Source organism: Citrobacter sp. Cpo142, from assembly GCF_030332425.1.
Lineage (GTDB): Bacteria > Pseudomonadota > Gammaproteobacteria > Enterobacterales > Enterobacteriaceae > Citrobacter > Citrobacter portucalensis.
Genome location: NZ_JAOWHW010000052.1, coordinates 1 through 104,601, shown reverse-complemented (window position 1 = coordinate 104,601; position 104,601 = coordinate 1). Strand labels below are relative to the sequence as shown.

At 54.1% G+C, this 104,601-nt stretch carries 112 protein-coding genes and 2 pseudogenes; 41 read left to right on the top strand and 73 right to left on the bottom strand.

The genetic code is table 11. The features are described from left to right. From OGY18_RS02815 to OGY18_RS02665, 31 genes and pseudogenes are all read right to left on the bottom strand, one after another. Positions 1-502, bottom strand: a pseudogene (locus OGY18_RS02815) (phage tail protein); the annotation flags it as partial. 2 nt (positions 503-504) lie between these two features. Continuing rightward, the gene (locus OGY18_RS02810; RefSeq protein ID WP_128299315.1) at positions 505-1,083 is read right to left on the bottom strand and encodes a phage tail protein I; all 579 of its coding nucleotides are present in this window, start codon (positions 1,081-1,083) and stop codon (positions 505-507) included. Then, entirely contained in the window at positions 1,076-2,179 is a 1,104-nt protein-coding gene (locus tag OGY18_RS02805) for a baseplate assembly protein (protein ID WP_286551647.1), read from the bottom strand. Before OGY18_RS02805 ends, OGY18_RS02810 begins: the two co-directional genes overlap by 8 nt. Then, positions 2,170-2,517, bottom strand: a complete 348-nt coding sequence (locus OGY18_RS02800) for a GPW/gp25 family protein (RefSeq protein WP_000859115.1) — start codon at positions 2,515-2,517, stop codon at positions 2,170-2,172. The genes OGY18_RS02805 and OGY18_RS02800 overlap by 10 nt, the downstream gene beginning before the upstream one ends. Positions 2,518-2,571: 54 nt before the next feature. Then, a complete protein-coding gene (locus OGY18_RS02795; RefSeq protein WP_128299317.1) occupies positions 2,572-3,084 on the bottom strand; it encodes a phage baseplate assembly protein V in 513 nt (170 codons plus the stop codon). Continuing rightward, on the bottom strand, positions 3,084-4,253 hold the full coding sequence (locus OGY18_RS02790; protein WP_128299318.1) for a phage late control D family protein: 1,170 nt from the start codon (positions 4,251-4,253) through the stop codon (positions 3,084-3,086). The genes OGY18_RS02795 and OGY18_RS02790 overlap by 1 nt, the downstream gene beginning before the upstream one ends. Then, a complete protein-coding gene (locus OGY18_RS02785) occupies positions 4,241-4,453 on the bottom strand; it encodes a tail protein X (RefSeq protein WP_174330514.1) in 213 nt (70 codons plus the stop codon). Before OGY18_RS02785 ends, OGY18_RS02790 begins: the two co-directional genes overlap by 13 nt. Continuing rightward, entirely contained in the window at positions 4,453-5,337 is an 885-nt protein-coding gene (locus OGY18_RS02780; protein WP_128299320.1) for a phage tail protein, read from the bottom strand. Before OGY18_RS02780 ends, OGY18_RS02785 begins: the two co-directional genes overlap by 1 nt. Next, positions 5,337-7,802 (bottom strand): phage tail tape measure protein, encoded by a 2,466-nt coding sequence (locus OGY18_RS02775; protein WP_128299321.1) that lies wholly within the window; start codon positions 7,800-7,802, stop codon positions 5,337-5,339. Before OGY18_RS02775 ends, OGY18_RS02780 begins: the two co-directional genes overlap by 1 nt. Before the next feature lie 92 nt (positions 7,803-7,894). Further along, positions 7,895-8,032 carry a GpE family phage tail protein gene (locus OGY18_RS02770; protein WP_094948383.1) on the bottom strand — a complete coding sequence of 46 codons (138 nt, stop codon included), beginning with the start codon at positions 8,030-8,032 and terminating at the stop codon, positions 7,895-7,897. After that, on the bottom strand, positions 7,998-8,312 hold the full coding sequence (locus tag OGY18_RS02765; protein ID WP_286551640.1) for a phage tail assembly protein: 315 nt from the start codon (positions 8,310-8,312) through the stop codon (positions 7,998-8,000). Before OGY18_RS02765 ends, OGY18_RS02770 begins: the two co-directional genes overlap by 35 nt. A 98-nt stretch (positions 8,313-8,410) precedes the next feature. Beyond that, positions 8,411-8,692, bottom strand: a complete 282-nt coding sequence (locus tag OGY18_RS02760) for a hypothetical protein (protein WP_032438844.1) — start codon at positions 8,690-8,692, stop codon at positions 8,411-8,413. Further along, entirely contained in the window at positions 8,682-8,975 is a 294-nt protein-coding gene (locus OGY18_RS02755) for a Gp49 family protein (RefSeq protein ID WP_055311823.1), read from the bottom strand. Before OGY18_RS02755 ends, OGY18_RS02760 begins: the two co-directional genes overlap by 11 nt. Positions 8,976-8,977: 2 nt before the next feature. Continuing rightward, the gene (locus tag OGY18_RS02750) at positions 8,978-9,502 is read right to left on the bottom strand and encodes a phage major tail tube protein (protein ID WP_162837902.1); all 525 of its coding nucleotides are present in this window, start codon (positions 9,500-9,502) and stop codon (positions 8,978-8,980) included. Continuing rightward, positions 9,499-10,926, bottom strand: coding sequence for a phage tail sheath subtilisin-like domain-containing protein (locus OGY18_RS02745; RefSeq protein ID WP_286551637.1), 1,428 nt, complete (start codon positions 10,924-10,926; stop codon positions 9,499-9,501). The genes OGY18_RS02750 and OGY18_RS02745 overlap by 4 nt, the downstream gene beginning before the upstream one ends. Beyond that, complete coding sequence (locus OGY18_RS02740; protein WP_174330529.1) at positions 10,916-11,167, bottom strand: hypothetical protein; 252 nt, start codon at positions 11,165-11,167, stop codon at positions 10,916-10,918. Before OGY18_RS02740 ends, OGY18_RS02745 begins: the two co-directional genes overlap by 11 nt. Continuing rightward, positions 11,167-11,631 (bottom strand): Gp37 family protein, encoded by a 465-nt coding sequence (locus OGY18_RS02735; RefSeq protein ID WP_029464128.1) that lies wholly within the window; start codon positions 11,629-11,631, stop codon positions 11,167-11,169. Before OGY18_RS02735 ends, OGY18_RS02740 begins: the two co-directional genes overlap by 1 nt. Next, entirely contained in the window at positions 11,631-12,077 is a 447-nt protein-coding gene (locus tag OGY18_RS02730; RefSeq protein WP_006122443.1) for a gp436 family protein, read from the bottom strand. Before OGY18_RS02730 ends, OGY18_RS02735 begins: the two co-directional genes overlap by 1 nt. 1 nt (position 12,078) lies before the next feature. Then, on the bottom strand, positions 12,079-12,435 hold the full coding sequence (locus tag OGY18_RS02725) for a DUF2190 family protein (protein ID WP_029464127.1): 357 nt from the start codon (positions 12,433-12,435) through the stop codon (positions 12,079-12,081). A 10-nt stretch (positions 12,436-12,445) separates the two neighbouring features. Continuing rightward, positions 12,446-13,399, bottom strand: a complete 954-nt coding sequence (locus OGY18_RS02720) for a hypothetical protein (RefSeq protein WP_039271492.1) — start codon at positions 13,397-13,399, stop codon at positions 12,446-12,448. 13 nt (positions 13,400-13,412) lie between these two features. Further along, a complete protein-coding gene (locus tag OGY18_RS02715; RefSeq protein ID WP_128299324.1) occupies positions 13,413-14,510 on the bottom strand; it encodes a peptidase in 1,098 nt (365 codons plus the stop codon). Between the two features lie 214 nt (positions 14,511-14,724). Further along, positions 14,725-15,183 carry a phage virion morphogenesis protein gene (locus OGY18_RS02710; protein WP_128299325.1) on the bottom strand — a complete coding sequence of 153 codons (459 nt, stop codon included), beginning with the start codon at positions 15,181-15,183 and terminating at the stop codon, positions 14,725-14,727. Between the two features lie 2 nt (positions 15,184-15,185). Continuing rightward, positions 15,186-16,007 (bottom strand): phage head morphogenesis protein, encoded by an 822-nt coding sequence (locus tag OGY18_RS02705; protein ID WP_032637445.1) that lies wholly within the window; start codon positions 16,005-16,007, stop codon positions 15,186-15,188. After that, a complete protein-coding gene (locus OGY18_RS02700; RefSeq protein WP_128299326.1) occupies positions 15,988-17,484 on the bottom strand; it encodes a DUF935 domain-containing protein in 1,497 nt (498 codons plus the stop codon). The genes OGY18_RS02705 and OGY18_RS02700 overlap by 20 nt, the downstream gene beginning before the upstream one ends. After that, positions 17,484-19,007: a hypothetical protein gene (locus OGY18_RS02695; RefSeq protein ID WP_128299327.1), complete on the bottom strand. Its 1,524-nt coding sequence runs from the start codon at positions 19,005-19,007 to the stop codon at positions 17,484-17,486. The genes OGY18_RS02700 and OGY18_RS02695 overlap by 1 nt, the downstream gene beginning before the upstream one ends. Next, complete coding sequence (locus tag OGY18_RS02690) at positions 19,004-19,549, bottom strand: DUF3486 family protein (RefSeq protein ID WP_011410682.1); 546 nt, start codon at positions 19,547-19,549, stop codon at positions 19,004-19,006. The genes OGY18_RS02695 and OGY18_RS02690 overlap by 4 nt, the downstream gene beginning before the upstream one ends. Beyond that, the gene (locus OGY18_RS02685; RefSeq protein ID WP_006122433.1) at positions 19,549-19,860 is read right to left on the bottom strand and encodes a hypothetical protein; all 312 of its coding nucleotides are present in this window, start codon (positions 19,858-19,860) and stop codon (positions 19,549-19,551) included. The genes OGY18_RS02690 and OGY18_RS02685 overlap by 1 nt, the downstream gene beginning before the upstream one ends. Beyond that, the gene (locus OGY18_RS02680) at positions 19,853-20,185 is read right to left on the bottom strand and encodes a hypothetical protein (protein ID WP_112001622.1); all 333 of its coding nucleotides are present in this window, start codon (positions 20,183-20,185) and stop codon (positions 19,853-19,855) included. Before OGY18_RS02680 ends, OGY18_RS02685 begins: the two co-directional genes overlap by 8 nt. After that, on the bottom strand, positions 20,182-20,835 hold the full coding sequence (locus OGY18_RS02675; protein ID WP_128299328.1) for an MreC domain-containing protein: 654 nt from the start codon (positions 20,833-20,835) through the stop codon (positions 20,182-20,184). Before OGY18_RS02675 ends, OGY18_RS02680 begins: the two co-directional genes overlap by 4 nt. Then, a complete protein-coding gene (locus OGY18_RS02670) occupies positions 20,825-21,547 on the bottom strand; it encodes a transglycosylase SLT domain-containing protein (protein ID WP_128299329.1) in 723 nt (240 codons plus the stop codon). Before OGY18_RS02670 ends, OGY18_RS02675 begins: the two co-directional genes overlap by 11 nt. A gap of 2 nt (positions 21,548-21,549) precedes the next feature. Beyond that, the gene (locus OGY18_RS02665) at positions 21,550-21,900 is read right to left on the bottom strand and encodes a putative holin (protein WP_032438834.1); all 351 of its coding nucleotides are present in this window, start codon (positions 21,898-21,900) and stop codon (positions 21,550-21,552) included. Between the two features lie 178 nt (positions 21,901-22,078). On the opposite strand from OGY18_RS02665, the gene OGY18_RS02660 reads away from it, so the two are divergent. After that, positions 22,079-22,336, top strand: coding sequence for a hypothetical protein (locus OGY18_RS02660; protein ID WP_063862481.1), 258 nt, complete (start codon positions 22,079-22,081; stop codon positions 22,334-22,336). 20 nt (positions 22,337-22,356) lie between these two features. Here OGY18_RS02660 and OGY18_RS02655 read toward each other — a convergent pair whose 3' ends face one another. Beyond that, positions 22,357-22,917, bottom strand: a complete 561-nt coding sequence (locus tag OGY18_RS02655; protein ID WP_128299330.1) for a DUF2441 domain-containing protein — start codon at positions 22,915-22,917, stop codon at positions 22,357-22,359. 249 nt (positions 22,918-23,166) lie between these two features. Between OGY18_RS02655 and OGY18_RS02650 the strand changes: the two genes are divergently transcribed. Beyond that, positions 23,167-23,937 (top strand): DNA adenine methylase, encoded by a 771-nt coding sequence (locus OGY18_RS02650; RefSeq protein ID WP_128299331.1) that lies wholly within the window; start codon positions 23,167-23,169, stop codon positions 23,935-23,937. 59 nt (positions 23,938-23,996) lie between these two features. Here the strand turns inward: OGY18_RS02650 and OGY18_RS02645 are convergent, their stop codons facing one another. Together OGY18_RS02645 and OGY18_RS02640 are read right to left on the bottom strand one after the other, a co-directional pair. After that, positions 23,997-24,428 (bottom strand): hypothetical protein, encoded by a 432-nt coding sequence (locus OGY18_RS02645; protein ID WP_233100660.1) that lies wholly within the window; start codon positions 24,426-24,428, stop codon positions 23,997-23,999. A gap of 35 nt (positions 24,429-24,463) precedes the next feature. Next, positions 24,464-24,874 (bottom strand): helix-turn-helix transcriptional regulator, encoded by a 411-nt coding sequence (locus OGY18_RS02640; protein WP_128299332.1) that lies wholly within the window; start codon positions 24,872-24,874, stop codon positions 24,464-24,466. An 89-nt stretch (positions 24,875-24,963) separates the two neighbouring features. On the opposite strand from OGY18_RS02640, the gene OGY18_RS02635 reads away from it, so the two are divergent. The 14 genes from OGY18_RS02635 (at position 24,964) to OGY18_RS02570 (ending at position 32,917) form a co-directional block, all read left to right on the top strand. Further along, positions 24,964-25,188 (top strand): helix-turn-helix domain-containing protein, encoded by a 225-nt coding sequence (locus tag OGY18_RS02635; RefSeq protein WP_032636378.1) that lies wholly within the window; start codon positions 24,964-24,966, stop codon positions 25,186-25,188. Continuing rightward, positions 25,185-25,490, top strand: a complete 306-nt coding sequence (locus OGY18_RS02630) for a helix-turn-helix domain-containing protein (protein ID WP_057060453.1) — start codon at positions 25,185-25,187, stop codon at positions 25,488-25,490. The genes OGY18_RS02635 and OGY18_RS02630 overlap by 4 nt, the downstream gene beginning before the upstream one ends. A gap of 9 nt (positions 25,491-25,499) precedes the next feature. Continuing rightward, on the top strand, positions 25,500-26,411 hold the full coding sequence (locus tag OGY18_RS02625; protein ID WP_128299333.1) for a DUF3102 domain-containing protein: 912 nt from the start codon (positions 25,500-25,502) through the stop codon (positions 26,409-26,411). Between the two features lie 3 nt (positions 26,412-26,414). Further along, positions 26,415-28,184, top strand: coding sequence for a DDE-type integrase/transposase/recombinase (locus OGY18_RS02620; protein WP_128299334.1), 1,770 nt, complete (start codon positions 26,415-26,417; stop codon positions 28,182-28,184). 11 nt (positions 28,185-28,195) lie between these two features. Continuing rightward, positions 28,196-29,362 carry an ExeA family protein gene (locus OGY18_RS02615; RefSeq protein WP_128299335.1) on the top strand — a complete coding sequence of 389 codons (1,167 nt, stop codon included), beginning with the start codon at positions 28,196-28,198 and terminating at the stop codon, positions 29,360-29,362. Positions 29,363-29,364: 2 nt separating this feature from the next. Further along, the gene (locus tag OGY18_RS02610) at positions 29,365-29,634 is read left to right on the top strand and encodes an HI_1482 family protein (protein WP_174330517.1); all 270 of its coding nucleotides are present in this window, start codon (positions 29,365-29,367) and stop codon (positions 29,632-29,634) included. A 17-nt stretch (positions 29,635-29,651) separates the two neighbouring features. Next, positions 29,652-30,263: a DUF3164 family protein gene (locus OGY18_RS02605; protein WP_029464111.1), complete on the top strand. Its 612-nt coding sequence runs from the start codon at positions 29,652-29,654 to the stop codon at positions 30,261-30,263. Between the two features lie 79 nt (positions 30,264-30,342). Continuing rightward, the gene (locus OGY18_RS02600; protein ID WP_089438547.1) at positions 30,343-30,555 is read left to right on the top strand and encodes a hypothetical protein; all 213 of its coding nucleotides are present in this window, start codon (positions 30,343-30,345) and stop codon (positions 30,553-30,555) included. Then, the gene (locus tag OGY18_RS02595; protein ID WP_089438546.1) at positions 30,545-30,748 is read left to right on the top strand and encodes a hypothetical protein; all 204 of its coding nucleotides are present in this window, start codon (positions 30,545-30,547) and stop codon (positions 30,746-30,748) included. The genes OGY18_RS02600 and OGY18_RS02595 overlap by 11 nt, the downstream gene beginning before the upstream one ends. A 3-nt stretch (positions 30,749-30,751) precedes the next feature. Continuing rightward, a complete protein-coding gene (locus tag OGY18_RS02590; protein WP_286551607.1) occupies positions 30,752-31,222 on the top strand; it encodes a hypothetical protein in 471 nt (156 codons plus the stop codon). Next, the gene (locus tag OGY18_RS02585) at positions 31,215-31,901 is read left to right on the top strand and encodes a DUF2786 domain-containing protein (RefSeq protein WP_371209597.1); all 687 of its coding nucleotides are present in this window, start codon (positions 31,215-31,217) and stop codon (positions 31,899-31,901) included. The genes OGY18_RS02590 and OGY18_RS02585 overlap by 8 nt, the downstream gene beginning before the upstream one ends. After that, positions 31,898-32,113: a hypothetical protein gene (locus tag OGY18_RS02580; RefSeq protein ID WP_089438543.1), complete on the top strand. Its 216-nt coding sequence runs from the start codon at positions 31,898-31,900 to the stop codon at positions 32,111-32,113. The genes OGY18_RS02585 and OGY18_RS02580 overlap by 4 nt, the downstream gene beginning before the upstream one ends. Continuing rightward, a complete protein-coding gene (locus OGY18_RS02575; protein WP_164883205.1) occupies positions 32,103-32,531 on the top strand; it encodes a gp16 family protein in 429 nt (142 codons plus the stop codon). Before OGY18_RS02580 ends, OGY18_RS02575 begins: the two co-directional genes overlap by 11 nt. Continuing rightward, positions 32,528-32,917 carry a Mor transcription activator family protein gene (locus OGY18_RS02570; protein WP_032639420.1) on the top strand — a complete coding sequence of 130 codons (390 nt, stop codon included), beginning with the start codon at positions 32,528-32,530 and terminating at the stop codon, positions 32,915-32,917. Before OGY18_RS02575 ends, OGY18_RS02570 begins: the two co-directional genes overlap by 4 nt. A gap of 136 nt (positions 32,918-33,053) precedes the next feature. Here OGY18_RS02570 and OGY18_RS02565 read toward each other — a convergent pair. The 4 genes and pseudogenes from OGY18_RS02565 to OGY18_RS02550 form a co-directional block, all read right to left on the bottom strand. Continuing rightward, positions 33,054-33,641 (bottom strand): annotated as a pseudogene (locus OGY18_RS02565) (AroM family protein); the annotation flags it as partial. Between the two features lie 246 nt (positions 33,642-33,887). Continuing rightward, positions 33,888-34,079, bottom strand: coding sequence for a protein YaiA (gene yaiA / locus OGY18_RS02560; protein ID WP_003021472.1), 192 nt, complete (start codon positions 34,077-34,079; stop codon positions 33,888-33,890). A gap of 26 nt (positions 34,080-34,105) precedes the next feature. After that, positions 34,106-34,651 carry a shikimate kinase AroL gene (gene aroL, locus OGY18_RS02555; RefSeq protein WP_003830960.1) on the bottom strand — a complete coding sequence of 182 codons (546 nt, stop codon included), beginning with the start codon at positions 34,649-34,651 and terminating at the stop codon, positions 34,106-34,108. Between the two features lie 186 nt (positions 34,652-34,837). Then, the gene (locus OGY18_RS02550; RefSeq protein ID WP_003830959.1) at positions 34,838-35,293 is read right to left on the bottom strand and encodes a YaiI/YqxD family protein; all 456 of its coding nucleotides are present in this window, start codon (positions 35,291-35,293) and stop codon (positions 34,838-34,840) included. A gap of 273 nt (positions 35,294-35,566) precedes the next feature. Between OGY18_RS02550 and proC the strand changes: the two genes are divergently transcribed. Next, positions 35,567-36,376: a pyrroline-5-carboxylate reductase gene (proC, locus tag OGY18_RS02545; protein ID WP_003021462.1), complete on the top strand. Its 810-nt coding sequence runs from the start codon at positions 35,567-35,569 to the stop codon at positions 36,374-36,376. A 17-nt stretch (positions 36,377-36,393) separates the two neighbouring features. On the opposite strand, the gene adrA is transcribed toward proC, so the two are convergent. The 5 genes from adrA to OGY18_RS02520 all read right to left on the bottom strand — a co-directional run bounded on the left by adrA (position 36,394) and on the right by OGY18_RS02520 (position 41,226). Beyond that, positions 36,394-37,509, bottom strand: a complete 1,116-nt coding sequence (gene adrA / locus OGY18_RS02540) for a diguanylate cyclase AdrA (protein ID WP_126319065.1) — start codon at positions 37,507-37,509, stop codon at positions 36,394-36,396. A 91-nt stretch (positions 37,510-37,600) separates the two neighbouring features. Beyond that, positions 37,601-37,921, bottom strand: coding sequence for a phosphate starvation-inducible protein PsiF (gene psiF / locus OGY18_RS02535; RefSeq protein ID WP_003830956.1), 321 nt, complete (start codon positions 37,919-37,921; stop codon positions 37,601-37,603). A gap of 97 nt (positions 37,922-38,018) precedes the next feature. Further along, on the bottom strand, positions 38,019-39,434 hold the full coding sequence (gene phoA / locus OGY18_RS02530; RefSeq protein ID WP_286551603.1) for an alkaline phosphatase: 1,416 nt from the start codon (positions 39,432-39,434) through the stop codon (positions 38,019-38,021). Between the two features lie 104 nt (positions 39,435-39,538). Further along, the gene (locus OGY18_RS02525) at positions 39,539-39,781 is read right to left on the bottom strand and encodes a sigma-S stabilization anti-adapter protein IraP (RefSeq protein ID WP_003830953.1); all 243 of its coding nucleotides are present in this window, start codon (positions 39,779-39,781) and stop codon (positions 39,539-39,541) included. Positions 39,782-40,029: 248 nt separating this feature from the next. After that, positions 40,030-41,226 (bottom strand): multidrug efflux MFS transporter, encoded by a 1,197-nt coding sequence (locus tag OGY18_RS02520; RefSeq protein WP_003830951.1) that lies wholly within the window; start codon positions 41,224-41,226, stop codon positions 40,030-40,032. Between the two features lie 301 nt (positions 41,227-41,527). Between OGY18_RS02520 and ddlA the strand changes: the two genes are divergently transcribed. Then, positions 41,528-42,622 carry a D-alanine--D-alanine ligase gene (gene ddlA, locus OGY18_RS02515; protein ID WP_148362356.1) on the top strand — a complete coding sequence of 365 codons (1,095 nt, stop codon included), beginning with the start codon at positions 41,528-41,530 and terminating at the stop codon, positions 42,620-42,622. A gap of 23 nt (positions 42,623-42,645) precedes the next feature. On the opposite strand, the gene OGY18_RS02510 is transcribed toward ddlA, so the two are convergent. Continuing rightward, positions 42,646-42,864: a DUF2754 domain-containing protein gene (locus OGY18_RS02510; protein ID WP_003830949.1), complete on the bottom strand. Its 219-nt coding sequence runs from the start codon at positions 42,862-42,864 to the stop codon at positions 42,646-42,648. 264 nt (positions 42,865-43,128) lie between these two features. Between OGY18_RS02510 and OGY18_RS02505 the strand changes: the two genes are divergently transcribed. Beyond that, entirely contained in the window at positions 43,129-43,452 is a 324-nt protein-coding gene (locus OGY18_RS02505) for a YaiY family protein (RefSeq protein ID WP_286551601.1), read from the top strand. Here OGY18_RS02505 and OGY18_RS02500 read toward each other — a convergent pair. Together OGY18_RS02500 and sbmA are read right to left on the bottom strand one after the other, a co-directional pair. Then, positions 43,437-44,540, bottom strand: coding sequence for a DUF1615 domain-containing protein (locus OGY18_RS02500; RefSeq protein ID WP_126319069.1), 1,104 nt, complete (start codon positions 44,538-44,540; stop codon positions 43,437-43,439). The two genes, OGY18_RS02505 and OGY18_RS02500, sit on opposite strands and share 16 nt — an antisense overlap. Positions 44,541-44,555: 15 nt before the next feature. After that, positions 44,556-45,776, bottom strand: a complete 1,221-nt coding sequence (gene sbmA / locus OGY18_RS02495; RefSeq protein ID WP_003021430.1) for a peptide antibiotic transporter SbmA — start codon at positions 45,774-45,776, stop codon at positions 44,556-44,558. Between the two features lie 384 nt (positions 45,777-46,160). Here sbmA and ampH point away from each other — a divergent pair, with 384 nt between their 5' ends. Next, positions 46,161-47,318, top strand: a complete 1,158-nt coding sequence (gene ampH / locus OGY18_RS02490; protein WP_148362357.1) for a D-alanyl-D-alanine-carboxypeptidase/endopeptidase AmpH — start codon at positions 46,161-46,163, stop codon at positions 47,316-47,318. A gap of 1 nt (position 47,319) precedes the next feature. On the opposite strand, the gene iprA is transcribed toward ampH, so the two are convergent. Then, the gene (iprA, locus tag OGY18_RS02485; RefSeq protein ID WP_003830944.1) at positions 47,320-47,943 is read right to left on the bottom strand and encodes a hydrogen peroxide resistance inhibitor IprA; all 624 of its coding nucleotides are present in this window, start codon (positions 47,941-47,943) and stop codon (positions 47,320-47,322) included. Between the two features lie 89 nt (positions 47,944-48,032). After that, positions 48,033-50,957 (bottom strand): autotransporter adhesin EhaB, encoded by a 2,925-nt coding sequence (gene ehaB, locus OGY18_RS02480; protein ID WP_191219550.1) that lies wholly within the window; start codon positions 50,955-50,957, stop codon positions 48,033-48,035. 500 nt (positions 50,958-51,457) lie between these two features. Here ehaB and hemB point away from each other — a divergent pair, with 500 nt between their 5' ends. Then, positions 51,458-52,432 carry a porphobilinogen synthase gene (hemB, locus tag OGY18_RS02475; protein ID WP_003830941.1) on the top strand — a complete coding sequence of 325 codons (975 nt, stop codon included), beginning with the start codon at positions 51,458-51,460 and terminating at the stop codon, positions 52,430-52,432. Positions 52,433-52,509: 77 nt separating this feature from the next. Here hemB and tauD read toward each other — a convergent pair whose 3' ends face one another. From tauD to tauA, 4 genes are read right to left on the bottom strand one after another with little or no spacing between them, the layout of a single operon-like run. Further along, on the bottom strand, positions 52,510-53,361 hold the full coding sequence (gene tauD / locus OGY18_RS02470) for a taurine dioxygenase (protein ID WP_149281137.1): 852 nt from the start codon (positions 53,359-53,361) through the stop codon (positions 52,510-52,512). Next, entirely contained in the window at positions 53,358-54,188 is an 831-nt protein-coding gene (gene tauC, locus OGY18_RS02465) for a taurine ABC transporter permease TauC (protein ID WP_148362359.1), read from the bottom strand. Before tauC ends, tauD begins: the two co-directional genes overlap by 4 nt. Next, positions 54,185-54,952, bottom strand: coding sequence for a taurine ABC transporter ATP-binding subunit (gene tauB / locus OGY18_RS02460; protein ID WP_126319864.1), 768 nt, complete (start codon positions 54,950-54,952; stop codon positions 54,185-54,187). The genes tauC and tauB overlap by 4 nt, the downstream gene beginning before the upstream one ends. Positions 54,953-54,966: 14 nt before the next feature. Next, entirely contained in the window at positions 54,967-55,929 is a 963-nt protein-coding gene (gene tauA / locus OGY18_RS02455) for a taurine ABC transporter substrate-binding protein (protein ID WP_003830936.1), read from the bottom strand. Positions 55,930-56,252: 323 nt separating this feature from the next. On the opposite strand from tauA, the gene OGY18_RS02450 reads away from it, so the two are divergent. The 6 genes from OGY18_RS02450 to fbpC all read left to right on the top strand — a co-directional run bounded on the left by OGY18_RS02450 (position 56,253) and on the right by fbpC (position 64,046). After that, on the top strand, positions 56,253-56,882 hold the full coding sequence (locus tag OGY18_RS02450) for a response regulator transcription factor (protein WP_149384183.1): 630 nt from the start codon (positions 56,253-56,255) through the stop codon (positions 56,880-56,882). Continuing rightward, a complete protein-coding gene (locus OGY18_RS02445) occupies positions 56,882-58,423 on the top strand; it encodes an MASE1 domain-containing sensor histidine kinase (protein WP_003830934.1) in 1,542 nt (513 codons plus the stop codon). Before OGY18_RS02450 ends, OGY18_RS02445 begins: the two co-directional genes overlap by 1 nt. 85 nt (positions 58,424-58,508) lie before the next feature. Continuing rightward, the gene (uhpC, locus tag OGY18_RS02440) at positions 58,509-59,813 is read left to right on the top strand and encodes an MFS transporter family glucose-6-phosphate receptor UhpC (protein ID WP_003830933.1); all 1,305 of its coding nucleotides are present in this window, start codon (positions 58,509-58,511) and stop codon (positions 59,811-59,813) included. Next, complete coding sequence (locus tag OGY18_RS02435; protein WP_286551597.1) at positions 59,810-60,841, top strand: ABC transporter substrate-binding protein; 1,032 nt, start codon at positions 59,810-59,812, stop codon at positions 60,839-60,841. Before uhpC ends, OGY18_RS02435 begins: the two co-directional genes overlap by 4 nt. A gap of 68 nt (positions 60,842-60,909) precedes the next feature. Further along, complete coding sequence (locus OGY18_RS02430) at positions 60,910-62,988, top strand: ABC transporter permease (protein ID WP_008783887.1); 2,079 nt, start codon at positions 60,910-60,912, stop codon at positions 62,986-62,988. An 11-nt stretch (positions 62,989-62,999) separates the two neighbouring features. Continuing rightward, positions 63,000-64,046: a ferric ABC transporter ATP-binding protein gene (fbpC, locus tag OGY18_RS02425; protein WP_003830930.1), complete on the top strand. Its 1,047-nt coding sequence runs from the start codon at positions 63,000-63,002 to the stop codon at positions 64,044-64,046. 108 nt (positions 64,047-64,154) lie between these two features. On the opposite strand, the gene mmuM is transcribed toward fbpC, so the two are convergent. The 9 genes from mmuM to OGY18_RS02380 form a co-directional block, all read right to left on the bottom strand. Further along, complete coding sequence (gene mmuM, locus OGY18_RS02420; RefSeq protein ID WP_057067128.1) at positions 64,155-65,087, bottom strand: homocysteine S-methyltransferase; 933 nt, start codon at positions 65,085-65,087, stop codon at positions 64,155-64,157. Beyond that, complete coding sequence (gene mmuP / locus OGY18_RS02415; protein WP_286551594.1) at positions 65,074-66,477, bottom strand: S-methylmethionine permease; 1,404 nt, start codon at positions 66,475-66,477, stop codon at positions 65,074-65,076. Before mmuP ends, mmuM begins: the two co-directional genes overlap by 14 nt. 274 nt (positions 66,478-66,751) lie before the next feature. Further along, positions 66,752-67,963, bottom strand: a complete 1,212-nt coding sequence (gene mhpT, locus OGY18_RS02410; RefSeq protein ID WP_286551591.1) for a 3-(3-hydroxy-phenyl)propionate transporter MhpT — start codon at positions 67,961-67,963, stop codon at positions 66,752-66,754. Between the two features lie 69 nt (positions 67,964-68,032). Beyond that, complete coding sequence (gene mhpE, locus OGY18_RS02405) at positions 68,033-69,046, bottom strand: 4-hydroxy-2-oxovalerate aldolase (protein WP_148362365.1); 1,014 nt, start codon at positions 69,044-69,046, stop codon at positions 68,033-68,035. Then, the gene (gene mhpF / locus OGY18_RS02400) at positions 69,043-69,993 is read right to left on the bottom strand and encodes an acetaldehyde dehydrogenase (RefSeq protein ID WP_003830924.1); all 951 of its coding nucleotides are present in this window, start codon (positions 69,991-69,993) and stop codon (positions 69,043-69,045) included. The genes mhpE and mhpF overlap by 4 nt, the downstream gene beginning before the upstream one ends. After that, on the bottom strand, positions 69,990-70,799 hold the full coding sequence (mhpD, locus tag OGY18_RS02395) for a 2-keto-4-pentenoate hydratase (RefSeq protein ID WP_286546311.1): 810 nt from the start codon (positions 70,797-70,799) through the stop codon (positions 69,990-69,992). Before mhpD ends, mhpF begins: the two co-directional genes overlap by 4 nt. A gap of 9 nt (positions 70,800-70,808) precedes the next feature. Beyond that, positions 70,809-71,675: a 2-hydroxy-6-oxonona-2,4-dienedioate hydrolase gene (gene mhpC / locus OGY18_RS02390; RefSeq protein ID WP_149281141.1), complete on the bottom strand. Its 867-nt coding sequence runs from the start codon at positions 71,673-71,675 to the stop codon at positions 70,809-70,811. A gap of 28 nt (positions 71,676-71,703) precedes the next feature. Further along, on the bottom strand, positions 71,704-72,648 hold the full coding sequence (mhpB, locus tag OGY18_RS02385) for a 2,3-dihydroxyphenylpropionate/2,3-dihydroxicinnamic acid 1,2-dioxygenase (protein ID WP_286551586.1): 945 nt from the start codon (positions 72,646-72,648) through the stop codon (positions 71,704-71,706). 1 nt (position 72,649) lies between these two features. Continuing rightward, positions 72,650-74,314, bottom strand: a complete 1,665-nt coding sequence (locus OGY18_RS02380) for a bifunctional 3-(3-hydroxy-phenyl)propionate/3-hydroxycinnamic acid hydroxylase (RefSeq protein ID WP_286551583.1) — start codon at positions 74,312-74,314, stop codon at positions 72,650-72,652. Between the two features lie 191 nt (positions 74,315-74,505). Between OGY18_RS02380 and OGY18_RS02375 the strand changes: the two genes are divergently transcribed. Together OGY18_RS02375 and OGY18_RS02370 are read left to right on the top strand one after the other, a co-directional pair. Further along, positions 74,506-75,318 carry a DNA-binding transcriptional regulator gene (locus tag OGY18_RS02375; RefSeq protein WP_286551650.1) on the top strand — a complete coding sequence of 271 codons (813 nt, stop codon included), beginning with the start codon at positions 74,506-74,508 and terminating at the stop codon, positions 75,316-75,318. Between the two features lie 135 nt (positions 75,319-75,453). Beyond that, complete coding sequence (locus OGY18_RS02370; RefSeq protein WP_149384036.1) at positions 75,454-75,756, top strand: putative quinol monooxygenase; 303 nt, start codon at positions 75,454-75,456, stop codon at positions 75,754-75,756. Between the two features lie 191 nt (positions 75,757-75,947). Here OGY18_RS02370 and OGY18_RS02365 read toward each other — a convergent pair whose 3' ends face one another. From OGY18_RS02365 to OGY18_RS02355, 3 genes are all read right to left on the bottom strand, one after another. Next, positions 75,948-76,505 carry a hypothetical protein gene (locus OGY18_RS02365; RefSeq protein ID WP_223849069.1) on the bottom strand — a complete coding sequence of 186 codons (558 nt, stop codon included), beginning with the start codon at positions 76,503-76,505 and terminating at the stop codon, positions 75,948-75,950. 238 nt (positions 76,506-76,743) lie between these two features. Then, positions 76,744-77,220 carry a cold-shock protein gene (locus OGY18_RS02360; RefSeq protein WP_003830914.1) on the bottom strand — a complete coding sequence of 159 codons (477 nt, stop codon included), beginning with the start codon at positions 77,218-77,220 and terminating at the stop codon, positions 76,744-76,746. An 86-nt stretch (positions 77,221-77,306) separates the two neighbouring features. Continuing rightward, complete coding sequence (locus OGY18_RS02355) at positions 77,307-77,552, bottom strand: YmjA family protein (RefSeq protein ID WP_003021350.1); 246 nt, start codon at positions 77,550-77,552, stop codon at positions 77,307-77,309. 376 nt (positions 77,553-77,928) lie between these two features. Here OGY18_RS02355 and OGY18_RS02350 point away from each other — a divergent pair, with 376 nt between their 5' ends. Then, complete coding sequence (locus OGY18_RS02350) at positions 77,929-78,705, top strand: MBL fold metallo-hydrolase (RefSeq protein WP_286551580.1); 777 nt, start codon at positions 77,929-77,931, stop codon at positions 78,703-78,705. 18 nt (positions 78,706-78,723) lie between these two features. Then, complete coding sequence (locus OGY18_RS02345; protein ID WP_193135092.1) at positions 78,724-79,674, top strand: GlxA family transcriptional regulator; 951 nt, start codon at positions 78,724-78,726, stop codon at positions 79,672-79,674. On the opposite strand, the gene OGY18_RS02340 is transcribed toward OGY18_RS02345, so the two are convergent. Continuing rightward, positions 79,671-80,279, bottom strand: coding sequence for a class I SAM-dependent DNA methyltransferase (locus tag OGY18_RS02340; RefSeq protein ID WP_394810116.1), 609 nt, complete (start codon positions 80,277-80,279; stop codon positions 79,671-79,673). The genes OGY18_RS02345 and OGY18_RS02340 overlap by 4 nt on opposite strands. Before the next feature lie 156 nt (positions 80,280-80,435). Here OGY18_RS02340 and OGY18_RS02335 point away from each other — a divergent pair, with 156 nt between their 5' ends. The 4 genes from OGY18_RS02335 to lacA all read left to right on the top strand — a co-directional run bounded on the left by OGY18_RS02335 (position 80,436) and on the right by lacA (position 86,677). Beyond that, positions 80,436-81,527 carry a LacI family DNA-binding transcriptional regulator gene (locus tag OGY18_RS02335; protein WP_122973924.1) on the top strand — a complete coding sequence of 364 codons (1,092 nt, stop codon included), beginning with the start codon at positions 80,436-80,438 and terminating at the stop codon, positions 81,525-81,527. 121 nt (positions 81,528-81,648) lie between these two features. Further along, positions 81,649-84,726 carry a beta-galactosidase gene (locus OGY18_RS02330; protein ID WP_286551576.1) on the top strand — a complete coding sequence of 1,026 codons (3,078 nt, stop codon included), beginning with the start codon at positions 81,649-81,651 and terminating at the stop codon, positions 84,724-84,726. Positions 84,727-84,783: 57 nt separating this feature from the next. Then, a complete protein-coding gene (locus OGY18_RS02325; RefSeq protein WP_111466016.1) occupies positions 84,784-86,037 on the top strand; it encodes an MFS transporter in 1,254 nt (417 codons plus the stop codon). 28 nt (positions 86,038-86,065) lie between these two features. Continuing rightward, entirely contained in the window at positions 86,066-86,677 is a 612-nt protein-coding gene (lacA, locus tag OGY18_RS02320) for a galactoside O-acetyltransferase (RefSeq protein WP_286551573.1), read from the top strand. Between the two features lie 92 nt (positions 86,678-86,769). On the opposite strand, the gene prpE is transcribed toward lacA, so the two are convergent. The 4 genes from prpE to prpB form a co-directional block, all read right to left on the bottom strand. Then, positions 86,770-88,656 carry a propionate--CoA ligase gene (gene prpE, locus OGY18_RS02315; protein WP_286551571.1) on the bottom strand — a complete coding sequence of 629 codons (1,887 nt, stop codon included), beginning with the start codon at positions 88,654-88,656 and terminating at the stop codon, positions 86,770-86,772. A 39-nt stretch (positions 88,657-88,695) separates the two neighbouring features. Beyond that, positions 88,696-90,147 (bottom strand): bifunctional 2-methylcitrate dehydratase/aconitate hydratase, encoded by a 1,452-nt coding sequence (locus OGY18_RS02310; protein ID WP_003830905.1) that lies wholly within the window; start codon positions 90,145-90,147, stop codon positions 88,696-88,698. Between the two features lie 39 nt (positions 90,148-90,186). Continuing rightward, positions 90,187-91,356, bottom strand: a complete 1,170-nt coding sequence (gene prpC, locus OGY18_RS02305) for a bifunctional 2-methylcitrate synthase/citrate synthase (RefSeq protein WP_286551567.1) — start codon at positions 91,354-91,356, stop codon at positions 90,187-90,189. A gap of 80 nt (positions 91,357-91,436) precedes the next feature. Further along, positions 91,437-92,318: a methylisocitrate lyase gene (gene prpB, locus OGY18_RS02300; protein ID WP_003830903.1), complete on the bottom strand. Its 882-nt coding sequence runs from the start codon at positions 92,316-92,318 to the stop codon at positions 91,437-91,439. Positions 92,319-92,571: 253 nt separating this feature from the next. Between prpB and prpR the strand changes: the two genes are divergently transcribed. Beyond that, positions 92,572-94,182 carry a propionate catabolism operon regulatory protein PrpR gene (gene prpR / locus OGY18_RS02295; RefSeq protein WP_191235717.1) on the top strand — a complete coding sequence of 537 codons (1,611 nt, stop codon included), beginning with the start codon at positions 92,572-92,574 and terminating at the stop codon, positions 94,180-94,182. Between the two features lie 32 nt (positions 94,183-94,214). On the opposite strand, the gene yahO is transcribed toward prpR, so the two are convergent. After that, entirely contained in the window at positions 94,215-94,490 is a 276-nt protein-coding gene (gene yahO, locus OGY18_RS02290) for a DUF1471 family periplasmic protein YahO (RefSeq protein ID WP_032942474.1), read from the bottom strand. A gap of 266 nt (positions 94,491-94,756) precedes the next feature. Here yahO and OGY18_RS02285 point away from each other — a divergent pair, with 266 nt between their 5' ends. The 4 genes from OGY18_RS02285 to OGY18_RS02270 all read left to right on the top strand — a co-directional run bounded on the left by OGY18_RS02285 (position 94,757) and on the right by OGY18_RS02270 (position 98,867). After that, a complete protein-coding gene (locus OGY18_RS02285) occupies positions 94,757-95,389 on the top strand; it encodes a LysE family transporter (protein ID WP_003830900.1) in 633 nt (210 codons plus the stop codon). Positions 95,390-95,468: 79 nt separating this feature from the next. Continuing rightward, positions 95,469-96,857 (top strand): diguanylate cyclase, encoded by a 1,389-nt coding sequence (locus OGY18_RS02280; RefSeq protein WP_286551563.1) that lies wholly within the window; start codon positions 95,469-95,471, stop codon positions 96,855-96,857. Between the two features lie 219 nt (positions 96,858-97,076). After that, a complete protein-coding gene (locus OGY18_RS02275) occupies positions 97,077-98,174 on the top strand; it encodes a 4Fe-4S binding protein (RefSeq protein ID WP_126319126.1) in 1,098 nt (365 codons plus the stop codon). A gap of 183 nt (positions 98,175-98,357) precedes the next feature. Next, on the top strand, positions 98,358-98,867 hold the full coding sequence (locus OGY18_RS02270) for a hypothetical protein (protein ID WP_226804445.1): 510 nt from the start codon (positions 98,358-98,360) through the stop codon (positions 98,865-98,867). A gap of 561 nt (positions 98,868-99,428) precedes the next feature. Here OGY18_RS02270 and foxA read toward each other — a convergent pair. From foxA to OGY18_RS02255, 3 genes are all read right to left on the bottom strand, one after another. Then, positions 99,429-101,537, bottom strand: coding sequence for a ferrioxamine B receptor FoxA (gene foxA / locus OGY18_RS02265; protein ID WP_122973923.1), 2,109 nt, complete (start codon positions 101,535-101,537; stop codon positions 99,429-99,431). Between the two features lie 121 nt (positions 101,538-101,658). Then, complete coding sequence (locus tag OGY18_RS02260; protein ID WP_071444609.1) at positions 101,659-102,642, bottom strand: helix-turn-helix transcriptional regulator; 984 nt, start codon at positions 102,640-102,642, stop codon at positions 101,659-101,661. Between the two features lie 124 nt (positions 102,643-102,766). Then, positions 102,767-103,672 (bottom strand): LysR substrate-binding domain-containing protein, encoded by a 906-nt coding sequence (locus tag OGY18_RS02255; RefSeq protein ID WP_063941266.1) that lies wholly within the window; start codon positions 103,670-103,672, stop codon positions 102,767-102,769. 109 nt (positions 103,673-103,781) lie between these two features. Here OGY18_RS02255 and OGY18_RS02250 point away from each other — a divergent pair, with 109 nt between their 5' ends. Then, positions 103,782-104,411, top strand: a complete 630-nt coding sequence (locus OGY18_RS02250) for a LysE family translocator (RefSeq protein WP_126319134.1) — start codon at positions 103,782-103,784, stop codon at positions 104,409-104,411. The last annotated feature ends 190 nt before the right edge of the window (positions 104,412-104,601 follow it).

Genomic DNA, 104,601 nt, shown 5'->3' with positions numbered 1-104,601 from the left:
CTTCTCCCAAACCAAGGTTTTTGACAAAGAGCGCCGGGTCAGGAATATCTGCGCCGTTCTGGTCTTTGGCCAGCTTCTCCGCCAGTTTGTTCAGGACCGTGGTTGCAAAGTTTGGATCGTTACCAAGGGCATCAGCCAGCTCTTTGAGCGTATCCAGCGTCTCAGGGGCGCTGCCTGCAAGCGCCGCAAGTGCTTTGGCCACAAACTCCGTCGTCGCCAGCTTCTTGCTGTTGTCGCTATTTGCAGGCGTGGGCGCTGTTGGCGTGCCGGTGAATGTCGGGCTGGCTTTCGGTGCGTACTGGGTATGCGGGTCTGCTGCCGCGATGTGATTCGCAAGGTCTGTACCGCCTTTCTCAACCTGTTGTTTCAGGTACAACGTGCGGCTGGCCAGTTGTTTACCCTGACGGTTAGAAATTCCGTCAGGCCCACCCAGAACGGGGTCAGAGACCTCAATCTGGTAGATGCCTTCTTCCCACTGCGGGGTTTCAGGTAGGTTTGCCATAATTAACTGCTCCCGTGGTTATAGCTGCCGTCGTAGTTGACGGTGTTGTTGTAGCGAATGGCGACAGACTGATACTCAAGGCTCGCCAGATGGCAGCGGGCCGGAGCAAAAGCAGCGAGCGTCTTACGTAACAGTGCCGCCTGATCGTTAGTGATGGGCTGTTGAAGGATGACGCGATATACCGCCCAGGCTTCCGCATCGCCATGAACGAATAGCCCGTTGTAAGTGTGTTTGCCGTCGTAGCCAATCTGGCCAGTGCCTTCAATCAGATCCACTTCGCCAAAGCCGAAACGGCGGATAATTTCCCTGATTGACCACGGCGTCCCTTTGTAGCGGTGCAGCTCGATAGCGGATTTGATAAGCATGCGGCGTACATCGTCCGACTCCGCCAGCTCCCAGCCATCGCCGAACAGTGAGAACTGCTCGCCCAGCCATGGCAGCGCGGAACGGTCGACAATATCGACGAGATAGACCATCAGTACGCTCAGGTCGATGTTATCCAGCCGCCCGGCCAGTCTTCCCAGCGTTCTGAGGCTGATATCACCCTCAAGCGGTGGCGGAAGTTGTAACGGCTCAGCCATCGGACACCCCGGTCATGTTAAGAGTGATCGCCGTACAGTTTGCCCATTCGTTTTCTGCCACCACCTTCAGCACCGGTGTCACCAGTTCGACCTGATAGACCCCGGCAACGGACAGCACGCTGATAATCTGGCTGGGGACAATATCGCGCCCCAGCGTGGCGGTACGGGACGCTACCCAGTTCTGTATGGCGCTGTTGGCGCTGTCCTTTATCGAGTTAGCATCCTGGTCACGATAGATAGTGATGTTGGCTTCAATGGCGTAATCCACCTGAACAGGTGTTTTAGCCCGCACGGTATCAGTGAGCGGCCTGACTTTTTCGTCCGAGCAGAAACTCTCTACCAGCGTGAGGATGCTGTCGTCCGGCAGACCGGTGCTGAGCAGCGGATACAGTTCTACTGTGCCGGGAACCGGGGAAAGCACCGCAACATCGACGATGTTGGGATGGGCCTGCATGGCATGAAAGCGGTATGCCATACGGCTTCCGGCGTTGGTGAATGACTCCGGGGCCAGTTTGATACGCTCGCGGAGCCTGTCATTGTCTTCCTGCTCTGAACCGCCAGAGCTTGCCATCAGATTGGTCACCTGCAGGTCGACGTTATCAATCTCATCGAGCAACTGACTGACCTGCGCAGGTTGCCAGCCATTGCCATCGGCTCCCGGTTCGGTACAGGTGGCCGTGGCATTGACCAGCAGCAATCCGGCCTTCAGTACCACGTCCGTATCGGTGGCAAAAATAATGCTGTCGGAAGCGCTGACGCGGGTGCCTGCCGGAATCAGCACGTCAATGGCCAGTGCCTCATCCACGGAGAACTGGAGCGTGGTGGTGGCAGGCTGCGCGGCAAGACGGTATACGCCGACCAGTTCACCGAGATAATCAATCATCGGCTCACGGGCAAAGGCGACCAGATTCTGTTTGGCCGCTTCCTGTACCGCCACCCTGACCAGCATTTCGCGGTATGCCCACAGGTCAATCAACAGGCGCTCAGCCTGAGCGGGGTACAGCGTCTTGCCGGTTGCGGCTTCGTACTGAGCAATCATTTCAGCCGTAATTTTGTCGGCATCACGTTCAATAAAATCGGGTTCTGTCAGCGCCATAGCAACTCCTGAGTCCGGGGCTGTCCGTCAGAGCCTTTCCAGCTCACCCGGAGCGTAAGATGTTCGCCGTCGACGGCGGGTTTGACCGACATAAGCTGGCAGCGAGGCTCCCAGCGCCGGATGGCATCGACAGACTCGCGCACCACATGCGGAATGGCCCGGTCGATGGGCCAGTCGATATAAAGGTGCAGGTTGCTGCCGAACTCCGGGCGATGCGGGTCGCTGCCGCGAGGAGTTCGCAGGATGATTTGAATGGCCTGCCAGATATCATCCAGCCCCCGGACGATTTCGCCGGGGGCCTGCAGGGCCGGTTGCCAGAATACTGAGGTCGTTTTCATGGGGGCAGTATTGCCCCCGGAAGGGTTAGCCGATATTAAAGGCGTTTAAGAAGGTTAGTGGGAGTGATGATTGGAGTTCTGGCCGTCAGACAGCATGTCGCCTGTGGCGTGGGCATTGCCATTGATTTCAAGGTTGCCGTTCACCGTGGTGGTGTCTGCGTTCAAATCAATGGTTTTCCCCTTCAGGCTGATACCTACCGCAACCTCGATTACTACTCGCTCGATACCACCTTTGACCGTCAGCGTATGGGTCGCGCGGTTATAGCTGAACTCTGCGCCATCCGCGTATTTCGTGCCCCGGACGTTTTTGTCGCTGAACGGCGGTTTATCGACGTCTGAGTACACCGCGCCCAGAATGACACCATCCTCGCCGTTGGCATCGAGCAGCACCTCAACCTGCTCCCCCACGTCAGGGAGCCAGTAATCCTTGTTATCCTGGGTGTTGCGCTGCAGCACGTTAAGCCAGTTAGTGCGCAGGTTATCGCACTCAGGCAGACGAACGCGGGCCTGAACCTTGTCGGCATCGACGGCGCTGACCGTACCGACCTGACGGGTGACGCCTGCCATTATTTTTTCTCCTTTGTTACCGTGGACGTGCTGCCGTCCGGTTTATAGACGGTCAGTGTCTGACTCTTGCCGGTCTTTTTACCTTTTTTCGCCTTGCCCTGCGTGACCGGCCCTCGCGCCACCTCCAGTTCGGTGATGTAGCCGCTGTTGCGGTCAAATGCATGGCGGGCAGTGGTTATCAGCCATGGCCCGGATAACTGTCCAAAACCCACCAGTTCAATTTTGTTGCCTGCTGTCAGTTGAGGTGTTCCCATCAGCGTCAGGGAGCCGTTCTGCTGGTATTCGTTATGCCTGGCCAGCGCCGAATCTGCTTTAATCCGTGCGGTGTCCGGGTCGCTGACGCGGCTGTTGACCTTCAGTGTGTCGGCACTGGTGACCTTACCACCTTTGGTTTGTTTGTCGCTTTCGCTGGTGCCGCCATCAGCTTCGTAGACGATCAGCTTTTTATCGCTGCTCTTTTGATGTTTTACCTTCGCAGATTTGTAGACGCGGTTGATGGTGTCACGCAGGGAAAAGCTGGCCACATCCTGTGGCTTCAACTGTTTTACCGGCTCCTGACCGCGCAGCGTGGCCAGATGAGAGAAAATCAGCTGGTCGCTGACCACTTTTACGGCATAACCATACTCGCTGGCCAGCCGACGCAGGAAGCTCACGTCCGTTTCTGCATACTGGGTCACCCGGTCAATTTTGATGGACTCAATACTGCCAACCAGCTTCAGCTGATGCTTTTTGGCAATCCGCCCGGCGATGGCCGCCAGCGTGGTGCTCTCGAAACCACGACTGGATTTTGTCCGCAGGGCGTTGTTGACCGACGTGGCCACGCCCCGGATAGCGACAACAGACGCGGGCGAACTCACCTCGATTTCGTCTATCGAGAACGTACCGCAGGACAGCAGCTTCTCGCCCTGATAACCCATTTTCAGCGTCAGCGTGTCGCCCTTGCCCGGATACCACTTATCCAGCCAGCGACCGTCGGTGTCGTCCAGCTCCACCTCAATGGTATCGGACTCGCTTTTGATGTTATCGCTGTAGGTCACGCGGGTGACATAGGGGGCGATATCGGTGGTGATGTTCTTCTGGAGATACCACAGAGTAAATACCGGACTCAGAACATCGCTGACGCCGGTTAACGCTGATGCGGCCTGTGTAGTGCTGTTCATCTCAGCCATGGGGCAATATCCTCTTCTGTACTGACTTCTTCAGGCTCGATAACCGGGATCAGTAACAACAACCCGGAGGGCAGCACCGGCGTAATGGCCACGTGCGGATTGGCGGCAATTATCCGGGGATAGCCCAGTGGGTCGCCGTAGTACTGCCATGCCAGAGAATCCCAGCGCTCTCCGTCACGGGTGACATGTTCAAGAAACATCACACACTCCTCGCCAGTATTTTGGCTGCCATGGAGCTTAACCCCGGCGACATCCGGGTGAACGTGGTGCTGGCGGAGTTGAGCTGCCCGGAAACAGCATCCAGCGCCGCTGCGATATTGCTGCCGTCCACGTCGCTCAGCGAAGACTGTGCCTGTTGGACATACGTGGCCGCATCACTGGTGGCTCTGGCCAGACTGATGGCATCAGGCATGGATTCAGAGAGCGCATTAAACGCAGGAACGCTCTGGCCTAACGCCCCGGATACGTTGCCCAGTCCGCTCATCAGCCCCGGCACGCGGGTCAGTGCAACGGCGGGGTTATCCTTCATTTTCTGCGCCACCCGAACGGCGCTGATGGTGGTCTGGAGAACAGACTGCGCCTGTTTGGCATAGTTGACGCCGTCGCGAACGTACTGCGCCACCCCGGAGGGCGAAGGAACGGCACCGGAGACCGCCCCGACGCCGGGTACCTGCGTGCGTATTGCAGGCGGCTGCAGCGGGTTTTTCGGGTCGCCAATGTACTCCCGGAGAGACGCGGTGGCATTGACGGCCAGCACGTTGCCGGTGCTGTCGGTCTGCTCGCTGGTCGCGGTCACGTCGGTAATCACGAACCAGCCGCGATAGTCACCGTTGCCGAAAACCAGCGCCAGCGCCTGATGGGATTTCATGGCCGTTCTCAGTCTCGCCAGCTCCACGTCGGGCACACAATAATGCTGATGGAAGACCAGGCTTATCTGGATTTCGTCCAGCTTATCGCCGACGAACTGCAGGCCGGGCTTACCCTCTATGCGGGCATGTTCGGCATAATCGACACCGAAAGTGGCCTCGAAACCGTCCCAGTAAGTAATCAGTTCAAACTCAATATCACCCAGTACCGCAAACATTATTCGTACCCCCGACGTTGTTTCTGAGCCAGCAGACGTTCCAGCATTTTCTCCAGTTCATGCAGGCTCATATTCAGTGCGCCGGTCAGTCCGGCTGGCGCTGCGGTTTCTTTGCCATTGAGGAAAAACTGAGGATTAAAGCTGACCTGAATACCGCCAGACGCTCCGCCACCAGAAGCAGCTGCGCCACGGCCTGAATATCCCGCAGCCATAATTTCCGGCGACGGGATACGGGGAACATCCGGTGTCATTTCAGTTGCCAGACGCTGCCCGGCCAGTGCAGCAAGTGGTGTGGTGCGCTGCAGGCCGATAGCGGCACCCTGCGCAATGTTGTCACCAAAACCGATAAACACACGGCTCGGCGAATGAATGCCCAGCTTTTCCTTGAACCAGCCACCAACGCTGTCGCCCATGTCTGTGACGGTGGTTTTGAGCGACTCCCATTTGTTTTTGATGCCGTTTATTAACCCGTCGATAAGATGACCACCGAAGTCGGTGAACTTCGCGGGCAGATCAACGCCGAGATATTTCAGCGCAGCCGCAAAGGCTTTGTAGAGCAGACCAACCGGCGACCAGTTAATCAGCAGCTTACCAATCCCCGCGATGCCGCCGTTAAAAGCCTCTTTAATGTCAGCCCAGCGCTGTTTAAACCAGCTGCTGACAGCCCCCCAGTTGCGGTAAATAAGATAAGCCGCCGCTGCGACGGCGGTGATGGCAAGACCAATGGGATTCATCAGCAGTGCCCGGCCAATCCAGAGAACGGCACGCCCAGCGATCATAATGCCGCGAACCAGCCCACCTGACAGCACGCCCCCCAGAGTTCTGGCACCTCTGGCGACGGCGCTGAAGCCGGTCACCAGCCAGCGGAGCTTACCGCCCTCACCGAGCGCAAGCGTCAGCCGAAGCCAGTTAGTCCGCAATAAAACGGCATTTTTCCAGACGTTAACAAAAGGGGAAATAAGGAGATTCAGCCCCAGCTTGAGACCGATAGTGGCCATCTTGAAAGCGAGTAATGCTCCTACAACCTTTATGGTGCCGCTGACGAGTTGCGGGTTTGCCGCTATCCATTTGCCGACACTGTCCATTAAAGGAATAAAAGTCTCACCCAGTTGGATCAAGGCCGGGCGTAGTGACTCACCAATGCTGATGGCTGCCTCGTTAAAACCAATCTGCGTTCTGCGCCAACGACCTTCGAGCGTATTATTTTGTTTTGCAGCATCCTTATCCAGCGTAGACATTGCTGACGGGGTATTCATTTCCTGCTTGCTGGAAAGGTATTTATCCCAGCCCTGACGCATTGACAGTAAATGGTTAACGGTCTGGATATCAGTGAAGACTTCTGCCAGACCAAATGACTCCATTAGCTTCTGCTGGCCTTCCTGATCGCCTCTTGATCCTGCTGCTTTCCATTGCTGTAAAAACGCCTTACCTTTACCGTCGATAAAACGGTTGGCAATCATCAGTGAGGCTTCGTACTGTGAAAAGCCCTGAGCGACGTAATTCTGCATTGACCCCTGGTAATCCACCCCGGCTTTAGCATATTTCTGGATGGTATCTCCGCGCCCCATCGCCGCCAGCCAGTTGGACATATTGGTGACGGCCTCTTCCGCTGAGCCGCTGCCTTTACCAACTTCCAGACTGGCGACGATCTGGGTTATGGCGTCTTTGCCGTAAATACCACGTGCAGCGAAGGCTTTGGCCATACCAGGTAACGCTTTCGCCATATCCTTCAGTTCAAACGATCCGAGCTTAGCCCCGGTTGCCGCAATCCCAAACGCCTGTTCCAGCTCTTTGGCATCGGTAATTTTCAGCGCATCGCTAAAGGCGTAGGTCATTTTTGCGAGATCAGTCATATCCGCTTTGGTGGCCGTGGCCGCTTTACCGAGCATCCCGGCAAAGGTCGCTGCCTGCTGCGGATTCATGCCATCGGCAACCAGTTGGCCCACACCGCCCAACAGAGATTCCTGGAGCTGATTGACCTGCAGGGATGCCTGACGAATGGCGGTACCGATGGCCTGTTCCTGTCTGGAATCCAGATCGCCGGTGACGCTGATATCGCGTAGCTGGGATTCAAACGAGGCATATTGTTTGACCGAGGCCATGACCGGTGCGCCCAGTGTTCTGCCGATGGCATAGGTTTCTGCGCCCTGGCCATAGAGCGCCATGCGGTTAGCTTTCAGCGCGTCACTGGTGGCCGACACCGCCGACAGACGGCGCTGCTGGCGCTCAATTTGCTCCATTGTGCGGCTTACCCGCAGCAGCTCACTGTTGAGGCGCTGCATCCGCGAAGAACCTAACTGACCATAACGTTCAGTTGCACGGGTTAAGGCGTTCTGGCGTTCCTGCAGGCGGCGCGATGTATCGCCCAGGGAATCAAGGGCGCGTCGGGTACCGCTGACGGCAGAACGGAAGCTGCTCCCGACAATGCCGCCAATAATGACGCCGACTGAAAATTCACTGGCCACGGTGGTTATCCTCTGAAAGCAGAAAAACGGAAGGAAAATGTCTGAGAGCCATGCAGAACAGCCGCGAGTAGCGGCTGTTAAGTGATGAGGAGTTACTGATTATCGCCGAACTCGCTTCTGATTTGCTCTTCAGCCTGCTCCAGCCACATCTCCAGATCGTCAGTATCGAGGGCATCAATCTCCCCCGGCTGAAATCTAAACCACCTCGCCAGCAGCCCCTGTGCCTGCATCAGCGTTTTCGTCGCTCTTGCCCAGCCCAGTGACTTGCTGAAATCGTTTCTGCAGCTCCAGATAATCAGCCAGGTCCATATTATCCAGGTCCTCCGGGAGCAGGCCGGTACTGCGGGCAATCAGTGGTTCGTCCCAGTCAGCCGGGTCTTTAGAGGTTTTTCGAACCTGCTTCAGGTCCTTAACAGTCAGACGCTTGAGTTCAATGCGCTCAATACGCGTTCCGACAGCGGTCGTGAATGGATAGGCCGGAATGAATACTTCGAGTTGTACCTGTGACATGTTCATGCTCCTGTGTAAGTTCAGGGCAGTATGTCCGGTGACGCGGGGAACGGATATTAAAGGGGATTAAGAAGAAAGGGGCCGAAGCCCCTGTGATATCAGTGAGTGCGAAAGCCTTTGCAGTTACGCAGGAAGGCGATAAGAAGTGCCTTTCCTTCGGATTTGCCGATGCCGGTGAACCAGTGGTCAGGAGGCTCCCATGCCTCAATCAGGTCAGCGAGCTTCCGTGCTTTGGAGCGGGTGCAGTCAATCGGGTCATTGGTTTTACGGGTATTAAAAAGGTTTTCCACCCCCGGAATATCGAGGATGGTAAACCAGGTGCCATTCCCCATGCCAATCGAACCACAGTTCCCGCCTTTATCTTCAATCTCAACGGTCATCGTGGTTCCCCGATGCCAGCCAGGACTTCAGCCTGTACCCCTCAAACTGCCACAGCGCTTCAGTCGCATTGTGCTGCGCTTTAGCGATGGCCACTTTCCTGCCGGTCTCTTCATCGAACAGCCCCGGATGCGCCGTAGCGCTGAATCCACTGCTGACCATAAAGCCATCCGGCATCAGTGCGACAGCAATGGTCAGCGTGGTGCCCGGAAAGTGGTGGGTCTGATAACTCAGCGACGCCACCAGGTCGTCTATCGTTTTGCGCTCAACTTTGGGTACCACCATGATCACCCTCCGATATTGATGCGGTAATCAGTCAACTGGTCAACGCCCCCGACGCGGAAGATGTTGGCCAGATAGTCCAGCTCCAGCAGTTCTTCACCATCCAGTACCTGCTTGATGTACGTGCAGGTGAAGCTGCTGGAGAACTCGGCGTTTTCGTGCTGTTTGAACGTCCCCAGCGGGTTCTTCTTGAACATGATCGTCAGGAAAGTGACCAGCGGAATTTCGTCAATCAGCCCCTGCGAACTGTAGCGCTGAACGCTGGAACGGCACTGCAGCGCCAGCGACTTATACGGGTTCGCGGCAGACAGCATCGCGTCGCGGTAAAAGCTGTTCCACTTGATCTCGCCCTCAAGCTTGTCGAAGCCTGCAGGGAGTTCCACCTTGCCCACCATCCCCAGCGCCTTATGCTCCTGCATGGTCATGGAGACGTCAGGCAGTTTGACCTCCTCGGCCCGGCCCAGCAGGTTAGCGCCATCCAGGTAGATGTTGGCATTCGTGATGCGGTTGATCTCAATCTTTGCCATCAGCTATTCCCCTTCAGGGTTAACAGGTATTCCGAGGTGATCTCGGTCTCAAACGTCAGTCGCTCCAGCGGCGGTGGCGGCGTGTATTTGTAGCTCAGTAACAGGTGACCGGCGGCCAGCTCCGTCTCCTCATTACGGGCCGGATCAAACCAGCAGCTGAAGCCCAGCAGCGCACCGTCGCCAATCAGCTTGCGACCGTAGGCGTTGACCGACTCCGTCAGCGCATCAATCAGCGCCTGGGTGATCGGCATGTCGATGTACTGCTGGCTGAAATAACGCAGGGACTCGTTGATCACATCACCGGTGCGGCGAACGTTCTCAAAGTTGCGCATATGGGTGACCGTTGGCCATGCTGCCATCCGGTTGCCCCACAGACGCAGGCCGCTGCCGTAACTGCTGAAGACCGTGGTGATGCCCTGTTCGTTGAGCAGGTTCACCTCGCTCTGCGGGTCATCAATCATTGCCGACAGCTGGCGCTCCACGCCGGTGATACCCAGAATCTCCTGGTTGGAGGACGACCACCAGTAGCCCTTGTCCAGGTCGACCCTGGCACGCAGACCTGCAGCACGCTGGCTCAGCGGCTCCAGCCGTTCGCTGTTGGTGGCCGCGTCGTACACCTTGACGTGCGGATAGCACAGACGGACGCGGTCGGAGCTGGTGTTGAAGTTAATGGTGCCTTCCGGGCCACGCCCCGCCAGAGCCTGAGCAAAAGTGGTACCAATCGGCGCGTCGATGTAGGTCACCGCGCCCAGCTTCTCAGCCATGGCGATAAGCTCAACCGAGACGCTGTTCTGGGTGCAGAAGACCGGGGCAATCAGGATTTTTGCGAAGTAGCCAAACAGGTTGAAACTGTCGTTAAGCAGCTTCATGCCGGTACGGTTGCCCGCCGCATTAACGGCACCGATGATATCAGCCGGGGTGACTTTAGTTGGATCAGCATAGTTATAGCTGGCCTTCACCGTTGCATCTGCCGCGATGCTCTTACCGAGGTTGGTAATCACCCCGGTCTGTGCATCAAGCGAGTAGTCCTGACCTTCCACATAAGGCTGGCCATCGCTGTCCGGTTTCAGTACCAGCTGCGCGACCACTGGATTAGCCAGCTGTGCCTTGCCCGTCGCCTTGTCGAACGTTACATCTTCATCCGCCACAGCGGTTTTATGCACAGCCGGATCAAGCACGTTAATGACCAGAACGGTGCCTGCCCCATGGTCGTAGATCGCATCCAGCGCCTGCGGAATGGTAAAGCCGGTGAGCTGGCTGCCAAACGCCGCGGCATCTTTCTCAGACAGGCACTGCACCAGCGTATTGACGTCCCCCATCGGGGCGGTACCAATCAGGCCAATGACGGCAGACTTCACCTTTTTTACCGGGCGGGCACCGTTTTCCACTTCAATGGTTTCGACGCCGTGCAGATAGTTAGCTGACATGGGTGTCCTCCGCTTTCACATCGCTGTCACCACCGTTCCTGCGCTTCGGCAACTGAGGCGCGGGTGTGCTGGCAGTTTTGGTTTCTTCAGATACCGGCGTCAGGTGCTTCAGCGCCACCAGTACCTTCACATAGTCATGCTCCTCCGGCAGGGAAACATTCTTCCCCGGCCAGAGCAGGATTTCGGTTCCGTCCGACAGCGTGACGCCGCTGGCCGGGCCGGAATAGCGGTATTCTTTCATCACTCGCTTTCCTCATAGTTCACTTCGGTTAACAGCGGGCCGGACGGTAAATCGCTGTCTTCGATAAAGACGCTTTCAGTGGCAAAGTCGAGGGCGTACTGCCACAGCCCCTTGACCTCACCGATAAACACCTCGCGGGTCAGCCAGATGCGACGGCGGCAGTTCGGCGGGGTGTAACCACCGAGGATGCGGCGCACCACATCAAGCACATCCACCGCGCCCTGTTTACCGTTGAGCTGCCGGAAGACCACCGTGACGCATAGCTGGATGGTCTGAGCCTGGATAACCGCGCTGGTGTCATTGGGCTTGTCGAAGCGCGACCCGGCATAACTCACCAGCAGCGCTCCTTTCGGATGGTTGAGCCGGTATTCCGCTGGTTTCTCCGGGAAATATTCCACTGCCAGCGTCGGGAGTTTCTCCTTAAGGCGGGCGACAACCGCATCAATAACGGGCAGAACATTCATCAGTATTTCTCCAGTAAGCCATCGCGCCCGCCAAAGGTGGGACGGCGTGCCCGTGCCCGGATTTCACCGGACTCAGGCACATCTTTCTGAGTGGACTGCAGCCCCAGCGTGAGCTTCCCGTCGCGGATAGCCTCCAGTTGCCGCCGTGCCTCTTTGTTGTCGTCCTTGACGGTGTCAGGCAGGTCACCTTCAGGACGGCGGACGTACAGGCGGTAACGGGTCAGCGTGATGGCAATGTCGCGCAGAACGGTCGGTACTTCCGTCAGTGGCAGGGTATAGCGCCCACGCAGGTGGGCATCTATCAGTTCACCGGCGTAGCGGATGCAACTCTCAACCACGGTAGCATTGACCGGAGGCTGCTCATCAAAGCCCACCGACTCGTTGGTCAGCTCAATGAGCGTCCTTTCCGGTACTTGTTCAAGCAAATCCGCCAGGGTGCAGTACATGTCACACCCCGCGCAGGATGCGGATAACGTCACCTTCGGCCAGAGCCTCATCCAGCGCAATCCCGGCAGAAATGCCTGCCGGGGTCTCACCGGCTGCGGGGACCTGAGGAACGGCGCATGCGTTCGCATCCGACTGAACGATCTGCCCTCTGGAGACTGCCGCACCGGCCTCGACGGCAACAATACCCAGTACATTGACCGGCGTTACATCACCGGCAGCGGCATCCACCTCTGCCACGCCGAGCGCGACGGCTCCGGCCTGACAGGGGCCATTATCGGCACCGACAAAGCGCTGTTGCGTCAGCGCCGCACTGGCCGTCACGGTGGTGGTCAGAATGACCTGTTGAGTTGTACCCATGACCGTCCCCTTATTTCACGATGTTGGTGACGAGATACCCGGCATCGCCACCGACAACGGCGACTTTGTAGATATCGGTATAACGGCAGTACTTCACTTTGCCGCCGACGCCGTCGTATTTATCCGCCACTGGCATCCCTTTACGGCGCAGGGTGTAACCGAATGACGGCTCATTTTCGTCGGCGCTGTCGGTGCCCGGCTGGGGTTTGCCGACGTAATGCAGCATCAGGTTGTCGCCCCAGATATCGGTCGGGACTTTGTCCTTGTTCTGCGCGTCTTTCATGGAGGCCATGGAGACCGGCTCGCCGATAGCGACATCTTCCAGCTGGAAAAGGTCTTTCAGAATTTCGATGGTGATACGCTTGCGCTCGTTGGCTCCAATCGCGGCCTGAATCGCCGGGTGGAACTTCAGCAGCGACATGACGCTTGCCCCCATGGTCATCAGGTTCGGACGCAGGCCGGTGGCGTTACGTACCGCTTCGATCCCGCCTTCAATGATGCCAATCGGATCACCCTGACCACCGGCCCAGCGTTCAGCTGCAGCCAGCGCCTTGACGTTAGCCGCGCGATAGACTTTTTTGTCCTGAGCCAGACGGGCCGCATACAGTTCGCGCTTCAGGTTGACGCCGCTGGTCACACGGCGAATGGCTTTGGCCTCTTCGTTGAACATTGACTCCGCCTGCTCGCGATAGTCCACCGGCGCGGCCAGATCGTGTTCGTTGAGAACAAGGTCCAGCGTGCCGGTTTTCTCGCGTACCAGAACGTTGCTGTCAGCCCCTACGGCACGCTCGGTGTCGTACTCCACAAAGGCGGATTTACCGAAAGTCGGGACGGTCACACCTTCCTTATCGGTCTGGACAATGGGGAAGATGCGCTCGCCGATGAACGCGGCATTTTTATAACCGCGAGCGATGCTGGTCAGCACCGGGTCAACGACGCGCTTACCCTTTAAATAGTCAGACATGTTCTCTCCTTAATTACAGGCAGCGGGAGACAGCAGCGTCGTAGCTGATGCCTTCTTTTTTCGACAGTTCCAGCGCTTTCTGATGCAGCGCCAGACGTTCCGGGTCGGCTTCAGCAAACTCCGCTGACGTCGTTTTGATATCCGTGCTCACGCGGTCTTTGGTCGCATGCTCACTGAAATTCAGTACCGGATCAGTGCTGTCCAGCAGCGTCTTAAACGCCGTGGCCAGCGGGGTGCGGGTATCGCCTTCGGCAAACTCAACCGGCTTGTCACCTGCAGAGACCGCGTCAAGAATGGCCACGACAACCGACTTCGCTTTGGGGGCCAGTCGGCCATCGCCAACCAGCTTCTCGGCAAAGGAGACGTTGTCCGCGTGCAGCTTGTCCTGCCTGGTCTTTGCTTCCTGTTTCGCCAGCTGGGTGGCTTCCGCTTTCAGACGCGTGTTTTCCGCCTGAAGCGCTTTGATTTCTTCTTCAGTCATGGTGCTGTTCTCTTGTTGAGGGTTGGGATTGTGTTCACTGAAGTCCGGTTCAGACTTCCCGGTGTCGCGGTAAGCCTCTTCGCGCAGGGAGTCAACCTGCCATGAAGGAAGCACCTTGTCGGTCTCGTCCAGCCCGAACTGGGCGATCAGAAAATCGCGCAGACGGCCCCATAAAGAGGCATTGGTGATATCACTCCAGTCGGCAAACTCCACGACGCCTTCTTCTTTCTCACCAAACGAGACCTGCTTCAGCCCCTTAATGGAAGGTGGCTGCGCGCCCAGAAAACCGACATGACGCAGGTAAAGTGTGCCGGGCTTCGGGTTGTTCGGTGAGTCAGGGAGATAGAACGAGGCGGAGACCTTCTTGAATCGTCCGTTGCCCACCAGTTCGGCAAACTGCGGGTCGAGCTGGTCAGGCTCTGCCAGCAGATCGCCGCCGTTAAGCGACAGGGATTTCACCCAGCCCCACGCCGGGTCTTCCGTTTTGGGGTGGCCAATAACGAGTGGTGCTTCATGGACGGACGGGTCATAGGCTTTCACGCAGGCGGCAAGATCGCTTTGCGTGAACGGCAGTTTCGTGCCGTGCATATCGGTATGAGTACCGGCTTTAAAAATGTGAATGGCTGGCATTTTGCTGTCCCGCGTTACGTTGTCGGGGACAGTCTGTGGAAAAAGCATCAGCAGCGCTTTTAATCTGCTTTAGAAAAAATCGGGGGTATCAGTACGGGGAATGTCATGCTGCAGGCGAATAGTGGTGCAAAGCGGGGGCTGTAAAGCCTTTATAAAGGTAATACAGCCCCTCAGCGGCTGGCAATGATAAATCACCCGCCTGCAGAGACAAAACTCAGCGACGGGCCGCTGCTTCAAGATGGCGGACAATCGTATCGAGGATGGGGACAACCACTTCAGGCTGCAGCTCACCGTCCCCTGTCAGCGGCAGGAACGGACGGGCCGGAAGTTCAACGGACTCATTACGCCCCGTTTTACCACCGAACTGATGAATCGGCCCATAAACGACATTAGTGCCAACCGCTGCCTGCCGGTCGTCATGGTCGGTTGATACTGACCCCATCAGACGCCCGGTATCCTGCAGTGTTTGCCCGTCGCGCTCCTGCGCTGCCAGCGAGGGAGTCCACCCCGGACGCCCCTCATCGAGAAAGTTAAACTGCGTCTCCGTCAGCAGGGTTCCGGCGATTTTGCGCATCGCGGGTTCTAGGTCTGTGGCAGCCAGGTCCAGCGCACGGAGGCTCCGGCGCAGGGATTCATCGTTAATGGTGATATTGACCAGGTTATCGGAAGCCATCGTTATCCTCTCAGTTCCTGCTGTGCCAGCGGTTGAAGCGTACCCTGATAGCGGGCAAGGTCGGGACGGTATGCTGCCCCCGGCGCGTAAGACCAGCCGACGTCGGTGGCCACCTTCGTGGTGCCGGTATTGAAGGTGGCGACATTCTGCATCTCGCCTGTTTTCTCTGAGACCAGCTTCAGCTCCCATCCCATGGCTGAGCCAGAATCTGACACCTTCAGGCCACGGGCACGCACATCGGCTGCACTCAGGGCAATGACACCACAGCGGCAGCGCCAGCCGTTCGGTGGGTAGAACGCCTGCCAGAACGGGTCGTCATAGCGCAGCACCAGACCATGCAGCGCCAGATGACTCTTGCGGGTATGGCTGTCGTTGATGCCGGTATACATCCAGTACGGCCTGTCGTCGACGTTCTCCATCTGCTCCGCCCAGCGACCGGCGCTGTAGAGCACAGACATGTTGGTGCGAAAGATGGTGTCGAGCCGCCACGGGCTGCCCTGCTGGATGGTGACTGGCTCGCCCGTTACCGGGTCGGTAGTGTCACGTGGCCCCCACCATCCCTTACGCTGCAGCTCCGGCTCCAGCTGCTGGCGGAACCAGCGGTCAGTCTTGCCCTCATCCAGTGCCTGCTGCAGGGCGCTCCTGATATCTTCCAGAATATCCAGCCGGGTCACTTTGGCGACGGTAAAGGCGCGGGCATGGGCATCCTGCCACATTTCCTCCCAGTCCCACGTGAAGCTATACCCTTTGGACTTCAGGTAGCTGACAGCCCGTTTTGGGGGCAGCGTCATGCAGTACGCCAGTTCAGCCGTTGTCACGCTCATGCAGACGCCCCCAGACAGTTGCAACAAACATGATACGGGCCAGCCGTTCCTGCAGGTCATCCGCATTCATCTGCGGGTACAGTTCAGCCAACGCCCCCAGCAGCTCAGACGGTTTAACGCCGTTTTTCACCTGGTTAAAGAGCGGCTCCAGCACTGGCGCAAGTACGCCGTCTAAGGTGCCACCGTTCATCAGAATATCCAGCGCATCATCGAGGTCCTGCTGGGCCTGAATATCAGCATCTATGGCCTCGGCGAACGACAGCGGCAGCGTGTTCTTCTGGCGCTCTGACGGTGGTGTCTCGTCAATATCGCCGTCCTGCAGCTGGTACTCACGCTTGAAGTATTGCGGGGTGAAGACCACACCGGCGCGGCTGAGTTTCTCGTCACGGGTCGCCTGGGTATCGTCGACCGTTCCCTGTTCCCACATCTTCCAGACGGGGCTGGCCACATCGCCAAAGTTCATCGATACCGCCATCCTGATGGCCTGATTCACCGCGCTTTCCACGATATCAGCGTCAGCGTCACGGATATCATCGGTGACCTCCAGTCCGGCCTGCGCGGAGGCGCGGTTACTGTTGGCCTCGGTGGTCTGGTTCTGCCCCAGCAGAGCGATGGAGATTTCACTGCGGGCAAGCGTGATCAGGTTCTGATAAATATCGCTGCTGTCGGCCTTGCCTGCGGCCTCCTTAATTTCAATGGAGGAATCGTCAGGGATAGCGGCCACCGCGTCTTCCACCATTGCCTCCATGGAGTCCAGCAGCAGGTCAATCTCACCCTGGGCCGTCCCGCGCGGATGCTTGCCGATAACCCACGGTGAGCCGTACTTCTCGGCAAAGCGCACCCAGAATTTCATGCCGCCTTTTTTGAATGTCACGGGCCAGAAGCACATCGACAGGTCAGGGAAGCCATACGGGTTGTCGTAGGTCGCGTCCTGACGCGGTACCACGAACTTGTTCAGCGGTACCGGCTCGCCTTCCAGCCCGGCGTCTTTTGCCCGAAAGCGCAGCAGGTTGTCATTGTCGAACTGGAACCACTCTGGCGGCTTACCCACGATATCGGTGATGCCCCAGGATTTAACAGAACGCCCCCACATGATCTCGCAGGGCTGATACCCGTAGAGAACGGCGTCGGTCATCTCGCCGATGATGCGGGACAAATCCAGATCGTCGAGCATATCCCGGATGAAGCTGAATACCCGCGCCGGGGCATGACCGCGCTCAAGACCACGCTCCAGCGACTTGACCGCCGCCTTACGCCTGCGGATGCAGCCACCAACCAGCGGGTCGGTACGCAGTTCACGATAGATGCGGATATCCCGGCCCTGAGATTTCAGAATGGGGTCAGGGTTAGGCAGGTACATTCCCAGCCCGAAGAAGTCGATGGAGCGGCTGCGCGAGGCGATCTGCTCCGTCAGCGTTTTATTGGGTTCGGCAAAAGAGACAAACTCATTGGGTGAAACCCAGAGTCCACGGGCCATCAGTAATCCTCCAGCATACGGGCCGCCTGACGACGACGGCGTGAGCTTGCCTTCACCGGCCCTTTGTTAATTTCACGGCTGGCGAAGTACGCCAGCGCCAGCGCGATGGCTGAATCCCCGTGACGTTTGCCACTGTCAGACTTCGCTTTTGAGCGCTGTTCCGGCACGCGGGGAACGCCGTTGACCACCTGAACGGCCCGCAGGTCGTCCAGCGTGTCTTCGTCCTTCGGTAAATCCACCAGGTTGCCATCTTCCAGCGCAGCCTTGACCGGCGGCATATGCTCGCGATACCAGTTTTCGGTAGGCATCACCTGCTTAACCCGGCTGGAGCCGTAGCGCTGCATTGCATATTCGGCGAGATAGGAGCCGTTACCACGGGCATCTAGCGCCGCGCCCATCAGGTTTGGCAGTCCGTCCATCAGGTACCAGGCGATTTGCTCCTGCTGTTTGAACGGCACGTTGCGCAGCTCCAGCACGAACGGTACGCGACGTACCAGGTTCTTCTCCTGCAACAGGGGATAGTCCACCGACAGGTCACCGCTGCGGCCAAAGTCGCGCCCCAGGAAAGAACGTGCGTCAGCAGGCAGAACTTCCAGCAATGGTTTGAGGTGTTCGTCCAGCCAGTCCTGCGTCTCGCTCCAGCGGACCTCGTCGGGCTTCAGCTCGTAGCCCTCCGGGCAGGTCAGGCGCAGCACCGGCGTATCGGGTGACATGCGGGACTCAATCAGGGCACGGGACAGCCAGGCGCCGCCTCCGTTGGCCGGAACGCAGTCAAGCTCCTCGGATGCACCGGCACCGTAGAATTTGTACACCGATGCCATCCACGCCTGCTCGGACGCTTGCGACCATTCTTTCCCGGTACGCAGGCAGACGCGGTGGAACAGTCCCTCCGACACAGCCTCCTGGAAAGTAATGCGGTGTACGCTGCCCCCCTGACGCCCGGCCCGGATATCACCGATAAGCGTATTGAACGGGTTATCGTCACCGTCATGGGTGGAGATAACCCGCACCTTGCCACCCCAGATAAGCATCGCCAGCGCCGCCTTCAGCAGTTCATCCAGTTGCTCATGGAACGCCGCTTCATCGATAACGATGATGCCCTGACGGCCACGCAGGTTAGACGGTCGACTGGAGAGCGCGACAACGCGGAAACCGGAGTCGGGAAACTTGATGGTGTAGGTCTTGATGTGCTTGTCGTCTTCGTCCTCTTCCCAGAAACCCTCTTCGATTTCACTGGCGGCATAGTTGAATGCCCGCGCCCACATCGCACACGCCTGGATATATTCGACGGTCATGTCCTGGTTATAAGCGATGTAATACACGTTCATCCCGCCCGCAGGCGCTGAAGAGGCTGCGGTCAGCACGTCATCGGACGCCTCAGCCCAGGTGATACCGGTACGACGGCTCTTCTCAATCACCTTGAGCGGCGACGTATCAGCCACCCAGCGCTGCTGGTAAGGCATCAGAACGGCGGGGATATCCAGCGCCGAGGTATCAGGCAAAACGGGAGCAAGCTGGCTCATGTGGCAATCCCCAGAATTTCACGACGCAGCGCCTGTACCGCATCGGTTGACAGTCCACCCTTACGGGCAATTTTCTCGGCGTTGCTGGCCGCCTGCTGCGCTCTGGCCCGGACTTCAGACTGGAACTTCTTGAGGTTGACGGACGCGCGGGACAGCGTGGCCACGTTCTTCGCTACCTTCGACAGCAGCGCCACTCGCTCTTTGGGGTCGACTTCGCCTTCTTCCGCTTCCTGCAGCTGGACGATGCTCTCGAACAACTCGGTCTGAATCAGGGCGATCACCGCTTCCGAACGTGCATCCTGATCGTCAGCCGCACCTTCGGTCAGCATGCGGGCCGCTTCAGTGGCCGCACGGATAGCTCCATAGCGGCGCTCAATCTTCTGGCCATAGCGATGGATAGCCGATTTGCTGATGACGTAACCCTGCTCACGGAGCAGGGACTCCAGCTCGTTATACCCGCTGAAGCCGGATTCAGTCAGCGCCCGCTCAAGCCAGCGACGCACGTCTTCCGGCAGCTTTTCTATCGTGCTGCGTCTGGCCATCATTCACTCCAGTACTTTTCCGGGCGGGCGATGCCGGGGCCGCATTCCACAGTGTACTCAACCAGATCGACACCAAGGCGGGTCAGGTCGGCAAACCAGTCGCCGGAAGGTTTTTTCTCCAGATCAACCATCTTGCGGTCAGCCAGATAATCCAGCTCACGGCGCAGCTCCAGCGGTGTGGTGTCCGGGTAGATGGCGCGGGACACGTCCAGCAGCAGCGTCTCGCTGGCGGTGTACGGGCGGGTTTTGTTCAGAGCAACCAGCAGACTCCAGCGCAGGGACTCCCGGCGCACGCGGGCGATATCAACCATTACGACCTCCTGTATGGCGGTACTGCTGTACCAGTTCGAGTTTGTTGTAGAGCGCGTCCAGCTTTGCCTCGATGACCGTCTGGCCCCGGATATAATCCTCGCGGCGGACGTAGTTCAGCGGTAAATCCGCCTTAAACCGCATAAATTCTTTTTCCAGCTCACCCCAGTTAGAGGCGGACTGTTGCAGCGACTGCTCAAGGGAGGCGAACCGCGCTGCCTGACGCTCTTCCGCCTTACTGAACAGCCACTTTGCTATCCCGCCGACAAAGCCCATAAAGCTGATGAGGAAGCCCACCACTGTCCAGAATTCAACCTGCAACGTCATTTCTGTAATCCTTCCCGTTCGTCCAGCAGACTGTTTATCTGGCTGCGCCAGCTGCGGCACTGCTTCGCGTTGTCGATGATGTTGGCGAGGACGTCACGCTGGGAGACGCCTGAGTCGCGTAGCCAGGCGTCAGCGGTTTCAGGTTGGCTGGACGCTGCGCCAGTGCCGGTGCCAGCGGTGGCAGTTGCATCTGAATGACCGGTGCCGACGGATGCGTTGTCATATCCGAGCGCGGCGTTGTACTGGCGCACGAAACCGCGAGTAAACACGCACTCAATGGGATGGCTCTTACCTTTTTCATCAATCCAGCGCTGTGTGACATCGTTAATTTGCCCCTGTAGTTGTTTGTTCTGGCTCTCAAGCTGAGCAATCTGCTCAAGGTAACTGGCCTCGGCCTGATGCCCTGCGGCAACCTGCTCCTGATACCGTTTTGCCCAGGCCCGCAGCGCAGCGTTCTCAAGCGTTGCCTGCTCCGTTTTGTATGTGTCGAATGCTGACTGCAACTCACTGACCGCTTTATGGCCGTCGCGCGTAGCGTTTTCATGACCGCTTTTGTAGCCCAGGTAATAAAGTCCAATCAGAAAAGCATTTATGACCACTGCCAGCAGCAGACTGCGCCACGGCAGATTTTTTAGCAGGCTAGTCCACACAGCTGCCGCCCCCCCATGTCAGGTAACGGGGGGCCAGCTCCCGCAGGATACGCTGCGGATAGTGGCGGTTCTCGCGCCAGTTGGCGGCGCTACGTCCGGCATTCACCGTGGCGACATGGCCAAACCAGCGGGTGCTGTCCAGCCCCTGCTGAGAGGCCAGCCGTTTGTCCCGCTGTACCCAGCCCAGACCGCCGTTATAGCCGGACAGCGTCATGGCCATACGTTCGCAGCCGTTGGCGGCGCTGACGCGCTGCCACAGCCAGCGGTCATAGCTGACCAGCGCCCGGATGGCCCATGCCGGATTAAACGGCTCACGGCTGTTCAGCCCCGGCATCAGCTGACTTATCCAGTCAGCGGTGGCGGGCATAAACTGCGCCAGCCCCTGAGCGCCAACCGGCGAGACCGCATCAGGTCGCCAGCCGCTTTCCTGATGCAGCTGCGCGGCGAAATCGGCCACCGGCGCAGACAGTCCCCATTCAAGCCGGGCATTACGGATCACATCGTCGCGATACTGCAGAGCGGCCTGTGGCGGCTGGGCTGCGCGGGCCTGACTGAAGAAACCGCCACACCAGAGCAGCCAGGCAATCACCAGGTTGCCAGCAAGCTGCCACCAGAAGCTGTATTTATCGTTGCGTGGCTCGCCATGCTTGATGGCAGTTACGCCCAGACCAAAGGCGAGCAGGATGATGAGAGTGATTTGAGGCCAGTTCATGGTTACAGTCCCGTCGCTACGGCCAGGCAGACCGCTGCAACAATCAGAGCACGGCGGATTAGCGCAGCGGAAAAGACCAAGTGAAGGCCAGTCTGGACGGGGAAGCGACCATCAGCCATCAGCCTGTCATCATGCTTCAGGTACTGACCGGGACGGGCTTTGGGGAATAGCGAACGATCAAGCCAGTAGCCCAGCACAGCTGCCAGCGTGATGAGTGACAGCTTGTAGACAACCACCGGCAGCTGCTGAGGCGATACCAGACCGATGGTGCCGAGCAACAGCACAGCGGTCAGCAGCCAGCCGCTGAGACGGGGCTTTTTAACAGGGGGAATCAATTTTTTCAGGTTTTTCATGGGTGTCTCCTTGTTGTGTGGGAGACAGCATCACAAATGTCGGGGGAAAGGGATTTTAAACAGCGTTAATAGTGATGCGATGGGGCAAAACGCATGATTACTTTGAAAGAACGAGAAGGCTGATGCACCAATACCTGACTGGCCAACAACCACAGATATTTCTTTGAAGGGGAAACGTATGACTTCGGCAACTGCTAAATCCAGCTCACTTTGTCTGATGGGGATTACCTGCGATGAGTATGAAACTGCGGCAAAAATTTACACCCTCAGCGTCAATGCTGACAATCTTGCAGAGGCAATAAGAGAGATGCAGGCCGCGCTTGAGCAGGTGGAGAAAACGCCACGAATGCTCCCTGAAAATAAGCTGAAAGGAATACTCATTGGACAAATAAGACTGACTATCAGCGCCAATCCAAAAAGCAGATCGGCTTGCTAACTATCTGGCCGTCATATTGCTTATTCCGTTACCCGCCTGCCTGTTGATGCCGGAAGTGGGATCAGTATCTCCCAGAATGGATCTTCACCATTTGCATGTGTAAGACTTTCACCTGACCAGTACAGATGCGCCCGACGATATATATCCAGAATCGGACCATCACTGTTAAGCAGTCTCATATCACCACGGTGAACAGGGTTCTGATTCCTTACTTCATATATCGGCGCTGTCCGTATTCCATCATCACCACGTTCGTTGGCCAGCAATTCCCTGAATTGTTTAACCTCACTGATTTCCTGACAGGCAAACAGCGACTGATATCGGGACGGTTTATCAGGAAAGTCGCTGCGCCGTACAAGTTCAAGGATGAGACCAATCAGTAAGGCGTTATCCCTTTGATGGTCTTCATCGAAAAGCGCAGGATTATAGAGATAGTTATGGCCGTGCTTCGACAACCCATCGGGATGTATTTGATTAAGAAATTCAGCCAACTCTGGCTGTTTGGGGGTGTGGTGACGCAGCGTTATCTCATGAAATGGAAACAGGCTATTTGCAGAATCGAGCGTGTAATATTTTTCCAACGGAAGGTACATCCTTTTCAAATCAGCTAAATAACGTGCTCTTATGCCACCATCCAGTAAACCGCATTAATAGCCGCCGAACATCCCAAAACCGCATCCTGGCAGTGAAAGAACGACCAGCCCGGTGCTCGAACACCGGACTGGTCATCAACCCACAGGTATGCACTGTGAGCCGACCAGGGTTCAGTCAGTCTCGCGAGACCAGACTAGCCTGCCATATTTTCACTGATTGCAAAAGGCTTACGGATAATGAAAGAACAATCTTTACCCATCGTTCCATGGATTGGCGGCAAACGTCGTCTGGCTAAGCATATTCTGCCGCTGTTCCCGGCCCATACCTGCTATGTGGAGCCGTTCTGCGGGGCAGCTGCGCTCTATTTTCTTAAGACACCCAGCAAGATCGAAGTCATTAACGATATCAACGGTGAGCTGGTGAATCTGTATCGGGTGGTAAAACATCACCTGGAAGAGTTTGTCCGCCAGTTCAAATGGGCACTGGTCAGCCGTCAGATTTACAAATGGCTGCAGGATACGCCGGAGGAGACACTCACCGACATACAGCGGGCGGCCCGGTTTTACTACCTGCAGAAACAGGCGTTTGGCGGTAAGGTCGCCGATCACACTTTCGGAACCTCTACAACCAGTGCGCCGCGCTTCAATCTCCTGCGCATCGAAGAAGAACTGTCGATGGCACACCTGCGCCTGTCCAGAACGCTGATAGAACATCTGGACTGGAACCAGTGCATAGAGCGATATGATCGCCCGCATACGCTGTTCTACTGTGACCCACCGTACTGGGGAACGGAAGGCTATGGTGTGGAGTTCGGGCTGGAAAACTATGATCACATGGCAGAGCTGGCGCGTAGGATCAAAGGGAAGATGATTATATCGGTGAACGATATCCCGGAAATGCGGCAGGCGTTCAATGGACTGAACATTCAGACAGTTGATATCAGCTACAACTTGAAGGTCACAGGTAAAGCTACGCCAAAGAAAGAATTGGTGATTTGTAACTTTTAACAATTAGGTTGGTGAAGGAGGTGTCACCTCTTAGCATCTCCTTCATCCAGCTAATGGGGTTATTCTTTATCGAGTTTAAGGATCATATCCCCACCAGGGACATCCACTCTGTCGAGACAAACAGACTGGCAGGCTGATTTAGATATTTTAACTTCTTGCGCATTATTCGATATAAACAAAAAACAGTTATGCCCAGATGCAGCATAATCATTTGGAATATTATTGTCGTCCTTAATATGGAATTGCACCGTTGTTACTGGTCGTATGCTGTCATCAGACACTTCAAATTTTTCGAAGTTAGCTGCGTATTTATCCAGTCCAGGACACTGTTGGCGAATAAAAGGCAATTCGCGCTTCACAATCGGATTATCGGTCTTAACACTGAAGACTGAGTGCTCTACAGATGGGCTTTGAGCCTCAGCAGGGTCAGCATTATCGCCACATCCAGCCAAAAGAAATATCGTCGGTAAAAGAAACTTTCGTTTAGTCATATTATTAACCCGTCAATGTTCTTAATGGGAACAAATTAGCCCACATTTTTTAAATTATTTAGCTGTGCGGATAGCTCTTGGATCTGTTTTTCCATTTCAATCACACGCTGTTTTTCTTCAGCGCCTCGCATAAGGTCTCGTCGAACCTCAGGGTCTAGCTGATTTAATAACTCAAGCATTTTAAGGTCCGCTTGACTGAAGCTTTGTGTTACTGATTCAACCTTCGATACCTCCTCCTCTCCCTTCCCTGTGAGTAACCAGTCCAGAGAGACTCCTCTCTCTTCGGCTATGTTTATGCAAATTGAATAAGGCACAGAGTCTCGCTTTCTCCAGCTGGCTAAAGTCTGTCTGTTAACGTTCAGCACCCGAGCCAGCTCACTGTCGTTATCAACATTAAACAGTGACATGAGTCGCAGAAGCACTGCATCAACGGCCTTTTTATTCATTTCAAATAAATCTCACTTGAGTTATTCATTTTGAATAAGTACACTTATTCATATTGAGTACATCATAACCCAATAGGAACACGGTGCATATGAACAAACAGCAAGTTCGAGCACGACTGGTTGAACGGGGCAGTAGCCTACGTCAGTTCGCGCTTAACGCGGGCTATGAGCCACGAACAGTCACTCAAGCGGTAAGCCGCTGGGCTGGCAAAAATGAACTTCCTCGCGGACGTCTGACCTATCGCATTCTGCGTGATTTATCAGTCGTGATCGGCAAAGAAGTTACACCAGGCATTCTTCAGGAGGCGTCATGAGCAAAGCAAATGTATCCAGTTCTGGGTCTCGCATTCTGCGCGTTCTTAAAGCACTGCGTGGTCACGCTCTGAATGGGGTTTCTAACGGTGAACTGGCATCAGCCCTGGGCGAGTCCCCAGCGAATATCAATCGGGCACTCAATACCCTTATCGAAGAGGGACTGGCCCTCAAACTGGATAACGGGCGTTTTGCCCCTGGAGTCCAGCTCTTACAAATTGCCATGGCGCATAGCACCGAGATGGCGCGGGCGCAGGATCGTATTAATGAAATCAACCAGCGTGTTATGGCTGGCGGTCGCTAAGGAGTTGAAATGGGACGCACAAAATCACAACCAGTTGAACTAGTTGAAGACGCATCGCTGAGTGATGGCCTCAACGTTAGTCTTAATGCCATGACCGAACATCGCCTCGAAATCATGCAGCAGTTCGGTGATGGTCTGCCGTATGAACGTGATCGTATCGTTCACGAAACACGGTTTTATATGGCTCAGAGTGCTGAAGCCATGCTGGAGGCGGGTAAGCGGCTGGTAATTCTCAAGGAGAATGAACCTCACGGCGATTTTATAAATATTCTCGAAAATGACCTCGGCCTTGAGCCGCGCGTCGCACGCCGCATGATGCAGGCCAGCGTGAAATTTTTGGGTAATGGCGATCAAAATTCAAAACGGACAGCGCTGACCGTTTTAGGTAAGACCAAGTTGTATGAACTGATGGTTCTGGATGACGAAGAACTCGACGCATTGGCTGATGGTGGAACCGTCGCCGGGGCAACGCTTGATGATATTGATCGCATGACCAGCCGCGAACTGAAGGCAGCCCTACGTGAAGCGCGTGAAACCAACGCAGCACAACAGCGCGTACTCGCCGACAAAAACGAAAAAATCGACTCGCTCTCCACAAAGCTGGAAAAGAAATCTCGTATCCAGCCGCCTAAGCCTGACGAAGAGGTGAAGAAGTTGCGGGCAGAAGTGACGGCGTTAGCGGTTGAGGCGGAATCTGCCATCGCGGTTCGACTGTCCAGCGCCTTTGAGACCCTGTGCGCATACTGCGCTGAAAACATGATTGATACCCCCAGAGACTTTATGGCCGGTCTGGTCTGCCAGCTGGAAAGCACCGCGCGTAGCCTGCGCTCCACATTTGACCTGCCGGATGAGCCGACAGGTAACGCCGCCCCTTCATGGCTGACTGACCCGACGCCACAGATTAACGGGCAGGAGGCATAACCGATGAGTGCCGCCCTGACTGAACGACTGGTTTATGTTGCCCGCGCGGCACGTGACGCGGGGCATGGTAAGCGCGGTGCGATATATGACGCCGCCTGCGCTGAACTGGGCATGTCCCGTGCCACCCTGCTGCGCAAGCTGAAGGAGGTATCAGTGACTGATAAACGCAAAAAACGCGCCGATGCCGGGCGCAGCGCCCTGAGCCGCGACGAAGCCGCGCTGATATCTGCCACGCTGCGCGAGGCCACCCGTAAGAACGGTAAGCGCCTCTATTCCATCGCGGATGCGGTGGAGACCCTGCGTTCAAACGGCTTTATCACCGCAGGCAGAACGGACGAGGCAACAGGCGAGTTTTTCCCGTTGTCCGAGGACACCATCAGCCGCGCCCTGCGTAACTATGGCCTGCACCCGGAACAGCTTGACGCACCGGCTCCGTCGTCCGAGATGGCCAGCCTGCATCCCAATCACGTATGGGAGATTGATGCCTCACTTTGCACGCTCTACTACCTGAGCAACGGCCATAAAGGGCTGCAGGTGATGGACAGCGCGAAATTCTACAAGAACAAGCCCGCCAACATTGCCCGCATCGCCAGTGACCGCGTGTGGAGTTACGAGATTACCGACCATACCAGCGGCTGGATTTACGTTGAGTACGTGATGGGCGCGGAATCCGGTGAGAACCTCTGTTCTGTTCTTATCAACGCCATGCAGGAGCGTGGTGGCGCTGACGTGCTGCACGGCGTGCCGAAAATACTCTACCTCGACCCCGGCTCGGCGAACACCGCTGGCATGACGAAAAACATGTGCCGCTCACTGGGTATCAATCTGATAGCACATAAACCACATAACGCCCGCGCCACCGGGCAGGTGGAAAAGGCGCGTGACATTATCGAACGCAAGCTGGAACCGGGTCTTAAGTTCCAGCCGGTTCACAGTCTGGAAGAGCTGAACGCGCTGGCGGTGAAATGGCGCAGCCACTTTAACGCCACGGCTGTTCACAGCCGCCACGGTAAAACCCGCACGGATATCTGGCTGAAGATTACCGCTGACCAGCTGAAAAAAGCGCCATCCGTTGAGGTATGCCGCGAACTGGCGGTGGCCGCGCCGGAAAGCCGCAAGATCACATCAAAATTACGTGTGCCATTCCGGGGCGCTGAGTTTGATGTTTCTACAGTACCGGGCGTACTGGTCGGCGAAAAGCTGATGATTACCCGTAACCCGTGGCGCAGCGATGTTGCGCAGGTGGTGCTGACCGGCGAAGACGGCCACGAGACGTTCTTCCTGGTTGAAGAGGTCAGAAAGAACGAGTTTGGCTTTGCTGAAAGCGCGGCGGTATTTGGCGAAAATTACAAAGCCCTGCCGGAGACCCCGGCGCAAACGGCGGCAAAAGAAATCGAAGAGCTGGTCACCGGCACCGACAACGCCGCCGATGCAGCTGCTGCACGCAAGGCGAAGGCGCTGCCGTTTGGCGGACGACTTGACCCGTATAAACATATCGACGACACCACGCTTCCGGCCTATATGCCGAAGCGCGGTCAGGCTTCAGATGTGCGCGGGCCGCGTATTGAGCAGCATCCGCTGACCCATGTGGAGGCGGCGAAAGCCCTGCGTGAGAAGTTCAGTGCGAACGGCCATACCTGGACGCCGGAATGTTACCGCCAGTTAACGGCACGGTACCCGAACGGCGTACCGGAAGCCGCACTGGATGAGGTGATGGTCACCCTGACCACTCCGGCCCGCAGCAGCGTTATCAGCATCGTTAACGGCAACTGAGGAGGAAAAACATGCTGGTACTGAAGCAACAACTGAAAGAGGCCCGCATCCCGCAGGCGGTGGTGGCAAGAGCCGTCGCCGTTTCCGAGGCCACGCTGGCCCAGATTGTGAACCACAACGAGTGGCCCCGCACCAGCCCGGAGGCGGTGCGCCAGCGTCTGGCGTCCTGGCTGGAAAGTCAGGGAATTGATACAGCGAAGAGTTTTGATGCTGCACAGGGCGCTGTCACGCCCCGTACAGCTGGTACTACCGATAAAACCAACCTCAGTGAGGAAGAGAACATGTTACTCAAAAAGCAGGTGTTATTTCCAGCAACCAAAAAAGCGTTTGGCCTTTTCCGTGACCCGTTCGCTGATGAGGCCATGCAGGGCGCGGACGATGTGTTCACCACACCGGATATCCGCTACGTGCGTGAGGCACTGTTCCAGACAGCCCGCCACGGTGGCTTTCTGGCGGTTATCGGCGAGTCCGGCGCGGGTAAATCCACGCTACGCCGCGACCTGATTGAACGCGTCAACCGCGAGAACGCGCCGGTGATTGTTATCGAGCCATACATCATCGCCATGGAAGACAACGACGTGAAGGGCAAAACCCTCAAGGCGGCAGCCATCGCCGAAGCCATCATCAGCACCATCGCGCCACTGGAGAGCATTAAACGCAGCCAGGACGCCCGCTTCCGTCAGTTGCACCGCGTCCTGAAGGACAGCAGCCAGGCGGGTTTCAGCCACGTTCTGGTGATTGAGGAGGCCCACAGTCTGCCCATTCCTACGCTGAAGCACCTTAAACGCTTTTTTGAGCTGGAATCGGGCTTCAAAAAACTGCTGTCCATCGTGCTGATTGGCCAGCCTGAGCTGGCGGACAAACTGTCCGAACGCAACATGGAAGTCCGTGAGGTCGTCCAGCGCTGCGAGGTAGTTGAACTGCTGCCGCTGGACAACAGCCTGGAAGAGTTTCTGGCGTTTAAACTGCAACGCGCCGGTAAGCAGCTGGCCGACATCATGGACGCCAGCGCTGTGGAAGCCATCCGTGCCCGCCTGAGCAATCTGGGCAGCAACCGTAAAAGCATGGTCAGCCTGCTGTATCCGCTGGCCGTCAGTAACCTGGTGATAGCGGCCATGAATCTGGCCGCTGAAATCGGGGTTCCGCAGGTCAACGCCGACGTCGTCAAAGGGGTTTAATCATGAAATCCATCGCCGATATCAATCAGCAGATGAGTAAGGTGCAGTCCGCCATTATGGCGCTCAACGCCATGAACACTATCGTACAGAGCGTCATGATTGCTGGCAGTAAGCCGGTTATCCGTATCGCCCGCAACGGGCACTGTGCCCGCCTGCTGGAGCAGGGCAAGGCAAGTTATACCCATGTTGGTCATGACGGCTCAGGGCGCTTCCGTCAGGGCGTCTTTGAACTGCATGGCTGCCGCATTACCTGGTCAGAGTCATTACATTAACCATAAGGTGAACAGAGATGAGCGAAGTAAATAAAGAAGACTACATGAAAGACCGCAAGGGGCGTCTGGTGCCGGTTGACCAGGTGTCTGACTATGACCTTGCGATGGACTCTTTCGTTAAAGAACAGGTTGCCGCCGCGAAGATTAAGCGTGATGAACTCAGCGACTTCAAGCGTCGTGCCTTTGACGAGTGCTATGCCTGGCTTGACCTGGTGGCCGAGAAGTACGGCAGAACGCGCGGCGGTGCCAAAGGCAACGTGACCTTCAGCAGCTTCGACGGTGCTCAGCAGATCACCATCCGCGTGCAGGAAACCCTGACCTTCGGGCCAGAACTGCAGATTGCCAAAGACCTGATAGACGAGTGCGTCACCGAGTGGTCGGAAGGCGCGAACGCCAACCTGCGGGCCATCATCAGCGATGCTTTTCAGGTGGACAAAGAGGGCCAGCTTAATACCGGACGTATTCTTTCCCTGCGCCGGGTCAAGATTCAGGACGAGCGCTGGAACCGGGCAATGGAGGCCATATCGGAATCACTGCAGGTGGCAATGTCCAAAACTTATATTAATTTCCGGGAGAAAGATAAACACGGGAAGCTAATTAATATTCCGTTAGATATCGCTGCCATTTAATTTTAATTCAATTTCTTTTTTATTTCGGCGTCAGCGCCGTGGGCTTCTGCACGCCGAAAACAGCATTGAGGAATAAATCATGTCCATCAAATGTTCCAACTGTAAGAAAGGTATCACCACTCTGAAGTTCAGCGACGCCAGCGTCATTACCTCTGGCAAATACCATGTTCCAGCCGTCCTCATCACGCTGGTATGCCCGCACTGCAGCCAGCACTACTACACGGAAGTCCCGGCCATGGAGTTCATCCCCTGTGAAATGAAACAAGGAAAAGAGGTCTCCGATGAAAATTAATCCATCAGCGGCAACGTGTTTAGAACGAATAAAGACTTTGAATGCTGATAACCAGCGTTCAGTCAGGGTTAATCTCGGTGTACTTAAAGCGGCTCGCAGTGAAATCCTGGCCCAGGTTGCGATAAACGGAAAAGGCGTCATGACCGATATGGTTCTCAATGCGCTGAATAGCGCCATTAATGATGGCAGGTAAATTATGCAACAGAATAGCAAATTAACTAATGAGCGCCTGGCTCAGGTCTATCAAAGTCTGAAGCGCTGGGCTGACCACGATGACGCTTTAAATAGCTATATCAGCGGTCAAAAGATAGACCCCATATTTCATGATTGTGTTGTAGCTCTGGCTGAGCTGCAGGAATACCGGAAAGCTGCCGCTGAGTCCGCTGAGTCCGCTGAGTCCGCAGGGTGGCAGGCCAAAAGGCCGGGTGGTAATTGGGTAAGCATCAAGAATGAGGATATTGACCACTACAGGTTTAACGAAGAGGTTCCGGTCAGGGAGGTCTTCACCGCCCCGCCAGCGCTGGTAGTGCCGGATGAAATTGACGTTAATGACCCCGCACTTGATACGCATAGAAAATGGATGGCAGAAGGCTGGAATCGTTGCCGCTCAGCCATGCTTCAGACTAGACCTGCAAATACCAGAGGACCAGATTATGCCAATGACTGATAAAGAAAAAGTGCTGGAAAAGTTAAAAAAACTTCTGGCGCTGTCAAAATCTGATAATCCCCATGAAGCCTCACTGGCACTGCAGCGTGTTCAGAAACTGATGCAGGCATACGGCATTACCCGTGACGATATCGCACTCAGCGATATAGACGAAAGCATCAGCAACTACTGGGCTGCAGGCAGCGTTAATCCACCACGTTACATGCTGGGTCTGCTGGGCATCATCCAGGCTGCCTTTGGTGTGGAATCTATTATTCATTCAGGTCATAAACCCAGCGTTGGCTTTTACGGTAATAAAGACCGCGTTGAGCTGGCGTCTTATACCTGGGATGTTCTCGCCCGACAGCTTATTACGGCGCGAAAAAACCATATCGGGCAGCAGAATAAAAGAATCAAAAGCACGACAAAGACCAGCCGTGGCGACAAATTTGCCGAAGGTTGGGTACTGGCTGTGCGTAGTGAAGTGCAGTTTTTTGCTATGACCCGTGAGGAACGGGAGCTGGCTCAACTCTGGCTCGAACAGAAATACCCGGATTCAGGCACAACTGCGGGCCGTGAAGCTGGAAAATCACGTGACGCGGATAAGTCGCGCCATATCGGTTACAGAGAAGGGGAAAACGTCCGCCTGCATCAGCCTGTCAGCGGGCATGAGCAGCGGAAGCTGGGGAGTGGCTTATGATGGCTGAATATATTGTATGCGCCCTGTTCTGGTACTGCCTCGTGGGGTGGTGTAATGCTGAGCTGCACCGCCATTCAGGTTTTTGTTCACGATACAGCGGCGCTAAATACTGGATTAGCTGGACAGTAATGCTCCTTTGCTGGCCTGTAGCCCTTCCTTTATATGTTGACTATGTCAGGGGAAAATCAAAAGGTGAGGTCGATGATGACTAAACAGCGCCTCATTCAACTTATTCATATTGCCCGCAGCGATCTCCAGATGGATGAGGATACCTACCGCCAGATGCTGCAGGGGCTGACCGGCAAAGCCTCGACCAAAGGGATGGATATCACACAGCTAAACTGCGTGCTGGAATCCATGAAAAAGAAAGGTTTTCGCGTTAAGCCTGCCGGGAAATCTTGGTCCGGTTTACCGCTGGATAGCCATCCCCAGTCAAAGAAAATCCGTGCACTATGGCTTGAGATGGCTGCGGCAGGTATCGTCCGTGATAGTTCAGAGCAGGCGCTGGCGCTATGGGTTAAACGGGAAACGGGCATCAGCGCGTTACGCTGGCTCAGCAATGAGCAGGCAAGTAGCGTTATTGAGAAACTGAAAAAGTGGCAGCGCAGGGCTGCGGGGGTGAAGCAATGAGCGACCTGAATCAGTTTCGTAGTAAAGGGCCGGAACTGTTGGTGGAACTGGCACAGCACACCTCTGAGACCGTCCGCGAGATTATTGATATCGAACCCGCAGTTGCCGACCAGATTGGTCAGGCCGTCGCGAACCGAATGATGCAGGTCTGGGGCGGGCAAAACGTCTATTTCCCGATGGGTATGGTCTGGAAGGTCAGCCAGCGCGACCGTGAAATATTCCTGGAGTTTGACGGGCGTAACCACCACGAACTGGCCCGTAAATTTGGTGTTTCGCTACAGTGGGTTTACAGCGTGGTGAAGCGGGTCAGAAAAGAAGAACTGGATCGGATGCAGGGCAAACTGTTTGATGGTGAACCCGATGCCGATACGGGGAGAAAGGAGTAATATCTGCAATCAGGCTGGTGCGAGGTCTGTTTTTTTTCGGGCCGGTCTGATTTTCACATACTGTAAGGTTATTGCATATTCCATCCAGTCTCTTCCCATGTTGACCCAGTTCTTCCCATAATTATCTCACTTATTCCCTGTCATTTATCTCAAGTCTAATCAGCATAAGAACATCAGCACCTTGCTCAAGGAGATATTTCCCGGCATCAATCAGCTGTTGTTCGGAACCTTCTACTGGATTCGCCACGGCGTACACTGGCGGAGTTTGTAACACCTGCCACTTTTGTGTCTGGGCTTTGAGCAATTCAGCAACAGGTACAATGACCCCAACCTGATGCCCTTCGACAATTGAAGCCACTAACGGGGGAATAATGCGTATGGGTTCCAACAAGATACTATTGCGGGCGGTCAGACGGGTGATTGAGGCGGTACTCATCAGCAGGATCACATCAAATCCCTGATTATCGAGAACCTCCACAATGCTTTGCAGCGAGCGTTCCACTTTCTGACGTGAGACATGAGCAAGTTGGTGGTCGCTAAGCAGTGTTAACAACAGCTCGTCACCGGGTGAAGCCCCGTACTCGGCCATCACATCTTCTCGCTGCATCTGCCCCAGCAGACTGTGGTGAGTAATGTGCTGTTCATCAATATATTCCGTCAGGAGCGGTAACATCTCACACATCGGCACAACGCCAATCGTGAGGATAGCCAACGACGTACTCATTTGTTGCTCCACCGTCTTCTTACTTTGCTGTGAAATCCCGGATAAGTGCCGGGCGCTGACCTGTGCTACAAATGCTCAAAAGCGTAGCAGTAGATCGGCGGTGTATTGTGTAAAGATTCCAGATCATTCCAGTACTGGATTGTTATTGTTTAATTTTCAATTTTTACTGTATACGGCGAAATTTAAAATAATGTGATGCGCGCCCGGACTGGCACTTTTAAGACTCGTGCCAGAGCGGTCTTCATATCAGGTTTTATCGGGGTCTTCGTAGCGTTTTTTAGCATCCATCGCTTCCTGAGCTGAAGGATGCTCACTGATCAACGAATTCGGTTTAGGGTGATCGGCACGAAGTTGATACCAGGTTACCGTCTGGCCTGGCGTCCCTTTTTCAACCGTAACAATGGTCGCTTGACGTGGGTAAGGTGGTTGTGTCGGCATAGTTCTTCCTTTTAACTGGATGAACATTAAGTATAGACACCGCCCTGCAACCGTGGCGCTGCCTGCGCCAGTATTCCAAGAATGTCTTCCACTACCTGCGAAGGCGGATTGGTGGCATCAACGATATAGTGCGCAGCCTCGCGATACAAAACATCGCGCTGGGCGAGCACTTCCTGAACCTCTTCGGTCAACGGCTTGCCGGTTAGAGTCGGTCGTAATCCTTCTTCAGGCGTGGCCTCCAGACGATCAACCAGTACCGATACCGGTGCGCTTAGATAGATAACCACGCCGTGGCTGCGCATGTAGCGGCGATTAAACTCGGTAAGAATGATACCGCCGCCGGTCGCAACAACCGTGGCAGGAGCTGTGACAGCCTGCAGAGCGGTCGTTTCCTGGGCACGAAACCCTTCCCATCCTTCTCTTTCGACGATTTCCGCCACGGTCATTTGCACGTGCGATTGCAACCAGCGATCGGTATCAACGAACTGGAAATCAATAGCCTTTGCCAGCGCCATACCGGTTGTCGTCTTACCACACCCCCGGGGGCCAACAAGAAAAAGAGGTTGCGTCATCACAGAATTTCCCCAGAGAGCCGCCAACAAGCGGGATCTGATGCGGTTAAAAATATAATCATATCATCAAACTAGTACACCGCCAAAACTGTAAATAAATAATTACATAAGAAATGGCGAGGTGAGTTAACCCCTACTATAACAAGAATTCACAATGAATAAAGTGTAAATAATAAATTACACACTCTATTTTCTACGCTGAACTTCCAGCCACCACTTATCCAGTTCAGCCGCAAAATGCTGTCTGTCGCGGGGCGAAAGGCTATCCGGCCCCCCGGTCTGAATACCGCTGGCGCGTAGCGTATCCATAAAATCACGCATCATCAGACGCTCACGGATCGTCGCGTCGGTATAACGTTCGCCACGCGGGTTAAGCGCCGCCGCACCTTTTTCAATCACTTCAGCCGCCAGCGGAATATCTGCCGTTATCACTAAATCACCGGCGCTGCACTGACGCACAATCTCGTTATCAGCCACGTCAAAGCCCGCAGGCACACGTAATGTGCTGATGAAACGCGAAGGCGGGACGCGCAGGCTTTGGTTGGCCACTAAAACAAGCGGCATTTGCATGCGCTCAGAGGCGCGGTACAAAATGTCTTTAATCACATTCGGACACGCATCGGCATCCACCCATATTGTCATAACTTCTCCCCACTGGTGTGCTGTCGCACATTGTCGCGTGCTTTTACTTTCAGGCAAAGTGCTGTTTCTCCTTCTGAACATATTCATTCCGCGCTAAGCTTAGCTTTCCCAGATTTACCCTAAATAATTCGAGTTGCAGGCAGGCGGCGAGAGAGTGAGTCGCGATGAGCTTACTCTGGTAAGTGATTCGGGTGAGCGAACGCAGCCAACGCACATGCAACTTGAAGTATGACGGGTATAAAACAATGAATATCATCCATAGGGAGTGACAAGATGGACAAGAAAATTGGTTTTATCGGCTGCGGTAATATGGGCAAAGCCATTCTTGGCGGCATGATCGCCAGCGGTCAGGTTCTCCCCGGACAAATCTGGGTCTACACCCCTTCCCCCGATAAGGTCGCCGCACTACACGACCAGTACGGCATTAATGCGGCGCAGTCTGCACAAGAAGTCGCGCAGATCGCTGATATTGTTTTTGGGGCCGTAAAGCCAGGCATTATGATTAAGGTGCTGAGCGAAATTACCTCCAGCCTGAACAAAGACTCCCTTGTCGTCTCGATTGCCGCGGGCGTCACCCTCGATCAACTCGCTCGCGCGCTGGGTCATGACCGTAAAATCATTCGCGCGATGCCAAACACGCCATCGCTGGTGAACGCCGGAATGACCTCCGTCACGCCAAACGCCTTAGTCACGCCGGAAGATACGGCCGACGTGCTCAATATCTTCCGCTGCTTTGGCGAAGCTGAAGTCATTGCGGAGGCAATGATTCATCCGGTCGTTGGCGTCAGCGGTTCAGCACCGGCCTATGTATTTATGTTTATCGAAGCGATGGCAGATGCCGCCGTTCAGGGGGGGATGCCCCGCGCGCAGGCTTATAAATTTGCAGCACAAGCGGTAATGGGTTCGGCGAAGATGGTGCTGGAAACGGGTAAACATCCAGGCGAATTAAAGGATATGGTGTGCTCGCCGGGTGGAACCACCATTGAGGCGGTACGCGTCCTGGAAGAACGCGGTTTCCGTTCATCGGTGATTGAAGCGATGATTAAGTGCATGGAGCAGTCGGAAAAACTCAGCCGCTCCTGAGTTAACACCGCCGGACGTCAGGCCGCCGCTTCAGTGCGGTTACGTCCGGAATTCTTTGCTTTGTAGAGAGCCATATCTGCTGATTTTAACCATTCTCGATAGTGTTCAGTTTCAGATGTCAGCGGCGCAACGCCCACGCTAATGCGCAGGTCAACCTGCGGCGCGCAGGATAAACGCAGTTGGGTAAGCCGTTCGTGAACACGTGACATCGCTGCAATCGCGCTGCTCGCTGACGTGCCACACATGATTACCGCAAACTCGTCACCGCCAAAGCGACCAATCACATCGCTACCACGTAAGGTCATCTGTAACTGGCGGGTCAGTGCCACAATAGCCTGATCCCCGACGTCATGACCCCAGGTATCATTGATACTCTTAAAATGGTCGATATCGATGATAAGGAGCGTGGCGTCACGCTGATGGCGGCGGCAATTATCAAATTCATTTCGCAGCAACAGTTCCCAATGGCGTCGGTTATACACCCCGGTCATGCCATCTCGCGTACTCATCACCTGTAAGCGACGTTTATGTTCTGCCAGCCTGATAAGCGTCTTATAACTCACCCAGGCAAACAGCAACGGGTAAACCACTAACACCGGCAGCGACAGCAGCACGCCCAGTTGCGTACTGCTAAAAGCTACGGGGATATCCGTTAACTGTAACGTCACCAGGCAGGAAACCACCATCAACACGGCGCCCGCGATGAAGACACGCATCCCCCCTGCGCCCATCAGGTTGATACAGATAATCATCAACAGCGCCGTGGATGGCAGCAAGTTTATCCCCATAATCCCCATCCACATCCCGGCGAGGATGGCATCGGCTTTTAAGTTGGTATATTCGCTATGTAGTGGATCGATAGCTTTACTTGCCAATTGCCATGCCAGATGCGGCCAGACAAACGCCCATCCCACCAGCAAAAGCCACCAGCCTCCGGTTATTGGCTGAGAAACTAATACCGACGCGATAGGGAAAAACATTCCCCCCAGTCCCACCGCTCGCGGCAGCCTGATTCGTCGGGCAAATCGCAGACCGGAACGTTGGTGGTCATTTTGATGAAGCAATATAAATGCTTCATTCGGGACGACCTTCTTTTGATAAAAGTTTTCATCATTCATCGTATTTGGGAATATTCTGAAACAAATTTCCCAAATTATAGGAAGGGGTCTGGTGGCGGAAGTATGATATTTCGGGTGAGCGATTTTACCTGCTCACCCGGAAGTGCTAAGCAGATTTTTTCAGGCAAGCGCTCATAAACTTATTACGATCATCGCCTTTCAGCGACTGTTCCGTCGCCTTGACGTTGCATTCACGCATTTTCTGCTGCTGCGGCGTCAGGCTCTTTTCCTCAGGCGCAGATTTACTGTTTTTCAGGCAATCACTCATGTAGGTCTTACGCGCATCCCCTTTTAAGGTCTGCGCCGTTGCCTGCTGATTGCAGGTGGTCATACGCTGTTGTTGCGGGGTTAACGTCTTCTCGGCAGCACCGACTGTAGTTAAAAAAATAAGGCCAAAGAGTAACGTCATTAATAATGTAATTTTCATAGCACCATCCTTTTCTGAACGACGACACACAGGTAAGTTTGGCTGCTAACGATAAAAATACCACCCAACGGCAAAAGTATTGCCGTCGGGTGTCAGCTTATTTCAGTCCTAACGCCGCTTTCATGGTGTAAAACAGATCGGTTTGATCGGTCAGGCCAACCACATTCGCCGCATGAGGGCCATAGGCTGCAATACGCAGTTGGCTGCCGGTGTGCTCCTGGGACTCTTCTTCAGAGTTGCCATAGCTAATGACCATCACCGCGCCATCTTTGGTGTTCAGCGCTTGCGTTAAACCGGGTGCTTTGGTACCCGGTGCGACGATCTGGCTGGCATGCGCGTGGTCAGCGGTTACCACAACCAGGGTGTTGCCATCTTTCTTCGCAAAAGCAAGAGCACGCTGCACCGCTTCATCCAGATCGACCGTTTCACCAATTTGACCACACGGGTTAGCGGCATGATCTTGTTTGTCGATTGACGCGCCTTCTACTTGCAGGAAGAAACCTTTCTCATTCTTGCTTAACAGCTCAATCGCTTTATCCGTCATCTGCGCCAGCGTTGGCACGCTGTCGTTACGTTTTGGATTTGGCGTACAGGTCACTACCGGCTTATCCAGATTCCCGTGATAAGACGCTTTCGGCCCTTCCCAACGCACTGGCATATTACCGTCTGAGAACAGACCCAACAGCGGTTTATCCTGATTCGCTTCGGTAATCGCCGCCAACGTCGCGGCATCGCTCACCATTTGATAACCGCGAGCCTGTGCTTGTTCTCGCAGCGTTTTACCCTGCCACTCACCTGCCGTAGCGGTTTCAGTAAATGTTTTTGCTCCGCCGCCTAACGTAACATCCGCACGGGCATTCAATAATTGTTCGGTAATCGACCCTTTACCGCCTTTTTCCAGCGCGTTCGTCGGGCATTTTTCAGCCGTCACGCTCGGGCCATAGCATTTACGCGAAGTGACATGGGCAACCAGTGCGGCCGGGGTGGCATCCTGCAATTCAGCCGTGGAAACGTTGCCTGTCGCCAGACCTGCCGCTTTGGCCATTTCCAGAATAGTGGCGTGATCTTTTTCACGAATATCAACGCCCAGAGCACCATTGTAAGTTTTAACGCCGGTCGTCCACGCCGTCGCGGATGCAGCTGAATCTGTCACATAATCAGGTTTCCCTGTTTTCTTATCCAACGCATAATGCGTGTATTGCCCGGTCAGCGGTAAAGCATCAATACCTTTAAAAAAGCCGCCCGCGCCTTCAGCATAATTTCGCGCTGCCGTTATTTCGGAATCGCCCATCCCATCGCCAATCAGCAAAATAATATTTTTGGCTGGTTTATCGTTCAGGGATTCGCGCAGAGCCGCCGTTTGATCGGCAGACAATCGGCGAGCGCCACCCGGCGTGGTGATATCACCTTGAGCGGCACGATTATCCATAACCGCTACAGTAGATGTTTCTGCATTAATAATCGGGGTAAACAGCAAAGGTAACAGGGCAATAGCGAGTGCGCTTTGTTTCACTTTATATTCTCCATGTATAAATACGGTAAAATTAAAACAAAGCGACTATAAGTATTTGATGTGACACTTTTATGATAATTTGTGGGTGCCCCGCCACAGAGGGTTCAAAACGCTTTTTGTACGCCCTCGCAAGCGCTATGTATGTTCGTCAGAAACGCGGGCATGTGGTTTACATCAGCCAGCGCCCCCTCAATTTGACGAATAAATATTTGCCGATCGTTCCACGCCATATTGCGCAGCATTTCGATGATTACCCGTTCCAACGTTTCGACCTGTGCCGCCAGATCTTGCGACTCTTCTTCTTTTTGCGCGAGCTTAAGTAACAACTCAGTGACGAGGTTTTTCATTTGCCTATTCCCTTAACAAAATATGGGCCACGTTATCATTAAGGCTCACAACTGCCTAGAGGATGAAAGTTGTATTTTTATAAGGAATAAAAAGATTTGCGAAAACAATCACAACACAAAATAAGGGTAAATGCGTCTGGATGCAGAATGATTCAATATAAAAAGGTAAGAAAATTAATAATCACACAAATATATAATACGCAATTATGGATTAACAACGCTGACAGGCAGCGTTGTTAATCAGGAACTCAACGAACCCCGCGCCGACGTCGTAACGCGATAGCCAGTTGCCAGATATTGATAAGCACAATGCTTGCTGTAGCAATGAACACCCAACGGAACCCCGCCATTGCCGAAACCGTCGCCCCCATTAATGGCCCGGCGACGTTGCCGAGATACATAAATGACTGGTTATAGCCAAAGATGCGCCCGGTTATCTGGTCGCTGGAGTATTTCACCAGCAGCGTCTGCACCGCCGGCAACATCGCGCCGTCGGCAAATCCAAGCAGAAAACGTAGTACTCCCAACTGCAACGGCGTGGTGACCCACGACATGGCGAAAAACAGCACCACCGCAAAGATTAACGTCGCCATTAAAATCCGCTCAGTACCAATACGGTCGCCTAATTTACCCAGTCGAGGCGCGGAAATCAGAGCAGAAATGCCCGGTACTGAGGCTATCAGCCCGCTGAGAAAGGCAATATTCGAACTATCTGGGACCATCGATTTGATAAACAGCGCCAGAATCGGCCCAATTGAACCGTTGCACAGTTGAATCACCATGGTGGTAAAAAACAGGCTGATCACCAACGCCGGATGCGAAAGCGAGGCAAACACGGCCTTCCCACTCAGACGTTCACTTTTTTTAACCGTCGGGCGAACTCCCTCTTTGATCAAGAACAGTGTGACCAGAAAACTCACCACCAGCAAGGCGGCGGTAATACAGAATACCGCCCGTAAGCCAACATGATCGGCGATAAAGCCTCCCATCAGCGGTCCGCCAATGACGCCGCTAATTTGCGCCGTAGAGAGCGTACTCAGCGCCCAGCCGCTGCGCTCGCGTGGAACCTGTGACGCAACCAGCGCCATCGCATTAGGAATATAGCCGGAGGTTAACCCCATCACCCCGCGCAGCAGAAAAAGCTGCCAGACGTTAGTGGCAAATGCCTGTAGCAAAATCGCAATGGCCATCCCCAGTGAGGCCCGCAGCAGCATCAGCTTGCGTCCTTTGCGGTCGGCTAGACTGCCCCACATCGGAGAAACAATGGCTGAAATCAGGAAGGTGACGCTGAACGTTAATCCGGACCACATTGATAGCGCTTCATGCGAGGTCACGCCCAGTTGGGAGATATAGAGTGGTAAAAAAGGCAAGATTTGGCTAATCGCCAGTCCGGTAAAAAAGCACCCGAACCAAACGGAAATAAGGTTAACTCTCCAGGATTCCATAAGGACTCATAACGATAAGTAGCTGAAAACTGCGAGCAGCTTAACAAATTACTTAGCCGAATAAGGGTCTACAGGTGCGATAAATCACAGTTTAGGATTTTATCTTCCCGCTCATCATATTTGTGATATAGCTCACATCAAACCCATAATACAAACAGGGGATTGTGCTTCCCGCGCGATCTGCGTGTATGTCCCCTTCTAATCCCCTGTCATTCGCCAAAACAATCTGCCAGAAGCCGAGGAAACCTGCGTTTTGTCGTGGTAATGTATGTGCTTTGCATTCATGGAATGGGTTTTTAAGATGGCAAAGTTGCGGGTAGGAATCGTATTTGGTGGTAAATCAGCGGAACATGAAGTGTCATTGCAATCGGCAAAAAATATTGTCGATGCCATCGACAAGACTCGCTTTGACGTTGTGCTGTTAGGTATTGATAAACAAGGGCAATGGCACGTCAGCGATGCCAGTAACTATCTGCTCAATTCAGACGATCCGGCGCATATTGCGTTGCGACCTTCTGAGACCAGCCTGGCGCAGGTACCCGGCAAACAAGCGCACCAGTTGATCGATGCACAAAACGGTCAACCGCTGCCGACGGTCGATGTTATTTTCCCAATCGTACACGGTACTTTGGGTGAAGATGGCTCTCTGCAGGGCATGCTGCGCGTGGCGAACCTGCCGTTTGTCGGTTCTGATGTGCTGGGTTCTGCTGCCTGTATGGATAAAGACGTGACCAAACGTCTGCTGCGTGATGCCGGGTTAAACATCGCGCCATTTATTACTCTCACTCGCGCGAATCGCAACAGCATCAGCTTTGCCGAAGTAGAATCCCGCCTGGGTCTGCCGCTGTTTGTAAAACCGGCCAACCAGGGATCGTCCGTTGGCGTCAGTAAAGTAACCAGCGAAGCCCAATACGATCAAGCCGTCGCGCTGGCATTTGAATTCGATCATAAAGTCGTTGTGGAGCAAGGGATCAAAGGCCGCGAGATCGAATGTGCGGTACTGGGCAACGATCATCCGCAGGCCAGTACCTGTGGTGAGATCGTGCTGAACAGCGATTTTTACGCTTACGACACTAAATACATTGACGATAACGGTGCCAAAGTTGTCGTTCCGGCAGCAATTGCGCCAGAGATTAACGATAAGATCCGCGAAATCGCCATTCAGGCATACCAGACTCTGGGCTGTGCCGGCATGGCGCGCGTGGACGTCTTCTTAACTGCTGAAAACGACGTTGTGATCAATGAGATCAACACGCTGCCTGGCTTTACCAACATCAGTATGTATCCGAAACTGTGGCAGGCGAGCGGTTTAGGCTATACCGATTTGATCACTCGCCTGATCGAACTGGCACTGGAACGCCATGCTGCAGATAGCGCGCTGAAAACCAGTATGTAAACCCGTCAGGATGCCTGATAGAGCTATTGGGCATCCTTTGCTTCATCATCTTCAACGCGGCGACGGATGATTAATCCGGCCAGCCAAAAGCTAATCACCCAGGTCACCAGCCCCACCGCATAGGTTTGCCATCCCTGCGCTTCAAAACCTAATAACCCCACCACGCCATTCAGAATAAAGATAAGCCCAATAGCGAAAGCATAGTAGTGCCAGTCTCGGCGGATTTTTACAGGCAGGTTCATAACAGCTCCGGTGAAAATACAACACAGGGAGGCATCCTCGCACATTTCCCCGAGGGCGTCTGTGGTCTGTGCGGAATTTCTTAAATGTAACTCAGTTTCACTTAAGGTTACATAATTGTGACCATCAACAAAAAACCGAAATCCAGGAATAATCTCTACCTGAAATTACCATCATTCTGATATTGACATTGCCGATCACCTGTCAGACTCACTCTCAGTTCCAGGCATTACGTCAAAAAAAGCAGGTTATTTCCGGAGGTCTTTATGGCTGATTTTACGCTCTCAAAATCCCTGTTTAAGGGCAAGCATCGGGATCCCTCCTCCCTGCCCGGCAACATTGCGTATGCCGTATTTGTGCTGTTTTGCTTCTGGGCGGGTGCACAGATTTTAAATCTGTTGGCCCACGCACCCGGCATCTATGAAGAACTGATGCAGCTGCAAATGCAAGAGACAGGACGCCCGCGGGTCGAAATCGGTTTAGGCGTCGGTACTCTCTTTGGACTGATCCCCTTCCTGGTAGGAAGCCTGATTCTTGGTGCCATCGCGACGATCATGCGCTGGCGTCACCGTCATCATAAAGATGACTGACTCATACACTTCGCCCGACGATCGTCCACGCGTTTAGCAAACCATGCGGTAGTCAGATTACGCGTGATCTTCGGGCTTTCCAGTTGAATGCCCGGCAGCATTTCACGAGGAAGCGCTTTCCCGGTCTTCGCTTCCGCCAGCTTGTAGACCTTCTCGTACAGTGCGGTCTCTTCAAAGGCCTGGCTGTCACCTTTTTGCAGTTGACGGCGGATCTCACTCTCGCTCATCCCTAGCTTCCCGGCCAGTTTACGTACCGCCAGCTCCGTTTTGCCCGGCTCACTGCTGCCATAGAGAATCAGATCCCCATCCATCGCCAGCTTCACTCCGCTGGCTTTACTGACCGCATTCTGGAAAGCTGCATTGCGGCTCGCATACCATCCGGCATTAAAATCGGCGAAGCGGAAGATTGGCGCACTGTAATTCGCCGGGTAATTGAGCAGATGATATGTACCAAACCACAGCCCACCACGGCGGCTAAACACTTCCTGACGTACCGTCCCCGCCATTTTCCACGGATACCCGCTGGTGTGCTGCTCAGCAAACGCGATACTGACCTGCATTGGACCACCGGTATGTACCGGATTAAGCGATCCAAACAATGTCTGCCCCATTGGCACCATGTTGATGAAATCATCAAAGATAGCGCTAAGCTGTTTTTCCGTCTTCACCGTATCCAGACGCTCGCTGTAGCTTTTCCCCGTTGGCGAGTTAATCTTTAGCGCGGTATGCACGACAAACAGCGGGATATGCATGCGTTCTGCGCGACGATCAATCTCTTTCCAGGCTATTTTGCTTAAACCAGGAACAGCCGGATCGGCCTGGAAGTTTGACTCCTGCTGCGCTACCGCCAGCACCGAACAGATGTTTTCAACCGTCGGTGCCAGCTTCTGGCTTTCAAAGGTCTTTGCCAAATCCTGCGCCCACGCGTCCCGGTCTTTCACGCTGGCGGGCATTTTCTGGCGCACCACGCTCGCCACATCGACGGCTTTCTCCCCCTTTTTTAGCGGCTGCGCGGGTTGGCTACTACATCCCACCAGCACCAGTGCTGCCAGACCAGACAAGGGGTAAAGACGGGAAACCGTCGACATAACATCTCCTTATTATTAACTCAGCGTATGGGTAACTTCCTGAATATCCTGACCATCAAGCTCTCGTTCAAAGCTGCGCAGACGCTTATAAATAGACATCAGTTCCACTAACGTTGTCCAGGAGTTAATCAGATACTGGAACGAGCCGCGTACCTGGCCAAACACGTTAGTGATTTGCGTCATCAGGCCGAGCGTAATCGTACCGGCAACAATCGACGGAAACAGCAGGAACAAGCCGAAAACGTTATCAACCTGCAGGTAAAGAATACGGGCGATATTGAAGTACATATAGTGAAAATAGAGACGGAAGTAGTTTTGCCGTACCGCGTGGAACAGCTCACGCACCGTCGGTGGCGTCGCACGATTGCCATCATCTTCGCCATAGACCAGTTCTTTACGATAGGCCGCTTCCACGCGCTGGTTTTTAAACTCCAGCCCAGGAAGTTTAATCCCAACGACCGCCAGTAAGCCGGTTCCCATCAGCGACCAGACTATCGCGGCAATCACCAGGCCATAAGGCACATGTCCAACAATCGGCAGGTCAGGAACATGGGCAGAGAGCGTAACCAGTACAGGCAGGAAGGCAATCAGCGTCATAATCGCGTTGATAAAGCTGACGCCCATATCTTCCAGCGTAGAAGCAAAACGCATGGTGTCTTCCTGCACACGCTGCGCTGCGCCTTCGATGTGACGCAAATGCTGCCAGTGCGCCATATAGTGTTCGTTCATCGCGGTACGCCAGCGGAACACATAGTGGCTGACGAAGAAGTTGTTCATCACGCCAATGACTACGGCTATCAGCGCAATACCGAGAAAAATGCCCACTTCATGATAGAACTGCTCAATCTTCACCTTGTGTGGTGCGCTGAGCGCAGTTTGAATCAGGTCATAAAATGGCGCATACCAGGCGTTGACGGCGACGCCAACTTCAACCAGAAACCAGGTCACAAAAATAATCAGCGATGTGCCCAGAATAGACCAGTACTGCCAGCGGTGTGGGCTGTAGAGAAACCAGAACAGCGCGAACACCCCGACACAAAGAATGTAGTACGCATAAAAAATCAGGTAATCCAACGACCAGAAACGCGCTGCGCTAATAGGTACGTCTCCCGACGCGCCGGTAATATGTGCAACCCAGGCTCCCCCACCTGCTTGCCAGAATACAACGGCGACGAGTGCCCAAATAAATGCCGAAATAAAGAACGGCCCCGGCTTTGGGAAAAAAGACTTAAACATAGTGCTCTCCTGCTAACTTCTTATCGTTATGACGACTGCTGTGCATTTGCCACCGTAGAGTGCGGAGGCCAGACGGCTTACGCCCAAAAACACAAGCTGAAACCGACAATTGTGACCAAAACCGAGGCACTTAGTTCGCACCTCGGTTATGAAGAATTGTTTCTGTGGTTTTCACACTCGACAACGTTCCAGTATGTGCAGATTATCACAGCGTGAGATCACAAAAGCGAACATCCGCAATCCAGGAAACTCCTGTGTTTACTCATCGTTACGTTTTTCCCACTATCATTGGTTGATAAGCGCTTTGCAATACGCCGATGAGTAGTATAAATACGCATACGCACGACATCCTTTTTCACTTTCTCTAACTCATGGACACCACCGTTGAAACGTAGTCTGCTTTTTTCTGCCGCGCTGTGTGCGGCGTCATTGACATCTGTCCAGGCGGCACAGCCTATAACCGATCCGGTCTTCGCCTCTGATATCGTTGATCGTTATGCCGACCATATATTTTACGGCAGTGGTGCTACGGGGATGGCGCTCGTGGTGATTGATGGTAATCAGCGTGTATTTCGCAGTTTCGGCGAAACACGCCCCGGCAATAATGTTCATCCACAACTGGATTCCGTGATCCGCATTGCCTCAATTACCAAATTAATGACCAGTGAAATGCTGGTGAAATTACTCGATCAGGGCACGGTCAAACTCAACGATCCATTGAGTAAATATGCGCCCCCTGGCGCGCGCGTTCCCACTTATCAAGGAACGCCAATTACGCTGGTGAATCTGGCGACACATACCAGCGCACTGCCGCGCGAACAGCCTGGCGGCGCGGCCAAGCGCCCGGTGTTTGTCTGGCCAACCCGCGAGCAGCGCTGGAGCTATCTCTCAACGGCTACGCTTAAAGCCGCACCAGGGTCGCAGGCTTCTTATTCCAACCTGGCGTTTGACCTGCTGGCCGATGCGCTGGGTACCGCGTCCGGCAAGCCTTATCCGCAGCTGTTTGAAGAAAAAATCACCCGTCCGCTGGGGATGAAAGACACAACCTTCACCCCGTCCCCCGATCAGTGCAAACGCCTGATGGTCGCGGAAAAAGGCGCCAGCCCTTGTAACAATACGCTGGCAGCGATGGGCAGCGGCGGCGTCTATTCAACGCCTGGCGATATGATGCGCTGGATGCAGCAGTATCTCTCTTCAGACTTTTATCATCGTAGCCAGCAGGCCGACCGGATGCAGACGCTGATTTATCAGCGTACGCAGTTAACTAAAGTGGTGGGAATGGATGTTCCAGGCAGAGCCGATGCGCTTGGTTTAGGCTGGGTTTACATGGCGCCGAAGAATGGCAGACCGGGAATTATTCAAAAAACCGGTGGCGGCGGTGGCTTCATTACCTATATGGCGATGATCCCACAGCAAAACGTTGGGGCATTTGTCGTAGTGACGCGCTCTCCGCTGACCCGTTTTACCAATATGAGCGACGGTATCAACGAACTGGTTGCAGAATTGAGCGGGTACAAGCCACAGGTCATTCCTGCATCCTGATTCAATACTCAAAAGGCAAACGGTTGATGCACACCAGTTTGCCTTTATTCATTTCAATGTAACCGCCTTTGCGCAATGCCGCGAGAACCTCAGCGACAACCGAGCGTGAAATTCGTGTGCGTTGGTGAATATAGTTCATAACGCCAATGCGTGAACGAAGGGCTTCATCCCATTTCGTCATAGAGATCAATGTCGCGCGGATCTGATCGTAGGAGTTGTTGCCGATCAACTGCAGATCGCGTAATTCAAGCATGGAGTTTTGCCATGCCAACCAACAAAAAGCTTCACGCCAAAGCTGGCACTCTTCAATTATATTAATTGTTTGCGAGGCAGGTAGATGGTATCCCGTACAATCGCTTTCTGTGATTAATCTGTATTGTATATCTGTTTTTATCACACCATCTGAAAGCCCCATAATAAACGGTGCCTGCGCAATACCGACCAGCACATTCTCCCCTCGCCTCAGGGAAATTACACCATTTAAAATGATAAAGGTATCGTCACTGTTTATATCACTGGAATAAATTATTTCTTTATCGTTATCACACTCAAAGTGTTTGCCATATTTTGACAAACATTTATCAAGCTTACCAAATTCCACAAGCGGTTTATTTGCAGACAACATTTGGGCATTCCTTGCAATAAATGCCCGTCAAATCCGTGACGGGCATTTTTCTGAGTTAGATTATCTTTTCTTTAACAACAAGAGATGTCTTACCAGGTATATTTAACACCAACATTTGCAGACCAGTCTTGATCAACATCGCCACCACCGAGGTAGTTAGCATCGGTGTATGCGCTGAAGTTTTTGGTAAAGCTGAACTGAGTACCCAGTCCAACACGTACCGCAGAACCTTCTACACCGTTGTCGATAGAGTCGCCGTTTACGTCAGAATCGTTGTTAGAGTCATCGTAAACGTAGGCCAGTTTGAAGTACGGGGTCAGCGCCTGGTCGTCGCTGTAGGCGAAGGTATAACCTGCATCTACACCGAGTTCATAGCGCATGCTGTCATAAGACTGACCGTCAACTTTCATGTCGTTGCTCAGCTTATAATCATCACCAGACTGGAACAGACCGGATACGCTGCCGTATGGCGTTACGTAACCTGCGTCACCCAGCTTCAGGTCATAACCCAGTTTCAGGCCAAAGCCCCAGGCGTCAGATGAGGTGCTACCATCAACATACTGACCGTTGCTCATGTTAGCAGTCAAATCGTTGTTGAAGTGAGAGTAGCTTAAGTTACCGTCAACAAAGATGTTGTTGGCAAAGTGAGCAGAAGAGTAGATGTAGGCAGTCTGGCTATCCTGATCCACCTGACCGGTACGGTCGCTCATATCACCTTTCGCGAAGCCTGCTGCAGCACCGACAATCCACTTAGCGTTGTTACCATCAATTTTGGAATCAACACCGACCATGATGCCGTTAACATCCTGATCGTAGTTAATGGTGCCATTATCTGCATCGAAGCTACCACCGAAGTAGCTAACCCATGCACCACCGTTATCAACCAGACCATGACGTGCGTTAGTCAGACGAGTACCAACGGTATCTTGTTCCAGGTTCCAGATATTGGTGTTAGCAGACGGAATGCTCAGCGCCATGTTCGCGTAGTCTGTCAGTTCCATCTGCTGCAGAACAACGGTGTTACCCTGCTGCTGCGCCTGGTAGGTGTAAGCACCCAGATCAGCTTTGTTGGCTGCAGAGAAGGTCGCAGTGCTGTTCGCGTCGTTAACGTAGACCAGCTCGTTACCTTTGTAATCCGCAACAGAACCTGCGCCAGTAGCGTTGTCGATGCGGACTTTGTAGTTACCGGTTGCCGCCGCTACATGGTCACCATAGTTATCAACTTCAGACTGATCGCCTGAGGTGTCGGAATCGCCGTTACCGTTGATAGTCAGATGACCATCAGAGTTCATCGCGATCACGCCATAACCGTAGTTAGACTGAGATTCATCGTTAGTGCGATCGTTGGTCAAGTCAGCATCCAGCACATAGTTGTTGCTGTTGATGTCGAAAACACCCGCGTTAACATGGTTATAAGCGTCGGTGTAGCTGGTCAGATTCAGGGTATCAACCTGCAGCGCATTACCGGTACTGTTACCCACATCCAGAACACCGTTGTTGGTGACGTTAATGGTGTTTGCATACAGCGCAGCACTACCTACACTCCAGCCAGCAGATACGTCGTCAGCAATCGTTACAGTACTGTTGTCGATAGACAGAGTATCTGTTGCAACATGACCATCTTCGTTGATGTTCAGTGCAGAACCACCGGTCAGGCCAATAGTGTCGGAGATCAGGATAGAATCACCCACGTTGACAACCGAACCGCTGTTGATGCTCAGGGTATCAATCAGGGAAGTTTTGGTGGTATCCCACTGTGAAGCACCGTTCAGCGTGACGTTGAACAGGCCGCTCTGGTAGACAGCGTTGCCAACTACATGACCATTTTCGTCATAAGAAGTTGTGTCGCTATCGATTCCGTAGGTTGAATCCGGCCACAGGCTGTTAGCGGTGATGTCGATCAGAGTAGCGGTGGCTTCAGTGCCTGCAGCGTAGCTGTCATAAACTCCGTCACCATCGGTGTCAACCTGGTGCACAGACATTGCCGCACCGACCCACTTACTGCCATTGTTCAGGGTCAGATCCAGACGGTCGGTACCGTCCCAACCATTGGTATCCAGGTCAGCATCGGTATCACGATAAGTGTCAGCACCGTTCGGGAAGAAGTTCTCATCGAAGTTGCTGGAGAACAGCACGTCACCCATCAGCGTGGAATTATCAAACGTGGCAGTGGTCTGCATCGCGTTATCCGCATCCGGATGTGCAATAACCGCTAATGCAATATCGTCAGCGTTCCAGCCATTACCGTTGTAGTCGCTTGCATTGCTGGTGTTACCAAACCAGCCGGTGGTACCTTCGTCAGACCATGAGCCAGAGGTCACGGTAGAATCGCTGACAGCGATAGTGTTGTTAAATACTTCACTGCTGTTTACGCCAGTGCTAACGGTATTATCGTCAATATCTGCCCACTCGTAACCCTGAGTCAGGGTAATGCCAGCGACGTGAGAGTTGGCGGAGATAGACAGATCAACTTCTTGATCCAGCGTGATAGCCGTACCCAGGTTATAAACGTCGACAACGTGCGTGTCAGCTGCGTCATTATACGTACCGTTGTAGGTATAATGTTCGTAGTTGTCATCGATAGTTGAGTTGATGACGTTCATCGCCAGGCGATCGTAGTAATAGTCAGTACCCGTACGGTTAGTACAATCCGTGGTCATACATTCGGATGTCACCATACCGTGAATGGTGCTGTTTTTAATGGTCAGGCTGTTGTTATTGGTGTTAGTAGACAGCCCATCATCCAGATAATAAGTAGAAATAACGCCGTTGACAGTGGCGTTATTGATTACCGGATAAATATCACCGTTATAAATACTATCGGTATCGTAATTGTTCCAACCGACATATCCATCATAATAGACGCCATCCGCATAAGATGCGTCATTATAATGAGCAAACGTTGTGTAGGTGGTCCCAGAGATATCAGTTGAAGCATTCGCCTGAGAAGTGATTGCCAAAGTGCAGGCTAATGCTAATTGTGATACTACAAGCTTCTTTTTCCAAGTGTGCATTTGTCATCCCTCCTCAGGGACGTAATATAGTTGATCCATCAATTATCAATGCAAAGAAAACATTTTATGTTTCGCGGGGAGGATTATGCGGTTTCACAAAGGAAAGGTTCAATTATTCTTTGGCTTAAGTCCGATTACGGACAATAGATATGCAAATTATTCGAAACAGCAAGCAAACGTAAAAATCATTTCTATTTTAGACAGTTACATGCAAAGACACTGGCAAAACAATATATTAAATTTATGATTAACTTAAAAATCAAACGTCAGCAAATAAATACCTTTAAATTCCGCCACTTAATTAAAAATTAAACTAAACTAAATTCACCATAAAACTAATCACTATTTAAAATAGTCATAATTGCAAAAATAGAGATAATACATAATACCAAGCATTGATAACATCACCATAACCTCGGCATAACGCCAACTTTCGTAAACCCCTCACCCTCAGGTTCGGGTATACTACGGCCTTCGATTCCACAAACATCAGGCATACCATGACAGACCTAATCCAACGCCCTCGTCGCCTTCGCAAATCCCCTGCGCTGCGCGCTATGTTTGAAGAGACAACACTCAGCTTAAATGACCTGGTGTTGCCGATCTTTGTTGAAGAAGAACTCGACGATTACAAAGCTATTGACGCCATGCCCGGCGTGATGCGCATTCCGGAGAAGCACCTGGCGCGCGAAATTGAACGCATTGCTAATGCAGGCATCCGCTCGGTCATGACCTTCGGCATTTCTCATCACACCGATGAGACCGGCAGCGATGCCTGGAAAGAAGACGGTCTGGTGGCGCGCATGTCGCGTATCTGTAAGCAGACCGTACCAGAAATGATCGTCATGTCCGACACCTGTTTCTGTGAATACACCTCGCACGGTCACTGCGGCGTATTATGCGAACACGGCGTTGATAACGACTTAACCCTTGCTAATCTCGGCAAACAGGCAGTCGTTGCCGCAGCAGCGGGCGCAGATTTCATCGCCCCTTCCGCCGCAATGGACGGCCAGGTACAGGCGATTCGCCAGGCGCTGGACGCCGCGGGCTTCACCGATACTGCGATCATGTCCTACTCCACCAAGTTTGCCTCTTCTTTCTACGGCCCGTTCCGTGAAGCCGCAGGCACGGCGCTGAAAGGCGATCGTAAAACGTATCAAATGAACCCGATGAATCGCCGTGAAGCGATTCGCGAATCGCTGCTGGATGAAGCCCAGGGAGCAGACTGCCTGATGGTGAAACCGGCAGGCGCGTATCTCGATATTCTGCGTGATATCCGCGAGCGCACCGAGCTTCCGATTGGCGCTTATCAGGTCAGCGGTGAATACGCGATGATCAAATTTGCGGCGATGGCAGGTGCAATAGATGAAGAGAAAGTGGTTCTGGAAAGCTTAGGCTCGATCAAACGCGCTGGCGCGGATCTGATCTTCAGCTACTTCGCACTGGATCTGGCTGAGAAAAAAATCCTGCGCTAACCACTTTGTTGCCGAATGGCGACTTCACCTTATCGGGCCGACAGTTCCAGGCCCGATAAGTAAAACCCCACCAACAATCATCCCGCCCGATAAAACGGCTTGTCTCCCAAAATTGTCGCCCGGTGCATAATGCGCCTCTGTGGCAGATAATCCGCATTCGCATAATGCTGCGTCACGCGATTATCCCAAATCGCCACATCGTTGGGCTGCCAACGCCAGCGCACCTGAAACTCCGGTTTAGTGATATGCGCGAATAAAAAACTCAGTAACGCCTCGCTCTCTTTTTCCGTGACATCGACAATTCGCGTGGTAAATCCTTCATTCACGAATAGCGCCTGCTTCCCGCTCACCGGATGCGTACGCACCACCGGATGCAACAGGGGCGGATGCTTCGCCACCGCTTCCAGCCAGCGCTGATGCTCCTCTGGCGTCTTGCGGTATTTATATTCCTGAAATGATTTACGAAAATCATGTTCTGCCCGCAGGCCGCTCAGCAACTGGCGAAACGGCTCAGACAACGCATCATAAGCGGCAATCCCACTGGTCCACAGAGTGTCTCCCCCGGTCGATGGCAGCTCTTTTGCTGCCAGAATCGCCCCGGCAGGCGGCGTGTCAATAAAGGTGACATCGGTGTGCCAGTTGTCGTTATCCGGCGGATTGTCGTTATGAGTATCCAGTACGATAATCTCTTCTACCCCTTCGGCATGCGGATAGACCGGGTGAATATGCAGATCGCCGAAACGCAACGCCAGTGCGCGCTGCTGTTGCGGCGTAATCACCTGCTCACGCAGGAACACCACCTGGTGGCGCAATACCGCGTGATAAAGCTGTTCAAACTGATTATCGCTCAGCGGACGCGTTAAATCCGCACCAGTGATTTGTGCGCCAATATACGGCCCCAGCGGGGTAATGCTCAAACGTTCACTCATTGTACTTCTCCATGCCAGGGCGTCAGGCGACGCTGAATCGCGCGCAGACCCAGTTCTAAAATAAATGCGATAACGGCAATCACCGCGATCCCTGCCAGCACCACATCCGTTGCCAGAAACTCACCGGCTGACTGCACCATAAATCCTAACCCTCGCGTGGCCGCGATCAGTTCAGCTGCCACCAGCGTCGACCAACCCACGCCAAGCCCAATGCGTAACCCGGTGAGGATCTCCGGTAATGCCCCCGGCAAAATAACAAACCACAGCACCTGCGCACGGCTGGCCCCCAGCGACTGTGCGGCGCGCACTCTCACCTGCTGCGCACTTTTCACCCCCGCCAGCGCCGACATCGCCACAGGGGCGAAAATCGCCAGATAGATCAGCAGGATCTTGGAGGTTTCACCGATGCCAAACCAAATGACCATCAGCGGTAAATAGGCCAGGGGAGGAACCGGACGATACAGTTCAATGATCGGATCGAGAATGCCGCGCATCGTAGGACTCAGCCCCATCGCGATCCCAACCGGAACGCCCAGCAGCACCGCCGCCAGCAGCGCGATAACAATACGCGTCAGACTCGCCGCCAGATGCTGCCACAGCGTGGCATCCATAAACCCTTGCGGCCCGGCAATGACGAGCAGCTTTTGTAAAACCTGTCCCGGTGGCGGCAAAAACAACGGACTGATTAACTGCAGCGCCGCCACCGTCCACCACACCGCCAGAATGACGGCCAGCGTACCGAGGCTTAAGGTAATCTGTCGCGAAAACGGCCAACGCCAGTTCAGCACCCGCTGGCGACGGGGTTTATCATTAATCACCACGCTCATGAGAATGCCTCCCGTTGTTCAAAGACACGACCTAACACGTACTCGCGCATGGCGATAAACTGCGGATCGGACTTAATGCTGCGGCTCGACTCTCCAGCCACAAAGCGACGGGCGAAATTGAGCGGCAGACGTTCCAGTACCCGGCCAGGGCCTGGGGACAGCAATACCAGTTCTGTCGCCATAAATACTGCTTCTTCAATATCGTGGGTAATCAGCAGCACCTGTTTGCCGGTCTCATGCCACAGCTTCAGCAGCAGGGTTTGCATCTGCTCGCGAGTAAAGGCGTCGAGCGCGCCAAAAGGTTCATCCAGCAGCAACAGCTGCGGATTGGCCGCCAGCGCCCGCGCAATGCCGACGCGCTGACGTTGCCCACCGGAAAGTTGCCAGATAAAGCGTTTTCCCGCGCCCTCCAGCCCGACTTTCTGCAACATATCCAGGGCAATACGCTGGCGCAGCTGCTTGTCCACGCCCGCCAGTTGCAGACCAAAAGCCACGTTGTCCTGCACGTTACGCCAGGGCAGCAGACCTTCATTCTGGAAAACGACCCCGCGATCTGCCCCCGGACCGTCAACCCTGTTACCCGCCAGCGTGATGCTGCCATGCTGATACGGCACAAACCCGGCAATCAGATTTAACAGCGTGGTTTTCCCGCAACCGGAAGGCCCGAGTACCACCAGCAGTTCACCACTATCGAGCGTCAGGTTGATATCCTCCAGCGCCGGTTTTCCACCGTAGCTGGCGGCAAGATGAGAGATTTGCAGCATCATCGCCTCCTTATTTATTGCACGAAGCGATCGGTAACGTACTGGCTGTAATCTGTCGCGACAGCGGGGACTTTGCCCTGCTCTTTAAGGAACTGCGCGGTGTCGATAATCGCTTTGTTCACCGGGCCGGTTAGCTCAGCGGTTTGCTGTTGCGGTGTCAGGTAAGTGTTACCTTTCACCAGCCCCGGTACATCCGCCTCCGGTACGCCGCTCAAACGCGACAGTTTGCTGATATTCTCCGGCTGCTTCAGCCATTCATCAGGATTAGCGATATAAGGCTGCTGGGCATCGATAGCGCTTTTGGCAAAGGCTTTCACCACCTCAGGATGCTTCTCGGCAAAATCTTTGCGCACCACCCACACGTCAAGCGTCGGTGCTCCCCACTCGCCAACCTGTGAGGAGTCCGTTAACACCTTACCGTCTTTTTCCAGCGCGTTGACCGCAGGCGCCCAGACATACGCACCATCAATATCTCCGCGCTGCCATGCAGCAATAATCGCCGGTGGCTGCAGGTTCACGATCTCCACCTGGCCGGGTTTAATCCCCCAGTGTTTCAACGCCGCCAGCAGGCTGTAATGGGTGGTGGAAATAAACGGCACGGCAATGCGTTTGCCAATCAAATCTTCCGGTTTACTGATGTTTTTCTTCACCACCAGCGCTTCAGAATTGCCGAGCTTTGATGCCAGTAGGAAAACCTCAATAGGCACCTGCTGGCTGGCAGCGACCGCCAGCGGGCTGGAGCCAAGATTACCGATCTGCACATCACCGGATGCCAGCGCACGAACGATGCTCGCGCCGCTGTCGAATTTGCGCCAGTCAACGGTCGCCCCGCTCTCTTTGGCAAAGGTATTGTCCGCCTGCGCCACTTTGGCAGGTTCGGCGGAGGTCTGATAAGCAACGGTGACGTTCACCGCCTGCGCCTGAAATGCGATGAATGCCAGTGCGGCAAGAAGTGCGTTACGCGATGAAATAGCCATGATTGTCTGCTCCCCTGTCTTGTTATGGAGGCAGTATTTCGTTGCGGCACAATTTGATAAAGGAATTAAAAATTCTGGTTAATAGCGATCTGTTTTTAGAAAAAAAGCGGCAATAGTTAGCTATTTCACTCATTACAGAACGTAGGCCGGATAAGGCGCTTGCGCCGCCATCCGGCAATCAATGCCTGATGCGCTTATCAGGCCTACACTCGCTGTAAATTATTGCGATTTTGTTACATTCGTTACATATCCGCGCCACGGTGATTGCCAGCGCGGTGCTGGCAGGCATCATAGGGGCCATTGTCAGGCAAGAGAGCAATATCATGATTCATGTTGTGCTGGTGGATGACCATGTGGTGGTGCGTTCCGGCTTTGCGCAATTACTCAGTCTTGAAGACGATCTTAACGTTACCGGTCAGTACAGCAGCGCAGCGGAGGCCTGGTCTGCACTTCTGCATGATGACGTCAGCGTCGCGGTAATGGATATCGCCATGCCGGATGAAAATGGTCTGAGCCTGTTAAAACGACTGCGGGCGCTAAAGCCCGGTTTTCGCGCCATCATTCTCAGCATTTATGACTCGCCCACGTTTGTGCAAAGCGCGCTGGACGCTGGTGCCAGCGGTTACCTGACCAAACGCTGCGGCCCGGAAGAACTTGTGCAGGCGGTACGCTCGGTAGGTATGGGCGGTCATTACCTGTGCGCCGATGCTTTACGGGCACTACGCGGCGGCGAGCAGCCCGCGCAGGTCCTGGAAGTTCTGACCCCGCGCGAGCGTGAAGTTTTTGATCTGTTGGTCAAAGGCGACAGCGTAAAAGAGATCGCCTTCAAGCTCGACCTCAGCCACAAGACGGTGCACGTTCATCGGGCGAACGTGCTGGGCAAACTGCAATGCCACAGCACCATCGATCTGGTGCATTTTGCACTCGACCACCAGCTATTAACGGGGCATTAATGTCGCGTAACCTTCGGCATTGGGTTATTTCTCTGTTTATTCTGCTGGCCTGGGGATCGGGCTGGCTGATGCTGTGGACGCTGGGGTTTTACCTGACCCACAACGGCCAGCAGGCGGCGCTATTTCTGCCGCACGGCGTCTATCTCGCGCTGTTAATTCTGCTTTCTCGCCGTTACTGGCCCGCACTGGTGCTGCCCCCCCTGCTAATGTTGTTCTGGCTGCACAGCGAGCAATTACTGAATGGCTATATCCTGCTGGCTGCGCCGTTAATTAGCCTGATTCCGGCGAGCATCGGCCAGTCATACTGGCACCGCTTTCCCCTTTACTGGCAACGCTTAACGCTGCTGCTGGCCGCCGTAACGCTCACCTCATTGCTCAATACCGCCCTGCTTTCACCGTTTATCCAGAGCCCGGCAACGTTGATTGGCCTGGCGTCGTTTACCGGCGGCGTGTTGCTGACGCCGTTTGTCTATCTGATCTATGAATTTCTGCGCCAACAGCACCGCTATCATTTGCTCGGGCTGGATACCACCAATCCCCCGCTGCGCACTTCGCTTATCATCTGGTGCAGCCTGTTTTTTATTATTGGCATCGGCACTCAAATGGTGCTGTCGCCGGAGATCGAGCGCCTGTTGCTGATCGTGGTGTTCTTACCGAACGTGGTGATGGCGTGGAAATTTGGCTGGCAGGGCGGCGTGTTGTCTGGATTGCTCGGCAGTATGATGATCACCATCGCCCGGCAAATCGGCGTTGGGTTCAGTAATTTACTGGAGCTGGAGATTTTCCTCGCTACCCAGGCGCTGCTCGGCATCGGGCTGGGGATCGCCATCAGCCGCCAGCAGCATCTGGCGCAAAATTTGCACCATTATCGCCAGCGTCTGGAAACCGAACTGGCGGCACGACGCGCCCTGACCGAACAGCTGATCCGCACCGAAGAAAATACGCGCAAAAGCCTGGCGCGGGAGCTGCATGACGAAATTGGGCAGAATATCACCGCCATTCAAATTCAGTCGCAACTGGTCAAACGCGCGCCAGGCCCTGAGCAAACGCTCGAAGCAGCAAATCAGATCAACAACCTGGCCCGGCGTATTCACCATTCGACCCGCCAGCTACTTCGTCAGCTGCGCCCACCCGCGCTCGATGAACTGTCTTTTAAAGATGCACTACATCATCTGGTGAATGAATTTGCTTTTGCTGAGCGGGGTATTCGCTGCCGCTTTGATTATCAGCTAGAGAATACGCCAGAAAACGAAACGGTGCGCTTCACGCTGTATCGCCTGTTGCAGGAGTTACTCAATAACGTATGCAAACATGCCGATGCCAGCGATGTGTCGATTACGCTGCGCCAGCGGGAACATTGCTTGTTTCTGGACGTCGCTGACAACGGCGTTGGTATTCTGCCAGAAAAAATCCCCGGTTTCGGTATCCAGGGGATGCGTGAACGGGTGAGCGCCCTTGGCGGTGAACTGACGCTCGAATCAAACAACGGCACGCGGGTAATTGTTAACCTGCCCACAAATTTGCAACAAACCAGCCGCTAACCAGGAAAAAGTCTTAGTCACTGCGGACTTTCTCTCATCCCCTTTTGCTTTCATTTTCCTATAGTCAGCACAAACGGAGACTGCCATGCATACACGCTCAGCCAGCGAAACAGACCAACAATACCGGGCGCTACGCCCCCGGCTGCTGATGTGTATGGTAATTGGTTACGCCGCGTTTTATCTGACGCGCAAAAGCGTTAACTACGTCCTCCCGGCGCTGCAAACGGATCTGGGTCTGGATAAAGGCGATATCGGCCTGCTTGGGTCACTGTTTTATCTGACCTATGGTTTGTCGAAATTTACCGCTGGGCTGTGGCACGACAGCCACGGACAGCGCGCATTTATGGGAATTGGCCTGTTTGCTACCGGCGTTTTAAACGTGCTGTTCGCCTTTGGGGAATCGCTGACGCTGCTGCTGGTGGTCTGGACGCTGAACGGATTTTTTCAGGGGTGGGGCTGGCCGCCCTGTGCCCGACTACTGACCCACTGGTACTCGCGCAACGAACGTGGCTTCTGGTGGGGCTGCTGGAATATGTCGATCAATATCGGTGGCGCCATTATCCCGCTGATTAGCGCTTTTGCCGCCCATTGGTGGGGCTGGCAGGCAGCCATGCTGGCACCGGGGATAATCAGCATGGCATTGGGAATCTGGCTCACCCTGCAATTGAAAGGCACGCCCCAGGAAGAAGGATTACCCACGGTTGGGGAATGGCGGCATGACCCGCTGGAGCTACGCCAGGAGCAGCAAAGCCCGCCGATGGGGCTGTGGCAAATGTTGCGCACCACCATGCTGAAAAACCCGATGATCTGGTTGCTCGGCGTGTCGTATGTATTGGTCTACTTGATCCGCATTGCGCTCAACGACTGGGGCAATATCTGGCTGACGGAAAGCCACGGCGTGAATCTGCTCAGCGCCAATGCCACGGTGATGCTGTTTGAAGTTGGCGGCTTGCTGGGGGCGCTGTTTGCCGGATGGGGATCGGATCTGCTGTTCAGCGGTCAACGTGCGCCGATGATTTTGCTGTTCACGCTGGGGCTGATGGTTTCCGTCGCCGCACTGTGGCTGGCACCAGTGCACCACTACGCGTTACTGGCAGTGTGTTTCTTTACCGTGGGCTTTTTTGTGTTTGGCCCACAGATGCTAATTGGCCTCGCAGCCGTTGAATGCGGACACAAAGCGGCGGCAGGTTCAATTACCGGTTTTCTCGGGCTTTTCGCCTATCTGGGGGCCGCGCTGGCGGGTTGGCCGCTGTCGTTGGTCATAGAACATTACGGCTGGTCGGGAATGTTCAGTTTGCTCTCGGTTGCCGCTGTCTTTATGGGTTTATTGCTGATGCCGTTGCTCATTGCGGGCATTACCCCTTCTCTCAGTCAAAGGATAAAACAATGAAACTGACGCTTACCTCTACCCTGATTGCTTCCGCTCTGACGCTGGCGGCCTTCAGCAACGCAGCCCAGGCGCAGGGCCGCCTGGTGGTGTATTGCAGCGCCACCAACGAGATGTGCGAAACCGAAACCAAAGCCTTCGGTGAAAAATATGATGTGAAAACCTCATTCATTCGCAACGGCTCGGGCAGTACGCTGGCGAAAGTGGATGCAGAGAAGAAAAACCCGCAGGCGGATGTGTGGTACGGCGGTACGCTGGATCCACAATCTCAGGCCGGTGAAATGGGTCTGCTACAGCCGTATAAATCACCAAACCTCGAACAGATCATGGAGAAATTCCGCGATCCCGCAAAGGTCAAAGGTAACCTCTCTTCGGCGGTTTACGTCGGTATTCTGGGCTTTGGCGTTAATACCCAGCGCCTGAAAGAGAAAAACCTGCCGGTGCCAAAATGCTGGAAGGATCTGACCAAACCGGAATACAAGGGCGAAATCCAGATTGCTGACCCGCAAAGCTCCGGTACCGCCTACACCGCGCTGGCGACCTTTGCTCAACTGTGGGGCGAAGATCAGGCCTTTGATTACCTGAAACAGCTCAACGCCAACGTCTCTCAATACACCAAATCCGGCATTGCCCCGGCGCGTAACGCCGCCCGCGGTGAAACGGCTATCGGCATCGGCTTCCTGCACGACTACTCGCTGGAAAAAGAACAGGGCGCACCGCTGGAACTGATTTCTCCATGCGAAGGCACCGGTTATGAAATCGGCGGCGTCAGCATCCTGAAAGGCGCGCGCAACGTCGACAACGCCAAACTGTTCGTTGACTGGGTGCTGTCGAAAGACGCACAGGAGCTGGCGTGGAAGAAAGGCAAATCCTATCAGATCCTGACCAACACCACCGCCGAAACCTCTCCTAACTCGCTGAAGCTCGACGACCTGAAGCTTATCAATTACGACATGGATAAGTACGGCTCGACCGACGTACGTAAGTCGTTGATCAATAAGTGGGTTAGCGAAGTTAAGATGGGTAAATAAGCCCACGTTGCGTTCATTTGCCGGGTGCGGCGTAAACGCCTTACCCGGCCTACATTACCGGAAACGCTATGTCACACACACTTGCACTCCATCCCGTAAAAAAACGGGATGCGATATTTCTTTGGGTTTTGCTCGGCTGGCTGGCGTTTGCCCTGCTGCCGAGCTGGAGCCTGGACTACGGTCTGCTGGAGTCAACGCGGGAAGAAATACTCGCCGCCTACGGCTGGTCGCAGTTCAATATCAGTTGGCTGTGGTATCTGCTGCCAAGTCTGCTGCTGGTGCGCCCATTCCATGAAGCCAGGCGCGAACAGCGCAGCCGCCATTATCTTGACGCGGGTTGGGCATTTTTCTGTATGGCCTTTATTGTCGCCAGCGCCACCCTTGAGGGTCGCGGCTTAGGCTATGCCACCATCGTGCTGTTTGTGGCGCTTGGTGCAATCATGACCCTGGCGCTCACCCGCCTCGAATGGCTGGGCGGTGACCGTTTCGTCATCGGCTCGCTTACCGCGATTGTCGCGCTGATCGGTATTTTTATCGTCTGGCCAAGCATCGCCATTTTCATTCCGATGTTCACCAACGACGCCGGGGAATTTGCCCCGCTGGCATTTATGAATGTGCTGTCGCAGGCGCATATCATTCAGGTGATCCTCAACTCGATTATGCTGTCGATTGCCGTCGGCGTCGGCTGTACCTTCTTTGGTCTGGTACTGGCTATCTACACCACCCGTATCGCCAGACGCAGCGCTATAATCGGACGTATCTTCTCGATTTTGCCGATCGTCACTCCGCCGTTTGTCGTCGGTTTAGGCGTCACGCTGATGATGGGACGCTCCGGTTACATCACCGAGTTTATGGTCGAATGGTTTGGTTTAACCAACACCAACTGGCTGTATGGCTTTACCGGCATCTGGCTGGCGCAGGTTCTGGCCTTTACGCCGATGGCGTTTATGATCCTCGACGGCGCAATCAAAACCATTCATCCGTCGCTGGAAGAAGCGTCATACACCCTGCGTGCCAGCCGCTGGCAGACCTTTAACGGCGTGTTTGTCCCGCTGCTGAAACCCGCACTGGCTAACGCCTTTTTGATTGTGGTCGTGCAGTCACTGGCCGACTTTAGTAACCCGCTGGTGCTCGGCGGTAACTTCGACGTGCTGGCAACGCAAATCTACTTCTACATCACCGGTTCGCAGCTTGACTACCAGGCCGCCAGTACGCTGGGTGCCTTCCTGCTGCTGTTTTCGCTGCTGGTGTTCTGCGTGCAGTATATGTGGATTGGTAAACGCTCATACGTCACCGTTTCCGGCAAATCCTACCGGGGCGACGTACAGCCATTGCCTGTGACGCTGGTATGGAGCGTGGTCGCACTGCTGGCAGTGTGGATTGCCTTTAACGCCCTGCTCTACGGCAGCATTTTCTACGGTAGCTTCACCGTCAACTGGGGCGTGGACTACACCCTGACGCTGGCGAACTTTACCAAACTGTTCGGTCAGGGGATGAGCGACGGCGCGTGGCCTTCACTGCTCGACACCCTGCTCTACGCCGGGATTGCCGCGCCGATCACCGCGATCTTTGGCCTGCTGATCGCTTGGATCGTGGTGCGCCAGCAGTTTAAAGGCAAGAAGACCATCGAGTTCACCACCATGCTGTGCTTTGCCGTTCCGGGCACCGTCGCGGGCGTGTCGTACATTCTGGCCTTTAACAGCGCTCCGGTGTACCTCACCGGCACCGCCGCCATCGTCATTATCTCAATGGTGATGCGTAACGTCCCGGTCGGTATCCGCGCAGGCATCGCGGGTTTAGGCCAAATCGATAAATCGCTCGATGAAGCCTCGCTCAGCCTGCGTGCCGGTTCGCTGCGGACCATTACGCATATCCTGCTGCCGCTGCTGCGTCCGGCGATCCTTTCGGCACTGATTTACAGCTTTGTGCGCGCCATTACCACCGTCAGCGCCATTGTGTTCCTCGTCACGCCGGATACCCGCGTAGCGACGGCCTACATCCTGAACCGCGTTGAAGATGGCGAATACGGTGTGGCGATTGCCTACGGTTCCATTCTGATCGTGGTGATGCTGGCGATTATTTTTATCTTTGACTGGCTGATCGGCGAATCACGTACCTCCCGTTCAAAAGCCAAAAACCAGGCGTAATGGAGCGCACTATGACTCAGAAAAATTTCGTTGAACTGCGCAACGTCACTAAACGATTTGGCAGTAATACGGTAATAGACAATATCAACCTCACCATCCCGCAGGGGCAAATGGTAACCCTGCTCGGCCCGTCCGGCTGCGGCAAAACCACCATTTTGCGCCTGGTTGCCGGGCTGGAAAAACCGAGCGAAGGGCAAATTTTCATTGATGGCGAAGACGTCACCCATCGCTCTATTCAGCAGCGCGATATCTGCATGGTGTTTCAGTCCTATGCCCTGTTCCCGCATATGTCGCTGGGAGAGAACGTCGGTTATGGCCTGAAAATGCTCGGCGTACCGCGCGCAGAGCTGAAAGCCCGCGTCAAAGAGGCGCTGGCGATGGTGGATCTGGAAGGATTCGAAGACCGCTTTGTCGACCAGATCTCCGGCGGTCAGCAGCAGCGCGTGGCGCTGGCCCGCGCGCTAATCCTCAAGCCGAAAGTGCTGCTGTTTGATGAGCCGTTGAGTAACCTCGACGCCAACCTGCGTCGCAGTATGCGTGACAAGATCCGCGAGCTGCAAAAGCAGTTTGATATCACCTCGCTGTACGTCACCCACGATCAGAGCGAAGCCTTTGCGGTTTCTGATACCGTGCTGGTGATGAACAAGGGACACATCATGCAGATCGGCTCACCGCAGGATCTTTACCGCCAGCCCGCCTCCCGCTTTATGGCGAGCTTTATGGGCGATGCCAACCTGTTCCCGGCTACCTTCAGCGACAGATACGTTGATATCTACGGCTATCATCTGCCGCGTCCGCTGCACTTTGGTACGCAGGGCGAAGGGATGGTCGGTGTGCGCCCGGAAGCGATCACGCTCAGCGATCGCGGCGAGGAGAGCCAGCGCTGCGTGATCCGCCACGTCGCCTATATGGGGCCGCAGTATGAAGTGACGGTGGAATGGCACGGGCAGGAGATTTTATTGCAGGTCAACGCTACGCGTCTGCAACCGGACGTCGGCGAGCAGTATTATCTCGAAATCCATCCGTACGGCATGTTTGTTCTGGCGGATGCGGCATAACGTTTTGTGGCTTTGTAAGCCGGATAAGGCGCTTGTGCCGCCATCCGGCAATGCCTGATGCGCTGCGCTTATCAGGCCTACAATGAACGAAGTAGGCCCGATAAACTCTCAGCTTCGCGCTTTTAGCGCGGCGATATCCGCAGGCGTGGTGCGACAGCACCCGCCAATCAACCGGGCGCCAGCGGCCTGCCACTGCGGCAGATAATCCGCCAGTTGCGCGCAATGCTCACCGTGATGATGCCAGGTTTTGCTCACCGCATCGTACTGCTCGCCCGAGTTCGGATACACCACCAGCGGCAGCGCCGTTAAACCGTGTAAATGCTGCAACGCAGCGGTGGTGTTTTCCAGCGCAATGCAGTTAATGCCTAGCGCCACCACCTGCGGATAACCCGCCAGCAACGCAACCACGTCACGCAGCGGCGTACCGTCGCTCAGGTGCTCGCTGTCGCGCAGGGTAAATGAGAACCACGCCCGCGCACGCGGATATGCGGTCAACAGCTCAGCCAACGCCTCAATCTCGGCAAAATTCGGCAGGGTTTCGCAGGCCAGCAGATCGGCCCCGGCATCCAGCAAGGCTTCCACGCGCGGGCGATGAAACGCCTGGAACGCCTCAACGCTACAATGATAATCGCCACGGTATTCAGAGCCATCCGCCAAATACGCGCCGTAAGGCCCAACGGATCCCGCCACCAGCAGCGTTCCTGCCTGCGGGTTCTCTGCCAGATACGCTTCACGGGCTTTACGCGCCAGCTCCACGCTTTTGCCAATCAGCGCTTTCGACTGCGCTTCATCCAGGCCTCGCGCGGCGAAGCCCGCCGGCGTCGCCTGATAGCTGGCAGTGATCGCGCATTGCGCCCCCGCCCGGTAGTAATCAAGATGTACTTCGCGGATAAGCTCCGGGTTTTCTACCAGCACTTTGGCTGACCACAGGCTGTCGGCTAAGTTACACCCTCGCGCTTCCAGCTCCGTCGCCATCGCGCCATCCAGCAGCAGGATATCCTGTTTATCAAGGAGAGCGCGTAACGGATTATTCTGCGACATGTTCTGGCTCCTGTTTTGCGTTTCGGGGTTGAGTAAGGAAATAAGCACCATAGCACAACGCAACAAACGGTAACCCGCACCACAACGCAATTCTCTGCGCTGGATCGAATGCCAGCCCTACACAGGCCACCAGGCACAGCACAAAACCTAATACCGGCACCAGCGGATACCACGGCGCGCGATAATGTAATTCACTCAATGCCTTACCTTGTTGCAGATGACGGCGACGAAAAACAAAATGCGAGGCACAGATGCTCAGCCACACCGCCACCACCGCAAACCCGGAGATTGCCGACAGCGCAACAAATACCGTGTCCGGGGCCACCACGCTGGAAAATAGCGCCAGCACACCACCGAGCATACTGACCGACAGCGCTGTCAGCGGTACACCGTTTTTCGTTACTCGCGCAAAACAGGCAGGTAGCGTACGTTCATTCGACAGCGACCACAGCATGCGCCCAGAAGCATACAAACCGGAGTTAGCTGCAGAAAGAATAGCTGTCAGGATCACGAAGTTAAAAATATCAGCGGCGTACGGGATCCCTACTTTCTCAAATACCAGCACAAACGGGCTTTTCTCCACGCCCGCCTGCTGCATCGGGATCAGCGCCGCCAGCACAAACACGGTGCCAATGAAGAAAATAATCAGCCGCGCGATGGTAGTACGAATCGCTACCGGGATAACTTTGCGCGGGTTTTCCGTTTCACCGGCGGCAATGCCGATAAGCTCGGTACCCGAAAAAGCAAAGTTCACTGCCACCATAGTCATCAGAATCGGTAAGCCACCGTGCGGGAACCAGCCTTCCGCCATGATATTACTCAGCCCCGGCGCGGGCGAGCCATCCTGCATCGGAATAAAGCCGAAAATCGCCGCCCCACCGAGGATGATAAAGGCGATGATAGTGACCACCTTGACCAGCGAGAACCAGAACTCCCCTTCGGCAAAAAAGCGTGTGGAGATAACATTCAGACCAAAAATAATCGCGCAGAACACCACGCACCAGACCCATACCGGCACCTGTGGAAACCAGTACTGCATACAGAATCCAGCGGCGGTAAAGCTTGAACCCAGCGCCACGGTCCAGGTCAGCCAGTAGAGCCAGGCCACGGTATACCCAGTAGCCGGACCAAGATAGCGCGCGGCATAAACGTGAAACGCCCCGGTCTCCGGCATCGCGACCGACAGCTCGCCCAGACACTGCATGACCAGCCAGACCACCAGCGCGCCAATCAGATAGGCCAGTAGCGTTCCCGCCGCTCCGGTGGTGGAAATGATGTACCCGGTATTGAAGAATAACCCTGTGCCAATCACGCCACCCAAGGAAAGCATAATCAGGTGACGCGTTTTCATTGTGCGCTTCAGTGGCGCATTTTGTTGTGTTGTTTGCATATAACCTTCTAAACGTATGGACATCTAAACATCCAAAGAAGGTTTGTTATACCGTGTTTGTTAACAGAATGCAAAGTCAACCCTGCACCAGACGCAGATGACCGCGCCGGGCGCTTAATAGCGGGTGGGGATTAATAATCAGATACAAAAAGGGCCGCCAGCTCATAACGCCTCCGTTGCCATGTTTTATCTAAACTTTGGCAACACAGTTGACTGACGGCGTTCACCCGGAAGTGGGAATCAAATCTCCCCACTCCCACAACCGGATGAGTGCTTAAGCACCGCTGGCCGGGAACGGCATCTGCGATTTGCGGCTCATCAGAATAAATACCGCCAGGCCTGCCAGCAAAATGCCCGGCGCAGAAGCCGCCATCACTCCTACCGTTCCGGTGCCGAGCGCTAACATTTTCCCTGCCAGCAGCGGACCGCTCATCGCCCCCAGACGCCCGACTGCGACGGCGGTACCCACGCCTGTGGCGCGGATCTGCGTGCTGTAAAACAGCGGCGCCAGTGCATACAGCACGCTTTGCCCGCCGGTGGCAAACATCCCCGCCACAAATCCCGCCATTAGCATGCCGCTCAATGACGACACCGTACCCAGCGCCAGCAGTGAAGCCAACATCCCGGTGTAGATCAAAAGTGACATCACCAACGGGCGCAGTTTGTCCATTAACGCCCCGAGAATTAACGTGCCGCTGGCCGCGCCAATTTGCAGAGCAAACATCACACCCGCCGCCTGCGAGGGCTGAAAGCCCTGCTCCACCAGCAGCATCGGCAGCCAGTTGATCAGCATATACACCACCAGCAGGGTGAAGAAATAGCACAGCCACAGCAGCAGCGTGGCACTCGCCGTCGCTGGCGCAAACAGGGTACGCAACGGTGCGGCGGCCACTTGCGTTTGTTGGGTATAAACCTGTGATTCCGGCAGCCAGCGCATCAGCAGCGGCACCAGCAGCAGCGGGATCACCCCGCCTACCCAAAACACCGTTTGCCAGGCGGAGGCAAGACCGCTAAACCCGAGCGCTGCCGCCAGCGCCGCACCAATCGGCACACCACAGTACATCAGACTCACCGCCGTACCGCGAAAACGCGGGCCCGCCGCCTCGGAGGTCAGCGCGATCAGGTTCGGCAACGCCGCGCCCAGCCCGACACCGGTCATCAGACGGGCAAATACCAGCGATGAGAAATCCCAGGAAATCGCCGTCGCCAGCGAGAACAGGCCGAACAGCGCCACAGAGGCAATGAGAATACGCTTGCGGCCGTAGCGGTCAGCCAGCATGCCACCCACCAGCGCGCCGGGCAGCAGCCCGAGAATGCCCGCACTGAAGATCCAGCCCATCTGCATTTTATCCAGCGCAAACGCGTGGGCGATACCGACGGCAGCGATACCAGCGGCCTGTAAATCCAGCCCTTCCATCAGGGCAACTAAAAAGCAAAGCCCAACAGTCAACGTCAGGCGGTAAGATGCGGGGGTACGGGTCGTCATAAGATGTCCCTCTGAGGTCACGATGCAGGTGAATCGCGGCTGATACGTTGCCAGCCGCGTAATCATTTTTTATTTGCGGTTGCGCAGGTCCAGCGCCACGTCGACGATCATATCTTCCTGGCCGCCCACCATCCGACGTTTGCCCAGTTCCACCAGAATATCTACTGCGCTCAGGTCATAACGTGCTGCCGCCACTTCGCAATGACGCAGGAAGCTGGAGTACACCCCGGCATAGCCCAGCGCCAGCGTTTCACGATCCACCCGCACCGGGCGGTCTTGTAGTGGACGCACTAAATCGTCGGCGGCGTCCATCAGTGCGTAGAGATCGGTTCCATGCTGCCAGCCGAGTTTTTCCGCAGCTGCGATAAACACTTCCAATGGCGCGTTGCCCGCGCCTGCGCCCATCCCGGCCAGGCTGGCGTCGATACGGTCACACCCCTCTTCTACCGCGGCAATGGAGTTCGCCACGCCGAGACTCAGGTTGTGATGCGCATGCATTCCGGTTTCCGTCTCCGGCTTCAGCACCGCTTTCAGTGCGCGGAAGCGGGCGCGAATATCGCTCATGTTCATTGCGCCGCCGGAATCGACCACATAAATACAGGTCGCGCCGTAGTTCTCCATCAGCTTCGCCTGCTGCGCCAGGTTCTCCGGTGTGGTCATATGACTCATCATCAGAAAACCGACGGTATCCATGCCAAGCTCACGCGCATACTGAATATGCTGGGCCGACACGTCTGCTTCAGTGCAGTGGGTCGCCACGCGCACTACCCGTGCGCCGGCCTGATATGCATTTTTCAGGTCATGAATAGTGCCGATACCCGGCAGCAACAGCGTGGCAATTTTGGCATGCTTCACCACGTCCGCCGCCGCTTCAATCCACTCCAGGTCGCTGTGCGCACCAAAGCCGTAGTTAAAGCTGGAACCTTGTAAACCGTCGCCGTGGGCCACTTCAATAGAATCAACCCGTGCGTCGTCCAGCGCTTTGGCTATCTGGCGTACATTCTCCAGCGAATATTGATGACGAATAGCGTGCATACCGTCGCGCAGGGTCACGTCAGAGATATAGAGTTTTTTACCGTTCATGCTGCTTCTCCTGCCTGACGAGCGAGGGACTGTGCCATCTTCTCAGCGGTCGCCAGCGCGCTGGAGGTCATAATGTCGAGGTTGCCCGCGTAGGCTGGTAAATAGTGCGCCGCGCCTTCCACTTCCAGATACACCGCAGTTTTCAGCCCAGAGAACTGGCCGATACCCGGCAGATTCACCGGTTTATCCTCCGGGATGACTTCAAACTGGACACGCTGTTTCAGGCGATAGCCCGGCACGTAGGCCTGCACCGCCGCCGCCATCTCATTAATAGACGCTTCAACTTCAACCTCAGAGGCCGCTTCGCTCAGCACATACACCGTGTCACGCATCATCAGCGGCGGCTCGGCCGGGTTAAGGACAATAATGGCTTTGCCTTTTGCCGCGCCGCCGACCACTTCAATCGCCTTCGAGGTAGTTTCGGTAAACTCGTCGATATTGGCGCGGGTACCCGGCCCCGCCGATTTACTGGCGATCGAGGCGATAATCTCGGCGTAATGGACTTTTGCAACGCGAGAAACTGCCGCCACCATTGGGATGGTTGCCTGTCCGCCGCAGGTCACCATATTGACGTTCTGCTGATCAACGTTGGCTGCCAGATTCACCACCGGCACGCAGTAAGGACCGATTGCCGCGGGCGTCAGATCGATCAGGCGGATGCCTGGTTTAACGGCACGTAGCGCGGCATCGTTCTTCACATGCGCGCCTGCGCTGGTGGCGTCAAACACGATGTCGATATCGGCGAATTCCGGCATGGCGATAAGCCCTGTCACCCCTTCATGGGTGGTTGCAACGCCCATGCGTCGGGCACGCGCCAGGCCATCAGATTCTGGATCGATACCGACCATCACCGCCATTTCCAGATGCACGCCGTGACGCAGAATTTTTATCATCAAATCGGTACCGATGTTGCCGGAGCCGATAATGGCGACTTTACGCTTACTCATGACTGACTTCCTTTTGTATCCGCCGCTGAAAAGGTGGCGGCGACTGAACCAATACCGTCGATATGGGCTTCAAAACAATCGCCCGCATTCACCGCCACCATCGGGCCTAACGCTCCGGTGAGAATAATGTCTCCGGCACGCAGCGGCTCGCCGAGGCTGGCCATTTTGCGCGCCAGCCAGACGGCGGCGTTGATCGGATGTCCCAGGCATTCGCTGCCGCGCCCGCTGGAGACCTCTTCGTTGTTGCGCGTCATTTTCATCGCGCAGTTTTTCAGATCTAATCCTGCCGGACGCTGGGCCGGACCGCCGACCACATACACGCCACAGGAGGCGTTATCCGCCACGGTATCAACAAATTTGATCGACCAGTCGCGGATACGGCTGCCGACCACTTCCAGCGCGGGAAGGACCCACTCGATGGCGTTGTAGAGCTCGTCAAAAGTGGTGTCGGTATTGGGCAGATCGCGGTTCAGCACCAGCGCAATTTCGGCTTCAATACGCGGTTGCAACACACGGGAAAACGGGATGGTTTCGTTATCGCCATAACACATATCAGCAAACAGCGTACCGAAGTCCGGTTGATCGACACCCAGCTGTTGCTGCACTTTCGGGTGCGTCAGCCCCACTTTGCGCCCGACCACGCGACGCCCGCGCGCCACGTCGTACTGCACGTTGATGCGCTGAATGGCGTAGGCCGCTTCGGCGTTATCCACACCAATCAATTCACGCAGTGGGGCGATGGCTTCCCCTTTTTCTTCAGCCAGGCGTAAATCGGCGGCCAGCTGCTCAAGATTACGATTCGTCATGTCCGTTCCTTAAGGGCGTGTGAGGAAATTCAGCACCAGCTGGTTAAAGGCATCCGCATGCTCCCACTGCGCCCAGTGTCCGCAGTCGCGGTAGATATGCAGCTCAGAACCGGCAATTCCGGAGAGCAGGCGCAGACCGGCATCCATCGGTACGAAGCGGTCATTGCGTCCCCAGACAATCAGGGTCTGAGCTTTGATTTCACCCAGACGCGGGCTGAAATCCGGGAACTGTTTCGGGTTGGCCTCCAGACTCTGGACAAAGTTTTCCAGGTGATCGCGGCGCGACAGCATGTTATTCAGCCGCGCCTCAAACAACGCCTCGGTCAGGTCGCTGGTGTCGAAGACAAAGATCTCCATCATCAGCTTCAGGTTCTCGATGGTCGGCTCGCGATACAGCTGATTCAGACGCTTGATACCTTCGGTTGGCATCGGGGTAAACAGGCTCATGCCACCCGTTCCGCCGCCCATCAGTACCTGCTTGCCCACGCGCTCCGGCCAGCTCAAAGTAAACGCCACGGCACTGTGACCGCCCATCGAGTTACCCAGCAGGTGGACTGTTTGAATATCCAACTGATCGACCACGCTTTTCAGGATTCGAGCGTTGAGATCGGATCGCGAACCGCGGTTAACGATCCCATCGCTTTTGCCCCAGCCAGGACAATCCAACAGGATCACCCGGTATCCGGCCTGTACCAGCGGATCGATATTTCGGCTGAAGTTTGCCCAGCCCGTCGCGCCAGGACCGGATCCGTGCAGCAGCACGACGGTCTCTTCGCCCTGCCCACAGTCATTGAAATGCACGCGTAGGGTTTCGCCTGCTTCCTGCACCTCCAGAAAACGACTGGTAGCGGCTTCGGTTTGCGATTGGTAAGTCATGATGTTCTCCTGCATATTCAGTTCTGTTTTAGTTCTGCGTAGTGGCGCTCAGGGAGCCGAATCCGGCGATCCACTCCGGGATCGGGCGGTAATAACGGCCTTCGCTGCGCCAGTTGCCAAAGGCAGAAATGGCGGCAAAGGCGGCAACCCAGGTTTTAACTTCGTGCGTTGATTTGCCCGCCATCGCGGACAGCTCTTCGTTACTGACCGCGTCCAGCTCCTGCAAACGCCCCTGCTCAAGCAGCGTCATAAAACGGTTATCCCAGACGGGGTTAAGCGGGTGCAGCGTGTTTTGATCGACCACAAACTTCTCGGCGGCGCTGATCACCCGCTGCTGGCGCAGCTCACGCTCGTTTTCAGGCAACTGTTTGCCGCTACCGAGCAGGCGGTCGCGCATATGGGCATCGGCCTTCGCCAGTTCCGGTACCGGCGGCTGATGCGACAGACCACCGGAGCCTAAAAACAGCACGCGCTTATTCAGCGAGCTGGCGAAACGGCCAATCGCTTCACCGAGCATGCGGGTACGCTGAAAGCCCGGCAGCGGCGTGGCGACGCCGTTAATAAACACTGGCAGCACCTGCACCTTATCCAGGCCGCCGAGCAAAAACTCCAGCGGCTGCGCGAAGCCATGATCGACCTGCATGTTGTAGGACACGGCGAGATCGATACCGCTTTTCATTACCGCGTGGGCGCATGCTTCAGCCAGATCTGTCGGAACCGGCAATTCCCCCGCCGCGCTACCAAAATCGCCGATCGCCGTAGCGCCAACGCCTAAACAGAACGGCGGCATCACGTCGTAGAAAAATCCGTTGTAGTGATCGGGGGCAAACAGCACGACCAGTTCAGGTTCGAACGCCGCAATACGTGCCCGAGCGCTGGCGATCACGCCGTTAACCTCGTCGAGCACAGCCTGTGCCGGGTCGACATAGCCCACCAGCGGCGAATGGGAAAGACAGTGAAGATAAGCGTGCATATCAGGCAACCTTTTCAACAGGAATGTCGGCAGTAGCGCGAGTGAGCGTCATCACCGACGCCAGTTTATTCAGGGTGCTGCCCAGGGTTTGCGGAATGGCGATGGCGGCGACAAAGCGGTCCGGGCGCATGACCACCAGCGCGGCGTTGTGCTGGGCAAACCACGCGCGCAGGCGGTTTTGCGTATCGCCAATGCGGGTAACGCCATCGTGGTTATCCTGATCGGTATGTATCTGCGTATCCGGCACGACCTGGATAAAACGCGTCCCCAGCGCCTGCCACTGTTGGATCTGCGCCTCGCTCATGCCCCATAGCGGGTTACAGCCCCAGCCAATCACCGCGAAATTGGGTCCGATGACGTTGTCGAGCAACGTCGCTTCGCCCGATTCCAGCGTCACCTTCGGCTGGATAAACATCTTGCCGACCGGTGAAGTTTTCGCGTTGCCTTCACGCACCAGCGCCCCGGCGTGGTACTGCGGCATCGGCTTAAAGCGCATTTCAAGGAAGTAGCGTTTGACCGGCGGAATATAGTTCAGCAGCCAGGAAACCCCATCGCGCACCGCACCATGCCAGCGTTTGGGCGGTGCAAGTACGTTGCCTGCGGTCACGGAGAGGTCGATCATCGCTTTGGCGTGGTCGCGGCGTTCCTGCTGGTAGGTATCCAACAGCGCATCGCCGGCTTTACCGTTAATCACCAACGCCAGTTTCCATGCCAGGTTAAAGGCATCGCGCATGCCGCTGTTGTACCCCTGCCCCTGCCAGACCGGCATAATGTGCGCCGCATCGCCCGCCAGCAGCACGTGGTCAATACGAAAACGTTCGGCCAGACGGGCGTTATGGGTATACACGCGCTGGCGGATCAGCTCGACGTTGTCCGGGTTCGGCAGCACTTTGCTCAAGAGCTGACGCATATTCTGCGGCTCGCTAAGCTGCGCTTCGGTTTCCCCCGGCATCACCATAAATTCGAAACGGCGCACCGCGTGCGGCAGTGCGGCGGAGACGTACGGGCGCACCGGATCGCAGCACAGATACACATGCGGCGTGCTGAGCGGATCGTTGGCGATATCCACTACAATCCACTGATTCGGCGCGGTTTTACCTTCAAACGGCACGTTCAGCGAGCGTCTGACGTTGCTGCCGCCGCCATCGCAGGCCACCAGCCACTGGGCCTTCACCGTTTCACGTTGATCGTCCGGCGCTTTCAGATTTAGCGTCACTTCGCCGTTTTGCTGGCTGAAGGCCTCCAGTTCGCGGGAGAACAGGCAGCGCACGTTGGGAAAACGCGACAACCCTTCCAGCATCACCGCGTCCACCTGTGGCTGAATAAACGCATTGCGGCGCGACCAGCCAAATTCGTCGGTCATCGGCTGGATATCAGCAAAGCAGCGGCCTTTCGGGGTGAGAAAACGCATTGCGTGCCACGGCGTGGTGTGCGGCAAAACGCGCTCGACCAGCCCCACAGACTGCATAGTGCGCAGCGCTTCATCGTCAATGCCGATGGCGCGAGGATAGTCGATCAGCGTGTCGAGCTTCTCCACTACCAACACCTCAATGCCCATCTGGCCAAGATAGTTGGCCATCATCAGCCCTACCGGACCAGCGCCGGCAATCGCCACCTGCGCGGTATGCTGCACAGCGGGTTGGATATCCGGGTTTTTTGTTGTCATTTCAGAACCTCACGACTCGGACAAAACGCAATTGCAGACCCTGGTGAGGCGCAATCTGTTTTGTTAAAAATATGTGAATAATTTTTTGTTGTGCGGTCAGTATAGAAGCGAGTTTTTGCGCTACAATCAAAACATGCCAGGATGTGCACTAAGTGCACCACGTTGTTTTACCTGTAGATTTGTCAATGAATATGAAAAATGACGAGAGCACTGAGTACAAAACCGTACGCGGATTAACGCGCGGATTAATGTTATTAAATATGTTAAACCGGCTCGATGGTGGGGCCAGTGTTGGCTTACTTGCTGAGTTAAGCGGCCTGCATCGCACCACGGTCAGACGGCTGCTGGAAACCCTGCAGGATGAGGGTTACGTCCGGCGCAGCCTGTCCGATGACAGCTTTCGCTTAACCATTAAAGTCCGCCAGCTCAGCGAGGGGTTTCGTGACGAGCAGTGGATTTCTGCACTCGCCGCCCCGCTGCTGGGGGATTTGCTGCGCGAGGTCATCTGGCCGACCGACGTTTCCACGCTGGATGTGGACGCGATGGTGGTACGTGAAACCACCCACCGTTTCAGCCGCCTGTCGTTTCACCGGGCGATGGTAGGGCGTCGTTTGCCACTGCTGAAAACCGCATCCGGCCTGACCTGGCTGGCATTTTGTCCGGAGAATGAACGGCAGGAACTGATTGAAATGCTGGCCTCCCGACCGGGAGAAGAGTTTCAGCTTGCGCGCGAACCGCTGAAGCTCAATGCCATTTTGTCCCGCGCGCGAAAAGACGGTTTTGGCAAGAACTTTCGCGGTTGGGATCAGGAAGAGAAAATCGCTTCTATCGCCGTCCCCATCCGCAGCGAACAGCGGGTGATCGGCTGCCTGAATCTGGTGTATATGGCCAGCGCCATGACCATCGAACAGGCTGCGGAAAAGCATCTTCCGGCCTTACAAAAGGTGGCGAAACAAATAGAGGACGGCGTCGAGTCGCAGGAGATTTTGGTTGCCGGGAGGTGAGATGGATCACAGTTATGCGGATTATCTGATTGATAGCTGGCATAACTCACTAACCGGCCGATAAAACTCTGTGACCTCTTGCCCAAAAAATATCTTCATTACATAGTGTGCATTCGTTTTCTGCCAGGAGGCTGCATGTTAAAGGTCATTGCTGAGGATTTCATCAAACCTGAGTATATTGAAACCGTTCTCCCGTTGTATCGTGAGCTAATATCGGCAACGAAGAAAGAACCGCACTGTATTTCTTACGACCTCTATATTGATGAAAAAGATCCGGGGCATTTTATTTTTATCGAAGAATGGCCAAACCACGCGGCTCTCGATGAACATTGTGCCAGTGAGCATTTCCAGCGACTTGTACCATTAATCGATCAATACACGCGCCAGGAAGCACGTTACATACTGATGGATGACGTGGTAAATCCGGCAGTCTCGTGATAATGAAGAAAGTAGTTGGAATACTGTTAATTATGTTTTTGACAGAATGCTCAACACCAGGAAAGACAGTCTTTTACTTCCCTGGTCGCTGAGGGCTTAAAGCCTCTTCAAAAGAGGCTTTAAGCTTTGCAACAATGCATCCCACGGATTACAAAACGGAATCATCACTGTTCCAGATATTAAGCGCATTTTTACGAGGCCATTTTCATCGCGGCACCAATAACTGCCATACACATACTGCTCGCAAGTAAAACAATAAACCAATATATATAATTATTAAACTTTGTAAATAACCAGATAAATCTAAGCAATGACAATGCAGCAATAGAAATAGAAGACACAAACATTGTAAATATATAAATACCAGAAATTATCCATCCTGCTTCTTCGTAAATACTCTTCATTGTAAAAATAAGGATAGATAAGTAAAATGCTGATAAAGCAAGCCCGCTCAGAAAATCATAATAATCGATGTATGTGATGTTTTTATCTTTCTGCGGAAGAGCTATAAACTTTTCAAGTTTCTCATTGTCTACTCGTGACAAAAACCGATTAATTAGCGGAGTAAACATCACTAAAATCATCACCAAATGAATGAATAATAAAGAAAGTTTAATTCTGTCATCAACCGATTCATTCTGTGGCCAGATAGATATTATTTCATAATCCATTTTTGCAAGGAGAAAAAAGCAAATGGCCGATGGTATATATTCAGAAGATATAGCTTTCCATATTTTTTTAAAAATCACTTATATTACCCCATTAGTTATACCGGTGAATCACTATTAGTTAACCGCGCTACTAATCTGCAAATAGTTGGCGATCATATTTATTTAATACGGATAATATATACCTATTCAGAAACGGATTGCTACCTACTAATTTTATCACTACATACCTGAATCACGTAAATTACACATATCAAAAAAAACCGAAACCCGCTCCTGAAAAGAGCAGCGTTCCGGTTTTTATTCAGTCTGAAGGGTTTCAGACTTTAAGCAGTTTCACCGTCGCGTCGATGTCAATTTCATCTTCCGAGAAGATCAGCGTCGTGCCCTGGAAGGTAGTGATGGCCAGCTTTTTCAGCGTGCGCATTTCACCAGGCTTGACATCTGATTTCGGTCGGATGCTGTTCATCAGCACGCCGACAGACAGCACAGCATTTTCTTTGTCGATACGGGTCTCTACAGGGACTTCTTCGCTGTAGACCAGGAATGACTTGATCGAGGTGAGCTTCAGACGCTCGCCTGCGATATAGATGTACTTGCTGTCTGGTATGACTTTTACCGCGTAGGCAGACAAGCCTTTGTTGTTGGTGGTGGGCTCGAAGGTCACCGCTGCGTCTTTCTTGATCAGCTCAGGATTAGCAACCTTAATCACATGAAAATAGCGGTTGTCGCCGTTTTCATCTTTGATAAATCCAAAGCCTTTATCTTTAAACCACGTTGTGATTGTTCCGTTCATTGCTGTTTCCGCCTGATTAAACCTATTACTCGTAGAGTATACCTACTCAATTTGCGCGCAGTGTAAAACACAGGCCATGCCTTTGGCTACTCGTTCCCCCAACGATTGAGGAACTCCGCGATATCATCGATACGCTGAGCGTCGACACCAGCCACGGTTGCCATCTCCTGCTGCGCTTCTTCGCTGATCTCTTCGTTGTTCATCAAACGGGTAATCAACTGCTGGAAGTAGTGCGCCAGCGCGTCACGTTCTGTGTCGCTCACCGGCTTTGCGGCCTCGGTCGCGTACTCGTCGGCGATATCATAATATTTAAGCGGAATGTCGTTGTTCATCAGTTGCTCCGGGGTAAATGCGTGTGCCAGCAGTTGCCTGCCGCGTCTGATGTGAATGATAGCATTCTTATTTCATGGTTCGCGATCTGTTTTATTGGCCACTATGCTTTACATATATCAATAATGTTTTCTGCCGCCACTTCGCATTTAATAAACCTTTCCGTATTTAAATAACAGTATTCTTATTCAGTTCGATATAATCGTTGCGAATTAAATAACGAGCCGCAAAGGGAATATTAAATTACTTTAATTACATAATTGATATCTGTCATCTGCAGTTGGCCCAATCTCATCGCTAGTCGCCCATTTGCCCACATTCACCTTCTGGACAACACTCTACGATGACACCACTGACCCAACACGTGGAGCAAACACCATGAACATCACGCAAATCCGTAACGCCACGCAGCACATCACCTTTGGTGGCAAAACCTTTCTGATCGACCCTATGCTGGCGGCAAAAGGTACTTATCCGGGCTTTGCCGGTACGGCACGCGCCGAGATCCGCAACCCGACCGTTGATCTGCCTGTCGATATCGACACCCTGCTCAACGTTGATGCGCTGATCGTGACCCATCTGCATGAAGACCACTGGGATGAAGCCGTGGTTCGTGTCGTACCGAAAGACAAACCGATTTATGTGCAAAACGATCGCGATGCGCAGGTACTGCGGGAACAAGGTTTCACGCAACTGACCGTACTGACGCAAAACACTGCGCTTGGTGATATCACCCTGCGTAAAACCGACGGCCAGCACGGTTCGGATCGCGCTTACGCCATCCCGCAAATGGCTGAGCGTCTGGGTGATGCCTGCGGAGTTATCTTCCAACATCAGGCGGAAAAAACGCTGTATCTGGTCGGGGACACCGTCTGGCGCGACGAGGTGGAAACCAACATGCGGACTTTCCAGCCAGGCGTGGTCATTGTGAATGCAGGCTTTGCCCACGTTATCGGGTTTGGCCCAATTATCATGGGCGCGGAAGATGTGCTAAAAACCCACTTCACGCTGCCCGAAGCACAAATTGTGGCGACCCACATGGAGGCGATTAACCACTGTCTGCTGACCCGCGCGGCCTTGAAAGAGTACACCTGTGACAACCAGATTGCGCAATTTGTTAACGTGCCGGAAGATGGCGAAACCCTGACGTTTTAAAATCCACAGAGGACTCGTATGCAACCGCTTAACGTCGCCATTGTTGCCGTGGAAGATTTCAGCCCGTTCCACTTCTCGGTGCCGTGCATTATTTTCAGTGACAAAGTGGCGGCGAAAAAGCGTTTTGAGGTGCAACTGTGCGCCGAACAGCCGGGCATCGTTTCCTCGCAGGATGGCTTCTCCATCAACGCAGCCTACGGCTATGAAGCGGTGGAGGCCGCCGATATTGTGGTGATCCCCTGGTGGGGCACCACAGCACATCGGCCACCACAAAGCCTGCTTGATGCGCTCAATCGTGCGCGACAAAACGGCGCGCAGATTGTTGGATTATGCCTGGGTGCGTTTGTCCTCGGCTACGCCGGTCTGCTGGATGGCAAACGGGCGGCTACGCACTGGGAGTTCGAGCAGGATTTTCAGGCCCGCTTTCCGGCAGCTCATCTGGATATCAACGCGCTGTACGTGGATGACGACGGTATTATTACCTCGGCAGGCACCGCCGCTGCGCTGGATTGCTGCCTGTACGTCATCCGCCAGCGTTTTGGCAGCACGGTGGCGAATCAGATTGCCAGACGGATGATTGTGCCGCCACATCGCGAGGGCGGCCAGGCACAGTTTATCGAGCAACCGGTGGCGAAAAATACCAAAGATCAGCGCATCAACGTCCTGCTCGACTATTTGCGCCAGCATCTCCATGAACCGCATAATCTCGACGAGCTGGCGCAACGGGTGATGATGAGTCGTCGCACCCTCACCCGTCATTTTATGAAGGCCACAGGGTCAAGCGTGGCCGAATGGTTGATTGCCGAGCGCCTGCGCCGTAGCCAGACGTTGCTGGAGTCCAGCCAGTTACCCATTGAACGCATCGCAGAACAGGTTGGTTTTCAGTCGCCCGTCACCTGGCGCCAGCATTTTAAATCCCACTTTGGCGTTAGCCCGGCTGAATGGCGTAAAACCTTTCGCGGTGATTAGCTTCTTTTTTGCGCCAGCCAGATGGTGTGCCCGGCGCAGTGCGGATCTTCCATCACCATCTCGACCACCGCAAAACCGTGTGCTGACAGCAGTGCGCGGTATTCATCCGGGGCGAGGCTGGCGTGAAACAGCGGCTCACCTTCAAATTGCCCCATCGCGATACCGTTGTCCGTACCGCTGGTGAACATCAGCGCGCTGCCGGGATGGCTGAGGCGGTCAAAAATCGGGAACATCTTTTGCTGGTCCTGCTGAGTTAAATGGAAAAAGCTGTCCCAGGCGATCAGACCATCGAAAGTCTCATTGAGTGCCAGCTCGCGCATATCCTGTTCCAGCCAGCGCTGTGCGGGAAAAGTGTTTCGGGCCCGCGCCAGCATCGCCGGGGAACCATCAACGCCGGTAAGCTGAAAACCCTGCTGGATAAAATAACCGGCGATCGGCTGGCCGTTGCCGCAGCCAATATCCACAATGCTGCCCTGCCCGCCCATCACGGAAATAAATTTATCGAGCCAGCGTTTCTCGAACAAGGTGCGCGAGCGCTGGCTGGCAAAAGCATCCGCATGGCGTCGGTAGATGGACAGAATATTTTTTGCCGCAGAATCGCTCACAATGTCCTCACTTTTTTCTTCTGTTAGGTATAACGGCGATAAATCCTTCAGCACGCTATCCTCAAACCCTGGAATGCGCCTCGCAGAACCCATGCGCAAATACCCCAAAACCGCCCCGCTGTGGCATCATAGCGCACAGATAACGTCATTACAGGGGTGATAAACGTGAAACCGGTAACGCTATACGATGTGGCAGACCATGCAGGCGTCTCTTACCAGACCGTCTCTCGCGTCGTGAACCAGGCCAGCCACGTTTCCGCAAAAACCCGACAGAAAGTTGAGGCCGCGATGGCGGAACTCAATTACATTCCTAACCGCGTTGCACAGCAGTTGGCTGGCAAACAGACGCCACTGATTGGCGTTGTGACAGCAAACCTTGCCCTGCATGCCCCCTCACAAATCGTTGCTGCCATAAAATCCCGCGCCGACCAGTCCGGTGCCAGCGTGGTGATCGCCATGGTCGAGCGCAGCGGCGTTGAGTCCTGTAAAGCCGCGGTCCACAATCTGCTTTCTCAACGCGTAACCGGGCTTATCATCAACTATCCGCTGGATGAAGAAGATGCCATTGCCGTGGCCGCTGCCTGCGGTACGGTGCCGGTGCTGTTTCTCGATGTCTCTGACCTGACGCCAATTAACAGCGTGATTTTCTCTCATGACGACGGCGCGCGTCTTGGCGTTGAACATCTGGTGCAGCACGGACATCAACGGATCGCCCTGCTGAGCGGGCCGCACACCTCCGTTTCGGCAAGGCTTCGGCATGCGGGCTGGCACAAGTATCTGGCACATTACCAGCTACAACCCGTAGCGGAGCTGGAAGGCGACTGGAGCGCGATGTCTGGTTTTCAGCAAACGATGCACATGCTGAATAACGGTAACCTCCCTACCGCCATGCTGGTCGCTAACGATCAAATGGCGCTGGGCGCGATGCGGGCAATCAGCGAGTTCGGTCTGCGGGTTGCGGTGGATATATCGGTAATTGGCTACGATGACACCGAAGACAGTGCCTGTTACATCCCACCGCTGACCACCATCAGGCAGGATTTTCCGTTACTGGGTGAAACCAGCGTCGACAGGCTGCTGCAACTCCCACGTGGCGAATCAACCGTGGGTAACCAACTGCTGCCTGTCACCCTGGTCAAGCGCAAAACGGTTCTGCCTCCCGATACGCAAACCACCACTCCCCAGGCGCTGGCTGATTCCCTGATCCAGCTGGCACGGCAAGTTTCTCAGCTCACACCCAAATTGTGAACGCATAACAATTGTGTGAGTCAGCTCACTTATTGAACGCCCCATCCTTTACAGAAAGGAGCGCTTGTTCGTATTTTGATTGAAATTGTGAGCGAGTAACAAATTCAAACAGGATACCGTTATGAACCTGAACACAGATTCACTCTCCGCTGTTCTGGCCCGCCGTGACTGGGAAAATCCCGGCGTCACGCAGCTCAACCGCCTGGAGGCGCACCCGCCTTTTTGTAGCTGGCGCTCAGCGGATGATGCACGTACCAATCAGCATTCGAGTCAGTTACGCTCGCTGAATGGCCAGTGGCAATTTTCCTGGTTTGCCGCACCGGAGGCAGTACCGGAAAGCTGGCTGACAAGCGATCTGCCACAGGCAGACATCATCAACGTCCCTTCTAACTGGCAGATGGACGGTTACGATGCGCCAATTTATACCAACGTCACCTACCCAATCCCGGTGAATCCTCCGTACGTTCCGGCACAGAACCCCACAGGATGTTACTCGCTCACATTTAATATCGAAGACGCGTGGTTAGATGAAGGTCAGACGCGCATTGTTTTTGACGGCGTCAATTCCGCATTTCATCTGTGGTGCAACGGCCGCTGGGTCGGCTACGGTCAGGATAGCCGTCTACCGTCTGAGTTTGATCTTAGCGATTATCTGCTGCGCGGCGAAAACCGCCTGGCTGTGATGGTGCTGCGCTGGAGCGATGGCAGCTATCTGGAAGACCAGGACATGTGGCGCATGAGCGGTATTTTTCGCGATGTCTCCCTGCTGCATAAGCCCAGTACGCAAATCCGCGACCTGCGCATTAATACCCGATTTAATGATGACTTCAGCCGCGCCACGCTGGAAGCGGAAGTCAGAGTGGCGGGCAGCGAGAGCAAAGATTTACGCGTCACCCTGCAATTGTGGGAAGGTGAAACGCTTACCCACGAAACGACCTCACCGCTCGGCAGCGAGATCATTGATGAACGCGGCGCTTATCATGACCGGGTGACTCTGCGTCTGAACGTCGAAAAACCGGCGCTGTGGAGTGCCGAAACGCCCAATCTGTACCGCGCCGTTGTGCAGTTACGCACCGCGGACGGAGTGCTGATTGAAGCGGAAGCCTGTGACGTCGGCTTTCGTCAGGTTGGTATCGAAAACGGCCTGCTGCTGTTAAACGGCAAGCCGCTGTTGATTCGCGGTACCAACCGCCATGAGCACCATCCGGTCAACGGCCAGGTGATGGATGAGGCGACGATGGTGCAAGACATCATCCTGATGAAGCAGAATAACTTCAACGCCGTGCGCTGCTCCCATTACCCGAACCATCCGTTGTGGTACACGCTGTGCGATCGCTACGGTTTGTATGTGGTCGACGAAGCCAATATTGAAACCCACGGCATGGTGCCGATGAACCGCCTCACCGACGATCCCGCCTGGTTGCCTGCCATGAGCCAGCGCGTCACGCGCATGGTACAACGCGATCGCAACCATCCGAGCATTATCATCTGGTCACTGGGCAATGAATCCGGCCATGGCGTCAATCACGACGCACTCTACCGCTGGATAAAATCAGAAGACCCGTCACGCCCGGTACAATATGAAGGCGGCGGCGCAAATACCGCGGCGACCGACATTATTTGCCCGATGTACGCCCGCGTAGATCAGGATCAGCCCTTCCCCGCAGTCCCCAAATGGTCGATTAAAAAGTGGCTGTCGATGCCCGGCGAGCAGCGTCCGCTGATCCTCTGTGAATATGCCCACGCTATGGGCAACAGTTTTGGCGGCTTCGCCAAATACTGGCAAGCGTTCCGCCAGTATCCGCGCCTGCAGGGCGGGTTTGTCTGGGACTGGGTGGATCAGTCGTTGATTAAATATGATGATAACGGCAAGGCATGGTCAGCCTACGGTGGCGACTTTGGCGACACGCCTAACGATCGTCAGTTTTGCATGAACGGACTGGTGTTCGCCGATCGCACTCCGCATCCGGCGTTATACGAGGCCAAACATGAACAGCAGTTCTTCCAGTTCACGTTACTGCCGGGCGCTGAACGCCAGATTGAAGTGACCAGCGAATATCTGTTCCGCCGCAGCGATAACGAAGTTCTGCACTGGTCGATTGCTCAGGACGGCAATCCGCTGGCCGCCGGAGAAATCGTTCTGGATATCGCCCCACAGGGCCGCCAGGTGATTACCCTGCCTGATGTCCCGATGCCGGAAACCGCAGGCCAGCTGTGGTTGACAGTGCGCGTAGAACAACCTCAGGCAACCGCATGGTCAGACGCCGGGCATATCAGCGCCTGGCAGCAGTGGAAGCTGGAAGAAAAACTCAGTCTGGCACGGCAGCCAACTCACTGTTTCGCGCCACAGCTTAACGTTAGCGAAAACATCTTTACCGTTGAGAACGATAACAAGCGCTGGCAATTCGACCGTCAGTCTGGCCTGCTGACACAGTACTGGATTGGCGATAAAGCCCAACTGTTAACCCCACTGACCGACCAGTTCACCCGCGCACCGCTGGACAACGACATCGGCGTGAGCGAGTCAACCCGCATCGACCCTAACGCCTGGGTTGAACGCTGGAAGGCTGCCGGTCATTATCAGGTCGAAGCAACGTTACTGTACTGTGCTGCCGATACGCTGAGCAGTGCGGTACTGATCACCACCGAACATGCGTGGCAGTATCAGGGCGAAACGCTGTTCGTCAGCCGAAAAAGCTATCATATTGACGGTAATGGTGAAATGCAGATAACGGTGGATGTTGACGTTGCCAGCGGTACGCCGCATCCGGCCCGCATCGGCCTGAGCTGCCAGCTGGCGCAGGTTGCGGAGCGAGTGAACTGGTTAGGTCTCGGCCCGCATGAGAACTACCCGGACCGTCTGGGCGCCGCCTGTTTCGATCGCTGGGATCTGTCGCTTGATGAGATGTACACCCCGTATGTTTTCCCGAGCGAAAACGGTCTGCGCTGCGGCACGCGCGAACTGTACTACGGCGCGCACCAGTGGCGCGGAGACTTCCTGTTCAACATCAGCCGCTTTAGCCAGCAGCAACTGATGGAAACCAGCCACCGCCATCTGCTGCAACCTGAGGCGGGCACCTGGCTCAATATTGATGGCTTCCATATGGGCGTCGGCGGCGATGATTCGTGGAGTCCTTCCGTGTCACCGGAATTCCAGCTAAGCGCCGGGCGTTATCACTACCAGGTTATCTGGGGTTAAACATAATAATAATGGGCAGGTTATGACCTGCCCTTATTTTTCCTGAGGAAGTCTGTTATGTATTATTTAAAAAACACTAACTTTTGGATGTTCGGCTTTTTCTTCTTCTTTTACTTTTTTATTATGGGTGCGTATTTCCCCTTCTTCCCTATCTGGTTACACGATGTAAACCATATCAGTAAAGGCGACACCGGCATCATCTTCGCCTGTATCTCACTGTTTTCTTTGTTATTCCAGCCAATTTTCGGACTACTGTCCGATAAGCTTGGTCTGCGTAAACATCTGCTGTGGGTAATTACCGGCATGCTGGTAATGTTTGCCCCGTTTTTTATTTACGTATTTGGCCCATTATTGCAGGTTAATATTTTACTGGGTTCAATTGTCGGCGGGATTTACCTTGGCTTTATTTACAATGCCGGCGCTCCGGCGATTGAAGCCTATATTGAAAAGGCCAGCCGCCGAAGCAACTTTGAATTTGGTCGCGCGCGCATGTTTGGCTGCGTGGGCTGGGCGCTGTGCGCCTCGATTGCCGGCATTATGTTTACCATCAATAACCAATTCGTCTTCTGGTTAGGTTCTGGCTGTGCGGTCATTCTGGCATTGCTGCTGTTATTTTCAAAAACAGATGCCCCCTCTTCTGCAAAAGTCGCGGATGCGGTAGGCGCCAATAACTCGGCATTCAGCCTGAAGCTGGCGCTGGAGTTATTTAAACAACCGAAACTTTGGTTCCTCTCCCTGTACGTGGTCGGCGTTTCCTGTACTTATGATGTGTTTGACCAGCAGTTCGCCAACTTCTTTACCTCGTTCTTTGCCACCGGCGAACAGGGTACCCGCGTGTTTGGCTACGTCACAACGATGGGGGAATTGCTCAACGCCTCGATCATGTTCTTTGCGCCGCTGATTGTGAACCGCATCGGCGGAAAGAACGCCCTGCTGCTGGCCGGTACGATCATGTCGGTGCGGATCATTGGTTCATCATTCGCCACCACTGCGCTGGAGGTCGTGATCCTCAAAACGCTGCATATGTTCGAGATACCGTTCCTGATTGTCGGTTGCTTCAAATACATCACCAGTCAGTTTGAAGTGCGTTTCTCGGCCACAATTTACCTGGTGTGTTTCTGCTTCTTCAAACAGTTAGCCATGATTTTCATGTCAGTTCTGGCCGGAAAAATGTATGAGAGCATTGGTTTCCAGGGAGCTTATCTGGTGCTGGGGATTATTGCGCTGAGCTTCACGCTGATTTCCGTATTTACCCTTAGCGGGCCAGGGCCGTTTTCCCGCGTTTTCACCCCGGCAAGTAAACAAGTCTGAAGACAAATAACAAGAAGGAATATCTTCGATGAGCATGTCTATGAGAGACAGAATGAAAGCAGGCAAGCTGTTTACTGATATGTGCGAGGGGCTGCCAGAAGAGAGACTGCGCGGAAAGGAGTTAATGTATGAGTTTAACCACACGCGTCCATCTGAGATTAAAAAGAGGGAAAAACTGATTCGCGAAATATTTGCCTCCACAGGAGAAAATGCGTGGATTGAGCCCCCCATTTATTTCTCTTACGGCAGCAATATTCACATTGGCAAAAACTTCTACGCCAATTTTAACTTTACCATTGTGGATGATTACACGGTCACCATCGGCGATAACGTTTTAATTGCACCAAACGTCACGATCACGGTAACGGGTCACCCTGTGCACCATGAATTAAGGAAATCCGGAGAGATGTTTTCCTTTCCAGTCACCATCGGCAATAACGTATGGATTGGCAGTAATGTGGTGATCAATCCTGGCATAACGATTGGCGATAATTCCGTTATCGGCGCGGGGAGTATAGTCACAAAAGACATTCCGGCAGATGTCGTGGCCGTGGGGGTTCCCTGTCGAGTTCTCAGAACCATTAATGAACGAGATAAAGAGTACTATTACCAAAATTCTAAAGTGGATCCGTTACTTTAAGTCGTCATGCCGGATGCACCACTCACGTGGTTTATCCGGCCTACATTACTAAAAGGCCCGGTAAGCATTGCGCCGCCGGGCATCACACGATGTTACTCTTCAATCGCCTGACGGATTTGCTGCAACGACGCGGGATCGTCAATGGTCGTTAGATCGCCAGGATCGCGGCCTTCACAGATCGCCTGGATCGTCCGTCTGAGCATTTTGCCAGAGCGCGTTTTCGGCAACTGCGACACAAACCAGACGTGCGCCGGACGACCAAAGTTACCAATCTGACTGTCCACCAGCGCCATAATCGCCTTCTCTTCCGAATGCGCGATGTCGCGATCTTCAAGGCTGTCGCTCTGTTTCGGAATGACAAACGCGACCGCGACCTGCCCCTTCAGCGCGTCCTTCACGCCGACCACAGCCACTTCGGCAACGTTCGGATAGCTGGAAATACTCTCCTCTATCTCACGCGTCCCCAACCGATGCCCGGCCACGTTGATGACATCATCCGTACGGCCAAGGATGAAGTAATAGCCGTCCGCATCGCGAATACCCCAGTCAAAGGTGGCGTACACCTGGCGAGAAAACAGCGACCAGTAGGTATTCACAAACCGCGCGTCATCACCCCAGATAGTCTGGATACAGCCCGGCGGCAGCGGCCCTTCAATCACCAGCATGCCCTTTTCATTCGCTTCGCAGGGCTCACCGGTCACCTCATTGAGCAACTGCACGTTATATCCGTACATCGGCACGCCTGGGCTACCCAGCCGCGACGGGCGGTCGTCCAGCCCGCGAGCGATCGCCATAATCGGCCAACCGGATTCAGTCTGCCAGTAGTTGTCGATAACCGGGACGCCCAGCGTTTCCGTTACCCAACTGGCGGTCGGTTCATCCAGCGGCTCCCCCGCCAGATACAGCACCTCCAGCGAGGAGAGATCGTGATTACGGATTTGCGCGGTCGGGAATTTCTTCAGTACACGTATCGCCGTTGGCGCGGAGAACATCCGGCTGACCTGATACTTCTCAACAATTTTCCACCATACGCCACAGTCCGGATACGTTGGCAGCCCTTCGTACACCACCGTCGCCATCCCCGCCAGCAGCGGGGCATACACGATATACGAATGCCCAACCACCCAGCCGATATCCGATGCGCAGAAGAACACGCCGCCCGCTTTACCGCCGAAAATTGTGTCCATCGAGGTCGCCAGCGCGACCGCGTAGCCGCCAACGTCGCGCTGCACGCCTTTCGGTTTACCGGTTGTCCCGGAGGTGTAGAGAATGCAGGACGTTTCGTTCGACTCCAGCCAGGCAACCGGCACCCGCGCGCCGAGATGCTGTTGGCGCAGCGCGGCAAAGTCGAGGTCTCGCCCCTCTATCCGCACCATTTTCGCCAGACCGCGATCGACCAATACCACATGACGCGGCTGGTGCTGCGCCTGATCGATCGCATCATCGAGCAGCTTTTTATACGGCAGGATTTTGCCGCCGCGCGCCCCGGCATCCGCCGACACGATAACCACCGGTCGGGCGTCGTCGATACGCGCCGCTACGCTGTGCGAGGCGAAACCACCGAACACCACCGAATGGATCGCCCCAATGCGCGCGCAGGCCAGCAGCGTAATGTGCGCCTCGGCGATCATCGGCATATAAACCAGTACCCGATCGCCACGCTGTACGCCCAGCGACAACAACATCGCCGCCGCGACGTTCACTTCGTCATACAGCTGACGAAAGGTAAACGTGCATTCTTCTTCGGTTTCTGATGACACAGCAATCAGCGCCAGCGCGTCAGGCTGTTTCTCCAGCCAGCGGTCGATGGCGTTGTGGCACAGATTGGTCGTGCCGCCGCAAAACCAGCGGGCAAACGGCGGATTACTGTGGTCCAGCACCTGCGTATACGGCTGCTGCCAGTCAATACGCTGGGCCTGCTCGGCCCAGAACGACTCCGGCTGTGTAATAGAATGTTGATAAAACTCGCTATAAGACATAATGCTCTCCTGTTGAACTTACGCCTGATGAGTCGGGTTTTAGATAATGAACAAATCCAGATACTCATTGACCGGCATCTGCTCCAGACGAGTTCTGTCCAGGGAGACATCCAGGATGCGCTGCTGCTGACGGGTCGGGAACTGACGCGCCAGGTTAATTTTGAACTTCTCGACCAGCTTCGGCATACCGTCGTTACGACGGCGCGCGTGGCCGATTGGGTATTCCACTACCACTTCTTCAAAGCGTGAGCCGTCGGTGAATTCAAGCGTGATGGCATTCGCGATGGCGCGTTTTTCAGGGTCGTGGTAATCGGCAGTAAAGGCCGGATCTTCGAAGCAGTTAATCTTTTCACGCAGTGCATCAATGCGTTTGTCCTGCGCCACGCCGTCTTCGTAATCTGCCGCCGTTAAGCGCCCGAACAGCAGCGGGATAGCCACCATGTACTGGATGCAGTGGTCACGATCCGCCGGGTTATTCAACGGGCCTTTTTTATCGATGATACGGATACAGGCTTCGTGCGTACGAATGGTCACTTTTTCGATATCGGCAGCGGTCTTACCTGCGGCCTGTAACTGCTCGTACAGCGTCATCGCCGCTTCTACCGCGGTCTGCGAGTGGAACTCTGCCGGGAAGGAAATTTTAAACAACACGTTTTCCATCACGTACGAACCGTACGGGCGCTGGAAGCGGAAAGATTCGCCTTTGAAAGAGACATCATAGAAGCCCCAGGTTTTTGCCGTCAGTGCGGACGGGTATCCCATTTCACCGGTTTTCGCCATCAGCGCCAGACGTACAGCACGTGAGGTGGCATCGCCAGCCGCCCAGGATTTACGCGTGCCGGTATTCGGCGCATGACGATAGGTACGCAGCGACTGACCGTCGACCCACGCCAACGAGACGGCGTTGAGAATTTCATCCCGGTTCAGGCCGAGCATCTCGGCAACCACCGCCGTGGAGGCGACTTTTACCAGCAGGACGTGATCCAGACCGACGCGGTTGAAGGAGTTTTCCAGCGCGATACAGCCCTGAATTTCATGGGCTTTAATCATTCCGGTTAACACTTTTTTCATGGTTAACGGCGCTTTACCCACCGCCACCGCATTGCGCGACAGCCAGTCAGCCGTCGCCAGAATACCGCCGAGGTTATCGGAAGGATGACCCCATTCTGCGGCCAGCCAGGTGTCGTTAAAGTCCAGCCAGCGGATCATCGCACCGATGTTAAACGCCGCCTGCACCGGATCGAGCTGGAACTGGGTACCTGGTACGCGCACACCGTTCGGGACGACGGTACCCGGTACAACCGGCCCCAGCAGTTTTTTACAGGCCGGATATTCCAGCGCTTCCAGGCCACAGCCAAGGGTATCAAGCAGGCAATAATGCGCGGTGTCATACGCCACCTTCGAGGTGATCTCGTAGTTCATGACATAATCAACGATATCAACGATTTCACGGTCAAATTCAGGGCGGACGTTCGAAATATGTGCAGACATAGGGTACATTTCCTGTTTTTTATCTTTAGAGGTTTTGCATTAGCAACGCTGATCAATCGAGACAAATACGCGATCTTCCGGGCCGGTATAGTTGGCGGAAGGACGGATAATTTTGTTGTCCTGGCGCTGTTCGATGATGTGCGCCGCCCAGCCAGTGACGCGGGCGATAACGAACAGCGGTGTGAACATTTCAGTGGGGACGCCCATCATGTTGTAAGAGACTGCCGAGAACCAGTCGAGGTTGGGGAACATCTTTTTCGTTTCCCACATCACCTCTTCCAGACGGTCAGCAATGTTGTACATTTTCAGCGAACCGCCTTCCTGAGAAAGCTGTTTCGCCACGCTCTTGATCACCTGGTGGCGCGGGTCGGCGATGGTGTAAACCGGGTGACCAAAGCCAATCACCACTTCTTTATTTTCAACGCGTTTACGGATATCCGCTTCGGCTTCATCCGGCGTTTCATAGCGTTGCTGGATCTCCAGCGATACTTCATTCGCTCCGCCGTGTTTCGGCCCACGCAGTGCGCCAATCGCACCGATAATCGCGGAGTACATATCAGAGCCAGTTCCCGCAATCACACGCCCCGTGAAGGTAGAAGCGTTAAATTCGTGTTCGGCGTACAGCACCAGCGAAATGTGCATCGCCTTTTCCCAGCTTTGTGATGGCTTTTCACCATGCAGCAAATGCAAGAAGTGACCGCCAATAGAATCATCATCGGTCTCCGGCTGAATGCGCTCGCCGTTATGGCTGTAGTGATACCAGTACAGGAGGATAGAACTGAGCGATGCCAGCAGTTTGTCGGCAATATCGCGTGCGCCGGAGACGGTATGTCCTTCTTTTTCTGGCAGAGTACAACCCAGCGCGGAAACACCAGTGCGCATCACGTCCATCGGATGCGAGGCGGCAGGCAGCGCTTCCAGTACGGTGCGCACGTTAGCGGGCAATCCGCGCAGCGCTTTCAGTTTGCTTTTATAGGCGGTGAGCTCATCGCGGGTGGGTAATTTCCCGTGAATCAGCAGATGCGCAACTTCTTCAAATTCGCACTGTTGTGCCAGGTCAAGAATATCGTAGCCACGATAGTGTAGATCGTTACCGCTTTTACCCACGGTACATAAGGCAGTATTTCCGGCAGCGACGCCTGACAGCGCAACCGATTTTTTGGGTTTAATGACATGGGTACTCTTTTGCAGGATCGTTGTGTCGCTCATGTTGTCCTCGTCATTATTGTAATATGTAGGGTACTAATTTATTGCCGGATGGCGGCTACGCCTTATCCGGCCTACGACGGTTACTTTTTTGTGTACAACGCGTCGAGTTTCTCTTCGAACTGGTAGTAATTGATGCTTTCATACAGCTCGTTGCGCGTCTGCATAATGTCGATAACGTTCTTTTGCGTACCTTCCTGACGCAGCACGTTGTAAACCTTCTCCGCCGCGCGGTTCATGGCGCGGAAAGCTGACAGCGGGTATAGCGCCATCGCAACATTCGCGCTGCGCAGTTCATCGGTGGTAAACAGCGGTGTGGCGCCAAATTCAGTAATGTTGGCAAGAATTGGTACCTGTACCGCATCGGCAAACTGGCGGTACATCGCAAGTTCGGTAATGGCTTCCGGGAACAGCATGTCAGCGCCCGCTTCGACATACGCCTGGGCACGATCGATGGCTGCCTCTAACCCTTCCACCGCCAGTGCATCGGTTCGCGCCATAATCACAAAGTTGGGATCGGTGCGCGCATCAACGGCTGCGCGGATCCTGTCGACCATCTCTTCTTTCGAGACGATCGCCTTGTTCGGGCGATGACCGCAGCGCTTGGCGCCGATCTGATCTTCAATATGCAGCGCAGCAGCACCCGCTTTGGAAATCGACTTGACGGTACGCGCCACGTTGAATGCAGACGATCCAAAACCAATATCCGCATCCACCAGCAATGGCAGTGGGCAAACATCCGTAATGCGACGAATATCAGTCAGCACATCATCAAGGGTAGAAATACCGAGATCCGGCAGCCCCAGCGAGCCCGCAGCGACGCCACCGCCGGAGAGATAAATCGCCTGATACCCGGCGCGTTGAGCCAGCAGAGCGTGGTTGGCATTGATGGTGCCAACGATTTGTAATGGGTTTTCTTTGGTAAGCGCAGCGCGAAACGCCAGCCCTGGGGAGTGTAGAGACATATCCCGTCCTCTTGTTATCAACTTGTTATCGTTCGTTGATATTTCTAAAGCAAGGGGTATGCCAGGGAGCTTATTTTCTCTTCAATTTAATTTTTTATCTTTTAAAACAATATATTAAATCCAATACTTCTATTTTTGTTGCACAAAAGCGTGTCAGCTATCGTTTCATGAAACGTTCCTTCACGTTTCATTGCAACATTTATGAAACACAACTAAACCCTACTACTCGGTTCCTTAATTTTTGGGGTTAGTTATGGCAGATACGCATCTACCGCCGCGAGTGAACGACGATAAACCGGTTATCTGGACAGTCTCGGTCACCCGCCTGTTTGAACTGTTTCGCGACATCAGTCTGGAGTTCGACCACCTGGCGACCATCACCCCCATTCAGCTTGGTTTCGAAAAAGCGGTGGCCTATATCCGTAAGAAGCTGGCTACCGAGCGTTGCGATGCCATCATTGCGGCGGGCTCCAACGGGGCATATCTGAAAAGCCGTTTATCGATTCCGGTGATCCTGATTAAACCCAGCGGATTCGACGTGCTACAGGCGCTGGCAAAAGCGGGAAAACTCACCTCGTCGATTGGCGTCATTACCTATCAGGAAACCATTCCTGCGCTTCTCGCGTTTCAAAAAACCTTCAATTTGCAGCTTGAACAGCGCAGCTATATCACCGAGGAAGATGCCCGTGGGCAAATCAACGAACTGAAGGCCGGCGGTACGCAGGCAGTGGTTGGTGCGGGATTGATTACCGATCTGGCAGAAGAAGCAGGTATGACCGGCATCTTTATCTATTCGGCGGCCACCGTGCGCCAGGCCTTTGTCGATGCGCTGGATATGACTCGCCTGACGCTGCGCAGAAACGGTCAGTACGCCTCTGGCGATACGTTGCGCACCCGCTACGCGCTGGGTGATATGCGCGGTCACTCTGCGCAGATGGAACAGGTGCGGCACACCATTATGCTCTACGCCCGTTCGCGTGCGCCGGTCCTCATTCAGGGCGAAACAGGAACGGGTAAAGAGCTGGCCGCACAGGCCATTCACCGTGAGTTTTTCACCCGTCAGGAGAATCGACGCGGTAAACCCTCGCCGCCGTTTGTTGCCGTCAACTGCGGAGCAATCACCGAGTCATTGCTGGAAGCGGAGCTGTTCGGCTATGAGGACGGCGCCTTTACCGGCTCTCGCCGAGGGGGGCGCGCGGGCCTGTTTGAAATCGCCCACGGCGGAACCCTGTTTCTTGATGAGATAGGCGAGATGCCGCTGCCGTTACAAACCCGACTGCTGCGCGTGCTGGAAGAAAAAGAGGTTACCCGGGTCGGTGGACATCAGCCGATTCCGGTCGATGTCCGGGTGATTAGCGCCACACACTGTAATCTGGAGCAGGAGATGAAACAGGGGGAATTTCGTACCGATCTGTTTTATCGCCTGAGCATTTTACGCCTCAAGCTACCGCCGCTACGCGAGCGGTTGCCCGATATCCTGCCGCTGGCGGAAGGCTTTTTAAAACAATCGCTGGCGGAACTGGACGTGCCGTTTTCTGAGCCAGTACGCAAGGGGCTGGGATTAAGTCAGCCGACGCTGCTGAATTATGGCTGGCCGGGGAATATCCGCGAACTGCGTAATATGATGGAGCGCCTGGCGCTATTTTTAAGCGTCGAGCCGCAGCCGGAGCTGAATATGGATTTTTTACAACAGCTATTACCGGAACTGGCCATTGCTGCTGACTCACCGCAAGCATCTTCATTGCTGACGCCGCAGCAGGTGTTGGCACAATTCAATGGTGATAAAACCGCGGCTGCACGCTATCTCGGAATTAGCAGAACCACGTTCTGGCGCCGATTAAAAGAAAACCCGCCGGTACAATGACCGACGGGTGTTGTATTTTTTACAGCTGCACGTTATTTTTTCTTGTAAATATTGGCTGTGCCATGGATTTTGTTATCCGTTTGGCCGGAGGTTAATACCACCACGTCAGCGCCTTTCTCTTCAGCTTTCTTCAGAAGGTCTTCTTTAGCATCCGAAGTAGATACTTCATTACTCGTTGAAATGTCACCGATTTTTGTGTACTGAGACTCAACCTTTTCAAACTCAACCTTCGTCATAAATTCCGCGGCATACGCGTTGGTCACAACAAAAGCTAACGCACCAATAAGTACTTTAATTCCAGTTTTCATATAAAAGCTCCAGATTTTGTTATATATGCCATCATCGCCCCCTGAACATTCGACATGCGAGTCAAGGATGATTAATAAGTAGTTCAGGCTGACAAAAAGATCCAGAGCAGGCGGAAATATAAAGAGATTTTGCGAATCGTTAATTACGCAAAACGCAGTGGCGCTACGTTTTCAACGCGCACTGTGAGTGAATGCTCAGAATGACGTGCGCACTAAAATTATAGTGTTAGCTGTCTTTCCCGTGTTTACTAATGGAAACGTTGTCTATGGAACCTTTGCACGCCGTTGTACTCACCGTCAGCCTGTTTGTTTTAACCTTTTTTAACCCCGGCGCAAATCTGTTCGTGGTGGTACAAACTAGCCTGGCATCCGGACGACGCGCAGGTGTGATGACCGGTCTGGGTGTTGCCTTAGGTGATGCGTTTTACTCCGGCCTTGGGCTCTTTGGTATGGCAACGCTAATCACCCAGTGTGAAGAGATATTTTCATTGATTAAGATTGTCGGCGGCGCCTATCTGCTGTGGTTTGCCTGGAACAGCATCCGCCATCAGGCCACGCCGCAAATGCCCACGCTACAGCAGCCGCTTTCCGCCCCCTGGTATGTATTTTTCCGCCGTGGATTACTAACAGATTTATCGAACCCACAAACTGTACTGTTTTTTATTAGTATCTTCTCGGTCACCTTAAGCGCAGACACACCTACGTGGGCCAGACTGATGGCCTGGGCAGGCATTGTGTTGTCTTCCGTTATCTGGCGTATTTTTCTCAGCCAGGCATTTTCTTTGCCTGCCGTGCGACGGGCGTATGGTCGTATCCAACGGGTTGCCAGCCGGGTAATTGGCGCAATAATAGGTGTCTTCGCGCTAAGACTTATTTATGAAGGTATTAGCCATCGATAAGAGAGTTTAACTTGACCATCGTGAGGTAATTGTCCGTAATACCGCCTGAATTTTTAATCGCAGGTTGAGTGGCAGTGAGATGGAACAGGTTGAACCGGTAAACGACACATTACTCCTTACGGAATGGCAGGCGCTGATACGACAAACATCGCCTGACGTTCACACGCTCCTCACATCGTTAAGCGATGAAGAGATCCGCCATTTAGTGACCGTTTTTTATGACTATATGCTCTCCCATGCCCAGAGCGCATTGTTCCTTAATACGGAACAGGTCAGTACCCGCCTCAGCGGTAGTATGTTTGACTGGTTACGCAGCGTGCTCGGCAGCGCGCACGAAGATCTACCGCAGCTGCTGGCCAAACAGCGCAAAATTGGCGTGGTGCATGCCCGCATCGGTCTGCCCATCGATCTGGTGAATCGCGGCGCGCGTAAGCTCAAGGATGAGCTGTATCGGATATTGAAAACCAAAGCTGACGACTCGTCTTCCCTGCTGAGCAATGCTATCTATTTCAGCAGCCTGGCAATGGATACTGCGCTGGAGGCCATGACCGTCTCCTATTCCCCAAGCCACCAAAACTCCCTGCATACGCAGGAGCAGTATCGCCTGCAGACCATTTACGATGACGTTAACGTCGAGCGCGAACGGCAAATTCGCTCATTTACCGACTGGGAAAACCAGTTTATCTATAACATTGCCACCGGAATGCCTTTCGGTGAAATGGTGTTTCTGGCGAACTCTGATTTTGGTATGTGGTTCTCACATAAGGGAAAACATATTCTTGGCAACAGCAATTTGCTCAAAGAAATGGAATCGCTAATTGCAGAGATCGACACCCGTCTGACGACCACCCTGTCACCTCAGCATCAGCCGACAGAACCCGAGCGGATGAGCTTATTACAGGATGTTCGCCAGCTGTCGGCAAAAATCCATTTCCTGCTCGCTTCGATGTTTGAGGCGCTGGTTAAGCAGGAAAATGGTAAAGATTCGCTGACCCAGTTGCTTAATCGCCGCTTTATTCCGACCATCATGCGACGCGAAATCTCGCTGGCGTTACATGCGCGTAAGCCTTTTAGCCTGGCGATGCTGGATATCGACTACTTCAAGCAAATTAACGATAACTTCGGGCATAATACCGGCGATCTGACGCTCAAAAATGTCGCAGCGGTCATTTATGATCATATCCGTAGCAGCGATTACGTGTTCCGCTACGGTGGTGAAGAATTTATGATCTTGCTCGTCGAGTCAGATGAATCGCAGGCCAGTATTATTCTGGAAACGCTGCGTATGAAAATTGCCGGGATGCGCATGGCAGCCTCTGCGACAGAAACGTTTTCTATTACCGTCAGTATCGGTATTGCCGAATATGATTATCATCCCGACTACAAACAGCTGGTTGATAAAGCCGATCGCGCACTTTATCAGGCAAAAAGTAATGGTCGCGACCGCGTTGAGGTTTATCAGGAATAACCATTGCCCTGCAGAGAAATAAATACCCCATTCAGGGTATTTATCTGACTTGCGATAAATATCGAGCTGTTATTTTTATTCAGGCATATTGGCATGATGAAAATAACAGCCACGTAATAAGATGCAAATCAAATACACCAAATCTGAATAGCGCTAGCATATCCCGGTGATGACGCCTTCTGAATGCAGAAGGGGAAATATGAGGGATAGTATAAAATCATGAACGGGAAGAAAAGAACGCGCTGGCAGCGCCGTCCTGGCACGATCGGAGGCAAACTGCCGTGGAATGACTGGCGCAACGCCAGCAGCTGGCGAAAAGCCACCCAGTTTCTCCTGCTGGCTATTAATATTTATATTGGCGTAACGTTCTATTACTGGGTCCGCTATTTCGAAACCGCCGGCACCAGCGTCTATATTCCAAGGCCAGGTGGTATTGAGGGATGGCTACCAATCGCGGGTTTGATGAATATCCGCTATACGCTGGAGACTGGTTTTCTTCCGCCTATCCATGCCGCCTCCATGCTGCTGTTAGTTGCGTTTATCCTGATTAGTCTGTTGTTAAAAAAAGCCTTCTGTTCGTGGTTATGCCCGGTGGGCACGCTGTCCGAACTGCTCGGCAATCTGGGGAAAAAAGTATTTGGTCGCAACTTCACGCTGCCGCGCTGGCTGGATATTCCGCTGCTCAGTCTGAAGTATTTGTTGCTGAGTTTCTTTTTGTATATCGCCCTGTCGATGCCTGCGCAGGGGATTCAGTATTTTCTAATGTCGGCCTATGGCATGATTATCGACGTGAAGATGCTCGATTTCTTTCGCCATATTGGCTCCGCTACGCTCATCTTTGTTATCGTTATCAGCGTCCTGAGCCTGTTTATTCGCAATGCCTGGTGCCGCTATCTGTGCCCTTATGGTGCGCTGCTCGGCCTGTTCTCATTACTCTCACCGTTTAAAATCCGCCGTAACGCTGACAGCTGTATCGACTGCGGAAAATGCGCGAAAAACTGCCCGTCGAATATCCCGGTCGACAGACTGATTCAGGTGCGTACCGTGGAATGCACTGGCTGCATGACCTGCGTTGAATCCTGCCCGGTAGCCTCAACGCTGAGCTTTTCACTGCAGACTCCGCCTGGAGCACAAGGCAACGGTGGTAAATCATTATGGCGCCAGAGGACGCTGTCAGGTGTTGCCATGACGCTACTGGTGCTGGGCATTCTGTTTGCCACTATTGGTTATGCCGTTTATGCCAATGTCTGGGATACGCCAGTGCCCGATCATATGTATTTCCAGCTGATCCCGAAGGCAAAGATGATCGGCCATTAATTTTTTTATCAGTATGTTCAAAACCCTGCCAATTCTGGCAGGGTTTCCCGCGTCTTTTGCCATTTTAAGACAATTGAACTTGTGCCATCGCGCTCTCGTTTATACAACCTTAAATATCATCTGTAATAATTTTTCTATTTTGTTATGGGCGACTGGGATCAAAATAATGAACGGGATAACATCATGACTAAAATAAAACTGGCACTGCTATTACCTCTTTTTCTGGCGGGTTGTACGATGAGCGACGGGGAATTAAGAAACGCTTACGCTCAGCATTATCAGCAACCTACCGCTTATGTAGATGCTTATAAACAGAAAATAGCCAGTATGGATATTCATGCGCTGGCCCAATATGCTGCCGCAGAAGATAAGAAAAAAATGCGTGGGCAGCCAAGACTGAAAATCGACGAATTCATTACCATTGAGAACGTGCAGGCGAAAGGAAATCGGGTAGTCTATGATTACTCACTGTCCGAAAGCTGGCTGGCGCTGTCCGCAGATAAACAGCGCGAAAAGCAGACCAATATGAATAAAGACCTGATCTACCGTACCTGCTCGCTGGAAACGGTACGTCTGGCGCAGGCAAAAGGGCTGGAAGAAGAGCATAACTATTACAGCCAGTACCCAGACAAAGTCGCCTTTACTCTGAGAACCAGCGCGCAAATTTGTCTGCAAAACGGTTTTACACAATAACCGCAATCCACTATGCCTGATGCGCTGCGCTTATCAGGCCTACGATTTACACGCTGCCGTAGGCCTGATAAGGCGCCAGCGCGCAGATTTGTCTGCAAAACGGTTTTACACAATAACCGCAATCCACTATGCCTGTTGCGCTGCGCTTATCAGGCCTACGATTTACATGCTGCCGTAGGCCGGATAAGGCGCCAGCGCGCAGATTTGTCTGCAAAACGGTTTTACACAATAGCTGCAATCACAACGCCTGATGCGCTGCGCTTATCAGGCCTACGATTTGCACGCTGCCGTAGGCCGGATAAAGCACCAGCGCGCAAATTTGTATGCAAAACGGTTTTACACAATAGCCGCAATCACAACGCCTGATGCGCTGCGCTTATCAGGCCTACGATTTACACGCTGCCGTAGGCCGGATAAGGCGCCAGCGCGCAGATTTGTCTGCAGAACGGTTTTACACAATAGCCGCAATCACTATGCCTGATGGCGCTGCGCTTATCAGGCCTACGATTTACACGCTGCCGTAGGCCGGATAAGGCGCCAGCGCCGCATCCGGCTAAAACATCAGAATTTCCACGAAACGCTGCCGACAATACTGCGCTCGGCGCCGAAGTAGCAGTATGAGAGCGAGTTACAGGCCGCAACGTAGCGCTTGTCGGTCAGGTTGTTAACGTTCAACTGCGCGCTCAACCCTTTAATGCCGATATTCGTTAAGTCGTAACCAATCACCATATCCACCAGCGTGTAGGACGGCAGGGTGTGAGTATTCAGGCGATCGCTGGTAATACCGTTAACGTAGCGCACGCCTGAACCCAACGTCAGACCGTCCAGCGGACCGCTTTTCACATCGTAGCTCAGCCAGGTACTGGCCTGATTACGCGGGGCGTACACTGCGCGCTTGCCCTGCTCTTCCGGGCTGCTTTTCTTATAGCGAATGTCGGTATAGGTATACGCCGCCTGCAAACGGAAGCTATCCGTCAGTTGGCTAATTGCCTCCAGCTCCACCCCTTCAGATTCAATTTCCCCAATCGAGCGGTACGGATCGGTCGGCTCTTCTTTGGTGGCGATATTCGTCTGATTGATACGGAATACCGATGCGCTGAACTGGCTGTTGAGTCCTTCCGGCTCATATTTCAGCCCGGCTTCCCACTGCTTGCCTTTCATCGGATCCAGCAGATTGCCGTTCTCATCGGCAAAGCTGGTTGGCGTAAAGGCAGTGGAATAACTCACGTACGGCGCAAAGCCGTTATCGAATAAATAGAGCAACGCGGCGCGGGTGCTGAAGTTGTTTTTATCCAGATCGCTGCGAGTATTCTTGATCTTATCAATGTTAGAAACGCTGACCTGATCGTAACGACCACCGAGCGTAATACGCCAGCGATCCCATGACATCTGATCCTGCAAATAGTAACCCGTCTGGCGCAGCTTGTGTTTCTCACGCGCATACATGTCGATGTAATCAGGCTTCGCGCCGTACACTGGATTAAAAGCGTCAATCGGCGGGAAAGCGCCGTAGTAACCGGTAGTATTGTTGCTGCGATCCTGATAGTCGATCCCCACCAGCAGACGGTGGTTTACCTGCCAGGTATCAAAGCTGCCGTCGAGCTGGTTATCCAGCGTAATCGCCGACATTTTTTCATCGGAGCCGGAGTAACCGCGATTAAGCTCGGTTTCATTCAGCCAGCCCGCCGCATACACCTGATTCAGCTCAACGTCGGTATGCAGATAGCGCAGCTTTTGCCGCACCGACCAACCGCTATCAAACATATGCTCAATGTTGTAGCCCACCATGTTTTCACGGCGATCGTATTTGTCGTAATCATCCTCGCCTTCGTAAAAGGTGTTGGAGATCTTTTGCCCGTAATGCGGAACCACGGTGCCGTCATACGGCAGACCGGAGTGGCTACCGCCTTCCGGGTCACGGTGCAGATAGGCCATCAGATCCAGACGCGTCTGGTCGGTGATACGCCAAGTCAGGCTGGGCATCAGCGCGTAACGCTCTTCCTTCAATGGACCAAACTGCGAGTCCGCGTAACGCGTCATCCCGCTCAGTCGCGCCGCCACGCGATCGTTATCATCCAGTGCCCCGGTAACGTCAAACGCCGCGCCGCGCTGGTTATTGTTGCCAGCAAACAGCTTCACTTCGCCGCCCGCATCAAACGACGGCTTACGTGAGGTCAACGCCACAATACCGCCCGGAGAGGAACGACCATACAGTACGGAAGCCGGGCCACGTACGACTTCGATATCTTCGAGGAACCACGGATCGACCACCAGCGAGCTGTGTGAGTTGGTGTCGCCCATCATCTTCAGACCATCGAGATAGACGTTATCCAGGCTACCGTCAGAAAAGCCACGTAGCACGATGTAGTCAAAGCGGTTGGAGGCGCCAATCTGATTGCTGTACACCCCCGGCGTATAGCTGACGGCCTGGCGCACGCTGGTTGCGCCCTGCTCTTCAAACTGCTCACGGGTAACGATCGATACCGACTGCGGCGTTTCAATATCCGGCGTGGCAAGCTTCGTGGCCCCGCTCTGCATCTGCGAGGTGACAACCACCGTATCGTTTTTTGTTGTTTCCTGCGCCAGCAGAGGAAAAGCCACGCTGCCGGTCACCCATCCCACCAGCAGCGCCAAGCGAGTCTTCGCGAACATGAATATCTCCAAAGGCATGTCTAATTGTAAGTGAGAATTATTACCTTTTTGCTGACGGAGATAGCTATGCCGAATGCCAGGTTGCCTATGCGCAGTGCCAAATTGTCAGGAAATCACGTGCGTAAAACGCAAATATGGATTAGCAAAGTTTGAGCAAATCGCCGGGCGAAAAGCCGTAACGGCGACGAAAAGCGGTAGAAAAGTTGGTGGCGTGCTGATAACCCGACATCCAGGCCGCCTGTTGTACGCTATATCCTTCCAGTAGATAGCCGCGCGCACGTTCCAGACGGCAATCGCGCAGGTAGTCGAATACCGAACAGCCATAGGCTGCGCGAAACTTACTGCGCAGGCTGCTGGGACTCATCGCCGCGCGTTGGGCCAGTTCATTAAGGGTGTAGTCATTTTCGGGACTCTGCTCCAGCAGTCGGCGAACGACCTCCAGCCGCTGCTGCTCCCCGCTCGCCGCAAGACGTTTACCGCTCTCGACCTGACACACGCTGAGGCCATGACCGAACAGTTGTAATATCAGCCCTTCCAGCATCAGCTGACGAGAAACATGGCTAATCGTGCTCTGCTGCGCGTACTGCAGTCCGCTGAGTAAAAACCCCGGCACCTGCCAGATAAGCGTTGGCGTCTGGCATCTTTCCCACTCACGCATCAACGATTCGAGCAACCCCGTGCGACACGCGCCGTCGGGATACAAACCAAGCGATAATGTCCGCAGTTTACAATCAGCATGATGACGGGCACGCATCGTCTGGTGCTCACTCAAGCGTGAGCTAAACGCCATGCCGGAGCGCACCACGTGCTCCTGTCCGTTAAGCGTCAGGATCACGCAGCCTTCCAGTACCACCAGCATATACAGAGGGCTGTCGTGACGAGAGGTGGTTTCGTAGGGTTGCAATACCTGTACGTCGGAGTGCGTCACGCACATCCCACATGGGAGAGTCATCTCCTCAATTTCACCTTGCAGAACAGGGCTCCCAGACGGTAAATCCGGCCTTTGTGCCAACTGGGGAAAGCGGTAATCGATCCCGTAGCGCTCACCAAAATCCATAAACTCGCTGACGGAGAAAGTGCGAGCGACGCGTCCGGAGGCATTCAGGGCGGTGGTATTGTTCATGCTGTCTTCTGCACAGGAAATGGGATTAACGGTTTATAACTGAAGCAACATTACCATTACCTGCGCATCACGACAATAATAATGAGAACTATTATCAATATGGATAATTAGCAGAATAAATAGATTAATCCAGCCAGTTTAGATCTGTCGATGAGATACACGGCGCAGCCTCTTTTAACCAGCGATACAGCAGCTCAATATTTCTAAGCCGTGTTGAAGTCTTTGGCCAGACAAGGTAGTAGCCCTCGCCAGTCGCTACCGCATCTTTAAACGGTAACGCCAACATCCCTGCCTGAATGGCCGCCAGGCTTAACAGCAGGTCGGCAACGGACACGCCATGACCGCTCATCGCAGCAAGACTGCCCTGCTCCAGGGTGTCGAACACTTTGCCTCGCGCAAGATTCAACGCCGGAAACTTCCCGGTGCGTTGCAGCCACCGACGCCAGTCACGGCGATCCGCTGAGGGATGAATCAGTTCACAGGCAGAAAGATCGCACTGCGCCTGCACCAGCAGTGCGGTTGAGCACACCGGGATAAGCCACTCCTGAAACAGCAACCGGCTGTCGGTATCGTCACCAAAATGGCCATTCCCTAACAGGATCGCACAGTCATACGGTTCACGACCGAAGGATACCGAATCGGTATCCATCCAGACGCTGGAAATTTCGACAACCGGGGTCGGATGCGCTTCACGGAAATGACGCAGCACGTCCAGAAGCCAACGCATCGTCAACGTAGACGGCGCTTTCAGCCGTAGCTCATGACTGCTGCTGCGAAAGGCATGACACGCGTGTTCCAGACTCTGAAACCCAGCCGTCAACTGCTGCGCCAGCCCTTGGCCAGAAGGCGTTATCTCGATACGCGGGCCGCTGCGGACAAATAGCTCACAACCAAACCATGCCTCCAGTGTGCGAATATGACGGCTTACCGCGCCCGGCGTCACGTTAAGTTGAATAGCGGCTTTACTGAACGATCCCAGACGGGCTGCGGCTTCAAAAGCCCTCAGGGCATACAACGGAGGTAGCGTCATTCTCAGCTTCTATGTTGAGTTTTACTCACAGTAGAGCGCAGTTTTATTCGTTTTTCAATGCGCCACGCAGGCGGAATACTGATGGAAAATATCATCAGGATAATCAGGTATGAATTTCACTTTACTGGCTGCCTATAGCCTCAGCGTAGTAACCCTGCTGTTAACTCCGGGTCCTGTCGTGGCGCTGATTACCACCACCGCGTCGCAGCACGGCTATCGCCGGGCCTTTCTCACGCTGATTGGCACTAACGGCGCTTCTTTAGTATTGATTGCTCTGGCTGCACTGATGTTAGCTGGTGTGGTTTCAATCTCTGCGATATGGCTTGGCGTACTGGGTCTTGTGGGATCGTTGTATATCGGTGTGATGGCGATTAACGGCCTGCGGGCCAGGGACTCAAACACCGGACTGTGTGCGCCAAAACGCGATAACAGCGGGCTTATCCATGGATTTCTGACAGGGGTCGCTAACCCAAAGGACATTTTGTTTTTCGTAGCGTTTTTTCCCCAGTTCATTGCCATTACGCAAGATTTCACCACCAGCATTCTGACGCTAACGCTGGTGTGGGTTATTTTTGATGTTACGGTGCTGTCTTTTTACATCATAGTTTTCAAACGCTGGATGCCAGAGCGGTTTGCCAGACGCAGCGTTTTTATCTCCTCCCTGTTTCTGCTCGCGGTGGCGGTGTTTGGCATTATTTATAATGTACACGCGCTACAAATGCTCTCACCCGCGATGTGATCCCCAACGAATTGTTCAGCCAGACATCTCATCTTGCACCGGGAGGAATAAAATAAGAACAAATCGACATTAACATTATTAATGGATTTATAAACCAGGATTCAGAAAATATAGGGAAGGTGCGAATAAGCAGGTCATTTCTTCCCAAGCTGACTCGCTGATTAAAATTTCGCGGATCTGGGCCGATTTT

Coding starts and splice junctions, on each gene's coding strand:
- OGY18_RS02810 (WP_128299315.1), bottom strand. CDS start 1,083: ATGGCTGAGCCGTTACAACTTCCGCCACCGCTTGAGGGTGATATCAGC.
- OGY18_RS02805 (WP_286551647.1), bottom strand. CDS start 2,179: ATGGCGCTGACAGAACCCGATTTTATTGAACGTGATGCCGACAAAATT.
- OGY18_RS02800 (WP_000859115.1), bottom strand. CDS start 2,517: ATGAAAACGACCTCAGTATTCTGGCAACCGGCCCTGCAGGCCCCCGGC.
- OGY18_RS02795 (WP_128299317.1), bottom strand. CDS start 3,084: ATGGCAGGCGTCACCCGTCAGGTCGGTACGGTCAGCGCCGTCGATGCC.
- OGY18_RS02790 (WP_128299318.1), bottom strand. CDS start 4,253: ATGGCTGAGATGAACAGCACTACACAGGCCGCATCAGCGTTAACCGGC.
- OGY18_RS02785 (WP_174330514.1), bottom strand. CDS start 4,453: ATGTTTCTTGAACATGTCACCCGTGACGGAGAGCGCTGGGATTCTCTG.
- OGY18_RS02780 (WP_128299320.1), bottom strand. CDS start 5,337: ATGTTTGCGGTACTGGGTGATATTGAGTTTGAACTGATTACTTACTGG.
- OGY18_RS02770 (WP_094948383.1), bottom strand. CDS start 8,032: ATGCAGGCACAGGGGCTGCTGGCGAGGTGGTTTAGATTTCAGCCGGGG.
- OGY18_RS02765 (WP_286551640.1), bottom strand. CDS start 8,312: ATGTCACAGGTACAACTCGAAGTATTCATTCCGGCCTATCCATTCACG.
- OGY18_RS02760 (WP_032438844.1), bottom strand. CDS start 8,692: ATGACCGTTGAGATTGAAGATAAAGGCGGGAACTGTGGTTCGATTGGC.
- OGY18_RS02755 (WP_055311823.1), bottom strand. CDS start 8,975: ATGGTGGTACCCAAAGTTGAGCGCAAAACGATAGACGACCTGGTGGCG.
- OGY18_RS02745 (WP_286551637.1), bottom strand. CDS start 10,926: ATGTCAGCTAACTATCTGCACGGCGTCGAAACCATTGAAGTGGAAAAC.
- OGY18_RS02740 (WP_174330529.1), bottom strand. CDS start 11,167: ATGAAAGAATACCGCTATTCCGGCCCGGCCAGCGGCGTCACGCTGTCG.
- OGY18_RS02735 (WP_029464128.1), bottom strand. CDS start 11,631: ATGAATGTTCTGCCCGTTATTGATGCGGTTGTCGCCCGCCTTAAGGAG.
- OGY18_RS02730 (WP_006122443.1), bottom strand. CDS start 12,077: ATGTACTGCACCCTGGCGGATTTGCTTGAACAAGTACCGGAAAGGACG.
- OGY18_RS02725 (WP_029464127.1), bottom strand. CDS start 12,435: ATGGGTACAACTCAACAGGTCATTCTGACCACCACCGTGACGGCCAGT.
- OGY18_RS02720 (WP_039271492.1), bottom strand. CDS start 13,399: ATGTCTGACTATTTAAAGGGTAAGCGCGTCGTTGACCCGGTGCTGACC.
- OGY18_RS02715 (WP_128299324.1), bottom strand. CDS start 14,510: ATGCCAGCCATTCACATTTTTAAAGCCGGTACTCATACCGATATGCAC.
- OGY18_RS02710 (WP_128299325.1), bottom strand. CDS start 15,183: ATGGCTTCCGATAACCTGGTCAATATCACCATTAACGATGAATCCCTG.
- OGY18_RS02705 (WP_032637445.1), bottom strand. CDS start 16,007: ATGAGCGTGACAACGGCTGAACTGGCGTACTGCATGACGCTGCCCCCA.
- OGY18_RS02700 (WP_128299326.1), bottom strand. CDS start 17,484: ATGGCCCGTGGACTCTGGGTTTCACCCAATGAGTTTGTCTCTTTTGCC.
- OGY18_RS02695 (WP_128299327.1), bottom strand. CDS start 19,007: ATGAGCCAGCTTGCTCCCGTTTTGCCTGATACCTCGGCGCTGGATATC.
- OGY18_RS02690 (WP_011410682.1), bottom strand. CDS start 19,549: ATGGCCAGACGCAGCACGATAGAAAAGCTGCCGGAAGACGTGCGTCGC.
- OGY18_RS02685 (WP_006122433.1), bottom strand. CDS start 19,860: ATGGTTGATATCGCCCGCGTGCGCCGGGAGTCCCTGCGCTGGAGTCTG.
- OGY18_RS02680 (WP_112001622.1), bottom strand. CDS start 20,185: ATGACGTTGCAGGTTGAATTCTGGACAGTGGTGGGCTTCCTCATCAGC.
- OGY18_RS02670 (WP_128299329.1), bottom strand. CDS start 21,547: ATGAACTGGCCTCAAATCACTCTCATCATCCTGCTCGCCTTTGGTCTG.
- OGY18_RS02665 (WP_032438834.1), bottom strand. CDS start 21,900: ATGAAAAACCTGAAAAAATTGATTCCCCCTGTTAAAAAGCCCCGTCTC.
- OGY18_RS02660 (WP_063862481.1), top strand. CDS start 22,079: ATGACTTCGGCAACTGCTAAATCCAGCTCACTTTGTCTGATGGGGATT.
- OGY18_RS02650 (WP_128299331.1), top strand. CDS start 23,167: ATGAAAGAACAATCTTTACCCATCGTTCCATGGATTGGCGGCAAACGT.
- OGY18_RS02645 (WP_233100660.1), bottom strand. CDS start 24,428: ATGACTAAACGAAAGTTTCTTTTACCGACGATATTTCTTTTGGCTGGA.
- OGY18_RS02640 (WP_128299332.1), bottom strand. CDS start 24,874: ATGAATAAAAAGGCCGTTGATGCAGTGCTTCTGCGACTCATGTCACTG.
- OGY18_RS02635 (WP_032636378.1), top strand. CDS start 24,964: ATGAACAAACAGCAAGTTCGAGCACGACTGGTTGAACGGGGCAGTAGC.
- OGY18_RS02630 (WP_057060453.1), top strand. CDS start 25,185: ATGAGCAAAGCAAATGTATCCAGTTCTGGGTCTCGCATTCTGCGCGTT.
- OGY18_RS02625 (WP_128299333.1), top strand. CDS start 25,500: ATGGGACGCACAAAATCACAACCAGTTGAACTAGTTGAAGACGCATCG.
- OGY18_RS02620 (WP_128299334.1), top strand. CDS start 26,415: ATGAGTGCCGCCCTGACTGAACGACTGGTTTATGTTGCCCGCGCGGCA.
- OGY18_RS02615 (WP_128299335.1), top strand. CDS start 28,196: ATGCTGGTACTGAAGCAACAACTGAAAGAGGCCCGCATCCCGCAGGCG.
- OGY18_RS02610 (WP_174330517.1), top strand. CDS start 29,365: ATGAAATCCATCGCCGATATCAATCAGCAGATGAGTAAGGTGCAGTCC.
- OGY18_RS02605 (WP_029464111.1), top strand. CDS start 29,652: ATGAGCGAAGTAAATAAAGAAGACTACATGAAAGACCGCAAGGGGCGT.
- OGY18_RS02600 (WP_089438547.1), top strand. CDS start 30,343: ATGTCCATCAAATGTTCCAACTGTAAGAAAGGTATCACCACTCTGAAG.
- OGY18_RS02595 (WP_089438546.1), top strand. CDS start 30,545: ATGAAAATTAATCCATCAGCGGCAACGTGTTTAGAACGAATAAAGACT.
- OGY18_RS02590 (WP_286551607.1), top strand. CDS start 30,752: ATGCAACAGAATAGCAAATTAACTAATGAGCGCCTGGCTCAGGTCTAT.
- OGY18_RS02585 (WP_371209597.1), top strand. CDS start 31,215: ATGACTGATAAAGAAAAAGTGCTGGAAAAGTTAAAAAAACTTCTGGCG.
- OGY18_RS02580 (WP_089438543.1), top strand. CDS start 31,898: ATGATGGCTGAATATATTGTATGCGCCCTGTTCTGGTACTGCCTCGTG.
- OGY18_RS02575 (WP_164883205.1), top strand. CDS start 32,103: ATGATGACTAAACAGCGCCTCATTCAACTTATTCATATTGCCCGCAGC.
- OGY18_RS02570 (WP_032639420.1), top strand. CDS start 32,528: ATGAGCGACCTGAATCAGTTTCGTAGTAAAGGGCCGGAACTGTTGGTG.
- yaiA (WP_003021472.1), bottom strand. CDS start 34,079: ATGCCGACACAACCACCTTACCCACGTCAAGCGACCATTGTTACGGTT.
- aroL (WP_003830960.1), bottom strand. CDS start 34,651: ATGACGCAACCTCTTTTTCTTGTTGGCCCCCGGGGGTGTGGTAAGACG.
- OGY18_RS02550 (WP_003830959.1), bottom strand. CDS start 35,293: ATGACAATATGGGTGGATGCCGATGCGTGTCCGAATGTGATTAAAGAC.
- proC (WP_003021462.1), top strand. CDS start 35,567: ATGGACAAGAAAATTGGTTTTATCGGCTGCGGTAATATGGGCAAAGCC.
- psiF (WP_003830956.1), bottom strand. CDS start 37,921: ATGAAAATTACATTATTAATGACGTTACTCTTTGGCCTTATTTTTTTA.
- OGY18_RS02525 (WP_003830953.1), bottom strand. CDS start 39,781: ATGAAAAACCTCGTCACTGAGTTGTTACTTAAGCTCGCGCAAAAAGAA.
- OGY18_RS02520 (WP_003830951.1), bottom strand. CDS start 41,226: ATGGAATCCTGGAGAGTTAACCTTATTTCCGTTTGGTTCGGGTGCTTT.
- ddlA (WP_148362356.1), top strand. CDS start 41,528: ATGGCAAAGTTGCGGGTAGGAATCGTATTTGGTGGTAAATCAGCGGAA.
- OGY18_RS02510 (WP_003830949.1), bottom strand. CDS start 42,864: ATGAACCTGCCTGTAAAAATCCGCCGAGACTGGCACTACTATGCTTTC.
- OGY18_RS02505 (WP_286551601.1), top strand. CDS start 43,129: ATGGCTGATTTTACGCTCTCAAAATCCCTGTTTAAGGGCAAGCATCGG.
- OGY18_RS02500 (WP_126319069.1), bottom strand. CDS start 44,540: ATGTCGACGGTTTCCCGTCTTTACCCCTTGTCTGGTCTGGCAGCACTG.
- sbmA (WP_003021430.1), bottom strand. CDS start 45,776: ATGTTTAAGTCTTTTTTCCCAAAGCCGGGGCCGTTCTTTATTTCGGCA.
- iprA (WP_003830944.1), bottom strand. CDS start 47,943: ATGTTGTCTGCAAATAAACCGCTTGTGGAATTTGGTAAGCTTGATAAA.
- ehaB (WP_191219550.1), bottom strand. CDS start 50,957: ATGCACACTTGGAAAAAGAAGCTTGTAGTATCACAATTAGCATTAGCC.
- hemB (WP_003830941.1), top strand. CDS start 51,458: ATGACAGACCTAATCCAACGCCCTCGTCGCCTTCGCAAATCCCCTGCG.
- tauD (WP_149281137.1), bottom strand. CDS start 53,361: ATGAGTGAACGTTTGAGCATTACCCCGCTGGGGCCGTATATTGGCGCA.
- tauC (WP_148362359.1), bottom strand. CDS start 54,188: ATGAGCGTGGTGATTAATGATAAACCCCGTCGCCAGCGGGTGCTGAAC.
- tauB (WP_126319864.1), bottom strand. CDS start 54,952: ATGCTGCAAATCTCTCATCTTGCCGCCAGCTACGGTGGAAAACCGGCG.
- tauA (WP_003830936.1), bottom strand. CDS start 55,929: ATGGCTATTTCATCGCGTAACGCACTTCTTGCCGCACTGGCATTCATC.
- OGY18_RS02450 (WP_149384183.1), top strand. CDS start 56,253: ATGATTCATGTTGTGCTGGTGGATGACCATGTGGTGGTGCGTTCCGGC.
- OGY18_RS02445 (WP_003830934.1), top strand. CDS start 56,882: ATGTCGCGTAACCTTCGGCATTGGGTTATTTCTCTGTTTATTCTGCTG.
- uhpC (WP_003830933.1), top strand. CDS start 58,509: ATGCATACACGCTCAGCCAGCGAAACAGACCAACAATACCGGGCGCTA.
- OGY18_RS02435 (WP_286551597.1), top strand. CDS start 59,810: ATGAAACTGACGCTTACCTCTACCCTGATTGCTTCCGCTCTGACGCTG.
- OGY18_RS02430 (WP_008783887.1), top strand. CDS start 60,910: ATGTCACACACACTTGCACTCCATCCCGTAAAAAAACGGGATGCGATA.
- fbpC (WP_003830930.1), top strand. CDS start 63,000: ATGACTCAGAAAAATTTCGTTGAACTGCGCAACGTCACTAAACGATTT.
- mmuM (WP_057067128.1), bottom strand. CDS start 65,087: ATGTCGCAGAATAATCCGTTACGCGCTCTCCTTGATAAACAGGATATC.
- mmuP (WP_286551594.1), bottom strand. CDS start 66,477: ATGCAAACAACACAACAAAATGCGCCACTGAAGCGCACAATGAAAACG.
- mhpT (WP_286551591.1), bottom strand. CDS start 67,963: ATGACGACCCGTACCCCCGCATCTTACCGCCTGACGTTGACTGTTGGG.
- mhpE (WP_148362365.1), bottom strand. CDS start 69,046: ATGAACGGTAAAAAACTCTATATCTCTGACGTGACCCTGCGCGACGGT.
- mhpF (WP_003830924.1), bottom strand. CDS start 69,993: ATGAGTAAGCGTAAAGTCGCCATTATCGGCTCCGGCAACATCGGTACC.
- mhpD (WP_286546311.1), bottom strand. CDS start 70,799: ATGACGAATCGTAATCTTGAGCAGCTGGCCGCCGATTTACGCCTGGCT.
- mhpC (WP_149281141.1), bottom strand. CDS start 71,675: ATGACTTACCAATCGCAAACCGAAGCCGCTACCAGTCGTTTTCTGGAG.
- mhpB (WP_286551586.1), bottom strand. CDS start 72,648: ATGCACGCTTATCTTCACTGTCTTTCCCATTCGCCGCTGGTGGGCTAT.
- OGY18_RS02380 (WP_286551583.1), bottom strand. CDS start 74,314: ATGACAACAAAAAACCCGGATATCCAACCCGCTGTGCAGCATACCGCG.
- OGY18_RS02375 (WP_286551650.1), top strand. CDS start 74,506: ATGAAAAATGACGAGAGCACTGAGTACAAAACCGTACGCGGATTAACG.
- OGY18_RS02370 (WP_149384036.1), top strand. CDS start 75,454: ATGTTAAAGGTCATTGCTGAGGATTTCATCAAACCTGAGTATATTGAA.
- OGY18_RS02360 (WP_003830914.1), bottom strand. CDS start 77,220: ATGAACGGAACAATCACAACGTGGTTTAAAGATAAAGGCTTTGGATTT.
- OGY18_RS02355 (WP_003021350.1), bottom strand. CDS start 77,552: ATGAACAACGACATTCCGCTTAAATATTATGATATCGCCGACGAGTAC.
- OGY18_RS02350 (WP_286551580.1), top strand. CDS start 77,929: ATGAACATCACGCAAATCCGTAACGCCACGCAGCACATCACCTTTGGT.
- OGY18_RS02345 (WP_193135092.1), top strand. CDS start 78,724: ATGCAACCGCTTAACGTCGCCATTGTTGCCGTGGAAGATTTCAGCCCG.
- OGY18_RS02330 (WP_286551576.1), top strand. CDS start 81,649: ATGAACCTGAACACAGATTCACTCTCCGCTGTTCTGGCCCGCCGTGAC.
- OGY18_RS02325 (WP_111466016.1), top strand. CDS start 84,784: ATGTATTATTTAAAAAACACTAACTTTTGGATGTTCGGCTTTTTCTTC.
- lacA (WP_286551573.1), top strand. CDS start 86,066: ATGAGCATGTCTATGAGAGACAGAATGAAAGCAGGCAAGCTGTTTACT.
- prpE (WP_286551571.1), bottom strand. CDS start 88,656: ATGTCTTATAGCGAGTTTTATCAACATTCTATTACACAGCCGGAGTCG.
- OGY18_RS02310 (WP_003830905.1), bottom strand. CDS start 90,147: ATGTCTGCACATATTTCGAACGTCCGCCCTGAATTTGACCGTGAAATC.
- prpC (WP_286551567.1), bottom strand. CDS start 91,356: ATGAGCGACACAACGATCCTGCAAAAGAGTACCCATGTCATTAAACCC.
- prpB (WP_003830903.1), bottom strand. CDS start 92,318: ATGTCTCTACACTCCCCAGGGCTGGCGTTTCGCGCTGCGCTTACCAAA.
- prpR (WP_191235717.1), top strand. CDS start 92,572: ATGGCAGATACGCATCTACCGCCGCGAGTGAACGACGATAAACCGGTT.
- yahO (WP_032942474.1), bottom strand. CDS start 94,490: ATGAAAACTGGAATTAAAGTACTTATTGGTGCGTTAGCTTTTGTTGTG.
- OGY18_RS02285 (WP_003830900.1), top strand. CDS start 94,757: ATGGAACCTTTGCACGCCGTTGTACTCACCGTCAGCCTGTTTGTTTTA.
- OGY18_RS02280 (WP_286551563.1), top strand. CDS start 95,469: ATGGAACAGGTTGAACCGGTAAACGACACATTACTCCTTACGGAATGG.
- OGY18_RS02275 (WP_126319126.1), top strand. CDS start 97,077: ATGAACGGGAAGAAAAGAACGCGCTGGCAGCGCCGTCCTGGCACGATC.
- OGY18_RS02270 (WP_226804445.1), top strand. CDS start 98,358: ATGACTAAAATAAAACTGGCACTGCTATTACCTCTTTTTCTGGCGGGT.
- foxA (WP_122973923.1), bottom strand. CDS start 101,537: ATGCCTTTGGAGATATTCATGTTCGCGAAGACTCGCTTGGCGCTGCTG.
- OGY18_RS02260 (WP_071444609.1), bottom strand. CDS start 102,642: ATGAACAATACCACCGCCCTGAATGCCTCCGGACGCGTCGCTCGCACT.
- OGY18_RS02255 (WP_063941266.1), bottom strand. CDS start 103,672: ATGACGCTACCTCCGTTGTATGCCCTGAGGGCTTTTGAAGCCGCAGCC.
- OGY18_RS02250 (WP_126319134.1), top strand. CDS start 103,782: ATGAATTTCACTTTACTGGCTGCCTATAGCCTCAGCGTAGTAACCCTG.